Consider the following 109,961-nt stretch of genomic DNA (forward strand, 5'->3'; position numbering starts at 1 on the left):
CTCGCGCATTGGCTTTCGTTCCCCGTCGGGGGACAAAACCGCACCGATCACTCGTCGGCAGCCCCTTCGACCGCGACCGTCCCGCCCCGTAGATCGCCGCCCCGATCGCGAGGAGCGATAACGGCTTCCCGCTTCGGCAAGTAGCACGGCGCGTGACCGAGTACACCACCGTCTCCATCCCGAAGGACCTGGCCGAGCGCGTCGAGGAGACCATCGAGGGTACGAGCTTCCAGAGCACGAGCGACCTCGTGCGCTTCCTCCTGCGTAGCATCGTCATCCAGCACCAGAAACGGGGCGAGCTCACCGAGGCGGAGTTCGAGGAGATCACCGACCAGCTCCGCGATCTGGGGTATCTGCAGTAGCTCAGAGCGACTCGGTCGGCGGCTCGGCCGCGAGGAGTTCGAGGGGCTGGCGGTCGCCCCGCCTGTCGAAGGCCGCGAACCCCTCGGGCTCCCAGGGGGGCACCGCGACGAGCATCGTCGCGTGCAGGTCGTCGGTGAGTTCGACCGTCAGCTTCCCCTGTGGATGCGAGACGAACCGCCCCTGGGTCCGGCCGGCCGGCGTCGAGAAGTCCATCCCGAAGACCGCGTTGACCGAGCGGCCCGCGTCGGGGTGGTAGAAATGCGTGAAGACGGGCGTCTCGGCGGGGAGGCCGAGCTCCTCGTCGTCGTCGAACTCGCCCGCGGGGGTAGTCCCGAGGCCGACGGAGAACCGCTCGGGCTCGGCCTCCTCGGCGAACTCGAGGAGGGCCGTCGCCAATCCGCGCGTGATGTAGACCACTTACTACCTATACCCGCCCCACAATCATAACTATTCTGCCAGTTATAGCGGGAGGAACGTCCGGATGCTCTTCGCGTAGAGCCGCGGGGAGTTCTTCCGCGAGCCCGCGAGCGCCTCGCGCAGCGCCTCGGGCGCGTCGTCGGTCACCGGCTCGCCGTGGCCGACGAGGACCCGCTCGGGGAGGAAGCCCCGCAGGGCGGTCGGCGGGAACAGCCGGCGAGCGGGGTGGACGCCGAGGCGCTCGCCCGGCGCGCGGAAGAACTCGGCGGTGCCGACGCTCTCGGCGACCACCAGCGTGCCGCTCTCGTCGTTATAGAGGCCGACCTCCGTCCAGACCGGGGTATCGAGGACAGCGAAGGATCGATAGCCGGTGTCGGGCAACCCGTCGGCGAACGTCTCGACGGGCGCGTCGATCTCCTCGCGGGCCTCGGCGAACTCCTCGGGGAGGTAGACCGGGACCACGTGGCGGTTCGCGACCTCCGCGGCGTCGCGGGTGTGGCGATCGAGCAACACGACGACCCCGCGGACCTCGCCTACCTCCTCGACCCATCCGTCGAGCTCGGGCGTATCGACGGGGTCGATCAGCCAGACGTCGCCGTCCTCGACGAGCGCGTGGCTCGCACGCCGCATCTCCTCCTCGGGGAAGGCGATCCAGCTGAAGCCCCCGTCGAACTCCTCGACCCTGCGTGCGTCCCTCGCCTCGCCGCCCTGTTTCATCGGCATGGACGAGGGTAGGGCACCCAGCCCGATAAAACGCCGCCTCAGGAGGCACTCGCGTCCGTCGCGCTACGCGAGGATCCACACACCCGGAGACTCGGGCACGCCGTCCGGCCCGCCGGCGCCTCACGACTTATGGCGGTCCGCGAGTATCCTCGGCCATGCTCCAGTCCCTGGACCACCTCGCCCTCGAGGTCAAGTACCTCGACCGGGCCCGCGAGTTCTACACGACCCGTCTCGGGTTGCCGGTCGAGCGCGAGAGCGACACCGAACTCGTCTTTCGTGCCGGCGAAACGGAGCTGGTCCTGCGTCGTCCCCGTGCCGTCCCCCGTGGCGGCCTGCACACCCACTACGCCTTTTCCACCCCTCCCTCGGAGTACGACGACTGGTGGGCACGGTTAGAGGACCTCGAACCCGTCGAACACAGCTTCGGCTCCGCGCGCTCGCTGTACGTCGACGACCCCGACGACCACTGCGTCGAGATCGGGGAGGCGGGAGACGGCGAGGGATCGGGGCTCACCGGGATCTTCGAGGTCGTTCTCGAAGTCGCGGAGCTCGACCGGGCTGAGGACTTTTACACCGACCTCGGCTTCGGGGTCGTCGATCGGGGGGACGAACGGCGGCGGGTACGATTGGCGGGGCCGATGGACCTCGAACTCTGGGAGCCCCAGCTGGGACTCGCGGACGCCCGCGGTGGCGTCCACGTCGACCTCGGGTTCGGGACGGCCGACCCCGACGACGCTGTGGCGAACGTCAGAGACCGTGCCTGTGCGGTCGAACGGGTGGACGGCGGGCTGCGGGTCCTCGATCCCGACGGCCACTCCCTGACGTTCGAGTAGTTACGTTTCGAAATAGCTATGGCGCGACCCTTGACAGGGACGGTGTGGACGGCGACTCCCTCCAGTTTCTGACGCTCTATGCGACCCGCTTCGCGGAGGGGTTCGGTTTCATCACGCTGATCACGCTGCTGCGGGATTCGGGAGCTCATCTGGCGACCGGGATCGGTCGCCGGGCCGCTCATCGCCGGCTGGCTCATGGTCGAAGTGAGCATGGCTTCGGTGTTCTACGTCGGCAGCGCCTTCGCGATCACGGGCGTGCTCGCCTTCCTCGGGATCCTCGTCTCCGATCACGGCAGTGGCGCGCTGACGACGTGGTGAGCCCCGAACTCAGAGTCGATCCGTGTCGACGCTCACGCCCGGCGGCGTGACGATGAGGAACTGCCGGAAGTGGACGAGCTCGCCGCCGTCCTCGCTGATCTCGCGCGCGAAGCCGCTCGCGAGCTCGTTCAGTTCGCCGTCGACCGCGAGGACGAGGACCTCGCCGCGCTCGGTGGCCGCGATCCACTCCTCGGGGGGAGTGGTCCCGTCGAGAACGCCGAGCGTTACCTTCCGCGACCCCTCGCTCTCCTCGTCCTCGTCGTCGATGTGTTCCTCGACCGACCGCAGGTCGAGGTTGAAGTCTGCCATACGCTGGGGGTCGCTCCCCGCCCGCAAAAAGTCTAGCGTCGGCCGCCGCCCGCTCAGTCCTTGTACTCCCGGCGGAACCCGCGGAACTCCGCGCGGTGGGCCTCCTCGTCGCTGAGGAGGTCGACGGCGAGGTCCTCCGTGACGGGGTCGTTTGCCTCCTCGGCGGCGGTGATCAACGACCGGTAGGTCTCGATCGCGTCCTCCTCGGCCTCGATCACGCCGTCGATGACGCTGAGAATGTCCGTGCTGTTCTCGGGGGGCTGGAGCCCCTGCTGGCCCGCCTCGAACTCGCCCGATGCCGGCGGCCGGGCGTCGAGCTGCTTGAGGCGCTGGCCGAGCATGCGCGCGTGGTTGAGCTCCTCGTCGACGTCCAGATCGAGGCTCTCCTTGATCCCCTCGGCGTGGACCCCGTCGAGGACGATCGAGTTCGCCAGGTAGTTCATCACGGTCTCGAGTTCGTCCATATACGCCTCCCGCAGGAGGTCGATGACCTGATCGTTCGTCATGCGATCGCCCTTCGGCTGCCACCCCCTTCAGTGTGTCCGCTGCACCAACACTCGTCCAGTTTCGGGGCGCGCGCCGCGCTTCTGGACATAGATTCCACAAGAAAAGAGTCGAATATTTCTGACGTCGGCCTGCCCGCCGTCCGTCGGGCACTATACCGTACCCAGATATCCAATGAGATTAAGGACATTATACAACGGTGCAGTCGTGCGGTTTCCCGGATCGTACCAGCGAGCCGAACGGTATCTCGCACCACGGCGCGGCGTCGCAGCGGTGGGTTTATATATCACGGCGGCTCTGGAAACGAACACCATGTCCAATAACAACATGGACGCCTCCGACACCAGTCGGGGGGGTCGAGTTCTTCCAGGGCACGTTAGCTTCCAGTGACGAGATCGAGACGGTACGGGTTTTCGACACCACACTACGTGACGGAGAGCAGACGCCGCGGACGTCGTTCAGTTACGACGACAAGCGCGAGATAGCAGCGGTGCTGGACGAGATGGGGACCCACGTCATCGAGGCCGGGTTCCCCGTCAACAGCGACGCGGAGTTCGAGGCGGTCAGCGACATCGCCGCCTCGACGAGTTCGACGGTCTGCGGGCTGGCCCGCGTCGTCGAGAAGGACGTCGAGAGCGCGATCGATTCGGGCGTGGGGATGATCCACGTCTTCGTCTCGACCAGCGACGTCCAGATCGAGGACTCGATGCACGCCACCCGTGAGGACGTCAAGGAGCGGGCGGTCGAATCGGTACAGCGCGTCAACGACGCGGGCGTCGAGGTGATGTTCTCGCCGATGGACGCCACGCGCACCGACAGCGAGTTCCTCGCCGAGATCCTCGAGGCCGTCGACGAGGTCGGCGTCGACTGGATCAACATCCCCGACACCTGCGGGGTCGCGACCCCCAGTCGAATGAGCGCGCTGGTGAAGCTCGTCCGCGAGCACACCGACGCGCGCGTCGACGTCCACGCCCACGACGACTTCGGGATGGCGAGCGCGAACGCCATCGCCGGCTTCGAGGCCGGCGCCGAGCAGGCCCAGGTCAGCGTCAACGGCATCGGCGAGCGCGCGGGCAACGCGGCCTACGAGGAGGTCGTGATGGCCGCCGAATCGATCTACGGGATCGACACCGGGATCGACACGACGAGGATCACGGAGCTGTCGCGCCTGATCGAGGAGAAGAGCGACGTCCCGGTGCCGGCGAACAAGCCGATCGTCGGGGCAAACGCCTTCTCCCACGAGAGCGGGATCCACGCTGCGGGCGTGATCGAGAACAGCGACACGTTCGAGCCGGGGATCATGACCCCCGAGATGGTCGGCGCGAAGCGCGAGCTCGTGTTGGGCAAGCACACCGGCACCCACTCGGTCCGGGAGTTCCTGACCGAGGCCGGCTTCGATCCCACCGACGGGGAGGTCCGCGAGATCACCCGTCGGGTGAAGGACTACGGCGCGGAGAAGAACCGCGTCACCCGGAGCGACGTCGAGCGCTTCGCCCGCGAGATCGGGGTCTCTCGGGAGGAGGAGGTCAGAGCGTAGATGGCCCCTCGAGCGCGCGCCGGCCAGCGACGCCACAGCGGAGACGGGACCCGGAAGGGTTATTACCCACGGCTTCCCACACCGCAGATAGATGCAGACGACCACCGCTCTCGGGCCGGCGCTTCCCGACAGCGACGCGGTCGTAGCGCGCGCGCTCATTATTGTAGGGGTTTAGCCCCTACACCACCCACTCTCCTCGACCCGGCCGCACCGTCTCCCGACCACCAGCACGCGCGCTATCCCAACCGATGAACCCACGAACCGACCGCTGTCGACCGCCGCATCGCCCGCAAACCAGTGCCGAACGGACCGAACGATGAGCAAGCAAGCATCCACCACGATCGACGACGAGGAGAGCGATCCGGACGTCGAACTACCCGTCGAGAACGGCGCGAGTTCGGTGATCCGCGCGCTCGAGGGCGCGGGCGTCGAGACCTGCTTCGGCGTCCAGGGCGGGGCGATCATGCCCGTCTACGACGCGCTGTACGACTCCTCGATCCGCCACGTCACGATGGCCCACGAGCAGGGCGCGGCCCACGCCGCGGACGCCTTCGGGATCGTCGCCGGCGAACCCGGCGTCTGTCTCGCGACCTCGGGGCCGGGCGCGACCAATCTCGTGACCGGGCTCGCGGACGCCGACATGGATTCGGACCCGGTCCTCGCGCTCACCGGCCAGGTCGCGACGGCGTCGGTCGGCAACGACGCCTTCCAGGAGACCGACACGACGGGCGTCACGCGCCCGATCACGAAGACGAACTACTTCGCGACCGACGCCGACACGGTCGGCGACACCGTCGCCGAGGCGTTCGCGCTCTCGGGGACGGGTCGACCCGGCCCCACGGTCGTCGACCTCCCGAAGGACGTCACCAACGCCGGAACCGACCGGGAGCCGGGCCCGCCCCGGACGCCCGACACCTACGACCCGCAGTACGAGGCCGACGACGAGGCCGTCGAGCAAGCGGTCCGGAGCCTCGAGCGCGCCGAGAAGCCCGTCATCCTGGCGGGCGGCGGCGTGATCAAGGGCGAGGCCAGCGACGCCCTCAGGGCCTTCGCCACCGAGTACGGGATCCCCGTCGTGACGACGATGCCCGCGCTGGGCTCGTTCCCCGAGGACCACGAGCTGGCGATGGAGATGGCCGGGATGCACGGCACCGGCTACGCGAACATGGCGATCACCCACTGCGATACGATGCTGGCGGTGGGCTGTCGGTTCGACGACCGCCTCACCGGCGGCATCGAGACGTTCGCGCCCGACGCCGAGGTCCTGCACGCGGACATCGACCCCGCGGAGATCTCGAAGAACATCGAGGCCGACGTCGCGCTGATCGGCGACGCCGGCACCGTCCTCGAGCAGCTCGACGCCGAGATGACCCGGGCGCCCGACGCTCCCGAGTGGCGCGAGCAGTGTACGACGTGGAAGGCCGAGTACCCGATGGACTACGCCGCGCCCGAGGAGCGGCCGCTGCGCCCCGAGTTCGCCGTCGAGGCGATGGACGAGGCGACGCCCGACGACGCGATCGTCACCACGGGCGTCGGTCAGCACCAGATGTGGGCGTGTCAGTACTGGACCTATCGCCACCCGCGGACGTGGGTCTCCTCCCATGGGTTAGGAACGATGGGCTACGGCCTGCCCGCCGCGATCGGCGCGAAGGTCGCGAAGCCCGACACCGAGGTCGTCTGCTTCGAGGGCGACGGCTCCTTTTTGATGACCTGTCAGGAGCTCGCGGTCGCGGTGCGGGAGAACCTCGACATCACCGTCGCGGTGTTGAACAACTCCTCGGTGGGGATGGTCCGCCAGTGGCAGGACGCCTTCTTCGAGGGGCGCCACTCGGCCTCGCAGTACCCGTGGGTGCCCGCGTTCGACAAGCTCGCCGAGGCGTTCGGCGCACAGGGCTTCTCGGTCCACGAGTACGACGAGGTCGTCGAAACCGTCGAGGCCGCGATCGCCCACGACGGCCCCTCGGTGATCGACTTCCACATCGACCCCGAGTCGAACGTCTACCCGATGGTGCCCAGCGGCGGGGACAACGGGCAGTTCGCCCTCTCGGAGGACCAGCTATGAGCGAACAGGAACCGGAACAGCGGGTCAACGAGCTGCGGGGGCCCGCACCCGAGGAGCGCCCCCGGCCGACGGGCCGGCGAAACAGCCAGGGGATGCGGATCGACCCCGAGGTCGAGGCCGAGCCCCGATCCCGGCGGACCGCGATCTCGGCGCTGGTCGAGAACGAGCCCGGCGTGCTCGCGAAGGCCTCGGGACTGGTCTCCCGGCGGCAGTTCAACATCGAGAGCCTCACCGTGGGGACGACGACCAATCCCGAGACCTCGCGGATCACGCTCGTCATCGAGGAGCCCGAGCCGGGGATCCGGCAGGTCGAGAAGCAGCTGGAGAAGCTGCTGCCCGTGATCTCGGTCCAGGAGCTGGGCGACAGCGCGATCCAGCGCGAGCTGGTGATCCTGAAGGTCCACGGCGACGAGCCCGACAAGGTCCAGGCGGTCACCGAGATGTACGACGGGACCGTCCTGGACGCCGGCCCGCGGACGATCTCGATCGAGATCACCGGCGGCGAGGGGAAGATCGACGACGCGATCGACGCGTTCCAGCAGTTCGGCATCCGCGAGCTGGCCCGGACGGGCCAGACCGCGATCGCGCGCGGCGACGTCTGGACGACGGACGTCGAGGAGGAACGGTACGAACGAATGCACGAGAGCTGGCGGACCACGACGACGACCACGAACGATGACTGAGGAAGCAACGATCTACTACGACGACGACGCACAGCGCAGCCAGATCGAGGACAAGACCGTAGCCGTTCTGGGCTACGGCAGCCAGGGCCACGCCCACGCACAGAACCTCGCCGACAGCGGGATCGACGTGGTCGTCGGTCTCAAGGAGGGGTCGTCCTCCCGGGACGCCGCCCGCGAGGACGGCCTCTCGGTGGGGACCCCGAAGGAGGCCGCCGCACAGGCCGAGATCGTGAGCGTGCTGGTGCCCGACACGGTCCAGCCCGCGGTCTACGCCGACATCGAGGAGGAGCTCGAACCCGGGAACACGCTGCAGTTCGCCCACGGGTTCAACATCCACTACAACCAGATCAATCCCCCCGAGGACGTCGACGTGACGATGATCGCGCCGAAGACGCCCGGGCACCTCCTCAGGAGGAACTACGAGAACGACGAGGGCACGCCCGCGCTGCTCGCGATCTACCAGGACGCAACGGGCGAGGCCAAGGACGAGGCGCTCGCGTACGGCCAGGCGATCGGCTGTACGCGCGCGGGCGTCGTCGAGACCACCTTCCGCGAGGAGACCGAGACCGACCTGTTCGGCGAGCAGGCGGTGCTCTGTGGCGGGATCGCGAGCCTGATCAAGCAGGGCTACGAGACGCTGGTCGACGCGGGCTACAGCCCGCAGATGGCCTACTTCGAGTGTCTCAACGAGATGAAGCTCATCGTCGACCTGATGTACGAGGACGGGCTCGGCGGGATGTGGGACTCGGTCTCCGATACGGCGGAGTACGGCGGGCTCACCCAGGGCGACGTCGTCATCGACGACCACGCCCGCGAGAACATGGAGGAGGTCCTGCAGGGCGTCCAGGACGGCACGTTCGCCCGCGAGTGGATCGCGGAGAACCAGGCCGGGCGGCCGAGCTACACCCAGCTGCGCCAGGCCGAGAAGGACCACGAGATCGAGGAGGTCGGCGCGGAGCTGCGCGCGCTGTTCGCGTGGGCCGAGGAGGAGGACGAGGACGAACAGGAGAGGGTGACCGCGGATGACTGATGAGAAACAGCGGATGAAGGACGTCGATCACACCCACCCCTACGACGACCGGAGCGCGGGCGCGCTGTTCGCGCGCGGGCCGGTCGTGGCCGCGGACGGCGGGCGTGATCCGAACCGGGAGCCGAACGAGAGCATGAAGGACGTCGATCACACCCCGCCGCACGACGAGGAGGGCGCGACGCGCGTCTTCGAGCGCGGCGAGGAGTACGACGGGGACGTAGTAGAAGAATGAGCGAACGCACCCTCTACGACAAGGTCTGGGACGAGCACGCTGTCACCGAACTCCCCACGGGCCAGACCCAGCTGTTCGTGGGCCTGCACCTCATCCACGAGGTGACCAGCCCGCAGGCGTTCGGGATGCTCAAGGAGCGCGACATGGAGGTCGCATACCCCGAGCGCACCCACGCGACGGTCGACCACATCGTCCCGACGGCGGATCAGTCCCGACCGTACGGCGACGACGCCGCCGAGGAGATGATGCGCGAGCTCGAGGAGAACGTCCGCGAGGCGGGCATCGAGTTCGACCATCCCGACACCGGCGACCAGGGGATCGTCCACGTCATCGGCCCCGAGCAGGGGATCACCCAGCCGGGGATGACGATCGTCTGTGGCGACTCCCATACGAGCACGCACGGCGCGTTCGGCGCGCTCGCCTTTGGCATCGGAACCAGCCAGATCCGCGACGTGCTCGCGACGGGGACGGTCGCGATGGAGAAACAGAAAGTGAGGAAGATCGAGGTCACGGGCGAGCTCGGCGACGGCGTCGAGGCCAAGGACGTGATCCTCGAGATAATCAGGAGACTGGGCACCGAGGGTGGCGTCGGCTACATCTACGAGTACGCCGGCGAGGCCATCGAGAACCTCGGCATGGAGGGTCGGATGTCGATCTGCAACATGTCGATCGAGGGCGGGGCCCGCGCGGGCTACGTCAACCCCGACGAGACCACCTACGAGTGGCTCGCCGAGACCGACGCCTTCGAGGACGACCCCGAGCGATTCGAGCGGCTCAAGCCCTACTGGGAGTCGGTTCGTTCGGACGAGGACGCCGAGTACGACGACGTCGTCACGATCGACGGCTCGTCGCTGGAGCCGGTCGTCACCTGGGGCACGACCCCGGGCCAGGGCGTCGGCATCACCCAGCCGATCCCCCATCCCGACGAACTGCCCGCGGACAAGCAGGACACCGCCCGGCGCGCCCAGGACCACATGCGCGTCGAGCCCGGCGACACGATGGAGGGCTACCCCATCGACGTCGCCTTCCTCGGCTCGTGTACGAACGCCCGATTGGCCGACCTGCGCCGCGCGGCCGAACTCGTCGAGGGCCGCGAAGTCCCCGAGGACGTCCGGGCGCTCGTCGTCCCCGGCAGCCAGCGCGTCCAGCGCGCCGCCGAGGAGGAGGGCCTGAAGGACGTCTTCGAGACCGCGGGCTTCGAGTGGCGAAATGCCGGCTGTTCGATGTGTCTGGGCATGAACGAGGATCAGTTGGAGGGCGATCAGGCGTGTGCCTCCTCGTCGAACCGCAACTTCGTCGGCCGCCAGGGGAGCAAGGACGGGCGCACCGTCCTGATGAACCCCCGGATGGTCGCCGCGGCGGCGATCACCGGCGAGGTGACCGACGTGCGTACGCTGGAGGAGGTGAGCCTGGCATGAGCACCGAGAACGAACGGGACGCGAACCGCGAGGACGGGCCCGCCGAGATCGTCGACCGCGTCTCGGGCACCGGCATCCCGATCCGGGGCAACGACATCGACACCGACCAGATCATCCCCGCGCGGTTCATGAAGGTCGTCACCTTCGACGGGCTGGGCGAGTTCGCCTTCTTCGACCAGCGCTTCGACGGCGAGGACAACGAGAAGGACCACCCGTTCAACGAGGAGCAGTATCAGGGGGCGAACGTCATGGTGGTCAACGCGAACTTCGGCTGTGGCTCCTCGCGCGAGCACGCACCCCAGGCGCTTCAGCGCTGGGGGATCGACGCCATCGTCGGCGAGTCGTTCGCGTCCATCTTCGCGGGCAACTGCCTCGCGCTCGGCATTCCCACGGTGACCGCGAGCCCCGAGGAGATCGGCGCGCTCCAGGCGTTCGTCGAGGAGAACCCCGACGCCGAGATCACCGTCGACGTCGAGCGCGAGCTCGTCGTCTACGGGAGCGGCGACGAGGAGACGGCGGTCAACGTCGACGTCGCGGACGCCCAGCACAAGGCGCTCGTCGAGGGCGTCTGGGACACCACGGCACTGATGAAAGCCAACGAGGACGCGGTGCGCGAGACCGCCGACTCCCTGCCATACATGAGCGATGACTGAGGAGATCGCCGTCGTCCCTGGCGACGGGATCGGCCAGGAGGTGACGCCCGCCGCCGTGGAGGTGCTCGAAGCCGTCGGCGAGTTCGAGTTCACGGAGGCCGACGCCGGCGACGCGGTAAAGGACGAAACCGGCGAGGCACTGCCCGAGGAGACCTACGAACTGGCCGCGAGCGCGGACGCGACGCTGTTCGGTGCCGCGGGCGAGAGCGCGGCCGACGTGATCCTCCCGCTGCGGGAGGCCGTCGGCTCCTTTGTCAACGTCCGGCCCGCCCGCGCGTATCCCGGCGTCGACGCGCTGCGCCCCGAGACGGACCTCGTCTTCCTGCGGGAGAACACCGAGGGCGTCTACTCGGGCCACGAGAACAGGCTGAGCGAGGACCTCTCGACGCTCACTCGCGTGGTGACGAGTTCGGCCTCGGAGCGCCTCGCGGAGTTCGCCTGCGAGTACGTCGCCGAGGGCGACCACGACGGCTTCACTGTCGCCCACAAGGCCAACGTGATGCGCGAGACGGACGGACGGTTCCGCGAGGACGTGTTGGCGGTCGCCGAGGAGCGCGGCGTCGACGCCGACGAGGTGCTGATGGACGCTTTCGCGACCCACGTCTGTCTTGACCCTGAAGAGTTCGGCGTCGTCGTCTGTCCGAACCTCGCGGGCGACGTACTTTCGGACTTGGCGGCCGGCCTCGTCGGCGGGCTCGGCTTGCTTCCGAGCGCGAACATCGGCGAGGAGAACGCGCTGTTCGAGCCGGTCCACGGCACCGCCCCCGACATCGCCGGCGAGGGGGTCGCCAACCCGACCGCCGCCATCCTGAGCGCGGCGATGTTGCTCGATCATCTGGGCTACGACGAGGAGAGCGAGCGGGTCGACAGTGCGGTGACGGGCGTGCTCGAGGAGGGCCCCCGGACGGCGGACCTCGGCGGCGAGGCGAGCACCGAGGACGTGACGAGCGCGATCGTCGACCGCCTGTAGCGTCCGACCCATCCCTTGCGGATCTCGACGGATGATCAGTTGGGTCGCTGACAACACGTTATTCTTCCTCTGTTCCTTTGAGCGGAATCTACTACCGGAACGCACCCGTCCCTCCCCGGGGTAGCCTCGGGTGCCGGCTGCCGAAGGGGGTTACCGTCGATCGGACCTCCTTCGGGGCTCGGTCTTCCCTTTCGAGGCGACCTCCGATCCCGGAGCACCGTCTCTCTTCACATGGGCCACTGTTCGTCACGTTCGCCCCTCGGGAACGCTTTTGACGCCGCCGGGTGTTGTCTACCGTATCATGCAAGCGGCGCGACTCCACGAGTACACCGAGGAGATGGACGAGGGTCTCACGATCGAGGAGGTCGACCGGCCCGAGGCGACCCGGTCGGACCACGTCGTCGTCGAGGTCGAGGGGGCGGGCTGGTGCCAGACGGACAACCACATCATCGAGGGGATGTGGACCGACTACGTCGACCAGGAGCTTCCGATGACGCTGGGCCACGAGAACGCCGGGGAAGTGGTAGAGATCGGCGAGGAGGTTTCAACCGTGGAGGTCGGCGACAAGGTGCTCTGTCATCCCCACGTGACCTGCGGGCAGTGCCGGGCCTGCCGCCTCGGCGAGGACATGCACTGCGAGAACGCGGTCTTCCCGGGGCTGAACGTCGACGGCGGGTTCGCGGACTACCTGCTGACCTCCGAGCGCGCGACCATCAGGCTGGACGACGTCGACCCCGTCGAGATCGCGCCCCACGCCGACGCCGGCATCACGGCGTACCACGCCGCACGCAAGGCCGTCCCGCACCTCTACCCGGGTAGCTACACGGTCGTCATCGGGATCGGCGGCCTGGGCCACATCGGGCTGCAGGCGATCGACGCGATGAGCGCGACGACCACGATCGCCGTCGACCTCAAGGACGAGGCGCTCTCGCTGGCCGACCGGCTCGGGGCGGACCACACGATCAACTCCGGCGACGAGGACGTCGCGGAGGCGATCGAGGCGATCACCGACGGCGCGGGCGCGGAGCAGGTGCTCGACTTCGTCGGCGCCGATGGGACGACGGCGCTCGCCCCGGATATCGTCGCGCCCGGCGGCGAGCACCACGTCATCGGCTACGGGGGACACATCCACGAACCCTCCCAGGCGCTGGTCAACGGGGAGTTCTCCTTCGTCGGGAACATCGTCGGGAAGTACACCGAGCTCCAGGAGCTCGTCGCGCTGGTCGAGGGCGGAGAGATGCACTTGGAGACCGCCCAGTACGGCCTCGACGAGATCAACGAGGTCGCCGAGGCGCTCGAACACGGCGAGATCGAGGGCCGGGCCGTCATCGTTCCATAGCCCGCCACAACCGTGATACGGTCGGCCTCCAACAGTCGTGCGTGAACCAGCGCGCCCGACACACGACGAACCGGCGCCGATTCCTTCGTACTGCCGTCGCGGTCGGAACGCTCTCGGTCGCGGGCTGTGTCGACTCCTCGGACGACGAACCGAGTTCCGGAGGCAGTGACGACGATGGCGACGACAGAGAGGAAACCACCGAATTCGACGTCGAAACCGTCGCCGAAGGGTTCGCGAACCCGTGGGCCATCGAGCTCCTCCCCGAGGGGGGGATGCTCGTCACCGAGCGCGAGGGCAGGCTGTCGGTCGTCGATCCCGAGTCGGGTTCCGTCGAGTCGATCGAGGGAGGTCCCGACGTCTATGCCGCCGGCCAGGGTGGCCTGCTCGACGCCGTGCTTCACCCCGACTACCCCGACGAGCCGTGGGTTTACCTGAGCTACTCCGACGACAACGACGCCGGCGAATCGACGACCCGTCTCGGCCGGGGTCGCCTAGAGCCCGAGGAGGGTCTGTTGGACGAGTTCGAGCAGCTCCACGTCGCCGAGCCGTTCGTCGATTCGGACGGCCACTACGGCTCGCGGATGGTCGTCGAAAACGACGCGCTCTACATGACCGTCGGGGACCGCCAGTCGGGGGAGTTCGGCCCCGACCACGTCTCACAGGACACGACGAACGAACTCGGAACCACGCTCAGATTGGCGCTCGACGGGTCGGTTCCCGAGGACAACCCCTTTATCGGGGAAGGGGGGTTCGTCGAGACGATCTACAGCTACGGGCACCGGAACGCACAGGGGATGACGGTCCGTCCCGAGACGGGCGATATCTGGCAGTCGGAACACGGCGAGGAGGACGGCGACGAGATCAACGTGATCGAGGCGGGCGGCAACTACGGCTGGCCGGTCGCGACCTACGGCTGTGCGTACGGCACGGACGACCCCGTGGGAGAGGACCCCGACGAGCGCGAAGACACCATTGCGCCCGTTTATCACTGGGAGTGCGGTTCGGGTGGGTTTCCGCCCGCCGGCATGACCTTCTATGACGGCGAGGCGTTCCCCGACTGGGAGGGGGATCTGTTCGTCGGGAACCTCGCGGGCGAGTATCTCGGGCGGTTTTCGGTCGACGGTCGGGAGGTCGAGGAACTCGATCCCCTGTTGGCTGACGAGGGCTGGCGAGTCCGTGACGTGGCGGTCGCACCCGGGACGGGCCACCTTTACGTGGCCGTCGACGGCGGGGACGCCCCGATCGTTCGCCTGCAACCCGCCTGATCGAGCCGTCGGATCGGCCCGAAAGACACAACGGTAATTGTGCCGCGCTCTGCAGACGGGGTATGAACGTCGATCAGAACCGGCTTCGCGAGGACATCGAACGAACCGCCGAGTTCGGGCGGATCGAGAGCGAGGAGGGACGGGGGCGGACGGTGCCCGCGGCGAGCGAGGCCAACGGGCGGGCCCGTGAGTACCTCGTCGAACGCTTAGAGGACGCCGGCCTCGAGGTCCGGGTCGACGCCGTCGGCAACGTCGTCGGCCGGTGGACGCCCGAAAGCGCCGACCCCGACGCGAAGCCCGTCGCGGCGGGCAGCCACCTCGACTCGGTGCCCGCGGGCGGGATCTTCGACGGTCCCTTAGGTACCTACGGCGCCCTCGAGGCCGTCCGCACGATGCGGGAAGCCGGCGCCGAGCCCGATCGCCCGATCGCCGTCGTCTGTTTCACCGAGGAGGAGGGCGGCCGGTTCGGCTCGGGGATGCTCGGCTCGTCGGTCGCCGCCGGGGAGCGAAGCGTCGAGGAGGCGCTCGCGCTGGAGGACGACGACGGGGTGAGCCTCGAAAGGGCTCTGGAGGAGATCGGCTTTCGCGGCGAGGGCCGGGTCAACGCCGCGGGCTGGGACGCGTGGCTCGAGCTACATATCGAGCAGAGCGAGCGGCTGGAGACCGTCGGCGTCCCCGTCGGGATCGTCACCGACATCACCGGGATCACACACTGTGACGTGACCGTCCGGGGCGAGGCGAACCACGCCGGGGCCACTCCCATGCGGGATCGGACCGACGCGCTGGCGGCCGCAAGCGAGTTCGTCCTCGACGTCGAGCGCGCGGCAAAGGAGGTCGTCGTGGGGAAAAGCGAGACGGCCGTGGGGACCGTCGGCAGCCACTCGGTCGAGCCGAACGCGACCAACGTCGTCCCCGGTCGTGTGGAATGCGGGGTCGACGTCCGTGACGTCGAGTACGGTTCGATGAACGAGATCGTCTCGCGGGCACGATCCAGCCTCGCGCGCCTCGAGGCCGAGCGGGGCGTCGAGACCGAGCTGACGAGGGAGTTCGACGTCGAGCCCGTCTCGATGGCCGGGCGCTGTCGGGACGCGGCCCGCGGGGCCGCGGAGGCCGCGGGGATCACGACGATGGCGATGCACTCGGGAGCGGCCCACGACACGATGCAGGTCGCGCGCGTCACCGACGCCGGCTTGCTCTTCGCGCCCTCGCGGGACGGCTACTCGCATACGCCCAAGGAGTGGACCGATTGGGAGGACTGTGCGACCGCGACGCAGGTGCTCGCGGGCGGGATGGCGCGGCTCGCGGGGACGACGTTTTCGGATACGACTCGCTAATTCCGGCCGAGCAGCCCCGCGGGATCGAGCGGCCACCGGTCGTGGTTCCGGATCGCGAGGTGGAGCTGGGCGATGAGCCCCAGAAGCGGGAGTTCGAGCAGCGGGCCGATCACGAGCGCCAACGGAATGAGCGGCCGGTCGGGGAAGGCGACGACCGCGATCGCGAGCGCCGTCGGGGAGTTGCGCGAGAGGATCGTGTTGTTGAAACAAACCATCTCGCGGTAGGAAAAGGACAGCACGCTGCCGACGCCGAAGCCGACGGCGAGGTTGATCGCGTAGAAGGCGACGACCGGGATCGCGAGCAGGGCCAGCAGCTCCGGGTTCTCGACGATCACCTCGCCCTGTGAGGCGAACATCGCGCCGATCGCGAGGCTCAGAAAGACGATCTGGATCGGGCTCAGTTTCGGGAGAAACCTCCGAGTAAGCCACTCGGAGCCCTTCGTACGGATCAGACCCCATCGGGCGACTCCGCCGAGGACGAGCGGGACGACGAGCACGAGCACGACGCTCTCGAGCAGCACGCCAAGCGGCAGCTCGACCAGCGCGCCCGCGAACACGTACAGGTACGCCGGTAGCAGGATCAGTTGGAGGACGAGGTTGTACGGGAGGATCGAGGTCGCGAGCGGGACGTCGCCGCCGGCGATGTCGGTGAAGATCAGGTACCAGTCGGTACACGGCGTGACCATCAGCATGATCAGCCCGACCCAGAGCGCGGGGTGGTCACGAAGGAAGACCGCGCCGAGGACCACGGCCAGAAGCGGGCTCCAGACGAAGTTCAGAAGCAGGCTCGATCCGACGACCCGGCGGTTCCCGAACGCATCGCGCAGTCGGGCAAAGGAGATCCCCGCGAAGGCGGCGAACAGCATGACCATTAGGAAGGGGAGGATGAGTCGGTCCGCAACGGCGGGAACACCGGGGAACTGTCCCAGCGCCAGTCCGCCGACGATGGCGAGGAGGACGAAGACCGTCTGATACTTCTCGACGAAGTCCACTACCGAACCGTAGTTCTCGAGCCTGGGTAAGGCTGTGGCTTCCGTAAACCACCCGTTCCGACGAGCGAGTCGACGGAACGGGTGAACAGCGTGCCGGCATCGAAACCGGCGTCGAACGGGCCGGTTTCTTGATCCGCGGCGCTGTAGATCCGACATGGCACACCTCGCAGACGACGTGCTCCGGTTCGTTCGCGCGGCCGGCCCACAGCCCGACGACGTGCTGGAGGAGATGGACGAGTACGCGGAGGCGAACGGCTTCCCCCACGTCGGCCCGGCGGTCGGCGGCTTTCTCCGTCTGACCGCCCGCCTCGCTGGCGCTGAGTCGGTCTTCGAGTTCGGCTCGGGCTACGGCTACTCGGCGTACTGGTTCGCCGACGCGCTGCCCGAGAACGGCGAGATCGTTCTGACCGAGGTCGACGAGGACGAACTGGAGATGGCCCGCGAGCACCTTTCCCGGGGCGGCTACGACGACCTGGCGAGCTACGAACTGGGCGACGCCCTCGACACGATAGAGCGCTACGACGGCCCGTTCGACGCGGTGCTGATCGACCACCAGAAACACCGGTACCCCGAGGCCCTCGAGGCGGTTCGGGACAAGCTGGCCCCCGGCGCGGTCGTGATCGCCGACAACACGATGAGCGCCGGGAGCGCGGTGGTCTTCGAGGACCTGCTGGCCCACTTCGAGGGCCAGTCGGTGGAGATGAACGAGGGGACCCGGGGCGTCGCCGACTACCTCGATACCGTTCGCGCCGACCCGGCCTTCGAGACGATGGTGCTCCCGCTGGGCGAGGGGATCGCGGTCAGCCGGTTCGAGGGGTAAGCGTTCGGTAGCCCGTCCGGGCCATGTCCCACGAAAACGATAAACGTACGATCCGTTCCTCCTCGTTTCAGGAGCTATTTGTTCCTCCGAATCAATGAGGAACTATGGAGCTACTTGACGAGGGCGTCGTCCCCGAACACGCCCGCGAGGTCAAAGCCGAAGCCCGCGAGTTCGCCGACGAGCACATCGCCCCCAACGCCGAGGAGTGTTTCAGGGAGGGGGAGTACCCCTGGGAGATCCTCGAGGCCGGCCAGGACGCCGGGCTCGTCGCTCAGGACATCGGCGAGGAGTACGGCGGGAGCGGGTTCGACATCTACCAGATGTTCGCGATCGCCGAGGAGTTCTACCGGACCGATGCGGGGATCGGGCTGACGATGATGCTCGCGAGCTTCGGCTGCGAGATCGTCGAGAAGTACGGCTCTGAGGAGCAGAAGGAGGAGTTCCTCCGGCCGGTCGCCGAGTGCGAGCAGATCTCCGGGCTCGCGGTCTCCGAGCCCCAGACCGGCTCGGACCTGGCGGGCATGACCACCAGCGCCGAGAAGGACGGCGACGAGTGGGTGCTCAACGGCGAGAAGTACTGGGTCGGCAACGCCGTCGAGGCCGACTGGCTCACCGTCTACGCGAAGACGGGCGACGGCGAGGACCGCTACTCGAACTACTCGATGTTCATCGTCCCGACCGACGCGCCGGGCTACGAGGCCGAACACATTCCCGAGAAGATGGGCATGCGCGCCTCGAAACAGGGCCACATCGTCTTCGACGACTGCCGGATCCCCGAGGAGAACCTGCTCGGGAGCCAGGGTGGCGGCTTCTACATGCTCGCGGAGTTCTTCAACCACGGCCGGATCGTCGTCGGCGGCCACGGGCTGGGGATGGCCGCCGCGGCGATCGAGGAGACCTGGGAGTTCGTCCACGACCGGGAGGCGTTCGGCCGCACGGTCAACGACTTCCAGGCGGTCCAGCACATCCTCGCGGACATGCGCATGGAGTTCGAGGCCGCCCGGGCGCTCAACTGGCGGGCCGCGGAGCGGGTCGCCGAGAACGACGACGCCGGCCTCTGGGCGGCGATGGCCAAGACGAAGTCGACCGAGGTGGCGAACTTCTGTGCCGAGCGCGGGATGCAGCTCCACGGCGGCCGGTCGATCTTCACCGACTGGCGGATCGCCCGCGTCTACCGCGACGTGCGCATCCCGGTGATCTACGAGGGCGCAAACGAGATCCAGCGCAACCTCATCTACCGCCAGAGCTAATCCGAGTCGTCCTCGAGCTCGCGAAAGGCCGCCGCGAACTCCTCGTGGGTCCGTAGGTCCGCGACCGTCCCGTCGATCGACTCCCTGAGCTCGGTCAGCCGGCGCTCGAGCTCGCGGAACTCCTCGTTTCGCTCGAGCGATTCGTGTGGCTTCTCGGTCGCGAGGACCGCACGCTTCGAGGCGAGGCTGTAGTACTCGCGCATGTCCTCGTCGTACTCGCTCCGGGCGTGGACCCGCTCGACGGTCCCCATGACCTCCTCGTTCCCGACGGGTTTGACCAGATAGTCGTCGAACTCCATCTCGACGATGTCGATATCGGGGTTGACCGCCGTGACCATGACCACTCGACAGTCGTAGCCCTCCTCTCGGATCGCCGCGAGCACCTCGTCGCCGGAGATGTCGGGCATTCGCCGATCGAGCAGCACGACCGCGACCTCCTCGTCCATCGATTCGAGCGCCTCCTCGCCGGTGTGGGCGATCCGTACCTCCCATTCACGTTCGAGCCACGTCGCGAACAGCTTCGCGAGCTGGGGCTCGTCGTCGGCGACGAGTACGACGGGTCGATCGGCGTCGGAGGTCATCTTCTCGTCGTGCTTCATTCCGGTGATATATAAGCTCGCGGATGGCGTCAGCGTCGGTCCCGTTGCGGGCGGGGGAGGACGCGCTCGATGATCCGGGCTTCGACCCGGGCGCGGCGCTCGTGGGTACCCACCTCCTCGAGCACGGCCTCGCTTTCGGCACGCATCCGTCTCTCGATCGGGGCGTGATCGGGCACCTCCCGGGTCCGCGAGAGCATCGCCTCGAAGTCCTCGCGCAGATCGAAGGAGGCCCGGGCGACGTTACACCGCCCCAGCGGGCTCATCCCCGTCTCGAGGACGAGCTCGCTGACGAGTTCCCAGTCGTCAGCACAGAAATGGATCGACACCTCGCCGACGACGTCCTGCCACGCGATGGCGTCGGCGTGTTTCATCCGCCTGATGGCCCGCGGAGGGAGGTCGAGGCGCGCCACGGTCTCGGGGTCGTCACAGAGACAGCAGGGCTGTTCGGTCTTGCCGGTGTACACGCCTTCGGCACGTGACGGGCCGACAAAACCCTGTTTCCCGCCCGGGTCGGGCGATCGGCGATCAGTCGTCGTCCGCGCCGGCCTCCTCGACGGGGCGCGACGACTCGAACCGGTCGAGGAAGGCGATCAGCCCGGCCGAGAGGAGGGCGCCGGTCAGCGCGAACGCCGCGAGAACGGCGAAGAACGTCGCGAGCGGGAAGGCGTCGAGCAGGAACCCCCCGATCGCGATCGACGCGGAGCCGAGGCCGAACTCACCGAGGTAGGTGTAGCCATACGAGAGCCCGCGGGTGTCGGCGGGCGTGTGGACCGCGACGGCGTTCTGATAGAACGGCTGGATGGCGAAGAGGAAGAAGCCGAGCAGACCACAGAGAACGAGCAGGGGAGCGATGCCCATCGTGCTCACGGGGATGAACGCGAGCGCCAGCGCCGCGAGGACGACGAAGATCGCGAGCAACCCACGAGTGGGGGCCATCCGGTCGGTGAGCTTCCCGCCGACGTACTGGCCGACGATGCCCACCACGAGGAAGCCGACGTAGATGTAGCGCGAGGGCTCGATCCCCTCGAGGTCGGGGCCGACGGCGAAGCCCTCGAGGGCGGGCAGCCCCTCGAGGATCTCGGGCAGGTAGGTGAGCATCCCCCGATAGAACAGCCCCTCGAAGGTGACGATGACGAAGACGACGGCGAACGCGCTCGCGAACAGCGTGCGGGTGTTCCCGAGCAGGTCCGACAGCGACAGCGCCTTGTCGCTCGCGTCGGCGGCGTCCATCCCCTCGACCGCGCCGGTCGGGTCGAAATCGGCCGAGAGGCCGTAGAGCACGGCGAGGAAGCCGGGGATCGCGAGCAGGGCGGCGACGAGCTGCCACTGGAGGAAGATCAGCAGGGTCGCGGCGACGAAGGGGCCGAGCGCGATGCCGACGTTGCCCGCGATGCCGTGGTAGGCGAAGACGGTGCCCCGTTCCCGGACGCCCGTCGAGATCAACGAGAGCCCGGCGGGGTGATAGACGCTCGCGGCGAGTCCCCAGACGAGGAGGCCGGCGGCGACGGCGTAGATGCCCGTCGCGAGCGCGAGGACGAGAAAACCGAGGCTCATGCCGGCCAGACAGAGCAGGATCAGTCGCTTGGTGCCGTACTTGTCGGCGAGGATCCCCGCCGGAAGCGCGCCGAAGCCGAAGAGGCCGTAGCTGGGCGCGAGGACGAGCCCCAACAGGAGAATCGATACGTCGAACTCCGCGAGCCACACCACCAGGAAGATCGGGATCGAGGTCTCGAACCAGTGGACCAGCGAGTGGCCCGCCATCGTGAAGCCGGCGATCGACCGATCGTTCGCGTCAAGCGCCATTCGGTACCCCTAGTCGGCCCGCGGACCTACTTAGCCCCACGGATCCGGGCAGCCGGGAGACCGAACCATTTACCCCGGTCGGTTGGCTCTCCCCGGTATGGACACCGCGGAGCGAAAGCGCCTCGTCACCCGCCACACCGACGAGGTCGTTACCGAGGAGGAGCTCGAGGAACTCCTCGAGGAGCCCGACCCGAGCGTCTACATCGGCTACGCACCCACCGGCGAGATGCATATCGGTCACTTCACCACCATCCGAAAGCTCGCCGACTTCCTCAGGGCCGATATCGACGTGACGGTGCTGATCGCCGACCTCCACGCCCACCTCGACGACGAGAAGAGCCCCTTCGACCTGCTCGAGGCGCGTTCCGTCTACTACCGGACCGCGATCGAGGCGATGGTCGAGGCCGCGGGCGCCGACCCCGAGGCCATCGAGTTCGTCGAGGGCACGGAGTTCCAGCTCGAACAGCCCTACACCCTCGAGCTCTATCGCCTGCTCGCCGACACGACGATCAGCCGGGCTCAGCGCGCCGGCAGCGAGGTCGTCCGCCAGTCCGAGAACCCCAAACTGGGTGGCTTGGTCTACACGCTGATGCAGAGCCTCGACGTCGCCGCGCTCGACGCCGACATCGCCTACGGCGGGATCGACCAGCGGGGGATCTACATGCTCGCCCGCGAGGTCCTTCCGGAACACGGCCACGAGAAGCCGCTCTGTCTGTTCGCGCCGCTGCTCTCGGGACTCTCGGGCGGGAAGATGAGCGCGAGCGAGGCCGGCTCGAAGGTCAACCTCACCGACGACCCCGACACCGTAGCGGAGAAGATCGAGGGCGCGTACTGCCCGCAGGGCGAGGTCGAGGACAACGGCGTCCTCGAGTACCTCGAACACCTCGTCTTCCCGATCCTCGCGGAGGCGGGCGAGCCGTTCGTCGTCGAGCGCCCCGAGGAGTACGGCGGCGACATCGTCTACGAGGAGTACGGCGACCTGGAGTCGGAGTTCGTCTCCGGCGAGCTCCACCCCCAGGACCTGAAGATCGCGACCGGCGAAGCGATCGCCGAGGTCATCGCGCCGATCCGCGAACGGTTCGAGGCCGAGCCCGAGCTGCTCGCGGAGGCCTACCCCGAGAGCCACGACTGAGCCGCCCGGACAGGAGAAAGGAGTCATAACGGGCGACCACATAGGCCGGGATCACGATGGCCTCTGACTCCCTGGTGCCGGAAGCTGCTGCGATCGTCCTCCAGAGCACCGCGTTCGACGCCCCGCTTGCCGCCGAACTGTTCCTGATCGGCCGGGTCCTGTTCGGCGGCGTGCTCGCGTTCAACGGGCTGAACCACTTCCTCGACGCCGACGGAATGACCCAGTACGCCGACTCGAAGGGCGTCCCGCGGCCGCGTGGCGCGGTGCTTTTCACCGGCGGCATGCTGCTGTTCGGCGGGCTCGGGACCGTCCTGGGCGTGGCTCCGATCCTTTCGGTGGGCGCGCTCGCGACCTTCCTGCTCGTGGCGACGCCGATCATGCACGACTTCTGGAAGGTTCCCCAAGGACAGCAGGAACGCGAGCTGGTCCACTTCATGAAGAACACGACCCTGCTGGGTGCGACCCTCCTGTTGCTGGCGCTCGGCTCGGTCGCCTGGCCCTACGCGCTGTAGAGCGTCGGTCGGCTCCCTATAGCCACTCCTCGGCCCAGCACTCGATCTCGTCGAAGACGGGACAGAGCGAGCTCCCCTTCTCGGTGAGGCTGTAGTAGGTCGCGACCGGGGCATCCTCCTCGAGACGACGGTCGACGAATCCCAGATCTCGGAGGTCGTCGAGCACCCGCGAGAGCGTCCGGGAGTTCGCGTCCGTCGAGCGCTTGAGCTCGTTGAAGCGCTTCTCGCCGCCCTGTAGGTCGTGCAGCACGACCAGTCGCCACTGCGAGCCGATCTGTCCCAGCGAGTCGACGACCGCACAGGGTCCCTCCTCGCCTCCCTCGCGTTCGGCCCCTGTCTCGGAATCGGTGGCGGATGACATCGGTGTTACCTGATATCCGGTAGGTCCGCGAACCGATATATAGGTTCGTATCGTATAGCAGGTTACAGAACGTTACTTGGTTCCCGGAGAGCGCGACGTGCCCGTCGCGCACCGCGGGAACCGGTACGCAGAAAACATATGAAAACGGATACACCCAACAGTGAGACCATGGCCGACGATACCACACCCGTGACCGCCGAGCTACCCGACAGCCCGATCAGGCTCTCGGGGACCGATCACATCACGCTCATCGGCAGCAACGAGGCCGACACCGTCGCGTTCTACCGCGACCTGCTCGGAATGGCGCTGGTGTTGCGCCAGCCCAACCTCGACCAGCCGGAGGTCACCCATCTCTTCTTCGACACCGGCGACGGACGGATCCTCACCTTCTTCGTGAGCGACGACCGCGAGTCGGACCCCCGCCCCCAACGCACTGGGATCGGGGCGGTTCACCATCTCGCCTTCAGCGTCGAACCCGAGCGCTTCGCCGAGACCAAGGAGGCCTTCGACGAGGCCGACCACCGCTACAACGAGTTCGACCGCGGGGCGTTCCACTCGGTTTACACCCGCGATCACAACGGGCTGGTGCTCGAGTTCGCGACCGACAAGTTCCGCGTTCCCGACGATCGCCGCGCCGAGGTGCTCGCGACCGCCCAGCGCGTCCGGATGGAGGCGGGCGCCGACTACGTCGACGACGAGCACATGGAGGCCGCCCTGGAGGAGCTGGGGATCGAGGTCGACCCCTACGACCTGCCCGACGCCCCGACCGGCGCGGGCTACGACCGATGATCCCTCCCTCGACGGTCGGGCGCGAGCAGGGGAGCGGCATGGCTGGGACTTCGGAGGGCCTGAGATGGAAATAGACGTCGACGAGCTCGACTCGGCCTACCGGCTGCTCGCGGGTTCGGTGATCCCCCGGCCCATCGCCTGGGTGAGCACGCGCGGCGAGGCCGGCGAGAACCTCGCGCCCTACAGCTTCTTCAACGTCGTCTCGGTCGACCCTCCCGTGGTGATGTTCGCGCCCGTCGGGATCGGCGAGGACTTGAAGGATACGCCCAGGAACGTCCTCGACAGCGAGGAGTTCGTCGTCAACGTCGTGACGATGGAGCTGGCGGAGGCGATGAACGCGACCAGCGCCACTGTCGAGGGAAGCGAATTCGAGCACGCCGGACTGGAACGCGCCGAGGGCGTCCGGGTCGACGTTCCGCGGGTCGCCGACGCGAAGGTCGCTTTCGAGTGCGAACTCCACGACTTCGTCGAGATCGGGCGCTCGACGATGGTGCTCGGCGAGGTCGTCTACGCGCACGTCGCCGAGGACGCGACCACAGAGGACAAGGTCGACGTGACGAAGCTCGACGCCGTGGGGCGGCTTTCAGGTAGCTATTATGCGAGCACGCGCGACCGGTTCTCGATGGAACGCCCGCCCTGATCGGGAATTAAGCCGCTGGCGGTTCTACGGGAGGTATGGCACTCTACGACGCGGTCTCGCAGCTCATCCTCGGGATCGAGGACGTCTCGCTCGAGCGCCGGGAGCGCGACACTTCGAGCGGTTTCACCCGCGTCACCACCGTGATCTCGCTGTCGGGCGGCGGCGAGACGGGCAAGGGCGAGGACGTCACCTACGAGACCGAGGACCACGACGCGCTGCACGAGGCGGGTCCGCCCGACCTCGCCGGTAGTTACACTATTGCGGAGTTCTCCGAGCACGTCGGCGACCTCGATCTCTTCCCCGAGGGGCCGGGCCGCGAGGACTTCCGGAACTACCGGCGGTGGGGCTTCGAGAGCGCCGCGCTGGACCTCGCGCTCCGGCAGGCCGGCACCGATCTGGCGAGCGCGCTCGGGCGGAGCTACGACCCCGTCCGCTTCGTCGCCAGCACCCGACTGGGGGATCCGCCGACGTTCGACCGCGTCGAGCGCTTCCTCGAGAACGACCCCGATCTGGAGTTCAAGCTCGACCCCACGAGTGACTGGACCGATGAGCTGATCGAACGCCTCGCCGAGACCGGGGCCGTGCGGATCCTCGACCTCAAAGGCCAGTACGAGGGGACGGAGGTCGACCAGGCGCCCGATCCCGACCTCTACGGACGCGTCGTCGAGGGGTTTCCCGAGGCCGTGATCGAGGACCCCGCGCTGACCGACGAGACGCGCCCGGTGTTCGAGGGCCACGAGGACCGGGTCTCGTGGGACGCGCCGATCCACGGGCTCGGCAACGTCGAGGGACTCCCGTGGGAGCCGTCGTGGCTGAACGTCAAACCCTCGCGCTTCGGATCGATCGAGTCGCTGTTCGAGACGGTCGAGTTCTGTGCGGAGCGCGGGATCACGATGTACGGCGGCGGCCAGATGGAGCTCGACGTCGGCCGCGGGCAGATCCAGGCGCTGGCCGCGCTGTTCCATCCCGACACCCCGAACGACGTCGCCCCGAGCGCGTACAACGATCCCGAGGTCGCCGATGACCTCCCGACGAGCCCGCTCTCGCCGCCCGAAGCCCCCGAGGGCTTTCGCCGGTAGCTACTCGGCGAGGTCGGCGATCCGCGAGAGCGCGAGCCGGCAGACGGGGACGTAGCCCGCCGCGAGCAGCGGCACCTCGAAGACCGCCCGACAGCTCCCGTTGAGCGGCTCGACCCGATGGCCCGTCGCCGGGATCCCCGCGACCGCCCACGTCCAGCGGTAGGCGTCGCGGTAGGTGACCTCGAAGGGGACCCGGATCCCGCCGACGAGTCGAACCCGACCCGTCAAGCCGGTTCGGATCTCGCGGTCCCGGCACTCGACGTCGGTGATCGAGGGGCCCCACTCGGGCCAGTAGCGCGTGTCGACCAGCAGCTTCCAGACGTCCTCTGCGGGCGCGTCGATGGGTCGGGTGACGTCGATCGAGCCCCCGGCGGTTCCGAGTACGTCCGGCCATCGATCCATGCCCGTCCGTGGCGCCGAAGGTTCAAATACGGTCGCCGCCCCATCGTTCGACAGGTCTATGCAGCGCCCACGGGGAGTATCTCCCATGCCCGCTTGGCAGGACGTTTTCGGACACGAGGAGCCCTACGAGAGCCAAGCGGAGGGTATCGAGACCGCGATCGAGACCGCGGAGGATCGCGGCTTTACCGTCCTCGAGGGGGCCTGTGGGACCGGGAAGACGATGCTCGCGCTCACCGCCGGGATCGACCGGGTGCGCGACCCCGACAGCGAGTACGAGCGGGTGGTCGTTCTCACCAGCGTCAAACAGCAGCTCCGGCAGTTCGAGACGGACCTCGAGACGATCAACGCGAACCTGCCCGACGACTGGGACCCGGTTTCGGGGCTGACGCTGGTCGGGAAGGGAGACGTCTGTCCGTATAACCGCGAGGGTGCCGGCGGGATCGACGACGACAACGTCTACGACCGCTGTGAGACGCTCCGCGACAGGACGCGCGCGCTCGTCGGCGACGGCGGCGAGACGAGCGGCCAGGCGCTGGCCGCGGAGGCCAGGAGCCAGCAGATCGGGCTGGCCGACAGCGGGGGCTCGGGGACCGACTTTCTCGAGACCGCGGGCGAGCCCACGCCGTATCCCCGCGAGATGCCCGAACACGACGACGTCGAGTACTGTCCCTTCTACGCGCAGTACCTCGAGGACCTGCCCGAGGACGGCGACGCGATCGAGGCGGTGCCGTTCGACCTCACCGAACAGGGCCACCTCACGCCCGAGGAGCTGGTGGAGCTGTCGGCCTCCTACGGCACCTGCCCCCATTCGATGATGGGCGCGCTCATCCCGGAGGTCGAGGTCTGCGTGGGCAACTACTACCACGCGTTCGACCCCCTCACCGCGGGATCGTTCACCGGCGCGCTGCTCGACGAGTCGACCTTCCTGGTCTGCGACGAGGCCCATATGCTCGAACCGCGCGTGCGGGATCTGGTCAGCGACGGGGTGGCCGATACCACGCTGCGGGACGCAGAAACGGAGCTCACGCGGGTGGTCCAGGCCGCGGAGATGGGCGAGCGGGACGCCGTCGGAGGCGACACCGCCGACGCACGGCTCGTCCGCGAGGAGCTCGAGGACAGCGACGTCACCCTCGCGGAGTGCAAGGAGCTGCGCGCGTTTCTCGCCGACCTGCGCGAGGAGCTCGACCGGCGGGTCGAGGCCCACCTCGACCGCGAACACGGGGGCTGGAAGGCCGACCTCACGGCGCTCCCGGACGACGAGATCCCGCTTCGCGACCCCGAAAAACCCGAACGGGACGCGATCTCCGAGTGGGCCGAGGAGGCAGGCTACGACGGCGGGACCTGGGTGCGTGCCCAGTCCGTCGGGGCGATCGTCGAGCGGATCCTCAACACGGCGGAGGACGAGGAACGCACGCGGGCGACCCCCGCGGTCGGTCGGCTGTTGGGGGGCTGGTACCAGGCCGGTCACGAGACCTACTTCCGGGAGATCGAGCTCGAGCGGACCTGGAACGGGATGGAGCCTGAAGGCTCGTGGCGCCGGGCCTACAGCGCCCGGCTGGCGCTGTTCAACTGCGTGCCGGGCGACGTCATCGGCGACCGGCTCGCGGAGTTCGGCGGCGGCGTGCTGATGAGCGCGACCCTCGAACCCATCGACGTCTTCCGGGAGGTGACGGGCCTCGACGCGCTCGCGGAGGACCGCCCGGTCGTCGAGCGGACTTTCCCCCTCGAGTTCCCCGCGGAGAACCGCGCGAGCTTCGCGGTGGACGCCCCGAAGTTCACCTACGGCAACCGCGGCGACCCCGCCGAGGACTCGTCGGTCCGCCGGCTCTACGGCGATCTGCTCGCCGAGGTCGCGGAAAGCCCCGGCAACGTGCTCGTCGGGATGCCCAACTACGCGGAGGCGACCTGGGCCGCCTCGGAGCTCGAAGCCCGGGTCGAGAAACCCGTGTTGCTCGACGAGAGCTCCGTCGACGGCCGGACGGAGGCCCTGAAACACGAGTTCTTCGACGGCGAGGACAAGGTGCTGGTAACGAGCCTCCGGGGTACCCTGACGGAGGGTGTCGACTACAGCGGGGACCGCCTCTCGGCGGCCGTGATCTGTGGCGTCCCGATCATCAACACCGCGAGCCCGCGGACGAAGGCCGTCAGGACCGCCTACGACCGCGCGTTCGGCGACGTCCCCGAGGGAACCTCGGGAGGTCAGGCGGGCGCGTCAGCGTCCGCCAAAGGCTTCGAATACGCGCTGACGGTCCCCGCGGTGCGCAAGGCCCGCCAGGCGATCGGACGGGTCATTCGCGGGTCCGACGAGGTCGGCGCCCGCGTGCTGCTCGACGCCCGCTACGCCCGCGAGTCCTGGGACGGGGTACGCGAGCACTTCCCCGACGAGGAGCGCGAGGAGTTCCAGCCGGTGAGCTCTGACATGCTCGGGTTCGGTCTCGAACGGTTCTGGGAGCGCCACTGACTATAGGCGGGCGCCCCAACTCGGGGTATGCCGCTCGAAACCGACGACGAGATCCTCGAACAGGTCAGCAGCCGGCTCATGAGCCAGGGCGTCTACGTCGAGGAGGCCGATCGGGAGGAAGACCGGCTCGCGCTCGAGTACGAGACCCTCGCTCCCGGCGCGGGCGTCCCCCACCAGCAGATCGGGAAGGTCATCAACGTCTTCCGGGACGTCATCGACCAGGGCTGGGAGCCGACCACCATCGAGGCGACCGTGAGCGACGTCGACGAGGGGCATCGACGGGGTAGCTGGCGGATGGACGAGGAGTGGCTCCAGGCGCTTGAGGACGGCGAACTCTCGGAGGTCGAGTTCTCGGGGCGAGTGCTCGACACGCTCGAGGAGTCGACGACCTGAGCGCCCACATTCGCGCTAGGGTTCCGATCCCGACGTCCATACACCGAACTATAGAATTATAGCATTCTATTAGTTAGATTCATCCGGTCCGCCGCGAATGGTTCGCTCGCTATGCGAGAGATACCCAGTATGCTGAACCGACGGACGTTCGTCGCTGGCGCGGGGGCCGCCCTGGGCGCCGCCGCGGTCGGGACGGTGAGCGCGAGCGCCGACGAGGACGACCTCGAGGTGGGCGGCCGGCCGACGCTGGTCGCCCACCGCGGGTTCGCGGACATCCACCCCGAGAACACCGTCAGCGCCTTCGAGTTCGCCTCCGAAGGGAGCACCGACGACGCGGCCGACCGCAGGCGGGCCGACTGGATCGAACTCGACGTCTACCCGACCTGCGACGGCGAGATCGCCGTCTTCCACGACGAGGAGCTCGGCGACCTGACCGACACCGAGGGCGTGATCTACGAGGAGTTCGCCGACACGGTCCTCTCGGCGGAGGTCCTCGAGAGCGGCCAGACGGTGCCGACCCTGGAGGAGTCGATGGCGGCGATCCCCGCGGGGATCGGGGTCAACGTCGACGTCAAGGCCGGCTCCCCGGACGTCGAGTGGGGGCGGGTCGACGATCCCGAAGCCGAGCGCGGGGAGTGGGACTGGCTCGAGACCGTGGTCGACGTGGCGACCGACCACGATAACGAGCTGCTGTTCTCGACGTTCTGGGAGGGCGCGCTCGCGGCGGTCCGCGACATCGATCCGTCGATCCCGGCGGCCTACCTCCTCGACGAGTCGATCGAGGAGGGACTGGCCGTCACCGAGGAGTACGACTGCGAGGCGATCAACCCGCCGCTCGACATGATCCAGGGGACGCCCTTCTTCGACGACGGATACGAGGACGTCGACCTCGTCGCCGAGGCCCACGATCTGGGCGTGCCGGTCAACGTCTGGACGATAAACACCTGGTACGAGTGCGAGCGCCTGCTCGATGCCGGCGTCGACGGCCTCATCACGGACTACTCCGAGCTGCTTCGCTGGGGCGCGCGAAACTAATCGAGCTCCGCGAGGATCTCCTCGGCGTGGCCATCGGGCGAGATGCCCTCGTAGGCCGCCGTGACCTCGCCGTCCTCGACGACATAGGTGTTGCGCGCCGCGCTGCTCGCGCCGTAGGAGTCGTAGGCCGACGCGACCTCGCCGTCGGGGTCACTCAACAGTTCGAACGGCAGGTCGTACTCCTCGGCGAACGCCTCGAGATCCGAGACGGGGTCATCGCTGATTCCTAATACATCGACCTCGCGCTCCTCGAACTCGTCCCAGGAGTCCCGGAAGCCACAGGCCTCCGTGGTGCAGCCGGGCGTATCGGCCCGCGGGTAGAAGTAGACGACCGCGCGGTCGAGGTCGGCGAGGCTCACGGGCTCGCCGTGCTGGTTCTCGAGGGTGAACTCGGGGGCATCGGCGCCGGGTTCGAGCATGCCCGCCCTTCTCGCGCTCGGGGAAAACCGCTTGTGGTTTTCGGGTCCCTGTTCCCTCAGAGATACGTGTCCCTGACCGTCTCCGCGAGCATCGAATCGGGATCAGGCACGAGGTAGACGACGACGAACGGCTCGTCGACCGGGTCGAGGACGAACAGTTCGTACGGTTCGGGCGAGAAGTCGCCCAGCCGGTCGATGAGAGGTTCGAGCGGGATCGCTCCCGTACGCAGTTCGTCCCAGACGTCGCGCGCGCCCGGCTGCTCGGCGAAGGCGTAGACCGCGCCGTTGGGCTCGTTGTCGGTGCTGTAGGTCGTCTCGCCGAGCACGCCCTCGCCCTGGTCCCGGGCGTCGCGACAGAGCTCGCGGGCGACCTCGAAGAGGTCCGTCACCTCCCGGACGAAGTACAGACGCGTCGCCGCACTGACCGTGGCCTCGGCGATCCGCGCGTCGCCGTCGTCCCACTCGACCGTGGCCTCGATCAGGTTGCCCGCCTCGAGGTCGCCGCCGGTCGCGGCGATGACGTCGGTCGTCTCACGGTCGACGAGCAGCCACTCCCCGTGGGGGTCGTCGAGCACCCGGTAGGTCCCGCTCGTCGTCGGTTGCATACGCCGCCATAGCTCGGGGGGCCCGATAAACCGACCGAAAGAGTGAGACGCCGGGCACGCTCAGTCCCGCCATGAAGCAGTCGACGTTCGTGCGGTGGGGGCTGGGCGCGTTCGGCCTCGTCTTCCTCACCTTCGTGATCCGCGGCTCGACCCGGCTGTTCCTCGGGGACCGGACCGCGGCGCTGCTCTCGGCGCCCGTCGGGCTGGGCGCCCTCCTCGTCCTCGTCGTCCTCCTCGTCGCCGCCCTCCTCTCGGTCACGGGGATCCGGCCGATGGAACGGGACATCGACGAGCGTTAGTGGCTCGGCGTCGCCCTCGTGACATGGAACGACTCGGCGCCGCGCTGGGCGGGCTCGCGTTCACCGTCCTGGTCCTCGGCGGGTTCGTCGCGATCCGTGTCCTCACGCGGCTGTTCTACTCGGTAGTGCTGTTCATTGAAACCCTCTCGCTCGCCGCCTTCGCGCTGCTGGTCGGCTACGTCGTCTATCGGGTCCTGCTGGGGGGTTCGGACGACCCGCGCCGGTCGGACTAAGCCTCCGTCGCCTCGCGGTCGACGGTCCAGGGAACGTCGCTCTCGGACTCGAGGGCGTCGTAAAAGGCGCATAGCCCCCGCGACTCGGTGGTCGTCGTGACGTGGAGCTCCACCCGGTCGTCATAGCCGACGACCCGGAAGACGGTCCCGAGCTCGCGGTCGTGGACCAGATAGACCGGCGAGGGGAGGTCGAACCAGTCGCCGGCGGTGTAGCGCTCGCGGTCGAGCACCCGCCCGAGGCGCTCGCCGACGCACCCGTCGGCGGGGACCAGCGAGAACACCGTCCCGCCCGAGCGCGTGATCCCGCCGTCGTGGTACTCGCACTCGGGACGGACGGGGATCTCGAACGCCGGTTCGCTGCTCATGTGCCGAGAACGGCCGCGAGCGCCTTCAATCTGCTGGCCTTCGCTATTTCATCTGCTGATTGTTGTATGAATCAAAGAGTTAGAGATACGTCGTCAGGGACGACATTCAACGATGCATGAGAGATAACAACAACCGAATGAGAGTACGGAATCTGAGCCGGCGGCGGTTTCTGGGGGGTGCGGCCGCGACCGCGGCGTTCCCGCTCGCGACGCGGGCCGTCGGGGCACGGGAAGGGGCGACCTGTGAGGCGGCCGGCGTCGACTGCGGGGCCGTCGCGACGGGATCGGACGGCATGGTCGTCTCGGTCAGCCCGGCCGCGAGCGAGGTCGGCGCACAGGTGCTTCGATCGGGCGGCAACGCCGTCGACGCCGCCGTCGCGGTCCAGTTCGCGCTGACGGTCACACAGCCCCACTCCTCGGGGATCGGCGGCGGCGGGTTCATGCTGTACTACGACGCCGAGGCCGACGACGTCGAGATCGTCAACAGCCGCGAGCGCGCGCCGGCCGGCGCGGATCCGGAGATGTTTCTGGACGACGGCGAGCCGATCCCGTTCGACGAGCGCCACACCCACGGGGACGCGATCGGGGTCCCGGGGACGCCGAGCGGCCTCGAACTCGCCGCCGAGCGCTACGGCTCGCTGCCGATCGAGGAGCTGATCGACCCCGCGATCTCCCTCGCGGAGGCGACCGAGGTCGACCGCTATCTCGCCGAGCGGATCGTCGAGGACGAGTGGAAGTTCAACGACGCCGCCCGCGAGGTGTTCCTCCCGGACGGCGAGCCCCTCGCGGAGGGCGATCCGCTGGAGCAGCCCGATCTCGCCGACACCCTCCGGCTCATGCGCGACCGGGGGATTCGCGAGTTCTACGAGGGCGAGATCGCCCGCGCGATCGCCGACGCGGTAGGGGAGGCGGGCGGCAGCATGACGTTCGAGGACCTCTGTCGGTACGGGGCGACCGTCGACGAGCCCGTCGAGGGGGACTATCGCGGCGCGGAGGTCTACTCGATGCCCCCGCCGAGCTCGGGCGGGCTGACGGTCATCCAGATCCTCAACTTACTGGAGGGGTTCGATCTGGGCGAGACCTACGACGTCCGCTCGGGGACGAAGTACCACCTGCTCGCGGAGGCGATGCGGCTGGCCTACGCCGATCGCGCGGAGTACATGGGCGATCCCGAGTTCGTCGACGTCCCCACCGAGGGGCTGCTCGATCCCGACTACGTCGCCGGGCGCCGCGAGCTGATCGGTCCCGACTCGCTCAACGAGGAGCCCGAGGCGGGCGACCCGTGGGCCTACCAGTCGGGCGGTGCGGCCTCCGCGAGCCGCCCGACCGAGCGCGCGGTCGGCGAGACGACACACTTCACCGTCGCCGATTCGGAGGGCAACCTCGTCTCCTACACGACGACGATCGAGCAGCTGTTCGGCTCGGGGATCATGGTCCCCGAGTACGGCTTCATGCTCAACAACGAGCTCACCGACTTCGACGCCGAGCCCGGCGGCGCCAACGAGGTCCAGCCGAACAAGCGCCCGCTCTCGAGCATGAGCCCGACGATCATGGCCCGCGACGGCGAGCCGTTCCTCACCGTCGGCTCGCCCGGCGGCCCGACGATCATCACCTCCGTCGTGCAGGCGATCCTGCACCACGTCGAGTACGACCTCCCGCTCGCCGGGGCGATCGACGAGCCGAGCATCTACGCGCCCGAGTCGCCGGCGATCCAGCTGTGGGAGGAGGGGATCCCCGAGGAGGCTCGCGAGGAAGCCGCCGACCTCGGCAACGAGTGGGGCGACGAGCCCGGCCCGATCGGGAACGTGAACATGCTGCGGGCGAACGACGACTACGAAGGGGCGGCGGATCCGACCCGCGACGGGCTCGCGGTCGGGCTGGGCGAGCGCTGACCGCGGACCGCCCCCTCCCCGGACCCGAAATCGGTGTGAACGGCGTGCCGGCTTGTTTTATCCAAAAATACACGGAATGAACAGCCAGCTGCAGTCATCTCCCGATACATATATATTGTGGCCGGAGTCATTAACGTGTATGTCGCGTGATATTGCGTCAGTAGATCGGCGGACGATTCTGAAAGCCGCGGGTGCCGCGGGAGTCATCGGGCTTGCCGGCTGTGTCGGCGAAGAGCCCGAGGACGACGAGGAAGAGGAGATGGAGAACGGGGAGGCCGAGGAGGGAGAGGAGACCCTCGGCGAGGACGACGAGCCAGAGGAGGGCGGCGAGCGCATCACCTGGCACGCGGGGGGGACCGACGGGACCTACTACCCGCTGTCGGGCGAGATCAAGAACGTCGTCGACGACAACACGCCCCACGTCCTGCAGGTCCAGTCGACGGGGGCCTCGGTCGAGAACGTCGGCAGCCTCAACGAGGGGACGGCGGACTTCGCGCTGATCCAGAACGACATCGCCTACTTCGCGGTCAACGGCACCGGGATCGACGAGTTCGAGGGCAACCCCGTCGAGAGCCTCCGCGGGGTCGCGACGCTGTATCCCGAGACGATCCACATCGTCGTCAACCCCGACGCGGGCGTCGAGAGCCTCGAGGACCTCGAGGGCAGCACGGTCAACACCGGCGACCTGGGCAGCGGGACGCAGGTCAACGCGCTGCAGATCCTCGAGACCGCCGGGCTGTCGGCCGACGACTTCAACGAGCAGAACGCCGGGTTCGGCACCGCGAGCGACCAGATCCGCGACGGCGACGTCGACGCGGCGTTCGTCGTCGGCGGCTGGCCCGTCGGCGCGGTCGAGGACCTCGCGACCACCACCGACATCGAGATCCTCGACCTCGACCAGGAGACTCGCGACGCGCTGCTCGACGACGCCGAGTGGTTCGCCGAGGACACCATCCCCGGCGGCACCTACGACGGCGTCGACGAGGACGTCGAGACGGTCTCGGTCCAGGCGATGATCGCGACTCGCGAGGACCTCGACGAGGGGATCGTCGAGGACGTCACGACCGCCATCTTCGACAACGAGGAGGGGATCGACACCAAGGGCGAGTTCATCGACCTCGATTCGGCCCAGGACGCCATGTCGATCGACCTGCACCCCGGCGCCGAGGCGTACTTCGGCTGACCGACCCTACCGGGCACTGAATGGATAGACAGCGCGGACTCGTCATCGGGGTCGCGGGTACGGCGGTCGTAGCGCTCGTAGCGCTGCTGGTGCTGTCGGTCGGCTCCGCCGCCGTCGCGCCCTTCTCCGAGGACACCCAGCGGCTGGTCGTGACCGACGAGGACGGCTCCGTACTGATCGACGAGCCCGTCGAGAACGACGACGAGGTCCGTCTGGAGTACACCCACAGCGTCGAGCGGACGCCCGTCTCCGACGTCTATACGGTAGACGGATACGAACTCGAATCCACGCGAATGGTCTTCGAGTCCTACGGGGCGGGTCTGCCCTCGAACGCGGACGTCGAACGGACCGACGACGGACGGTTCGTGACCGAGACCGAGGGCACCCACGAACGGATCGTCGTCTCGCCGGGCGAGATCGCGGGCCACACGCTGACCGTAAACGATACCACCTACGACCTCGTCGCCCTCGCCGACGGTTCCGTCTCGATCACCGTGACCGACCGCGACCCCACCTGATATGGCATCCCAATCACTCAGCGACGAGGCGCTATCCGCGGAGGAACAGGAAGAGCTGCTCGAGGAGATCGAACGAAAGCGTTCGCTGACCGGTCGGGCGGCGATCCTCGTCGCGGTGGTCGGGATCCTCTTTTCGACCTATCAGGTCTGGCTCGTCGCCCGCGGGCCGACGTTCTACCTCGCGGTCCCCTTCACCGACCTCCAGTACACGCTCACCTCGCTCCAGCAGCTCCAGCGCGACGCGATCCACGTCGCCTTCGCGCTCGTACTCGCCTTCCTGCTCTTTCCGACCTCGACCGGCGACGGGCGGGTCGCGCGCGCCGGGCGCGGGCTCGTCGACGGGATCCGGGCGCGCCTCGGTGCCGAGAGCGCGGCCACGCGGGCCGTCACCCGCGTCTCTGACGTCGTCGGCTGGGCGGCGATGGACCGCGGGCGCGATCGCGTCACGCCCGTCGACGTCGTCCTCATCCTGCTCGCGCTCATGTCGCCGCTTTACATGCTCGGACAGTTCGACGAGGTCCAGAGCATCCGCTTCGCCGGCCTCGGCTCCGGGGACCCGCTGAACGAGGTCTACCCGGTCCTCGAACCGGTCGTCTCGCTGTTCACGGCCGTCGGGCTCCCGCTCGACGAGATCTCCTACGCCTTCATCGTCGGCGTCATCGGCATCCTGCTCGTGCTGGAGGCCACTCGACGAACGCTCGGGTTCTTCCTGATGACGCTGGTTGCGATGTTCATCGTCTACGCGCGCTGGGGGTACCTACTGCCGACGGATCTCACCTACTTGGGCGCGCTCGCGATCCCCGAACTCGCCTGGACGAGCATCGTTCGGGACCTCTGGTTCACCGATCAGGGGGTCTTCGGGACGCCCGTGCAGGTCAGCGTCCGGTTCATCTACGTCTTCGTCCTGTTCGGCGCCTTCCTCGAGATGAGCGGCGCGGGCAAGTGGTTCATCGACCTCGCCTACTCGCTGACGGGCACCCGGACGGGCGGCCCCGCGAAGGCCAGCGTCGTCGCGAGCGGGTTCATGGGGATGCTTTCCGGATCGTCGGTCGCAAACACCGTCACCACCGGGGCGTTCACGATCCCGTTGATGAAGCGCTCGGGCTACTCGCCGGAGTTCTCCGGGGCCGTCGAGTCCTCGGTCTCCTCGGGCGGCCAGCTGCTCCCGCCGGTGATGGGCGCCGCGGCCTTCCTCATCGTCGAGTTCACCGGCACGCCCTTTAGCGAGGTCATCATCGCCGCCACCCTGCCCGCGATCGCCTTCTTCTTCGGGATGTGGGTGATGGTCCACCTCGAGGCCTCGCGACACGGGATCGGCGGGCTGGACCGCTCGGAGCTCGCGAACCTCAAGGAGCACTTCGTTCAGGGCTGGTTCTACCTGCTCCCGCTGGTCCTCCTGCTGTACTTCCTGATCGGCCTTCGCCTCTCGATCGGGCGCTCGGGCTGGCTCACCATCGTCGCGGTCGTCGCGCTGATCGCGCTGATCGCCGCCTACAACGAGCGCACGCGGCTGGCGCTGCTCGCGACCGTCGCCGTCCTGACGATCGGGGAGTTCGCCGCGAACCTGTTCACGGGGACGGGCCTCGCCGGCCTCGTAACGGGCGCCGGCGACGGCGCCGGCTCCTTCGGCGGGGCGTTCGAGGCGACGATCGGCTCCTTCGGCGTCATCGCGCTCGTCGTCAGCCTCCTGTTCCTGCTCGCCGATCCCGACCGCGAGTCGCCGCTGCTCGACCTCGATCCGGCGGTCGACTCGGCCGCACAGGACGTCGGCGAGCGGGTCGGCCGGCCCGGCCTGACGACCTCGACGCTCGGGCGCTTCACGACCTTCGTCGTCAAGTCGATGGACTCGGGGGCGCGTACCGCGACGACGGTCGTGATCGCCGTCGCCGCCGCGGGCGTCATCCCCGGTGTGATCGCCGTCGCCGGCCTCGGTCCGAACCTCGCGGCGCTCATCCGCGCGGTCAGCGGCGACTCCTACCTCCTGCTCCTCCTGCTAGTCGGGGTCTCCTCGGTCATCCTCGGGATGGGGATGCCGACGACGGTGATGTACATCATCATCATCTCGATGCTCGGAACGACCCTGCAGGACTTCGGGCTCGCCCTGCTCGCGGCTCACCTGTTCGTGCTGTATTTCGGTCTGATGGCCGACGTCACCCCGCCGGTCGCGATCGCCGCCTTCGCCGCCGCCGGGGTCGCGAAAGCCGAGGAGTTCAAGACCGGCGTGATCGCCTTCCTGCTCTCGCTGAACAAGATCCTCGTCCCCTTCGCGTTCGTCTTCTCGCCGGGCATCCTGCTGCTGCGTGACGGCGAGATCCTCGGGACGGGCGACCTGCTCGACCTCTCGTACTCGATCCCCGAGGTCGTGATCCCGATCCTCGGCATGTTCGTCGGCGTCTATGCCATGGGCGTCGCGATCATCGGCTACTACGGGGGCGAGGTCCCCAACGCCCACCGCCTGCTGTTCGGCCTGAGCTCGGTCATGCTCATGGCCCCGATGCTGCTGTTGCTCCTCGTCCAGGACGTCGGGCGTGCGGTGACGGGGATCTGGCTGGTCCTCGATACGCTCGCGCTCGACCTCGGGCTGCGCGGGGCGGGCGTCGTCCTGTTCGCCGCGCTGCTGTGGCTCAACCGGGGCAGCCAGGAGGAGGGCGAGGCCCAATCGACCGGCACGGGTACGGCGACCGACTGAGCGAAACCGCAAGGACTGTTTCCCGACTGCCCGAACGCCGCGTATGTCGCTTATCGACGCCGTGATGAACGCGATCCACCTCGGTTTCGCGGGGCTCTGGGTCGGCAGCGTGATCTTCCTGACCGTCGCGATCCTGCCGTTGGCCCGCCAGGGCGCGCTCGACGCGGCGCCCCTCGAGACCGTCACCGCCCGCCTCCAGTGGATCTCGCGGATCAGCGCGCTCCTGCTGTTCGTCAGCGGCGGCCACCTCGCGGGCACGCGCTACACCGTCGACTCGCTCTTCGGCAGCGCACAGGGCTATCTCGTGCTCGCGATGCTCGCGCTCTGGTTCGCCCTCGCGATGCTGGTCGAGATCGGCTCGAAGCGACTGATGACCGGCTTCGCCGACAGGAAAGTCCGCCAGCCCGCCAACGAGGCCCGCCCGTACTTCCTCGGGGCCTCGATCGTGGGCGTTCTGTTGTTCGTCGACGCCGGACTGCTCTCGGTGCCGACGGCGATTCCGTTCTAAGGCGCCTCGTCGAACTCGGGATCGCTCACCGCCCATCCGAACTCAAACTCGCCGTGTTCGCTGAACGTGCTGTACAGCTTGTAGCCCACGATCCCGGCGACCGCGAGGACCGCGAGCATCAGGACGCCGATCGCCTTGAACAGTTTCGAGAGTACCATACCGACCCTTGGACCGCCAGCCACCTAACCCTGACTCCGCCTCAGCGCTCGAACTCGCGCTGGAGGTCCTCGACCTTCGAGCCGACGTCCAGGTCGTCCATCTCGCCGCCCTCGCCGCCCGTCATCGTGTAGAGCTTGTACGCCAGGTAGGCGATCCCGCCGACGATGGCGACGCCGACGACGATGCCAAGCAGCGACAGCAGGATGCTCGCGAGCGCGCTGATCACCATCAGTGCGACGATCGCCGCGAGGGCGTACCCCGCGATCTTCAACAGCCGTAGCGTGTCCATGGAGGGGGTTCGACGGCGACTCACTTAAGAGTCGGCCCGGCAGCCGGGATCACCGCTCGAAGATCCGATCGCGGTCCCGGTCCCGATCGCGCGACCGGGGGCGCGACCGATCCGACGATCCGCCGGTCAGGTAGCCCAAGAGGAGGTAGCCCAGATAGAGCAGTACCACGATGGCGGCGAGGGTGATCGCCGTCTCGATGGCCCAGATCGCGATGCTGACGACCGTGCCGAGGACGGCGAGCGCGACGGCCGCCAACAGGAGTACACCCCCGGCCTTGAGGACAGTGTCAATATTTACCATGGTCGTATTTACCACTCCTCCATCATAACGGTTGCTGCCGAGAGAGGGATCCGCCCGTGGGTTTTTTGGCCCGACTCCGCACACGGGCATTCATGGAGTACACCACGCTCGGCTCGACCGGGATGGAGGTCAGCCGGCTCTGTCTGGGCTGTATGAGCTTCGGCGACCCCGACTGGCGCGAGTGGGTCCTCGAGGAGGAGGAAGGCCGGGAGATCATCGACCGTGCGATCGACCTGGGGATCAACTTCTTCGACACCGCGAACATGTACTCGCGGGGCGAGAGCGAGCGCGTGCTCGGCAACGCCCTCGAGGGCTACGATTCGGACTGGCCGGTCGTCGCCACGAAGGCGTACATGCGGATGGACGACGACAACCCCAACGCGCAGGGGCTCTCGCGGAAGGCGATCGAGCAGGAGCTCGAGAACAGCCTCGATCGGCTGGGCATGGAGACGATCGACCTCTATCAGACGCATCGCTGGGACTACGACGCGCCCATCGAGGAGACGATGAAGGCACTCGACGACGCGGTGCGCCGCGGGAAAGTGCGGTATCTGGGCGGCTCGTCGATGTGGGCCCACCAGTTCGCCGACGCGCTCCACACGAGCGACTCGCTGGGCCTGGAGCGGTTCGTCAGCATGCAGAACCACTACAACCTGGTCTACCGCGAGGAGGAACGCGAGATGCTCCCGCTCTGCGAGAAGGAGGGGATCGGCGTGATGCCCTGGAGCCCGCTGGCCCGCGGCTACCTCGCCCGGCCCGCCACGGAGATCGACGCCACGTCCCGGGGCGAGTCCGAAGAGCAGATGTACAAACACCCCTATCGCGAGGGCGGGGGTCCCGAGGTCAACGAGCACGTCGAGGAGCTCGCCGAGGAGAAGGGCGTCACGATGGCCCAGATCTCGCTCGCGTGGCTGCTGCACAAGGACTGGGTTGACGCGCCGATCGTCGGCACCACGAGCATCGAACACCTCGAACAGGCCGTCGAGGCCCTGGAGATCGACCTCTCGGAAAGCGACATGGAGTATCTCGAGGATCCCTACGAACCCGTCCGCGTCTCGGGTCACGACTGACCGGCGCCTCGCCCTGTCGTCCTGTTATCGTGACCGCACCCCGTCAGCGACCTCCCGAACGGTCTCGAACTCCTCGTCGCTGTAGGCGACGAACCGTACGTCCGCGAGCGAGTCGGGCTCATAGGCGTCGATTTCCTCGGCGATGATCCGCGCACCCTCCCGGAGGTCGAACCCGGCGACCCCACAGCCGAGCGCGGGGATCGCGAGCGACTCACAGCCGAGCTCGTCGGCCCGCTTGAGGGTGTTTCGGGTCGCGTCCCGGATGCTCTCGGCCGTCGCCCGTCCGTCCCCGTAGTGGGGCATCGCGGCGGCGTGGATCACGTACTCGGCGTCGAGTCCGTAGGCGTCGGTGGTCGCGACCGCGCCCAGATCGACCGGGCCCTTCGACATGGCCGCCTCGTTGATCCCCTCGCCGGCCCCGCGGCGCAGCGCGTCCGCGACGCCCGAGCCCATCCGCAGGCTCGTCCCCGCGGCGTTGACCAGTACGTCCGCCCCCTGGCGAGCGATGTCGCCCTGGATCACGTCGAACTCCATGCGTGCTCCTGGGCGGCGAGGGCCCAAAACGCTGGCCCGGCCCACCGGACGAACTATATCTGTGCCACTCTATGTCATGACGATGCCGAGCCCGATCAACGCGCGCTGTACGGCCTGCGGGGCGACGTTTCCCCGAAGCGACGCCACCACGGACACGGAGAACGAGCTGGCGTGTCCGGCCTGTGGCTGCGGCGTCGTTCGGGGGATCCCGGAGCAGCACAGTTCGTTGGAAAAGCGGGAGAACGCCCGCTGTGGGTCCTGTGGCGCGACGTTCGCGCGCTCGGAGGCGACCACCGAGACGAAGGGGGAACTCGCCTGTCCGGCCTGCGGGGCCAACGACGTACGGAGCCGTGATCCCGAGCGGTCGTAGCCGTCGCGCCGTCGACGGAGGGGAGGGAAGCTAAGTCCCTGGCGTCCGAACCGCGACCCGCATGACCCACGACCGCTCGACGACGGGCCGTCGCGGCTTTCTCGTGCTCGCCGGAACGGCAGCGGCGGGCACGGCCGCGCTCGCCGGATGTACCGACGAGGAGGACGAAGCGGGCGAACCGGCCGACGAGTCCGAGGCCACGGATGAGGACGACCAGGACCCCGCTCCCGCCTCCGACGACGAGAGCGAACCGGCCGACGAGGACGAGGACGAGGACGAGGGCGCCTGACCCTCGGGTTTCGGAGTCGGGACGGCGGAAGGCTTTCCATCGGCCCCGTCCGATCGGCACGTATGACTGTGACCCACGGCGATCTGACGATCGACTGGCTCGGCTACGCGACCTCGCGGATCACCGACGACGAGCACGTGGTATACGTCGACCCCGGCCGCTACGGCGTCCTCGAGGGCTACGACGCCCGGGACGGCGACCTGGTGCTGGTGACCCACGACGACCACTACGACCCCGACGGGATCGAGCGAGTCGCCGCGGACGATGCCGTCGTCTGCGTCTTCGAGGGCATCGATAGCGACGAGATCGACCGCGAGTCGCGTCCCGTCTCGGAGCTCGACTACCGGATCCGCCGGGTCGGGATCGCCGACAGCTTCGAGGCGAGCGGGATCGGGATCGAGGCGATCAGCGCCTACAACACCCCCGAGGGCCACACCGACGACGACGGCACGCCCTATCACCCCGAGGGCGAGGGCGTCGGCTACCGCCTCGACTTCGACGGGACGGCGGTCTTCTACCCCGGCGACAGCGACGTCGTCCCCGAGTACGAGGGGCTCTCCGCCGACGTCTTCCTCGCGCCTATCGACGACGCGTTCACGATGTCGCCCGACGCGATCCTGGATCTCGCCGAGCGGATGGGCGCGGAGCTCGTGGTACCGGTCCACTACGACACGTTCGAGGCGCTCGAGGCCGACGACGAGGCCTTCGCATCCGACGCCCGCAAGCGGGGGCTGCGCGTCGAGGTGCTCTCGCCCGAGGCCTGATCCACGCCCTTCATTTCCCCCGGGTCCGAACGGCAGGCAATGCGCTCGCTTCATCCGCGGATCCGGATCGTCTGGGTGCTTCAGGCCGCCCTCTCCGCAGCGATGCTCGCGGCGATCGTCGGCGCCGTCGGGGTCTTCTTCCTCGATCTGGGGACCTGGCTTCCCGTCGCCGTCTTCGCCGGACTGTTCGTCCTGCTCGGGGTTCACAGCCTGCTTCGCTACCGGGTCTGGCGCTACGAGGTCCGCGAGGACGCCCTGTACCTCGAACGCGGCGTCTTCACGCGCGTCAAGACGGTCGTTCCCTTCGTGCGGATCCAGCACGTCGACTCGCGGCGCAGCCCCCTCGAACGCGCCACGGGGCTCGCGAGCACCGTCGTCTACACCGCGGGCTCGCGGGGTGCGGACGTCACCGTTCCGGGTCTCACCCCGGAGGGCGCCGACGACCTCCAGCGCCGGCTGAAGGCGCTGGCGATCGACGCCGAGGGTGACGACGCGGTATGAGCCGACTGCACCCGCTCTCGATCCCGTATCGGATCGCTCAATCGATCCTCGGCTACGTCCCCCTGGTCTTCTTCGTCGCGATCGCCTCGGGGCCGGCGCTGGGCGCCGGCGGGATCGCCCTCACGCTGCTTGGCATCGTCGTCGGCCTCGCCGGGATCGTCGCCTGGCAGGTCGCCTACTACAAGCGCTTCGAGTACGAGACCACCCCCGACACGTTCGACATCCGCTCGGGAGTGGTTTCGCGGCGCAACCGCGAGATCCCCTACCGACGGGTCCAGAACGTCGACATCTCGCGCAACGTCGTCCAGCGCGCCCTGGAGATCGCCGAGCTGCGCATCGAGACCGCGGGCGGCGGGGAGACCGAGGCGATCCTCAGGTACGTCGGCTACGAGGAGGCCAAACGCCTCCAGAACGAGCTCCGGCGGCGAAAGCGCGCCGAAACGGCGGCCGGGGCCGGCGATCGGGAGGAGCCGGTCGACGAGGAGGCCGAGCAGCTCTACGAGATCACACCCGAGGACCTTGCGGTGCTGGCGGTCGCCTCCTTCGACCTCCGGCTCGCCTCCTTCCTCTCGGTGCTGCTCTCGCTTGCCGGCCCGCCGGTGCTGATCGAGCTGCTGACCGATCTGCCGATCAGCCCCTTTCTCGTCGTCGGGGCGGTGATCGTCCTCGTTGTGATCGCCTCGGCGCTGCTCAGCGGGATCAGCGCCGTCCTCAGTACCTACGGCTTCCGACTCACCCGCTCGGGCGACGAGCTTCGCTACGAGCGCGGGCTGGTCCAGCGCTTCGACGGCTCGATCCCGCTCGATAAGGTCCAGCTGCTCGTCCTCCGGGAGAACCTGCTCAAGCGCCTGCTCGGCTACGCCAGCCTCGCCGTCGAGACCGCCGGCTACGCGCCCGGCCAGGGCGGCAGCGTCGGCTCCGAGTCCGCCGTCCCGATCGCCCGCCGAAGGACGACCTGGGGGATCGCCCGCGAGATCGAGCCCTTCGAGGAGTTCGAGGTCGTCCGCCCGCCCAAACGCGCACGCAGACGCTACGCCTTCCGCTATCTGCTCGCGCTCGGTGTTCTGACGGGGCTCGTCTACGCCGGCACGCTCGCGCTGGGCTTCGAGATGTACTGGTACGTCGTTCTGGCCGGCGTGCCCCTCGCCCCGGTCGCGGCCCACTACAAGTGGAAGTCGCGGGGCTACCACGTCGGCGAGGAGTACGTCGTCACCCGGACGGGCTTCTGGCACCGGACCACCCGGGTCGTGCCGTACTACCGCGTCCAGAACGCCATCCACACCCAGACCGTCCTCCAACGGCGCTGGCGGCTGGCCTCGGTGCTGATCGACACCGCCGGCACCGGCAGCCTCGTCGGCGGCGACCCCCGGGCGATCGACCTCGACGAGGATGAGGCCGCGAAGCTGCGCGAAACCGTCGCCGACCGGCTCCAGACCACCCTCCACGAACGAAGGCGTGAGGCCGCCCGCGAGGAACGCGAGCGCCGGATCGACCGCGCGCTACCGCGCTTCGAGGACGGACGATGAACCGGCTCGTCGCGGTCGGCCGGCTCTCGGCGCTGCTCGCGCCCGCGGTCGCCCTCGGGACGATCGTCGGCGCGGTGCTGCTGGCCCCGGAGTTCTCCTGGGCCGGCGACGCCCTCTCGGATCTGGGCGCGCCGGGCGCGGAGACCGCGTGGCTCTTTAACGGCGGGCTGGTGCTCGCCGGCGCGCTCGGCCTCCCGTTCGCGGCGTCGCTCGCCGCGCGGGCCCGCACCCGCCTCGACTGGCTCGCGTCCCTCGTCCTCCTCGCCACCCTCCTGTCGTTGGCGGGCGTGGGGCTCTTCCCCGCCGGCCATCCCTACCACCTGCCGGCCGCCACCGGCTTCTACCTCGGGGCGACGCTCGTCGTCTGGATCGACGGCACGGCCGGGGTGCTGACCGGCGAGCCCCGGTTCGGGCTCGCGGCGATCTGGCTGGGGAACCTGCAGGTCCTCCAGTGGCTCGCGTGGGCCGCCGGCCTCCGGATCGGTCCGGGCCTCGCGATCCCCGAAACGGTCGGCGCGACCCTGTTCGCGCTCTGGGTCCTCTCGCGCGTCGAGTGACGCGCGTCCTGTGCGATCACAGCGGGATCGCGCCGATGAGCAGCGCGACGACGAGGATCACCGTCGACGGGATCACCATCAGCGGCAGCGTGAACTTGATGTGCTCGCCGAGCTCGATACCCGCGAGCCCGATCAGCAGGTAGGTCGCGCCGGTGAAGGGTGAGACCGGGAAGCCGACCGTCTGGCCGACCAGCGAGGCGCGCACCACCGCGACCGGGTCGTGGCCGTAGGCCGCGCTCGTCTCCGCGAGCACGGGCAGGACGCCGAAGTAGAAGGCGTCGGGGCTGAAGAGCAGCCGGGCGGGCAGCGAGAGGATCCCGACGACCACGGGGAGGTGTGCGCCGAGCGCGTCGGGGATGAGGAAGACCATGATGTTGGCCATCTCGGTGACCATCCCGCTCTCCTCGAGCACGCCGATCAGGACGCCGGCGGCGAAGAGGATGCCGACGTAGGTCATCACGTCGGGCGCGTACTGCTCGAGGACCTCCTTCTGGCGCTCGTAGTCGGGCACGTTGACGACCAGCGCGGCGACGACGCCGACCATGAACGAGACCTCCGGCGAGGTGATCCCCGCGATGAGGATCCCGAGGACGGCGACCGTCAACAGGAGGTTGAACCACCACGTCCTGTCCATATCGATCTCGCGGCCGTCGGTCGCCTCCTCGATCAGCGTCTCGTTGTCGACCCCCTCGAAGGCGGTGACGGTGTCGAAGTCCCGTCGGATCCGCCGGCCGTAGTAGGCGCTGATGGCGAACACCGAGGCCATCCCCGCGGCCTGGGCGGGGATCATCGGGTTGAACACGTTCGCGATCGTCGCGGGCTCGATCGCGGCGACCCCCCGAACGACCTGCCCGCCCCAGGGCACCATGTTCATCGTCCCCGCCGTCAGCGCCACGAGCGCCGCGAGGATCCGCCGATCGACGTCGAGCGCGTCGTACAGCGGGAGGAGCGCAGGAATCGTGATCAGCATCGTCGTCGCGCCCGCGCCGTCGAGGTGGGTCACCATCGAGAGCCCGACGGTACCGACGGTGAGCATCGCGGGCTTGCTGATGATGTTGTCGACGATCCGGGCGACGAAGGGGTCGAACAGCCCGCTGTCACGCATGATGCTGAAGTACCAGACCGCGAACGCGAACATCGCCGTGATGCCGACGATCCCCTGGAGCCCCTCCTCGGCGAAGGTCGCGATGTCGTCGAAGGAAAAGCCCGCGAGCAGCGCGGCGATCACGGGTACGATGATCAGCGTCGGAACCACGTACAGCCGCTTTCGGATGACGAGAAACAGGATCAGGAAGATTGCGGCGTATCCGATGATCCCGAGCGGCAAGCCTGAGACAGCCATACCGAACGGCGTTCAGGCATCTATAAAAATCCACGATATTCGATTCTTATATAGTACGATAGTCCTCGGTAGAAATTGCGAGCCCAAGGGTACAGCTTGCGGTCCTTGCGACGACCGGGGCGGCCGCCGCCGCAACCCCAGTCGCTTTAGGAGTGGCGGACACACTCGCCACCATGGCAGATCCGCTTCCCACCCTCGGGTTCGGGACCTATAAGCTCGAGGACCCCGAGGACTGTGTCGAGAACGTACAGCGCGCGCTCGACGTCGGCTACCGGCATATCGACACCGCGCAGGTCTACGAGAACGAGGAGTACGTCGGCGACGCAATCGCCGAGAGCGACGTTCCCCGCGAGGAGATCTTCCTCGCGACGAAGATCGGCACCGAGAACCTCGCCTACGAGGACGTCCTCGCCTCGGTCGAGGAGAGCCGCGAGAAGCTCGGCGTCGAGACGATCGACCTCCTCTACGTGCACTGGCCGACCGGCGAGTACGACGCCGAGGACACCCTCGAGGCGTTCGACGACCTCGTGCAGAACGGCACGATCGACCGGATCGGTCTGAGCAACTTCCGGCCCGACCAGCTCGAGGAGGCCGAGCGGATCCTCCAGGCGCCGGTCTTCGCCCATCAGGTCGAGTGCCACCCGATGCTCCCTCAAGACGAGCTGCTGGCGTACGCCGAGGACAACGACCACCACCTGGTCGCCTACTCGCCGATCGCCCGCGGCGAGGTGGCGGAGGTCCCCGAGATCAACGACATCGCGGGCAACTACAACGCCACCGCGGCCCAGGTCGCGCTCGCGTGGCTGCTCAAGCGCGGGATCAGCCCGATCCCGAAGGCCAGCGGCGATCACGTCGAGGAGAACTACCGCGCGCTCGAGCTGGTCGACGAGCTCACCGAGGCCGACGTGGAGAAGATCGAGGGGATCGACGACCGCGAGCGCCTGATCGATCCCGATGATGCCCCCTGGAACGACCCGCCGGCAGCCGAATGAGCGAATGAACCAATGAGCCACGACGGGATCGTCCTCGACGTCGACGGGACGCTGATCCGGGGCAGCGAGCCGATCCCGGGGGCGATCGACGCGGTCGATCGCCTCCGCGAGGCCGGCCTCCGGCCGGCGTTCGTCTCGAACAACCCGATCCAGACCCGACAGGCCTACGCCGACCGCCTCTCGAGTTACGGCTTCTCGCTGGATCGCTCGGAGCTGATCACCGCGGGCTCGGTCACCGCCGAGGTGCTCGCGCGCGAACACGGCTCCAAGCGGCTCTACGTCGTCGGCGAGGACGGGCTGCGCGAGCAGCTCCGGGCGGCCGATCTCGAGCTGGTCGAGGACCACGCGAACGCCGACGTGCTGGTCGCCTCGATCGACCGCGGGTTCTCCTACGACGAGCTGACCAACGCGCTGTGGACGCTGTCTGACCCCGATGTCCGGTTCGTCGGCACCGACCCCGACCGGACGATCCCCACCGAAACGCGGGAGGTGCCGGGCTCGGGCGCGATCATCAACGCCATCGTGGGGGTCGCGGGCCGCGAGCCCGACGCGATGATGGGAAAGCCCGCCCCGAGCGCGGTCGAGACGATCGAGCGGACCCTCGGGGCCGACGCCGAGGACTGCCTGATCGTCGGCGACCGCCTCGACACCGACATCGCGATGGGCGAGCGCGCGGGCATGACCACCGTTCTGGTGCGGACGGGCGTCACCGACGAGCACGCACTCGCGGCATCGGAGCTCGATCCCGATCACGTGCTCGACTCGGTCGCCGATCTCGATTCGGTCCTCTAAACCCCGCCCGCGACGACCAGCGAGGCGGTCGCGGCGGCGACGCCGGCCGCAAGCAGCAGGTAGTTCGCGATCGGATTCTTCGCGCGCACGACGTTCGCCGAGTAGCGCCACCGCGAGAACGGCCAGAGGGGGCGGATCCCCATCGGCGTGATCGAGTCCGCCGCCAGATGCGAGAGCACCGCGAGCGTCCCGATCCCGAAGGCGAACGCGCCCATCATCACCGGCGAGACGCCGTCGACCGCCCTGCCGAAGGCGATACCTGCGGCCCCCAGCATCGCGCCGAGCACGAGCGCGAAGACGATCGAGTGGGTCGGGCCGCGATGGGCGATAAAGGGGAGCTGATGGTCGCAGTCGGGCAGCGTCGCGAGCGCGATCATCCCGACGCCCCCGAAGACGGCCAGCTCGTCGAGGCCCGCGAGCAGGAGGGCGAGGCCGATCGGCGAGTACACCAGCAACGCGGCGCCGATGTGACCCGTCTTGTACATGAACTGGCTTTGTAACAGGGGCTATATTACTCTATCACTCCGCGCGAGGCGGGAGACCAGTAGCGTTAGGGCGGCTCCGGCCGAAGCGACGACAATGGCTCTCGAATCGGTCGTCGACCTGCTCGGGCCGTTTCTCATCCCCGTCGTCCTGTTCGTCCTCGGCGCGATCGGCTACGGCGTTCTGGTCGCCCTCGGCCGGCGCGGCTGGCTGTAGCCCGCAGTTACCCGGCGGTAATGCCCCCGGTAAAGTATCGGTTATCTTAGACTTATGTGTGGTTGCGGTCTCCGATACAGTGTGGAAGACATGCCACGACAACCATCCGCGGACGAGACGGAACTGAGCAGCAACTGGACACGACGGACGTTCGTCGCCGCCCTCGGCGCGACGGGCATTGCGGCCGCAGCGGGCAGCGCACAGGCCAACGACGACGACATCGTCGCCGAGATCGACGCCGCCAGCGACGGGAGCGTCGACCTGCGGGCGTTCGACGAGGTGCTCGGCCGCCTCGAGGACGCCGCCGACGCCCTCGAGTTCCCGGCCCGCCGGGTCGGTTCGACCCCCCGGGGCTCGCACCACACCCACACCCACTGGGGGATCCACTTCGAGACCGACCGCGCGATCCACCTAGGCGAGGCGACCGTCGACGCCGGCGAGTCGGGGACGTTCACGGCGGTCGTCGGCGAGTACGACGGCAGCTCGTTCGACCCGGTCCACGAACGCGACGTCAGCGTCGACTCGGGAGTCAACACGATCGACCTCGACATGGCGCTGGAACCCGGCGAGTACCTCCTGACCCGCGACGGCAGCTTCCCGCTGCGGCGCACCGAGTGGTCGGGCTGGGAGAGCCAGAGCCGCGACGGCCTCGAACTCCACGGCGGCGGCCACCCCGAGTTCAGCGACAACCGCTTCTGGTACTACTACTTCGACCTGAACGTCGCGGCACACGAAGACGCCCACCTCTGAACGATGACGGAGTACTTCACCAACGAACGAATCCTCGAATGCCTCGAGGGCCGCGAGATCGCCGGCGGCGAGGGCCACCGATCGGACATCGGCCTCGCTGACGCCGACGCCATCGTCGAGAGCCGCTCGGAGTTCTTCTCCGCGGTCGGCTCCTCGGCCGACGTCATCGGGATCCCCGGCAACGTCCGGATCGACCTCTCGGGCCGTGACTTCACCCTCTCGGGCCAGACGATCGTCTCGGATCGCGGCGTCGACGGCTCGGCCGGCGCCCTGCTGTACACGACCGACCACGGCAGCGACTCGCCCGCGTGGGACGGCGGCTCCTCGGGACGGGGCGTCATCACGATGCGCGGCGGCTCACGCATTTCAGGAATTCGGTACCGCGGCCCGTACCACGACCACTACGACGACCCGGAGTACCCGGGCTACATCCCGCTCGATTCGGGCAACGCGAGCGAGCGCCGCCGTAAGCGTGCGGCGCGCTACGCCCGCGGCATGCGGATCCTCTCGAGCGACGCCGAGGTCGACAACTGCGAGCTCTACGGCTGGCCCAACCAGGCCATCGCCATCGGCTCCTCCTCGACGGTCGTCTCGCCGCACGTCCACCACGTCTACGGCCACGACTGCATGATGGTCGGCGCCGGCTACGTGATCGACGTGTTCAACGGCCACCCGACCATCGAGATGAGCTACTTCAACGCGACGCGCCATTCGGTCAACGGCTTCGGCCACACCGAGTGTGGCTACACCCTCGAGGACTGCGTGTTCGGCCCCTCGACGGTCTCGCACGCGGTCGACATGCACTGTCTCGCCGAGAACGGCCACGGGAACGACCTCACCGCGGGCGACCGCGTCGAGGTCCGACGATGCACGTTCGCGTTCAGCCACAACATCGACGGGCAGAACGCTCAAGCGATCGCGTTCCGGGGCTACCCCGAGGACGAGTACGTCACCGAGGACAACCGGTTCGTCCACCCGACCGACGGCGACGGCAGCGTCGAGAACGTCGCGAACTCGGGCTATGAGCCCGTCCCCTACCGACAGGTCAACGTCGGCAGCGGCTGGCACGACTGGTCGTTCTCGGGCAACCAGTACGGCCTCGGCGCACCCCAGCGGTCGGGCATCGGCGCGCCGGCCAACCTCGACGACCCGATGGACGGCAAACCACTCGTCGACGCCGACCGCCGCCGCGGCCTCCGGACCGCGCTCGAACCGCTCGAATAGCCCGCTTTCGACGATACGTAGGCATGTGACGTGCGCTCTCCCCGCTGACCCGATCGGCCCTCCACCGACGGATATCGATTTCTCCTTCGATTCTCGATTCGCTGAGCGACGGGGTTTATTCGATCTCCCGCCGAGCACGCCGTATGGCATCCGACGACTCCACCCCCGCGATGACCCGGTTTCCGGTCCCCGAACACGACGAGCTGCCCGAGGACCTCAGAGAACGCATCGACGAGGAGACCGAGCGTGCCGGCTTCACCCCGAACGTCTTCTCGGCGTACGCCTACCGCCCCGCGCAGTTCCGGGCGTTCTTCGCCTACTACGACGCGCTGGTCGAGGACGCCGAATTGGAGAGAGAGGAGATCGAGATGATCGTCGTCGCCGTCTCGGGAGTAAACCACTGCTACTACTGTAATGTCGCTCACGGCGCGCTCGTACGCATCTACGGCGAGAACCCCGAGCTCGCCGACCAGTTGGTGGCGAACTATCGTACGGCGGAGATCGGCGAGAAACACCGCCGAATGCTGGACCTTGCGGTCAAACTCACTGAGTCGATGGAAGAAGTCGAGGAGGCGGACTTCGAGCGCCTGCGGGAGGTCGGCTACAGCGAGAAAGCGATCTGGGACATCGGCTCCGTCACCGCGTTTTTCAACCTCTCCAACCGAATGGCCCACCTCGCGGACATGCGCCCGAACGAGGAGTTCCACACGATGGGGCGCTAAGTCGCGACCTCGTAACCGGCCCCCTCGACCGCCGCTCGAAGCTCCTCGTCGTCGGCCTCGCCCTCGACGCTGACGGTGCCGGCCTCGTGGTCGGCGCTCGCGCCCTCGACGTTCGAGAGTTCGTTCAGCGAATCGACGACGGTGCTCTCACAGCCCTCGCAGCTCATCCCGTCCACCCGGATAGTCCGTGCCATATCGGACGTAGCCGTTCCGGTCGTTTCAGGGTTCTGCCTTCGAACCCGTCGTTCGTATGTCGAATTGCTACGGATTCGAAACCGGACTCGCCGGAGCGCTTTTGCGAACGCCGACCCAACCGGATGCCATGAGTACGCTCGATGGGATCGACCTGCGGATCCTCCGGCTTCTCAGTGAGAACGCCCGCCGACCCTACAGCGAGATCGGCGAGCGGGTCGACCTCTCGGCGCCCGCGGTCTCCGATCGCGTCTCGAAGCTCCAGGACCACGGGATCATCAGGCGCTTCACGCTCGACATCGATCGCTCGCAGCTGCGCGAGGGGACGCCCGTGCTCGCGACGCTCTCGATGGCGCCGGGCGCTGTTGAGGGGGTTCGAGACGCGCTCTCGGGGGTCGAGGGGGTCGAGAACGTGTTCACCACCGCCGGCAGTCGGGTCGTCCTCACCGCCCACGCGCCGACGACCGACGTCGGCGGATGGCTGTTCGAGCACGTCGATCCCGAGGCGGTACGCGACCTCGACGTCGAGCTCCTGACCGGCTCCGATCGAACGGCCCGGATCGGGGGCGAGGCGGCCTTTTCGGTGTCCTGCGTCCTGTGTGAGAACGAGGTGGGCGCCGACGGCGTCTCGCGGCGGATCGACGGCGAACTCAAGCAGTTCTGCTGTTCCTCCTGCGAACAGCTCTACGTCGAGAAGTACGAGACGCTCGCCGAAGGCGCCGATTGACTTTCGAATCGACAGTCGAGAACGGAGTTCGCTTTCGCTTTCGAGGAACAAAGGGGATGAACGACGCACCCCTCTCTAGAGACAGGTGAGTACAGTGAGAACACAACTGGAGGTCTCGGGGATGTCGTGTGCGACCTGCTCGGGCTCCATCGAGGACGCGGTCGGAGAACTCGACGGGGTCTCCGAGGTGGACGCGAACTTCGCGACCGACGAGGCGAGCGTCGAGTACGACCCTTCCACTACGTCCCTCGCCGAGATCTACGCGGCCATCGAGGAGGCGGGCTACGATCCCGTACGCGCCTCCAGGACGATCGAGATCGGCGGGATGTCGTGTGCGACCTGCGCCTCGGCCAACGAGGAGGCCATCGAATCGGTTCCCGGGGTCCTCGCGGCCGACGTCAACTTCGCCTCGGACGAGGCCCGCGTCGAGTACGCCCCCGGCGCGACCGATATCGAGTCGGTCTACGACGCGATCGAGGACGCCGGCTACGAGCCCGTTCGCGACGGGGAGTCCCAGGGAGCCGCCCGCGAGAGCGCCGCCGAACGCGAGCGCGAGAAACAGCGCCGGCTCGTGCTGTTCGGCGGGGCGCTGACCGCGCCGTTCCTGCTGGTGATGGCCGACATGCTCGGATTCGGGGTGCTGCCCGAGACCCTGTTCGGCGTTTCCGTGGGCTGGGTCGAGTTCGTCCTCGCGACGCTGCTGATGGCCACCCTCGGCCGGGAGTTCCTCGAGGGGGCCTGGCGCGCGTTCTCGAAGAACCGCCGGGCGAACATGGACACGCTGGTCGCGATGGGCACCTCCGTGGGCTACGTCTACTCGACGGCCGTTCTCGCGGGCGCGATCACCGGCGGGCTCTACTTCGAGGCCGTCGCGTTCATCCTCTGGTTCATCACGCTGGGCAACTGGCTGGAGGCCCGCTCGAAGACCCAAGCCAGCGACGCGCTCCGGAAGCTGCTGGAGATGGAGGCCGAGGAGGCCACGGTCGTCGATGGGAACGAGGAGCGGACGGTCCCGCTGACGGAGGTCGCGGTCGGCGACCTGATGAAGGTCCGCCCCGGCGAGCGCGTGCCCACCGACGGCGTCGTCCGGGAGGGGTCGAGCGCGGTCGACGAGTCGATGGTCACCGGCGAGTCGGTGCCCGTCGAGAAAAGCGAGGGCGACGAGGTGATCGGCTCGACGATCAACGAGAACGGCGTTCTGTTCGTGGAGGCGACGAAAGTGGGTTCGGACACCGCGATCCAGGGGATCGTCGAGCGGGTCAAGGAGGCCCAGTCGCGCCAGCCCGACATCCAGCGGCTGGTCGACGAGGTGAGCGCGTACTTCGTCCCCGCGGTGATCGCGAACGCCGTCGTCTGGGCGGTCCTGTGGACGATCTTCCCGAGCCAGCTGTTCGCGTTCGTCGAGTGGCTGCCGCTGTGGGAGCCCGTCGGCGGCGGGCCGGTGGCCGGGGGCGTCCCCCTCGTGGAGTTCTCGATGATCGTGCTCGCGAGCGCGTTGCTGATCGCCTGTCCCTGCGCGCTGGGGCTCGCGACGCCCGCGGCGACAATGGTCGGCTCGACGATCTCGGCCACGAACGGCGTGCTGTTCAAGGGCGGCGACGTCCTCGAGAAGGCCCGCGGGATCGACGCGGTCGTCTTCGACAAGACCGGTACGCTGACCCACGGCGAGATGGAGCTCACCGACGTCGTTCCCGTCGAGGAGGCCCGGAGCGACGGGGGCGAGGCGATCGGCGATGGGGGGGTCCTCGCGGAGCGGATCGGCGAGGAGGCGGTCCTCGCTGCCGCCGCGGGCGCCGAGTCGGGCTCCGAACACCCGCTCGCCCGGGCGATCGTCGAGGGAGCCCGCGAGCGCGGGCTGGAGCCCGACGACGCCGAGGAGTTCGAGAATGTCCCCGGCCACGGGGTCCGCGCGACGGTCGGGGGACGCGAGGTGCTCGTCGGCAACCGCAAGCTGATGGGCGACGAGGGGATCGACCCCGCGCCCGCCGAGGAAACGATGGAACGGCTCGAACGCGACGGCAAGACCGCGATGCTGGTCGCGCGCGAGGGCGAGCTGCTGGGCGTGATCGCGACCGCCGACACGGTGCGCGAGAGCGCGAAACGCACCGTCGCCGAGCTACGGGAGCGGGGCCTCGACGTCGTGATGCTCACCGGCGACAACGAGCGCACCGCCCGCGCGGTCGCCCGCGAGGTCGGGATCGAGGAGGTGCGTTCGGAGGTGTTGCCCGGCGACAAGGCCGACGCGGTCGACGCGCTGCAGTCCGGAGGTGAGGGAACCCTCGGTTCGCGATCCACGTCGGAGCCCCGGTCCGACGGTGGTCGGCGCGCGATGATGGTCGGCGACGGCGTCAACGACGCGCCCGCGCTCACGGCGGCCCACATCGGGGTCGCGGTCGGCTCGGGCACCGACGTCGCCATCGAGTCCGCGGACGTCACGCTGATGCGCGACGACCCCGCGGACGTGCTGAAGGCGATCCGGATCTCCGAGGCGACGATCAGCAAGGTCCACCAGAACCTCTTCTGGGCGTTCGTCTACAACGCGACGCTGATCCCGATCGCCTCGCTGGGCCTGCTCAACCCGGCGCTCGCGGGCCTGGCGATGGCGGGCTCCTCGGTCTCGGTGATGGCCAACAGCCTCGCCTTCCGGAACTACGACCCCCACGAGGACTACCGGCTCCTCGGGCGATTCCGGTAGCGGTTCCTGTTCGATACGTATCAGTAAACACAAGACTTACTTCGGCGGCTCGACGAAGCCCGAACGCTGGGAGATCGCAGATTGAGGCCATAGACAACCTGCATTGGCGTGACACACCACGACCATCCCAGCATTGCCGCGGACGGACGGGACGGTGCGAACCGTCCTTCTCTACTCCCGACGATACGTTCATGCTACTGCCTAGCGTATTCCAACCGATAGCCCATGATGCCACAATCGACCCGGTCGGACGGATGGAAGCTTCGCGAGTTGGAGCGGCAACTCGCCGCCCAACGGTGCCGTCTCGACCGGTTCGAGCGGGTCGGGCGCCAGCTCATGGCCGCCCCCGCCCTCGAATACGAGTGGCGGTGCGACCACTGTCGGTCGGGCTGGATCGTCCACGACGGCGACGAGCTGCGCTGTACGGGCTGTGGCTACCTCCAGTATCTCTGAATCCTCACTCGCCGAGCTCGGCGACCTCGCTCTCGCCGGAGTCGGCGTCGATGTGAACGTTGAGCTGCGTTCCCTCGTGGTCGGCCTGGACGATCCAGGTCGAGGTCTCCTGGTGGGCATCCCCGACCGAGGCGCCCTCGTAGCCCGCTTCGTTCAGTGCCTCTTCGGCCACCGCGGTCGCCTCGTCGGCGTTGTCTACGGACATGGATCGAGGTAGGGCGCCCGTGTTCATAAACGGTCGTGGCGGGGCTATTTGACGCTGGATCACGAACCGGGTGCCGATGGCCTATACGAAGGTCGATTACACGGACGTCGAACCGGTCGCCGACGGCTTGTACTTCCTGCGCGATGCGCTCGACTGCGAGAACCTCGGGGTGTCGGTCCTCGAGTGCGAGCCGGGCTGGACCGGTAAGGAACACGACCACGCCGACGACGGCGAGGAGGAGGTCTACCTGCTCGTCGAGGGCGAGGCAACGGTCGTGATCGAGGGCGAGGAGGTCCCGATGGAGGGTGGCGACGCCGTCAGGGTCCCTGCGGAGGCCACCCGCCGCATCGAGAACGGCGACGCCGAGAGCCGGTTCGTCCTCGCCGGCGCGCCCTGAGTGATTCGGTAGCATACACCGCTTTCGGGGCGGTTTCAGGCCCCTTTTGGCCGCTCGGCACGTACTTCGAAGCTGAGATGCAATCCGATCCGTCCCTCGATCGCCGCACCGTCCTCCGAGCAGCCGGCGCGCTCGTCGCGGTCGGCGGGCTCGCGGGCTGTACTGACGACGCCGGCGGTGGGGGAAGCGACGAGCCCGACTACGAGACGGTCCCTGACGACGAGGAGCCCGACTACGAGGGGTGGCTCGATTCGGCAGAGACGTACGACGGCACCGCCGACTACCGCGGGGAGGAGGAGGTCACCGTCCTGGTCGGCACCGGGAGCCAGGGCTACTCGTTCTCGCCGGCGGCGATCATGGTCGATCCCGGGACCGAGGTGGTCTGGGAGTGGACCGGCCAGGGCGGCGGCCACAACGTCGAGGAGGAGGACGGCGAGTACGAGAGCCCGATCGAGTCCGAGGAGGGCCACACCTTCGAGCACACCTTCGAGGAGCCGGAGGTCTCGCTCTACACCTGCATCCCCCACGACCAGCAGGGGATGCGCGGCGCGGTCGCGGTCGAGGAATGAGCGGAAACCGCGAGCGTTTTACTGGATAGCCGAGTAGGCCGGGCGTGGAGAACGTAACCGACCGGACCAGCAACCCCTTCGGGATGCGCCCCTCCTGTGAATCCCGGTGTTCCGAGGGGACCGAGGCGGTCTTCGGCTACGGCGACGCCAACGCCGATTTCCACGTCATCGGCGACCATCCCGGGGTCCACGGGGGAGGCGAGACTGGCGTTCCGTTCACCGGTTCGCGGGCCGGCGAGGCGGTCCAGCGGGCGCTGTTCGAGACGGGCTTTCTCGACGAGCGGTACGCCGACGAGCCCGCGATCGAGGACTGCTTTCTGAGCTACCTCCACATGTGCTGTCCGCCCGCGGGCCGCGAGCCGACCCCCGGAGAGTACGCCGACATGGAGCGGTTTTTCGACGCCGAGCTGCGCGCGATCGCCGCCCACGTCCTGCTGCCGGTCGGCGAGCGCGCGCTGGAGCAGGTCCTCGCGAACTACACCGCGCAGGTCAGGCGTATCGAGGTCGACATGGAGGCGCTCCACGCGACGGAGATCCGCGGCAGCGGCTTTCTGGTCGTCCCGATCCGCGAGCCCGTCGACTGGGAGGAGGGCGACGGCCAGCGCCTGATCGACTCGCTGGCGGCGATCCGGGGCAGCGACTACCGCCGGACCGCGGACCTGAGCCGGTTTCTGGGTAGCGATGAGCTGTATTTCGTGCGCTAGGGATGACCATCGGTAGTTCCTTTTCCCTCCGCGGCGAGGCCCGCGTATGGTCACTGCCACCGTCTGGAACGAGTTCCGTCACGAGCGCGAGGACGACGCCGTCCGCGAACAGTACCCCGACGGGATCCACGAAGCGATCGCCGAATTCCTCTCCGACCACGGGTTCGACACCCGCACCGCGACGCTCGACGAGCCCGAACACGGGCTCACCGAGGAGGTCCTCGCCGAGACGGACGTGCTCCTGTGGTGGGGCCACGCCGCCCACGACGAGGTGAGTGAGGAGATCGTCGACCGGGTTCAGGAGCGCGTCCTCGACGGGATGGGGCTGATCGTCCTGCATTCGGCGCACTACTCGAAGGTGTTCAAACGGCTCATGGGCACCTCCTGTTCGCTCAAGTGGCGCGAGGCGGGCGAACGCGAACGGCTGTGGGCCGTCGAGCCGAGCCACCCCATCACGGACGGCATCGACGAGTACATCGAGCTCCCCGAGGCCGAGATGTACGGCGAGCGCTTCGACGTCCCCGCTCCCGAGACGCTCGTGTTCTCCTCGTGGTTCGAGGGGGGCAACGTCTTCCGCTCGGGCTGTTGTTATCGTCGGGGCTCCGGGAAGGTGTTCTACTTCCGGCCGGGCCACGAGACCTACCCGATCTACCGCCAGCCCGAGATCCAGCGGGTGATCGGGAACGCCGTCGAGTGGGCCGCGCCGAGCGAGGGGCCCGATCCCGCGTACGGCGAGCGCGACCCGCTCGAACCCCTCGACTAGTCGCCCGCGGCGGGATTGCCCCCTAACCGCCCGATCGTCGCCAGCCGAATCGCGTGGGGCCAACCGAGCGGCGTCGCGCTGTCGGGTGTGCCGTCGTCGAAGAACTGCTCGGGGAGGTACGCACCCCGACAGAGCGCGCCCTCGGGCGCGATCAGCGAGAACAGCTCCCGGGCGCGTTCGTCCGCCCGCGCCGCACCCTCCTCCCGGCCGTACTCCGCGAGCAGGTCCGCGAGGGACGCGTTGGCGTGGGCCCCCCACGCCGTCGAGACCGTCCAGACCTTCTCCGCGCCCTGCTCGCGGGTCCGCCAGTCGTCGCCCTCGTAGCGGATCAGCCCGGCGATCGAGTCGGGATCGCGATACAGCCCCTCACAGAGCGTCTCGGCGTGGGTCGCGAGGCGGTCCAGCCGTTCGTCGTCGACCGTAGCGACCTCCGCGTAGGCCTCGTGAGCGCCCACCAGCGCCAGCGCGCTCGAATCGAGCCGGTCGTCCAGCTCGCCCCCGCGCAGGCGGAGGGCGTAGGCGCCGCGCTCGGCCGACCAGAGCTCGTCGATCGCCCCGTAGACCCGTGCCGCCTGCTCCGCGGCGCGGTCGGTAACGGAGCCGTCGAGCGGGGCGCGCGCCAGCGCCGCGTAGGCCTCGAGGAAGGTCGCCGCCGTGTTCGAAAAGCGCCCCTCCATGTCCTCCCAGGCGTTCTGACAGGGCTCGGGCAGGCCGTCCTCGGCGAGCGAGTCGTCGAGGCCCTCAAGTGCAGCCCCGAGGGTGTCCCGGATCTCGTCCGCGAGCTCCGGCGAGACCTCGCCCTCGCGGAGATACGCCGCGAGGAAGGCGACGACGCTGCCGGTCTGGTCGGCCTGATAGGCCGTGCCGTCGCCCGCTTCGAGCCGGCCGTTCGCCCAGCCGGGTGCGAGCGAACCGTCGAACGACCAGACGCGGTGGGGCCAGGTGCCGTCCTCGCGCTGGGTCCGGCAGAAGAACCGCGCGCTCGCGGCGTGGCGCTCCGAGAGGTCGATCCCCAGACCCTCGTCGGCCTCGAGCAGGAACGAGGAGACCTCGCCGTCGTCGCGGAACCAGGTGTAGCCGTAGCCACCCGAATAGGCCGAATAGGGGTCGAACTCCGGGCCGGCGATCCGCGCGCCCGTCGGCGCCGAGAGCAAGTCGAGCACCCGCAGGTCGTCGGCGACCGAACCGGGCAGCCCCTCGATACCGGGGCGCGAGCCGGCGACCTGCTTTTCGGCCGATTCACGGAGCTCCTCGGGCGAACCGTGGCTCTCGAGGAACGCCGAGAGGGTCTCGAGCGCCGCCTTCCGATCGGTCTCCTCCCGGTCCGTCAGTAGGGTCCCGACCGTCGTGCCGTTCCCGAGGGGCGCGCGGGCGAGCGCCGTCCCGCCCAGTCGGTCGTTCTCGTAGCGGTCGTCCCCGTCGAGTTCGCGGGGCGCCTCGCCCCGCAGCACCGCGTCGAACGCGATCGGCGGGCGGGTCCCGTACTCCCCCGCCGCGGCGCCGAGGTAGTCGTGTTCGCGACGGTGGTAGACCTCGACAGCGTCCTCGTGGACGAGCTTGCCGAGCCGCGAGTCGCGGCCCTCGGGCGCGAACGTCGCGAGCGCGTGGAGCGAGAGCCCCTCGCCGTCCTCGCACTCGACGTGGGTGAGGTGGGCGCGTCCGACCGTGAGGTCGTACTTGGTCACCTCGAAGCCCGCCCCCGAGAGGCGCGTCTCGACGAGCGCCGTGTCGCCGACGTACCCCTGCGAGAGCGTCTCGAGTTCGTCGAACCACGTGATCCCGTCGTCGTGACCGATCCCGAAGGTCGCCCGATCGAGCCCCGAGAGCGGCGCGAGCGAGTCGGTGTGGTCCCGGAGCGCCCCGTCGGGGGCGACGTGGACGAGCCGGTCGTCGAGGCCCGAGAACAACCCTTCAGTGGTACGACGTTCCCCCGGGAATCGCGTCGGGTGGCCCTCGTTGGCGAGGTAGTCCGCGAGCGCGGCGCGAAGCGTCATTAGGCGGCTACAGCCGGCCGGGCAGGATAAAGGCCGCGTGTCTCTTCAGAGCAACAGCGGGACGCCGAAGGCGACCAGCAGGCCGACGACGAGGACGGCGAAGCCGATGCCGACCTGCCGCATCGAGTAGGGGCTCTGGGGAGCGGTCGTGCGTTCCGCGAGCGGCGTCTTCGTCTCGGTCTCCTTCTCGGGGGCGCTGACGGCGGCCTCCTGGGCGCCGGGGTCCTCGTCGGTCATGCCGGACGCGTCCTCGCCGGTGGCGTCGACTCGCCCCTCGGCCTCTGCCTCCTCGCTGGGAACGTGGTCGTCGTCGCTCATACGCCACGTTCGTTCCGCGTGGCTCTTAAACGCACCCATCGCCGGTCGAAACGCTCAACCCGGTATCGCGCGAAGCCTCGGCAACGAATGCTTACGATGTGTTACTAATATGTTTCAGGAACCATCGTAAAAGAAAGCAAGATAGATTACTATGAACGTCCCAGAAGCATAAATTGATAGAAAAGCATTAGATAAAATTTGTCTAACAGGAAATTCTAATGACGAGTAAATAGTTGCCTGCAAGTATAATTCGATTCCTAGGGTTATCATCGCAATAGTGAATCCAGTAAGGATTACAATAGTTATATACGATAGACTACAATATCGTTCAATAGTTGACGATATGTGGAAAATGGATATAAATGAGATATAGAAAATAACGAGAAACACCGCACCAGAGATGAACTGTATCCATGCATCTAAAAACCTCGCAATAACTATAGAAAGAATGGAAATAACTATTCCATTAAAAAATACTAATAAAACACAAGGAAAAATATTACTCTTTTGAGGAAACAATACTGGCACACCTCGAAATTCCTGATATCTCCGCCTATAAATTCTGTTTATCAGATACCCAATTGAAAGAAATATTGAAAGGCTTGAAAGAACTCCGACATCAATGGCGAGATCTAAGTAGTCAGCAGGTAGTTCTACGGGGAGAGTACCGAGATAGACCGATATAGCCCCAAAAATGCCAAAAATAGCGAATAGATGCGAATATTCTTCTAAAAAGTTATTCGCAAATTCCAAAAAATCATCTGTATTTGATGCTGCTTCAGACATACATTTTGTAATGTAGATTCTGACACTTGTGTCTCTCGCTTCTGAATATCTTATTGTTTACTCGGGAGGCCAGTCATCTTTAAGGTCAAAATCATCATTCAAAACTAGGACCAGCGTTGAAAGGATCGTTAATGGAATTGCAGCTATTGGCCAGATATAAAACGTAAATTCATAATACGATTCTAGATCAGATATGAGATAAAACGTAATAATTCCTATATAGCAGTCAGCGATTAGAGTGTACCAGCGAGGTATTTCGATATCAGCAGCAAGATGTGGCATCCTCTGTACAAAAAGAAGAGTAGCGACACCTTCTAATCCAATTGCAATGGCTACTGCAACCTCAGAATCGCGCGGTAGAATTAGCACTAACACGATACAAACCACCATTACATGAAGTGCGTATGAACTATAGTAGATCTCCCACATCCGTTTCAAACGACTTCTAACCATCAACAAGTATAGCAGCAGTCTCAGTGTATTTATTTTAGGATTGTTTCTCGGTACTTTCATCCAGTATGCTTATCCGAAACCCTCTCTACCCTGCTACCGATAATGAGAACTAGAATGAGAAATTTTGTGAGAGTATGACACTAACCAAACGCATCATCCCCTGCATCGACGTCGACGTCGACGAGGACGGCAACGCGGCGGTCTATACCGGCGTCAACTTCGAGGACCTCGAGTACACCGGCGACCCAGTCGAGATGGCGAAGGCCTACAACGAGTCGGGCGCCGACGAGTTCGTCTTCCTCGACATCACCGCGAGCGCCGACGGCCGCGAGACCATGCTCGACACCGTCTCGCGGGTCGCCGACGAGGTGTTCATCCCGCTGACCGTCGGCGGCGGGATCAGGGAGAAGGCAGACATCAAGGAGACGCTCAGGGCCGGCGCGGACAAGGTCTCGATCAACACCGGCGCGCTCGAACGCCCCGAGCTAATCACCGAAGGGGCCCGGGCCTTCGGCAGCCAGTGCATCGTCATCAGCGTCGACTCGAAGCGCCGCTTCGACGAGCAGGGCGAACACTACGCCCAGGTCGACGGCGAGTCCTGCTGGTTCGAGTGCACCGTCAAGGGCGGGCGCGAGGGCACCGGCATCGACGTCGTCGAGTGGGCCGCGGAGGCCGAATCCCGCGGCGCCGGCGAGCTGTTCGTCAACTCCATCGACACCGACGGCACGAAGTCGGGCTACGACCTGCCCGTCACCCGCGCGGTCTGTGAGGCCGTCTCGACGCCGGTGATCGCCTCCTCGGGCGCCGGCGGGCCCGAACACATGCACGAGGTCTTCGAGGAGGCGGGCGCCGACGCCGCGCTCGCGGCCTCGATCTTCCACTTTGGCGAGTACTCCATCGAGGAGGTCAAGGAGTACCTCGCGGAGCGCGACGTCCCGATCCGGTTCTGAACCGCCCCTCGAATCCCGTTTTTCCTTCTTCCGCTCCCCGTAGCCACCCCTCCCCGAGCCTGATTAGCAATCTAGAAATCAATAGTAACAAGAACTATTAAACCTCGAATCCATAGTAATAACCATGGTAACGATCACGGCGGACGACCCGCTCGACGTGGCGGTCGTCGGCGCCGGTCCGGCGGGGATCGGCGTCGGCGTGGCTCTGGAGAAGCTCGAGCTCGACGTCCGGATCCTCGATCGGGAGTCGATCGGCGCGTCGTTTCGAGACTGGCCCGACGAGATGCGACTGCTCACGCCGTCGTTTCCGGGCGGGTTCGGTCGGACCGACCTGAACGCCGTCACCCCCCACACGTCGCCGGCATTTGCGCTCGACCGCGAACACCCCACCGGCGAGGAGTACGCGCAGTACCTGGAGGGGGTCGCGGAGTTCCACGACCTCCCCGTCGAGACGGGGGTCGAGGTCGAGTCCGTCGAGCCGATGGCCGAGCGCCGCAAGCGCCCCGAGGCCGTCGCGGTCGACGGCGGGACCGGGGGGTTCGCCCTCGAGACGAGCGAGGGGCCGATCCACAGCCGGTTCGTCGTCTGGGCGGCCGGCGAGTTCGGCTCGCCCCGCCGGGAGCCGTTTCCCGGCGCCGAAGGCTGTGTCCACACCGCCGACGTGGGGTCGTGGGAGGAGTATGCCGACCGCGGCGAGGAGTTCCTCGTGGTCGGCGGCTACGAGAGCGGGATCGACGCCGCGGCCGGCCTCGTCGACGAGGGCGCCCGGGTGACGGTACTCGATGGCGGCGCGCCGTGGGGGCTTCGCCACCCCGACCCGAGCGAGGCGCTCTCGCCGTACACCAACGAACGCCTCGAAGGGGCGCTCGAGACGGGGCGGCTCACCCTGGTCCATGGGGCGCGGGTCGAGCGCGCCACGGAGAAGGGCTCGGGGTACCGGGTCGACGTCGCTCCCCAGGAACTCGATTTCGACGCCGAGCCGGCGACCGACGCGATCCGGGACCCCGATCGGGAGTACCGGGTGGAAACGCCCCCGCTGCTCGCGACCGGGTTCGAGCCGACGCTCGGGCCCGTGAGGGATCGGTTCCCCAGCGAGGAGGGGTCGGTCGAACTCACCGACCGCGACGAATCGCCGGAGGTGCCGGGGCTGTTCCTCGCGGGCCCGGCGGTCGCCCACAACGGGGTCGAGTTCTGCTTCATCTACAAGTATCGGACGCGCTTCGCGGTGGTCGCCGAGACGATCGGCGAGCGTCTGGATATCGACACCGACCCGCTCGAGGTCTACCGGGAGGAGGGGATGTTCATGGAGGACCTCGAGTGCTGCGAGCCGGAGCTCTGTGACTGCTGACCGTGGGCGGCGAGACCGTGGTCGCCGTCGGGGCCGAGAGCGTCGGCAAGTCGACGCTGGTCGGCGCGCTGACCGGCGGGGCGCCGAAGAGCGGCAACGTCGGGGGCACGACGACCGCCGCCGAACGCTACGAGGGCAACGGCCTGACGGTCGTCGACACCCCGGGGGTCGTCCTCTCGGGGGACCTCGACAGCGCTGGCGAGACCCTCGACGCGCTCGATGAGGCCGACGCCGTCCTGCTGGTGGTCAGCGCGCCTGACCTCGACGACCAGCTCGCCCGGCTGCTCCCCCTAGTCGCGGGCCGCCGTGGCGCGGTCGCGGTGACCTTCTGGGACAAGGTGGGCGACGAGGCGGCCGGGCGGGAAGCCCTCGCGGAGCTCGAAGAGGAGACCGGCGTGCCGTTCGTCCCCGTCGACGCCAGGGAGCTCGACGACCCGGCGCTCGCGACCGACGGGGGTGCGCCCTGCGGGGAGCTCCGTACGGCCCTTTCGAACCCGACCGAGCTCCCCGGCGGCGTCCGGACCCGGATCGGCTGGGGGATCGAGCCGCCCGAACGGGTCTTCGAACGGCCGATAGCCGGCCCGCTCGTCGCGCTCGCCCTCCTCCTCCTGCCCGCGGCCCTCGCGGTCGCGTTCGCGAACACGGCCGCCGGCTGGCTCGACCCCGTCGTCGAGGCGGCGTTCGCGCCCGCGGTCGCGGCGGCCGAGGGACTCCCGTCGCCGCTTGCTGCCGTTCTCGCCGGCCGGTTCGGGCTGCTCTCGATGGGACCCTTCCTGCTGGTCTGGGCCGGACCGACCGTCGTGCTGTTCGCGTTCGTCCTCGGGGCCTACACCGCGAGCGGGCTGGCCAACAGGGTCACGCTGGCGCTGCACCCGCTGACGCGCCGGGTCGGGCTCACCGGCCGGGACCTCGTCCGGGTGGTGATGGGCTTCGGCTGTAACGTCCCCGCGGTGACGAACACCCGCGGCTGTAGCGCCTGCACCCGCTGTACGACGATCTCGGCGATCTCCTTCGGCGCGGCCTGCTCGTATCAGCTGCCCGCGACCCTCGCCGTCTTCGCCGCCGCGGGGATGCCGTGGCTCGTCGGGCCCTACCTGCTGGTGCTCGCCGTCTCCACACTGGCGTACGTCCGGCTGATCGCGCCCGCGGCGGCCCGCCACGCCGAGCCCCTCTCGGACAGGGCGTTCCTCCAGTGGCCGACCCGCCGCGGGCTCTGGCGCGAGGCCCGGGGGACGCTCTCGTCGTTCGCCCGCACCGCGATGCCGGTGTTCGTCGCGATCACGCTCGTCGCGTCGGCCCTCGACCACGGCGGCGTCCTCGAACGCGTCGGGAGCGCACTCGAGCCCGCGATGGCCCTCTTCGGGCTCCCTGGGGAGGCCGCGGTGCTGGTGGTGTTCTCCTCGGTCCGCAAGGACGGGATCGCGCTGTTTGCCGCCGAGGGCGTGGCGGCGTCGCTCACCCCCGTCGAGGTGCTGACGGCGGTCTACCTCGCGGGTGTGCTGTTACCGTGTCTCGTGACGGCGCTGACGGTCGCCAGGGAGGTCTCGGCCCGGTTCGTCGCGGGGATGCTCGCCCGGCAGGCCGCAGCCGCCTGTGCCTTCGCCGCCGCAATCGCCCACGGCGGTGCGTTGCTGCTCGATCTGCTCTAACTCAGGCTGCCGCCGAGGCGTCGCGGAACGCGTCGCGGAAGGAGTCGGTGGTCTCTTGGATCTCCGCCGCGGCCTCGCCGATCGCGTCGAGCGGGTCGACGCCCTCCTCGGTCGTGACGGTGAGCACGGGGTTCGTCTGGCCGCCCGACTGCTCGGGGTTGACGTCGTAGGTCGCTGCCGTGACGCCGTCGGCCTCGAGCAGCGCGCCCTTGAGGACGTTCATGAACGTGTGGTCCTCGCCGGCGATCTCAAGCTCCAGCTCCCGGTCCTCGCGGGTGAGCACGCGTAGTTCCATGCGGTACGGTTGGCCTGTGGCGTGTTTCAAGGCTTCGAAAGCCCTCGGAACGGACTGGCGTCCGTTCCTCGCCCTTTTCATTTCCACCAGGCCGCATTGCGAGCAGTTCGGGTCCGAACTGCTCGCTCAGGGTACCAGCCTTTCCCCGCCTTCCTCGCGCGGGCGGCGTGAGTGCCGCCCGCGCTCACGGAACACTTCGTGTTCCGTTCGTGAGCGAGGTTGCAGAGCAACCTCGCCACACTCGGACCGGCCACCGCCCCATTCCGCACCGAACCGCTACCGAGTGGATGAACGATCACAACCCTCAATTCGGCTCGCTCCCTGGAAGGGGTATGGCGGTCGCGGACCTCCTCGTGGTTCTCGGGTGGCAGCTGCTCGTCGTCGGCGCGCTGCTCGGCTCCGCCTGGGTCGCCCTCCGACTCGCGGCTCCCGAACGCGGGCCCCGCGCCGTGCTCCGCGAGCGGTTCTATCTCGGGGTGCCGTGGGGCTCCCTGATCGTTTTCGGTTGGGTCCTCGCGGTCTACCTGTTCGTCCAGGGCGGGCTCTGGCACCCCGACGAGCCCCTCGCGGTCCCGTTCTCCGCGTGGTCGTACTTCTACCCGCTTGGAATGGCGTTCGCGGGCTTCGCCCACGTCGGCCCCGGCCACTTGATCGGCAACCTCACCACCGCACTCGTCTTCGCGCCGCTCGCGGAGTACGTCTGGGGGCACTTCCCCGAGAGCGAGGACGCGCGGATCGCCGACCCCCAGGTTCGGGCGTTCGTCGCCTTCCCCCTCGCCGTCCTCGCGGTCGGCATCGGGACCAGCCTCTTCTCATGGGGACCCGTGATCGGCTTCTCGGGCGTGGTCTTCGCGATGATCGGCTTCGTCCTCGTGCGCTACCCGATCCTCGCCGTGGTCGCGCTCGCGGCCAGGAGCGCCGTCAGAACCCTCTCGGACGCGCTGGCCGAACCCGTCGCCGTCGTCGAGGTGACCGCGAGCGTCTCCCCGCCGTGGTGGTACGGGATCGCCGTCCAGGGCCACGCGATCGGCTTCCTGACCGGCGTACTCCTGGGGGCGGCGTTGCTTCGCCACCGTCGGATCCGACCGGACCCCCGACGGCTCTGGTTCGGCACCCTGCTCGTGTCCCTCTCGCTGTCGCTGTGGGCCGTCTGGTGGGTTCGCGGCGAGGCGACCTACGTGCTCTTCCAGGCGCTCGGGCTCGTGCTGGTGTTCGCGCTGGCGGCCCTGGTCACCGCCGCGGTGACCGCGGACGACCGGCCTCTCTCCCAGTCCCAGTTCGGAAACGTGGCCCGGAGACGGGCCGCGCTCGCCGCGCTCGCGCTCCCGCTGGTGGTCATGTGTCTGATCGGCGTCCCGCTGAACCTGGTGGCCGTCGACGAGGAGCCCCGCGAGGCGGCGCTCGACGCCGGCGATTACACCGTCTTCTACGACGAGGAGGTCGAGGACAGGATGTTCTCGGTCGTCGAGGTCGAGGCGTTCGGTGAGACGACCGACGTCACTACCAGCGGCGTGATCGTCACTAGCCCCGAACGCAACGTCTGGGGCCAGGAGGTCCCCGCCGCGGAGCTCGAGACCCACGGCGATGCAACCGTTCGAATCGGCGGGCTGACCTGGAGCGAGACCGTCGAGGTCGAACGATCGGGCTGGGAGGTCGGCGACGAGGCGGTCTACGCCGTCTGGCTCGAAAACGACGGCGAGCGGGTCCACAGCTACGACTCCGAACCCGTCAGCCCCGACGTCCTCCTCGACGGCCGGACGATCACCCTCCATACCGAGTCGGGAACCTTCTACGTCGAGGTCGAGGGCGAGGGGGCGACCGAGTACGCCGAAGTACCCGATGAAGGCGAGGTCCGCGGGGTGAACGGCCTCGCGATCGGGAACGACGACGATCGACTCGTCGCGAGCGACGGCGCCAGCGCCGTCCCGATCGCCGAGGCGGAGCGCTACACCCCGCGCCAGGAGGACCTGTAACACTCCGCGCGGATCGTCCGCGATTCCTCGTCGTGGAAGTCGAACTGGCGATCGATCTCGAGGGCGAGCTCGTAGGCGTGGGTCACCCGTCCTCCGTTGTCGGCGACGAACGACTCGACGAACTCGCGGCTGCCGGCGTTGTGGATCGAGTAGACCACGTCCGCGATCTCCAGTGCTCCTTCGAGAAAGCGTTTGTCGGCACCCCGGTTGCCGTGCTGGGCGCCGAACGGCGGGTTCATGAGCACGGTCGCGCCCGAGAGCCGAAGCGGGAGGCGGCCGCCGTCGCCGAGCAGCCAGTCGGGCCCTTGAGAAGGATCGACCCGGCGTTCGTTTTCCTGGGCCGTCGCGAGCGCCCCGCGGTCGGCATCGAGCCCGACCACCCGTTCGGGCGTCCGCAGCGCGGCCCCCAGCGCGAGCATTCCAGTTCCCGTTCCCAGGTCGACCACCGTCCCCTCGAGATCGCCCTGGAGATCGGCGAGGTGGACGAGCTGGGCGGCGACGTCGGCGGGCGTGGGGTACTGCTCCAGTTCGACGCGCGGCTCGTCGAACCCCCGAACGCGGGAGAGGCGCCGTTCGAGCGCCCGCTTGCTGTCCATGCGGGGGCGAGGGGAGGAACGAAGAGAAAGCTTAGGGTTCGACCGAGAGCGGGCCGTCGATCTCGAGGACCACGCCGTCGCGCCGAGCACGCTCGGCGCAGGCGGCGAGTGCGGGGCGGACCTTCCGCTCGTCGGCGACGTCATCGAACGAGACCGTGAGCGTGCCGGCCCCGAGGAAGGCCGCGGCGCGGATGTGCTCGCGGATCCGTTCGGCCTCCTCCTGGGTCGACAGCGAGCAGTCCTCGTCGAAACAGGCCTCGACGGCCAGGTTGGCGGGGACGAGCCGGTCGGCGGCCAGCTCCTCCTTGAACTCGCGCAGGTAGTCGGGCGCGGTCGAGTCGAGCCCGTCCGCGTTCAGACGGACGGGGGTGGTCTCCTCGGATCGACACGGCTCGACCGCGGGACGCTGTAGCGTACTCATCTTGTACGCTCATACATAGTGGATATACAAAAACCTTTGTGCATGCACAGCGGTAATTCCGAGGGCTCACCGAGGGCCGAACACTAAGCGGACGGGTCCCGAGCAACCGGTATGGCCGAACTCGATCCACAGGCCGCGGCGTTGCTCGAGACGATGGACGCGATGGGACAGCCGCCGGCGTACGCCCTCTCGGTCGAGAGCGCGCGCGACCGGCTCCGCGAGCTCATGGCGAACCAGGGCGAGGGCGAGCCCGTCGACCGCCTCGAGGAGTTCTCGATCGGCGGGCCCGAACGAGCGATCCCCGTCCGCCTCTACGCGCCCGCCGGCGACGACCACCCTCTCCTGATCTTCTATCACGGCGGGGGCTGGGCGGTCGGCGACCTCGAGACCCACGACCCGGTCTGTCGTCGTCTCGCGAACGCCGCCGACTGTGCGGTGCTGTCGGTCGACTACCGCCTCGCGCCCGAACACCCGTTCCCGGCGGCCGTCGAGGACGCCTACGCGGCCCTCGAGTGGGCCGCCGAGTACGCGGGTCGGATCAACTGCGATCCCTCCCGACTGGCCGTCGGCGGCGACAGCGCCGGGGGCAACCTCGCGGCGGCCGTCTCGCTGATGAGCCGGGACCGCGACGGCCCCGAGATCGCCCACCAGTCGCTGATCTACCCCGCCGTCGCCTCGCCAGCCGTCCACGACTTTCCGAGCTACGAGGAGAACGCGGAGGGCTACATGCTCGAGGCCGCGAGCGTCGAGTGGTATCTCGAGCGCTACCTCCCCGATCCCGTGGACCACAGGAACGCCTACGCCGCGCCGCTGCTCGCGCGCGACTACTCGGAGCTGCCCTCGACGAGCGTCCTCACGGCGGGGTTCGACCCGATCCGCGACGAGGGCCGCGAGTACGCCGACCGGCTCGAATCGGCGGGCGTCGAGGTCGAACGCCACGAGTACGAGGGGATGATCCACGGGTTCGTGAACCTGCTCGACCACCTCGACGCCGCGGGCGAGGCGCTCGACGCGCTTGGGGCGGACCTCGACGACGCGTTCGAAAAGTAGGTGCTGCTCGTAGATCGAATGGAAAACGCTGCAGGGCGGACCGGCGCGGCTTCGCCGCGCCGGCTTTTTAGTCCAGGTTTTTGTGGTGAGTGGTACGCGAAGCGTACCCGAGCCAGAAAAACGTGGGTTTCTACCAAGTACCGTGGAACGTGTCGAACTCCAGGGCGTCGAGCGGCTTGTTCCCGACCGCGATCTCGTACTCGCCGGGCGTGAGCATCGGCTTGTGGAACTGCGGGCCGTCGTCGGTGGTGATCCGGGGACAGCCGGTGTTGACGAACGCGTCCATGTCGAAGTTCCGCAGCCTGTCGGGGGTGACCTCGTCCATCGTGATCAGGTAGGCGTTCTCGTTCTCCTCGACGATCTCCTCGGCCTGATCCCAGCGACCCTGGCCGATCTTCGTACAGAAGATGACGCCCCACTTCTCGGCGTCCATCGCGCGGTGGACCGCGCCGTAGCGCTGTTTCATGAACTTCTCGGTATCAGCCACCGTCACGACGTTGTTGACGGGGTCGGCGATCACGACGTTCTTCTCGGGGTGTTCCATCGCCAAGCCGAGCGGGTGGAACTTCCCGCCGCCGACGTAGAGCACGTTGTCGGCGTCGATGTCCGCCGAGGCGTAGTTGCAGCCCAAGACCTGGCCCTCGTGGGTCAGCCGGTCGTCACCCTTGCGGGTGTGGACCTCGTAGCCCCGCGACTCGAGGAACTCGCGCATCTCCTCGAAGCGGTTCATGTGCTGGGCGGTCGTGACGAGCCCGACCTGGTCGCCCTCGATCTCCTCTAAGGACTCCTCGATGATCGGCAGTACCTCGACGTTCGAGAAGAGGGGAACGTAGATGATCTTCTCGGACTCCTTCATCGGGGAGTGGCCGAAGTGGACGAAGACGTCCGTGCGGCGCATCAGATAGGTGTCGAGGTCGCAGGCGCCGTAGCAGGGCTGGCCCGACATCATCACGGTGACGTCCTCGGGCAGGAGCTCCCGGAGGTCGTCGGTGACCTTCGGGCCGCGGCGTTTGAGCCCCTCGGGGAACTGCAGGCCGACCTTCTTCGCGTCGCGCTCGTCGACGGCCTCGACGATCCGCTCGAGCTCGTAGTCCCACTCCCGGTCGTGTTTCAGGGACATGCCCGTGTTCCGCAGATCGCCCTCGGAGAACTCGTTTCGGCTCATTACCCCGTATATCGGTCGTGGGCGTTTAACGTCGGCGCTTCGGGGGCGGGTTCCGGCAGGTTGAAACGGCCGGCGTCCCAAATATGGACGATGAGCGTCGAAACCCAACCCAGCGCCGAGGAGACCGGCATCGAGGAGCTCGGCCGCGAGCTCGGCGAGGCGATCGCCCGGACCGAGGAGTACGCCGCCTACGAGGAGGCCCAGCGGGCGGTCAAGGAGAGCGAACACGCCCAGGGCAAGATCGACGAGTTCGAGTCGCTGCGCCAGGAGTTCATGCTCGCGCGCCAGACCGGCGACGCCACCCAGGAGGACCTCCAGCGCCTCCAGTCGGCCCAACAGGAGCTCCACGAGATCCCCGTGATGGCCGACTACCTCGAGGCCCAGGCGGAGCTCGACGCGAAGCTCGAGGCCGTCAACGAGGCGATCTCCGCGCCCCTCGACGTCGACTTCGGCGAGCAGGCCGGCGGCTGCTGTCAGGACTAGCTCACTCGCCGACGTAGCGCCAGCGCCGCTCTTCCTCCGTGGGCGCGGACACGCCCGGAAGCTCCTCGAGCGAGCCTGACCCCCGGACACAGTCCTCCCAGAACCCCTCCGCGGAGTCGTAGCCGACCTCGTCGGGATCGACCGTCGATCGGAGCTCCTCCTCGCTCGCGGTCCCGTTCTCGCGGAGGTACTCGTAGAGCGCGCTGATCTCGGCCTCTCGGCGTTCGAGGACTTCCCCCTCACCCGGCAGCTCCATCGCGTCGATGAGGCTCGGGATCGTGGGGTCCTCCGGGATCTCCTCGGGCGTGGCGTCGGCCCCCTCGTGTGGCGTATCCGACGTCCGATCCCCTTCGTCCGTGTTTTCCGGACTCATGTCTACCCGAATGGGGATCTCGAGGCAACATAAATCACGGGGCGGGCCTGTCGTGATCGGACGTCCGCTTCGACGTCCCGCCGCGCGACAGCACAACACTTACCCTCGTAGTGGTAGCACTCGGTCGTATGTCACGGAGCGACTGGGGCGACTGGCTCGTCCGCGAGGTAGAGGAGAGTTCTCCCGACGGCGTCGCGGTCTGGTATCTCGGCTGCAACGGGTTCGTCCTGAAGGCGAGCGACGGGACCACCCTGTTCATCGACCCCTATCTGGGGACCGGCGACCCGCCGCGCACCGTGAGAATGATCCCGATCCCGTTCGATCCCGAGGACGTCTCGGAGGCCGACGCGCTGCTCGCGACCCACGAACACGTCGACCACGTCCACGGCGAGAGCCAGGCCCCGATCCTCGAGAACACCGGCGCGACCATGTACGGCCCCGAGGACAGCCTCGCGGTCGCCCGCGAGGAGGAGGCCTGGGGAGAGGCGTGGGACCTCGACGACGACCAGTTCGTCGACGTCTACGAGGGCGAGACCCACGAGATCGGCTCCTTCACCGTGAACGTCGAACCCGCGAACGACCCCGACGCGACCCAGCCCGTGAGCTACGTCATCGAACACGAGGCCGGCACCTTCTTCCACGGCGGCGACGCCCGCCCGGGCGAGTTCGAGTCCACCGGCGAGGACTACGACATCGACCTCGGGGTGCTGGCGTTCGGCACCGTCGGGACGATCCCCGACAAGGAGACCGGCGAGCCCCAGCGAACCAAGTGGTACAGCGACGAGACCCAGATCATCGAGGCCGCGAACGACCTGGGGCTCGACCGGCTGCTGCCGAGCCACTGGGACATGTGGAAGGGCCTGACGGCCGACCCCAAGAACCTCCAGCACCACGCGAAGGGCTTCGAGTACCCCCGACGGATCGAACCCGTCGAGATCGGCGACCGGGTCGACCTCTGATCAGAGTTACCTACTATTTTATATAATTTGAATTATATGTAGTTGTATGGAATCGAAAGAAACTCCCCGGATCGAGGCCGAGGGCGTGTCGGTCACGAAACGGTACGAGCCCGAGGAGTTCGCGGTCCCGACGATCGCGTTCGAGATCCGCTCGACGCGATCGACTGCGGCCGAGGTCAGGATCGAGGAGCCGCTCCCCGAGGGATACCCCGTTGAGGGGGTCGGGTTTCACCCGAAGTACGACAGCGAGCGCTGGACGGCCCACCCCGACGGCCGGCTCGTCTTCGAGAGCCGGATCGAACCCGAGACGACGGTGGTGACCATCTATGGGCTCCGGATCGAGGACGACGAGGCAGCCGCCGCGTTCATGGCCGAACCCGACCTGACGGTTCGGGCCCGGTCGCCCGAACCGGACCCGGCGATCGAGGTCGTCGCCGACGGGACCGGCGAGACGCTGCCGGTCCCGGTCAGGCTCGTCGAGGACCGGGTGACCGAATCGCCGGCGACCCCTGGTGGGAGCGTCGCGGCGGCGCTGGCGGCCGAGCTCCGGGCCGGGGTCGTTTCGAGGGAGGACCGTGAGGCGCTTCGGGAAGCGCTCGATGCGGGGGGATCCGAGAGCGAGCGCGTCCGGGTCAGTCACCTGCAGGCGCGCGTGAGCGACCTCGAGGCCTACACCGCCGCCTTCGAGGGGTTCCTCGACGAGAACGGGATCGCCGAGGCGCTCGTCGAGGAGCTCCGGAACGGACTGGAGGAGCTCCGGGCGGACGTCGAGGAGTTCGGTACCGAGGTCCGCGCGCTCGCCGGCGAGCAGCGCTCGGCGCTCGACTCGGTGGCAGTCGAGATCGACGCCCTCGCCGCGGAGGTCGACGACCGCGGGGACGTCGCGGCCGACGTCGACGCCGTGAGCGACGACCTCGACGCCCTCTACAACCAGGTCGACGAGCTCCGGGCATGGCGCGAACAGATGGGTGCGGCCTTCGGCGGCAGATAGCCCGGTGTCGTAACCCGTTTACCGGAGAACCCCGTTATAGGGACAATGACAGCGACGATCCCGGTAGCCGTCCCCCGCAAAGGTCGGCCGCTGGAGGCGGTGCTCGAACGGCTCGCCGCCCGGATGGACGCGACCGAGGTGGCCGACGAGATCTGTTCGACGCTCCGGTACGAGAAGGCGATCACGAAGGGCACACAGACGCCCGAACACGGCGTCTACGACCGACTCGCCGAGTACAGCGACCTCTCGGACCCGACCCGCCCGGAGTACACCCTGCTTCGCGACGACCGCGAGGGCAACCCCCGGCGGGTGGTCTTCGACAGCCTCACCCTCGAGGACGGCGACCTCCGGCTCCAGCTGATCGGCCGCGAGGAGCCCTTCCGCGCGCTTCGAACCCACGAGTTCGCGCTGGGCTTCGACAGCGCCGACCTCGTCCTCGAGGAGGTCGTCGAGCTCCGGCCCGAGCCGGTTTCGACGATCAACGACATCAACGCCCGGATCGACCCCCGCGACACGGACGTGCGCGTCGTCACCGGCCTCGGCGACACGGTCCACCACACCCTGCTCGGGCGGCCCGACGTCGGCGAGGAGTTCACCCGCGAGTTCCTCGGCGGCTACGAGGGCCCGCTGTGTATCTCGCCGCGCTACGAGCGGCTCGTCCGGGCGGTCCTCGGCACCGACGTCCTCGAAGGGATCGAGTTCAAGTACCCGACCTCCGGGCGCGAGGAGGAGGCCGACATCGCCGACGTCGGCCTCGGCGTCTACCTCACCGTCACCGGCTCGACCGCCCGCGAGCACGGCCTCCGGGTGGGCGAGCGCCTCTTCCCCAGCGAGACCGTCCTCATGGAGAACACCCCCGAGGCCGACCGCGACGCGGTCCGGGACGTGAAGGCGCTGTTCGCCGAGGCGGAGTTCGAGACCGAACTCCGCGTCTGAACGGCCGATAGGAACACGACGATCGTCGAATTTGACGGTGCTACTCGCCCTCGTCGGGCGTCCACTCGCCGCCGACGCGGTCGACCCCCATCATCCCCTCGCCGGCGTGTTCGGTGAAGACGACCTTCATGTTCGGGTCGGGGATCGCCCAGGCGTCGTTCGCGAGCTCCATCACCGCGAGCGCGAACTCGCGCTTCGCCTCGAACTCGCGCCCCCCGCGTATCTCGGCGTCCAGCACCAGCGCGGGCTGGTCGGGGTCGGCCCGGCCGATGGAGAGCTCGGCCTCGGTGCGCTCGCGGATCACCACCGCGACGTGGTCGGTGCCGGTCTCCATCTGCTCGGCGTAGAGCTCGCGGACGCGGCGGGCGAAGGCGCGCTTCTCGCCGGCGGTCATCGCCGCGCTGGAGTCGAACTGAAGCAGCGGCATCGGGATCAGAGCCCCTCCGCGAGCACGCTGATCGGATGGGGTGGTTCCTCGTCGGCGAGGTCCTCGAGCTGGCTCCGACAGGAGGCGCCGGGGGCGATGACGCGGTCGCCGTCGCTCTCCTCGACCTGCTCGACGAGGATCGAGCCGATCGCCTCGCTCATCGCGTAGTGGTCGTCTTCGTAGCCGAAGGAGCCCGCCATCCCACAGCAGCCCGAGTCCAGCGCGTCGACGTCGTAGCCCGCCCGCACGAGTACCGCCGCGGCGTGGACGTCCTTCTTCATCGCCTTCTGGTGGCAGTGGCCGTGGTAGATCAACGACCCCTCGCCCTCGGGCACGTCCAGGTCGAGGGCGTTGACGTACTCCATGACGCCGAAGGTGTTGACCGCGACGCTCTCGACGGCGTCCCGCGGGGTGGAACGACCGCCTTCGCCCGCCCCGCTCGCCCGCCCGAGCAGCTCCCCCACCCGCTCGCGCCAGGACTCCGAGAGGGGCTCGTCCTCGTGGCTCGAGTGGTCGCCGACGACCTCCGACTTGCGCTCGTCGCGCCCCGCGTCCTCGCCCGGGATCAGGTCGAGGTAGTCGTGCTGGAGCATCACCGCGTCGGAGGGCTCGGGGACGACGACGTCCCAGCCCTCCTCGATCCGGGGCGCGAGCGCCGCGACGTTGGTCTCCGCGCGCTCGCGGGCGAGGTCGAGAAAGCCCTTCGAGTAGGCGGGTCGGCCGCTGTCGACGACGCCCTCGGGGACCCGCACGTGGACCCCCGCGTTCTCGAGGACGCGCACGGCGTCCCGGCCGACTTCGGGATGGTTGTGGTTCGTGTAGGTATCGGGAAAGAGCAGGACCTTCCGGTCGGCCTCGCTTTCGCTCACCTCCGGGCCCCGGTCCTCGAACCAGTCGACGAACGTCTCGCCGTGGAACTCCGGCAGCGTGCGCTCGCGGGCGATCCCGATCGTCTTCTCCATCGCGAGGCGGGCGCCCGGGATCGCGGGCAGCCAGTTCGAGACGGGCGCGGTCGCGCTGCCCAGCTTCGAGAGGGTGTCGATGTTCGCGAACAGCCGTTCGCGGGGGCCGGCGCCGGTCCGCTGGTGGTGCTCGTGGGTCAGCTCGACCTTCAGCTTCGCCATGTCCACCTCGCTCGGGCAGTCCTTCGCACAGCCCTTACAGCCGATACAGAGGTCCATCACCTCGGTGACGAACTCCTCGCTGAAGGCCTCGCCCTCGGGCATGTCGCCGCTCATCGCCTGGCGCAGCGCGTTCGCGCGGCCCCGCGTCGAGGTGATCTCCTCCTCGCTCGCCCGGAACGTCGGGCACATCACGCCGCCGGTGGTCTCCTGGGGGCCACGACAGCCGCCACAGCCGTGACAGAGCTCGGCCATCCCCTGGAAGCCGTTCTCGTTCTCCCAGTTGAGCTCGGGCTCGAAGCCCATCTCGAACTCGTAATCGGGGTCGAACCGCAGGTTCTCGCTCATGTCGAAGTCGCCACAGACCGAGCCGGGATTGAGCAGCCAGTCGGGATCGAAGGCCGTCTTGAGGTCGCGGAAGACCTCCCACAGGTGCTCGCCGTAGAGCTTCCTGTTCCACTGGGTTCTGGCCCTGCCGTCGCCGTGCTCGCCCGAAACCGACCCGCCGAGTCGAGCGACGGCGTCGGTCACCCGATCGGCGATGTCGACCATTCCGTCGACGCCGTCGACGTCCTTGGTGTTGATCAGCGGGCGGACGTGCAGCACGCCGGGGCCGGCGTGGGCGTAGATGCTCGCGAACGTGCCGTTGTCCTCGAGGATCTCCTGGAACTCGCGGGCGTACTCCGGGAGGTGTTCCGGTGGTACGGCACAGTCCTCGATGAAGGAGATGTGTTTCTCGTCGGAGGTCCGCGAGAGCAGGATCGGCAGCCCGCTCTTTCGCATCTTCCAGAACAGCGCGCGCTCCTCGTGGTCGTGGGCCTCCATCGCCGCCGTCGCGTTGATCGGGGCGTCCGTTCCGACGGGGTCGTCGCCCGGCTCGCCCTCGCTGTCGGCCTCGGGCATCCGATCCGCCAGCAGGCCCGCGACCTTCTCCATCCCCTCGGGGTCGTCCTCGGCGTAGAACTCGACGAGCAACACGGAGGAAGCCTCGGGCGGCAGCATCGAGACGACGTCGGCGAACTCCTCGGTCTCGCGGGCCAGATCCAGAAGGACGTCGTCCATCACCTCGACGGCCGAGGGGTCGTGTTCGAGGATCGGCGCGACGTCCTCCATCGCCTCGATCAGCGTGTCGTAGGTCAACAACGCCATCGCCTTCGTCTCGGGCACGGGCTCGAGCGAGACCTCCGCCCGTGTGACGATCGCGAGCGTCCCCTCGCTTCCGGCGAGCAGGCGCGCGAGGTTGATCGATCCCTCGCTGACGGCACCCTCCTCGTCGGTCGCGCGCTGGACCTCGCGGGCCTCGTCGATCAGCATGTCGAGGTTGTAGCCCGAGACGTTGCGCTTCAGGTCGGGGTAGGCCTCCTCGACGTTCTCGGCCTCCTCCTCGATGATCCGCTGGACCGCGGCGTGGATCCGCGCCCCGAGGTCTCCTTCCGGGTCGGCCCGCTCGTCGAGCTCCTCGGGGGTGATCTCGCCGAAGGTGGTGCGGGTGCCGTCCGCGAGCACCGCCTCCACCTCCTCGATGTAGGCGTCGGTCTTGCCGTACTTCAGCGAGTGCGAGCCCGTCGAGTTGTTGCCGATCGCACCCCCGAGCGCGCTCTTGTCGCCCCACGCGGGGTCGGGCGCGAACTTCAGGTCGTGGGGTGCGAGCGCCTCGTTGAGGTCGCCCAGGTAGACGCCGGCCTCGGCCGTGGCGCGCTTCGCGTCGGGATCGATCCCCACCACCTCGTCCATGTGGCGGGTGAAGTCGAGCACGACCGCCTCGTTGACCGCCTGGCCCGCGAGGCTCGTGCCGCCGCCGCGGGGCAGCACGGGGATCCCGTGCTGCGCACAGTGGCGCATCACCGTCTGGACGTCGCGGGTCGAGGTGGGAAAGACCACGCCGATCGGCGTCATCTCGTAGGCGCTGGCGTCGGTCGCGTAGAGCTCCTTCGAGTACTCGTCGAAACGGACGTCGCCGCCGACGAGCCGCGGGAGCGCCGAGAGCGCCTCCGGAACCGCCTCGTCGTCGCGGGTGTAGTCGTACGTCGCGCGGCCGTCGCGCGCCGGGGGGGTGTCCGCCATCGGATCCGGGTTCGTCGCCATGTCGGGCGTTCACCCGCGACGGTCATTACTCTGTGGATCGTTCCCGGCGACCGCGTCGGTCGGCTCCAGCTGGTGGACCGGGTAGCGCCCGTCGGCGGGCCAGCCCACCGCGACGACCTTGCAGGGCTCCCCGAACGGGTTGTGGATCACGTGGGCGCCCGCCTTCCCCTTCTCGAAGGCCACCGCCTCGTCGACGCCCATCTCGAAGCCCTCCTCGGCCGTCTCGACGCGGCACCGCCCCTCGACGACGAGAAAGAGCTCTCGCTGGTTCTCGTGGTAGTGGAAGTGGTTCTGCGAGAGCCGGTCGTCGGGCTCGAGGACCGCGACGTTGAAGTTGAACGTCCCGATCCCGAGTTCCGGGGAGAGCTCCCAGCGCTCGCCGGGCTTCTCGGGGTTGGTCGCCGCTTTGGACAGTGTGACGTGGTGCCATCCATCAGCCACACCGGGTCCACGGGACCCGTCGGCTAATGGGTTTCCTCGTAGGAGGCGAGCTCGACGAGGTTCCCGTCCGGGTCGCGGACGTAGACCGACCGCATCGGCCCGCGCGCGCCGTACTTCTCGACGGGGCCGTGAACGACCTCGACGCCGTGGTCTTCGAGTCGGGCCGTGATCTCCTCCACATCGAGTTCGGAGATCAGACAGAAGTCGCCCGAGCCCGGCGCCGGCGCGCGGGCGTGGGGATCGAACTCCCCGCCGGCCTCGTGGAGGTTGATCTTCTGGTCCCCGATCTCGAGTGCGGTCCGGTCCTCGGGGCCGAACGTGACGACGGTCGCGCCGAGGACGTCGCCGTAGAATTCGCAGGTCGCGTCGACGTCCTCAACGGTGAGGACGAGGTGGTCGATGCCGGTGAGCTGCATACGTGGACCGCGACCCGAGGAGGGATAGCGCTGTGGGTCAGACCCGGTCGATCTTGCGCTCGAGATAGGGCTTGAGGAACGGCCCCACGAGGATGAGGAGGATCAGCACCGAGAGCAGGAACGACAGCGGGCGGTTGAGCGGGTCGACGAAGATCGCGTAGTCGCCGCCGGAGATCTGCAGCGACCGGAAGAAGTTCTCCTCGGCAATCGGCCCCAGCACGATCCCGAGGACGAACGCGATCACCGAGTAGTTGTACTGGACCATGTAGAAGCCGAGCACGCCGAGGACGACCACCGCCATCACGTCGAACCAGTTCTGGTTCAGCGTGTACGCGCCGGCAAAGGAGAGCACGACGACCGCCGGGATGATGACGTTGGTGTCGAGCTCGGTGAGCCGGCTCGCGTACGGGATGACCGTCAGCCCGACCGCGAGGATCAGGACGTTGCCGAGGAACAGCGAGATGAACAGCGCGTAGGTGATCTGGAGCTGCTCGTCGAACAGCACCGGCCCCGGCTGGAGGCCGTGCATGAGGATGCCCCCGAGCAACACCGCGGTCGAGCCGCTGCCCGGAATGCCGAACGAAAGGGTCGGGATGAGCGACCCACTCACAGTAGGGTTGTTCGCCGCCTCGGGGGCGATCACCCCGCGGGGGTCGCCCTCGCCGAACCGGCCGTCCTTCGCGGAGGAGCGGGCTTCCTCCGCGTAGGCGACGAACGTCGAGGTCGTCGCGCCCGAGCCGGGGATCATCCCGATCCCCATGCCGATCAGCCCGGACTTGACCGTCGTCTTGGGGTACTTGAACACCGTCCGTACCCCCTCCTTAATGCTCCCGCCGAGGGAGACGTCGGCCTCGGCGATCTGGGACTTGGCGGCAAGCTTCATCATCTCCGCGAACGCGAACATCCCGATCAGGGCCGCGACGAAGTCGATCCCGTCATAGAGGCCGAACTGTCCGAACGTGTATCGGGGGCGCGGGCTCAGGATGCCGGTCCCGATCGTCGAGATCATGAAGCCGAGCGCGCCGGCGACCAGCCCTTTGACGATCGAGCCCTGGGTGACGATCGTGATCAGCGAGATGCCGAGGATCGCGAGCAGGAAGTACTCGGGCGATCCGAATGCGAGGACGACCTGGATCAGGACCGGCGAGATCAGGAGGAGGATGATCGCCGCGAGGAAGCCGTTCAGCGCCGAGGCGGTCGTCGCGATCGCCAGCGCGTTCTTCGCGAGCCCGTTTTTCGACATCGGGTAGCCGTCGAGCGTGGTCGCGGCCGCCGACTCGGTGCCGGGGGCGTTGATCAGAATCGCGGCGATCGATCCGCCGAACATCGCGCCGCTGTAGATGGCGATCAGCAGGATCAGCGCCATCGTCGACTCCAGGGGCAGCGTCAGCGGCAGGACGATCGCCATCCCGACGGGCGAGCCGATGCCCGGAAGCGCCCCGAGGACGATCCCGAGCAACAGCCCGACGGTGAGCCAGAGCAGCGCCTCCGGCCCGATCGCGATCGACAGCCCGTCGAAGAAGGCGTCGACCGCCACGTCAGATCACCCTCGCGCGTACCGCCGCGACGGACCCGGCCAGTTCGGGCGAGACGAACCACAGCGCCTCGAGGACGAACGGGAGGAACGGGCTGAAGTCGAAGATCTCACCCTGATCGAACGGGAGGATGAGGAACTCCATGAAGAACCAGACGATGGCAGTCGCGAACACCGCCAGCCCCAGCCCGACGTACCACCTGATGCGGAACCAGGTCGTGTACGCCCAGACGAACGGCAGGGTCACGAACAGGAAGCCGGCCGCCCAGCCGGCGGCGAGATACAACACCGACATCACGACCATGAACACGGTGTCGTTGACCCCGTAGCCGTACTCCTCGCCCAGTCTCGGCGGGCGCTCCTCGGTCGTCGTCTCCTCTTCCTCGACCGTCTCCTCCTGATCGTCGAGTATCGAGTCGTCCGCGGTCGTGACCGACATGTCCTCTGCGACGAACGTCCGGAGCGGGCCGGGGAGGTAGTCCTGGATCAGCAGCAACACGCAGCCGACGAACACGACCCCGGCCATCATCTGCGGGAAGACGCGCGCGTCGGCCGGGTAGTCCTGCACGATCGGTTCGATCAGGAAGACCGCGCTGAGCCCGATCAGAGCCAACAGCATCACCTGCTCCGCCGTTACCCCATCGAACCGCTCCTTTGTCGACATTGTTGATGTAAGTGAGATGGACCGGTCGATGCCGGCGCTGCTCAGTTGTGCTCCTCGATGAGCTCGATCACGTCGAACTCCTCGTAGGAGTCGAACGCCTCCTCGACGATCTCCTCAGCCCGCTCGGGCCCCTCGTGGTAGACCGGATTGCCCGTCTCGTCGGACCACTCCTGGGTCCGGTCGTCCTCGACGGCCTCCTCGAAGGCGTCGGAGAGCCACTCGTTTCGGCCCTCGGGGGTGCCCGGGGGCGTGTAGACGCCGCGGAACAGCCCGCCGACGAAGTCCATCTCGTCGCCCTCGACCTCGTCGACCGCCTCGTCGATGCCCGGGATGTCGGGATACACTTCGGTCCCCCCGCTGAGGAACGAGACGACCGGGAACGCGTTGCCGGCCTCGACCGTCGAGCGCGTCCCCGCGTCGGTCCCGATCCCACAGGGGACCTCGCCGCTCGCGACCGCCTCGGCGACCGGCCCCGTCCCCGTGTACTGGGGACGTTCCTCCCAGTCCCAGAACTCGTACTCGTATCTCGCGAGCAGCGTGATGATGTCCTGCGGGCTGCCGGGCTCCTGGATGCCGACCGAGGACATCTCGCCGGCCTCGAACAGGTCGAGGACGTCCTGGAACGAGTCGACCTGGTCCTCCCACTCCTCGTTGACGATCAGACACCACGCCGACTCGCCGAACACACAGACGCCCTCGGGATCCCGGATGTCGAACCCGGGGTCGTCGAGCAGCTGCGGGGCGACCTCCAGCGGCGTCGCGCTCCCGAGGATCGTATGGCCGTCGGTGTCGGCACCCATCAGGTCGCCGTAGCCGTTGAGCCCGCCGGCGCCCGGCACGTTGTCGATCTGGATGTTCTCGCCGACGGAGTCCGTCAGCGCCTCGACGATCCCGCGCGCGTAGACATCGGTACCGCCCCCCTGGTCGTAGGGGACGATATAGCGGATGTTCTGTGAGGCTTCCCAGTCCTCGTCCTCGTCCTCGCCACCCCCATCGTCGTCGGCCAGACAGCCGGCGAGGGTCGCTACCGATCCCGCGCCGGCCAACTGGAGAAACCGGCGTCGTCCCGGCCGTACCGTGCTCCTTGTCTGTTCGCCCGCCGTCGGTTCGTGCTGTCGTTCGCTCATGGTTCTGTAGCACCCGACCCTGTCTTGCCATCTACCCTCCCCGGCCGCGCGCCGATCGTCCGGCGCCACGTCCTTGTGTTCCGGTAACGCACGTCAGGGTCTCACTATCACGATTATAGACGGACAATATAAAACTTTCTACAAGGATTCGGCGCTGGGATCGGTGGTGCGTCTCGTCGGCGGTTCAGTCGCCCGAGCTCCCCGATCCGAGCGGGTTCGGACGCAGCTTTATATGCAACGCACGTCAACACGGACCATGGTGATCGTCGCAGCGATCGACAGAAGCGATAGATCGAACGCCATCGTTCGGGAGGCAGCCAGGCTGGGCGAGGCGTTCGACGAGCCCGTCGAGGTCGTTCACGTCCTCACGCGCGAGGAGTTCGTCTCCCTCGAACGGACGAACGTCAGCGAGACCGGCGAGGCGGTGCCCGTCGAGGGGGTCGTCGAGACCGCCGAGGGGATCGCCGAGGAGGCGATCGGCCGGGCCGGCGTTACGGCGACCGCCGTGGGCCTCCTCGGCGATCCGGCCGATGAGATCGTCGAGCACGCCCACGATCGCGACGCCCGGTACGTCGTCGTCGCCGGGCGGAAACGCTCCCCGGTCGGGAAGGCGCTGTTCGGCAGCGTCGTCCAGTCCGTGCTGCTGGGTGCGGAGTGTCCGGTCGTCTCGCTGCGCACCGAGGCGGACGAGGACTAGAGCCGTTCTGAGAGCGCGTCGACCATTTCTTCGGTTCCTGCCGACCCACCGAGGTCCGGCGGCGTCGGTGCCGAATCGTCGGCCAGCACCTCCCGAACTACTTCCCAGAGGTCCTCCGAGACCCCCTCCTCGCCGACGTTCTCGAACAGCATCGCCCCCGAGAGCACCGTCGCGATCGGATTGGCGACCCCCTCGCCGGTGATGTCGGGAGCGCTTCCGTGGACCGGCTCGAACATCGAGGGGTACTCGCCCGAGCGGTTGACGTTTCCGGAGGGTGCGAGGCCCATGCTGCCCGTGACGATCGCGCCGATGTCGGTCAGGATGTCCCCGAAGAGGTTCGAGGCGACGACCACGTCGAACTCCTCGGGCCGGCGGATGAAGTCCATCGACGCGGCGTCGACCAGCAGGCTCTCGACCTCGACGTCGGGGTAGTCCTCGCGGACCTCTTCTACTAACTCGTCCCAGAACACCATGCTGTAGGCCTGGGCGTTCGACTTGGTGATGCTCGTGAGGTGGCCCTCGCGTTCCTGAGCGGCCTCGAATGCCGCCCGGAGGATCGCCTCGGTTCCCTGGCGGGTGAACACCGAGGTCTGGATCGCGATCTCGTGGTCGAAGCCGACGTGTTCGCGCCCGCCGACGTCGGAGTACTCGCCCTCGGTGTTCTCGCGGAAGACGACGAAGTCGACGTCGCCGCCCTCGTAGCCCGCAAGCGGGCTCTCGACGCCCTCGAAGAGGATCGACGGGCGCTCGCAGACCTGCTGGTTGAACTCCTTGCGGATGGGCAGGAGCAGGCCGTGGAGGGTGACGTGGTCGGGGACCTCCGGATGGCCGACGGCACCCAGGAGGATTGCGTCGCTTTTCTCCAGTCGATCGAGCGCGTCGTCGGGCATCATCGCGCCCTCATCGAGGTAGCGGTCGCTGCCCCAGTCGTATTCGGTGAACTCTACCTCGACGCCGTGGCTCTCCGCGACCTCCTCGAACAGCGGCAGGGTCGCCTCGACGACTTCCGGCCCGATCCCGTCGCCGGGGATCGTGGCGATCTCGTAAGACATGTACTCGCATACTCCCGGGGAGAGGATTAAGCCGTTACGGAGTCGGAGCGCGAGGAATCAACCGTTGCGGCGGCCGGCGCGAGGGCGGTCGCCATTCCCGGCGACCGCCCGAGCGGGGCGGGGAAAGGCTGGCGTCCCGAGCGAGCGGTTCTGACCTGAACCGCTCGCAATGCGGCCTGGTGGAAATGAAAAGGGCGAGCGAGGAACGCCAGTTCCGAGCGAGGGCTTTCTTGAGGAAGGTTTTTCAACGGGCCATGCGGTGTACTGCCATGGCAAGCCACACGGCCTACGAGAGCATCAGCGTCGACGTCGAGGACCGGGTCGCCATGATCGAGTTCCACCGCCCTGAGGTGTACAACGCGCTGAACGACGCGGTGATGCTCGACCTCTCCAGGGCCTTCGACGAGATCCAACTCGACAGGGAGATCGACGCGGTCGTCGTCACCGGCGAGGGCGAGGACGCCTTCTCTGCTGGCGCCGACATCACCGAGTACGCCGGCCCTGCGGAGGAACACGCCCACCAGGAGGACCGCCAGGAGCTGTTCTACGAGATGTACCGGAAACCCCTCGAGTGCCACGCGCCCGTGATCGCGAAGGTCAACGGGTACTGTGTGGGTGGCGGGCTGATCTTCGCGATGTTCTGTGACATGCGCGTCGCCGTCGAAGGGGCGAAGTTCGGCGTGCCGACCGCGAACATCGGCCAGATCCCCACCGGAGGATCGAACAAGCGCGCGATCGAGCTCGTCGGGGAGGCGAAGGCGAAGGAGATCGTCTTCACCGCGGGGTTCATCGACGCCGCGGAGGCCGAACGGATCGGCCTGGTCAACCACGCTGTCCCGCGCGAGGAGCTCGATTCGACGGTCGAGGGGATCGTCGAGGGCATCCAGAGTACGGGTCGAAAGGCCGTGAAGAACTCCAAGCGCGCGCTCAACTACGCCGCGGAGGCGCCCGACGCCGAGACCGCCCGCGAGTTCGAGGCCGAGCTCTGGTGGGAGCAGTTCGCCAGCGACGAACGGCGCGAGCTGGTCGACGAGTTCAACGAGGGTGAGTGACCATGGCCGGGAACCGGGGTCCGCTCTCGGGAGTTTCGGTCGTCGAGATGACCGCCCACCGCGCGGGTCCGTTCTGTGGCGCGCTGCTCGCGGACATGGGCGCGGAGGTCGTGAAGATCGAACGCCCCGGCGTCGGCGACCCCGCGCGCTCCCAGGGCGTCGGCCCCGAGGGCAAATCGGGCTACTTCATGGCCAATAATAGAAACAAGAAGTCGGTGACGCTCGATCTCAAGAGCGAGGCGGGCGTCGAGGCCGCCCGGCCCCTGCTGGAGGCGACCGACGTCTTCGTCGAAAATTTTGGATATGGTGTCACCGACAAGCTCGGCATCGGCTACGAGGATCTCCGCGAACGCAATCCCGAGCTCGTCTACGCGAGCATCAAGGGCTATGGCGAGAGCGGGCCGTATAAGGAAAAGCCGGGCCTCGACCTGATCCTCCAGGCCGAGGGCGGGATCATGAGCGTCACCGGGCCCGAGGGCGGCCAGCCCGTGAAGGTCGGGCAGGCGATCGGCGACCTGACGACGGGGATGTTCGCGGCGATGGGCGTGCTCGCCAGGCTCTACGAACGCGAACGCGTCGACGAGAGGAGCGACGAGTTCGTCGGGAAGTTCGACGTCGGGCTGTTCGACTCCATCGTGACGCTCATGAACGAGTACCTGACCGAGTACTCGATGGACGGATCGGTTCCGGGCCCGCAGGGAACGAGCCACCAGACGCTCGTGCCCTACCAGCGCTTCGAGACCTCGAATGGGGCGCTCGTCACGGGCGTCCCGAGCGACGACCGCTGGGACGACTTTGCCGAGCTGCTGGGCCGCGAGGAGCTCCTCGAATACCCGACCAACGACGACCGCCAGGAGCACGCCGAGGAGGTACTGGAGATCATCGAGGCGGAGTTCGAGATGGAGAGCACGGAGCACTGGCTCGACGCGCTCACGGAGTACGGCTTTCCCTGCGGGCCGATCAACGACGTCGAGGGCGTCGTCGAGCACGAACAGACCGCGGCGCGCGACCTGACGATCCCCCACGAGGACCCCGACTGGGGCGAGTGTCTGCTGCCGGGCCACCCGATCGACTTCGCGGGCTACGAGCCCGAGATCCGCGAGCCGGCGCCGCGGCTCGGCGAGCACACCGAGGAGGTCTTCGAGGACGTTGCGGGCGACCAGACGACGCTGGAGGAGTGGACCGCGGGCGGGGCGTTCGGCGACTGATCAGACCAACGCCGCTTCGAGCTTCCTGACCGGATGGGGCGGCTTTTCTCCATACTCGTCGCCGATCTGGCTGCGACACGACGAGCCGGGAGCGACGACGCTTTCTCCAGTGCTCTCCTCGATCTGTCCGAAGAGGATCGAGCCGACCGCCTGGCTCATCGAGTAGTGTTCGGCCTCGTAGCCGAACGAGCCGGCCATCCCACAGCAGCCCGAATCGAGCGGATCGACCCGGTAGCCGGCTCGTCTGAGCACGCCGACGGTGTGGTGGTCCTTCTTGACCGCCTTCTGGTGGCAGTGGCCGTGATACGTGAGCGACTCGTCGAGCGCGCCGAAGCGCATCGCCTCGTCGAGGCGGAACCGATCGACGTACTCCATGACGCCGTAGGTGTTCTCGGCGATCCGCTCGACTGCGTCACCTGAAAGGAGGTCCAGGTAGTCGAGCTGGAACATCACCGCATCCGAGGGCTCGACGACGACCACGTCCCAGCCCGCGTTGACGTCGGGTGCGAGCGCGGTGACGTTGCGGTCGGCCTTCTCCTTCGCGAGGTCGATCAGCCCCTTCGAGTGGGCGGGCCGGCCGCTGCCGGTCACACCTTCGGGAATCCTCACGTGGACGTTCGCGGCTTCGAGCACGCGGATCGCGGCCTTCCCCGCCTTCGTGTTGTTGTGGTCGGTGAACGTATCGGGAAAGAGGAGGACCCTCCGGTCGGCCTCCGTTTCGCTCACCTGCGGGCCGCGTTTCTCGTACCACTCGGTGAGCGTCTCGGGCTCGAAGGCCGGCAGGGTGCGCTCGCGGGCGATCCCCAGCACCTTCTCGGTGACGAGCCCAGAGCCGGGAAGCGAGCTCGCGAGGTTCGAGACCGGCGCGGTCGCGCTCCCGAGGTCCGAGAGCCAGTCGATCCGCGCGAAGACGCGCGATCGGAGGTCGACCCCGTGGCGCTTCAGGTACTCGTGTTCGACCTCGACCTTCATCTTCGCCATGTCGACCTCGGAGGGACAGTCCCGTGCACAGCCCTTACAGCCCACACAGAGGTCCATCACCTCGTGCATGAACTCGACGTCGAACTGCTCTTCCTCAGGGAGGTCGCCGCTCATCGCCTGGCGCAGCATGTTCCCCCGGCCCCGCGTGCTCGTGATCTCCTCCTGGGAGGCCCGATACGTGGGACACATCACGCCGCCCGCGCCGTCCTGGCTGGTGCGACAGCCGCCACAGCCGTGACAGAGCTCGGCCATCCCCTGAAAGCCGTTCTCGTTCTCCCAGTTGAGCTCGGGATCGAAGCCCGCCTCGAACTCGTAGTCGGGCCCGAAGCGGAGGTTCTCGCTCATGTCGAAGTCCCCACAGACGGAGCCCGGATTCAAGAGCCAGTCGGGGTCGAACGCCGTCTTGAGGTCGCGAAAGACCTCCCAGAGGTGCTCGCCGTAGAGCTTCCTGTTCCATTGGGTTCTGGCCCTGCCGTCGCCGTGCTCGCCCGAGACCGACCCGCCGTATTTCACCGCGAGGTCGGTCGCCGCGTCCGAGATCGAGACCATCGTCTCGACACCCTCGGCGGTCTTGGTGTCGATCAGCGGGCGGACGTGCATACAGCCCGGACCGGCGTGAGCGTAGAAGCTCCCGAACGTGTCGTGCTCCTCGAAGACCTCTTGGAAGTCGGCGGTGTACTCCGGGAGGTGTTCGGGCGGGATCGCGACGTCCTCGATGAAGGCGATGTGTTTCTCGTCGCCGGTTCGCGAGAGGAGGATCGGCGTCGAGGCTTTCCGCATCTTCCAGAACTCCTTTCGGGTCTCCTCGTCGTAGGCCTCGTAGCCGTCGAAGGCGATCTCGCCGACCCGATCCTCTAGCAGCCCCTCGACCTTCTCGCGGCGCTCCTCGTCGGAGTCGGCGTAGAACTCGACCAGCAGGAACGTGTCCGTCTCGTCGGGCAGGATCCCGATCACGTCCTTGAACTCGTCGAGCCCGCGCGCGAGGTCGACGAGCACGCCGTCGAGCACCTCGAGGGCGGCGGGCTCGTGTTCGAGGATCGGGCCGACGTCCTCCATCGCCTCGAGTAGGCTGTGGTAGGTGAGCAGTCCGATCGATTTGGTCTCGGGGATCGGCTCCAGGCTCACCTCGGCCTCGGTGACGATGGCGAGGGTGCCCTCGCTGCCGACGAGCAGGCGTGCGAGGTTGACGACGCCCGCTTCGGTACTTCCCTCCCCACTACTCGCGGTTACACCGCTCGTGTCCTCCGAGGCGCGTTGCGCCTCGCTTGCCTCCTCGACCAGCACGTCGAGGTTGTAGCCCGAGACGTTGCGCTTCATGCTCGGGTAGCGCTCGGCGACGGCGTCGCTCTCCTCGTCGATGATCCGCACCACTTCGGCGTAGATTCGCTCGATCAGCTCGCCGTCGGGATCGGACCGCTCGCGGAGCTCGTCAATCCCGATCTCGCCGAAGGTGTGGACCGACCCGTCCGAGAGAACGGCCTCGCACTCCTCGACGTAGGCGTCGGTCTTCCCGTACAGAAGCGAGTGTGCGCCGGTCGTGTTGTTGCCGATCGCACCCCCCAAGGCGCTGCGGTCGGCCGTGGAGGGGTCGGGCGCGAACTTGATCCCCTCGGGTTCGAGCGTGCGGTTGAGCTCGCCCAGCGTGACCCCCGTCTGGGCGCGTGCGCGAATCGCGTCGGGGTCCACGTCGGTGATCCCGTTCATGTACCGCGAGAGGTCGAGCACGACCGCCTCGTTGACCGCCTGGCCCGCGAGGCTCGTGCCGCCGCCCCGCGGGAGCACGGGGATCTCGCGTCCGGCACAGTAGGTCATCACCGCGGCGATGTCCTCCGTCGAGGTCGGGAACACCACGCCGATGGGCGTGACCTCGTAGGCGCTGGCGTCGGTCGCGTACAGCTCCCTGGAGTACTCGTCGAAGCGGACGTCGCCCTCGACGCGCGCCTCGAGATCCGAGACGAGGTCGGGTCGCTCGACGTCGCCGTTCGTGTAGTCGTAGTTCGCTCGGTCGTCGGTCGCGGGGTCGTTTCGGTCGCTCGTAGCCATTGTGAACTGTGTCTCGTTGTGGTCCTCGCCGCGTTCCGTCCGGCGTCCGCTCCGGTGGCGCCGGTCCGATCTCGAACGTGAAGTGGTAACACGCAGGTAAATGTGTTGCGCCCCGCTTCTTCGCCTACGCGTCGGGGATCGCGCCCGCCTCGCGCAGCTCCTCGATCCGCTCCTCGTCGTAGCCCAGCCGATCGAGGATCGCCTCGGTGTCCTCGCCCAGCAGCGGCGGCGCGTCGTCGAACCCGCTGTCGGCACCCTCGAAGTTCAGCGGGTGGTCGAGGCTCGGGATCTCGCCCGCCGCGGAATGCTCGAGCGATCCCACCATCTCGCGGGCCTCGATCTGCTCGCTTTCGAGCGCCTCGCTCACCTCGTAGACCGGGCCGACGGGCAGGCCCGCCCCCTCGGCGAGTTCCTCGACCCACTCGTCGGTGGGTCGCTCGGTCAACGTCTCCGACAGTTCGACCTCTAGCTCGTCCATGTGTTCGACCCGGTCGGCGTTGGAGTCGAACCGCGGATCGTCGAGGAGGTCCTCGCGGCCGATCTCGGTGCAGAACGCCTCCCAGAGCTTCTGGTTGCCGCAGGCGACGTTCAGATATCCGTCACTGGTGGGGTAGCTCTGATACGGCGCGAGCACGGGGTCCTTGGTGCCCATCCTGCTCGTCTCCTCGCCGACGAACGCCTTCGCGGCCTGTTTCGTGAGCCACGGCAGTGCCGCATCCAGCATCCCGAGCTCGACGCGCTCGCCCTCACCTGTTCGCTCGCGCCGGAAGAGAGCGCCCACGATCCCGAAGGCCGCCCACATCGCCGTGATGAGGTCGGTCTGGGGCAGGCCGACCTTCGCCGGGTCGCCCCCCTCCTCGCCGGTGACACTCATGATCCCGCTCATGCCCTGGACGAGCAGGTCGTAGCCCGGCCGGTCGCTCCAGGGGCCGGTCTCGCCGAAGGCGGAGATCGAACAGTAGACGAGCCCGGGGTTCAGCTCCCGGAGGTCGTCGTAGCCGAGCCCGAGCCGTTCGGCGGTGCCGGGACGGAAGTTCTCGACGACGACGTCCGCCTCCTCGATCAGCTCCTTGCAGATCGCGAGCCCCTCCTCGCTCTTGAGGTTGAGCTCGACGCTCCGCTTGTCGTAGTTGACCGTCCAGAAGTAGGGCGATTCGCCCTGTTCTGCGGCCGACCTCCCTGGGCCCTCGTATCCCTCCGTCGAGACGAACGGCGGGCCCGAGTGGCGGCTGTCGTCGCCCAGCTCGGGCCGTTCGACCTTGATCACCTCCGCGCCCTGGTTCGCGAGCATCAGCGTCGCGAAGCCGCCGGTGACGAAGGTCGTGAGATCGACGACGGTGATCCCCTCCAGTATCTGCTCCTGGCTCGTGTTATCGGGTTCCATGATGTAGTGGTTTCCGCTCGCGGTGTTAAACGTTCCCGTCGCTTCTAGGGACTTATTCGAGGTCCGGCCGCGAGAGCTCGGTCTCCTTCGAGGTGATGACCTCGATCAGTGCGGGCGTTCCCTCCTCGGTCTTCTCGATGCCGCGTTCGATGGCCGCACCCAGCTCGTCGGGGTCCTCGACGCGCTCGCCGTAGCAACCCAAGCCGTCCGCGACGTCCGCCCAGTGCCCGCCGAAGGGCGTGTCGTAGGAGGCCATCTCGAAGTTGCTCAGGTGGATCGAGAGGATCGGGATCTCCTCTCGGGCCGCGGTTTCCAGATCGAGGGCGGTCATCCCGATCGCGCCGTCGCCCCAGACGTTGATACAGAGCTTTTCGGAGTGAACGAGCTTCGCGCCCATCGTCAGGCCGAGCCCGTAGCCCAGCTGGGTGGTCTTGCCCCAGCCAATGTACGAGAGGGGCTCGGTCACCTCGAAGAAAGGCGCGAGGAAATCTCGGGGATTGCCCGCGTCGTGGGTGATGACGACCTCCTCCTTGTCGACGATCTCGTCGAGCTCGCGGATCACGCGGTAGGGGTTGATCGGGGTGTCCTCCGAGGTGAGTTTGGGCTCCCAGTCGGCGAGCCATTCTTCCCGAACGTCCTCGATCTCGCTGGCGACGTCGTCGGCCTGCCCGCGGTCCTCGTCGACCCGCTCGCCGAGCGCCTCGACCAGCGCCTCGAGGGTGAGCTTGGCGTCGCCGACCAGCGAGTGCGACGAGACCTCGTCCTTGTCGATGTCCGTGGGGTCGAGCGTCGAGTGGACGATCTCGGGGCCGTCGGGCACCGTCAGCCCGTAGGCGGTGTCGGTGAACGAGCAGCCGATACCGAAGAGCACGTCGGCCTCGCGCATGAAGTGCGAGAGCTGGCCGGGCTCGCTCTTGCTCGCGGCGCCCAGCGAGAGCGGGTGGTCCTCGGGGAACGCGCTCTTTCCATTGAGACTCGTCGCCACGGGGGCTTCGAGGGTCTCGGCGAACTCCACGAGCGAGTCCCACCCCTTCGCGTAGTGGACGCCCTGGCCGGCGAAGATCACCGGGCGCTCGGCCTCGGCGAGGATCTCCGCGGCCGTCTCGACGTCCTCGGGGTCCGGCCCCGAGCGGCGCGCCTTCGAGGGGGTGTACTCGAACTCCCCCTCGAGATCCGTGTAGAAGACGTCCTTGGGGACCTCGACCACGGAGGGCCGGGGTCGACCGTTGCGAGCGTTGCTGAACGCCCGGCGCATCGTCTCGCCGACGGCCTCGGGGTCGGCGAGCTGCTCGCAGGACTTGCTCACCGACTGGTAGCTCACCAGCGAGTTGAACTTCGGGTCCACGTCGGTCTTCGCGAGGTCGTAACCCGCGGGGATCGCGACGATCGGCGCGGACTCGCCGTAGGCCTGGGCGACGGCGCCGATCGAGTTCTCGGTGCCCGGCCCGTGCTGGCAGGCGAACGCGCCGACCTGCTCGCCGGCGGTCAGCCGGCCGACGGCGTCGGCCATGTGGACCGCCGTTCGTTCCTGTCTGGTGATGATCGACCGGATCCCGGCCTCCTCCGCCGAATCCGTGTCGAACAGCGGGTTGCTCGGGAACCCGAACAGGTACTCTACACCCTCCTCTCGTAGCGTCTCCGCGATCGCTTCGTTGACGTCCATGGTTCTTCACCGGTACGGTGACTACCCCATATGCCGTCCGACGATGTGATAAGAGTTACCAATTCTGTCAGTCCGGTGGGGATCCGGCCCGCGGCGCGTTCCGAAACGTTCAACCTGGGTTGTGACACAGTGACGCACATGGCCGAGCCCGACCTCGAACAGCTGTACGTCCACGAATCCGTCGAGAACGTGATCCCCGCGAAGGCGTTCGTCGACGCGTTCTCCGACCTCCCGGTCCCCGCCGAGCTCGTCGGCGACGACGAGGAGTACGACGCGAGCGACGGGGTCGTCACCTACGCCCCCCGCGAGGAGTTCCTCGACGCCGGCTGGGTCCACTGCGCCCGGGCGGGCTACGACGCCTTCGACACCGAGGCCTACGCCGAGGCCGACGTCCCGCTAACCAACAGCTCGGGCATCCACGGCGCGACCGTCGGGGAGGTCGCGATCGGCTGTATGCTCTCGCTGGCGCGCCTGCTGCACGTCTATCGGGACCACCAGAACGAGACCGAGTGGTACACCCCCGAGTACGAGCGCCCCTTCACCGTCGAGAACGAGCGCCTCTGCGTTCTGGGGCTCGGCACCATCGGCGAGGGGATCGCCACGCGCGCCAACGGGCTGGGCATGGACGTCGACGGCGTGCGCCGATCGGACGAGCCCGTCCCCGGCGTCTCCGAGATCTACGACCCCGACGAGCTCCACGAGGCGATCTCGGAGGCCCGGTTCGTCGCGATCACCCTGCCCCACACCGAGGAGACCGACGGCCTGCTCTCGACGGCGGAGTTCGAGGCGATGCGCGAGGACTCGTATCTCGTGAACGTCGCCCGGGGCCCGATCGTCGACGAGGAGGCGCTCGTCGCGGCGATCGAGGACGGCGAGATCGCGGGCGCGGCGCTCGACGTCTTCGAGACTGAGCCGCTGCTCGAGGAGTCGCCGCTATGGGAGATGGAGGAGGTCATCGTCATGCCGCATAAGGGCTCGGCGACCAACCGCTACCACCTTGACATCGCGGAGCTGGTGAGCGAGAACGTCGAACGCTACCGAGCGGGCGAGGAGCTGCGAAACCGCGTCGCCTGAGCCCCTTTTCAGACGAACTTAACGATGACCACCACGAGCCCCGCGGCGACGAGCGCGATCGCCCCGAGGGTTCCGAGCAGGACGGAGGCGCTGAAGTACGTCAACAGCGCGCCCGCGAGCGCCGCACCGCCCGCGCCGATCCCGAACATCCCGAGGTAGGTGTAGCCGTAGGAGAGCCCGTGGACGTCCTCGGCGGCGTACTCGGCGATGACGACCTGATAGATGGGTGCGGTCGCGTAGAGACAGAAGCCGAGCACCGCACAGACCAGCAGGAAGGGGACGACGCCGACGCTCGCGGCCGGCAGGAAGAGCACCGCGAGGACGGCGAGCGCCGTCAGCGTCGACAGCAGCGCGTACTCGGTCTTGACGTGATCGGTGACCCGCCCGCCGGCGTACTGGCCGAGGATGCCGACCATCAACAGACCGGTGTAGATGTACTGGGCGGGCTCGGCCGACTGACCCATGATCATGTAGGTGCCGAACTGCGGGAGGTCCGCGATCATGTCGGGCATGAACGTCAGCAGCCCGCGGTAGTAGGTACCGTACAGCAGGACGACGACGAACGTGAGGGCGAAGCCCGTGGTGAACAGCAGCCGGGAGTCGTCGACGAGCCCTCGGAGGTCGAAGCCGTCGTCCGCGTCATCAGCCGAACCTTCCGGTTCGGATTCGCCGACCTCCTCCCCCCCGTCGGTCGCGGTCGCGGCGGTCTCGTCGAACTCCATCGAGGAGCCGAGGAGCACGACGGCCACGGCGGGAAGCGCGAGGGCGACGATCACGAGCCGCCAGTCGAGGAAGATCAGGAGCAGGGCGGCCAGCAGCGGCCCGAAGGCGGTGCCGACGTTGCCGCCGACGCCGTGGTAGGCGAAGACGGTCCCGCGCTCCTCGGCGCCGCGACTGATCAGCGAGAGCCCGGCGGGGTGGTAGACGCTCGCCGCGGCCCCCCAGACGACGATCGCCGCACAGAGCGTGTAGATGTTGGGCGCCAGCGCGAGCAGGAAGAACCCCCCGCCCATCCCGACCACGGAGCCGACGATCAGCCGGCGCGAGCCGTAGCTGTCCGCGAGCACGCCGCTGGGAAGCGCGCCGACCCCGATCAGCCCGTAGCCGAGGCTCACGACGACGCCGAGGACGAACGCCGAGACGTCGAAGACGTCGAGCCAGATCACGACGAACAGCGGGATCGACAGCTCGTAGGTGTGGAAGGTCCCGTGAGCGAGCATCGTGAACCCCGTTATCGATCGGTCGTTATCGTTCATCCCTGTCACCTCGGCCCGTCTCGGGCGTCTGCTCGATCCATGATACCGAACGGACTGTCGTGAACCCTCTTAATTGATCGTGTTCATGCAGGAATTCGCCGTTCCGAGCGGGGAGCGGGAGCTACTGCTGTTGGGCGTCCACCACGGCGACGCTCGCCAGGTTGACGATGTCCTTGACCTCGTCGCCGCGCTGGAGGACGTGGACCGGCTCGTCCATCCCGACCAGCATCGGCCCGATGGCATCGGCGCCACCCAGCCGTTGGAGGAGCTTGTAGCCGATGTTGCCCGCTTCCAGGTTGGGGAAGACCAGCACGTTCGCGGGCTCCTCGAGCTCCGCGAAGTCGTAGGTTCCGGTCAGCATTCCCTCGACGAGGGCCGTATCCGCCTGCATCTCTCCATCCACGGGGAAGTCGACGTCGGGATCCCGTCGGAGGGTTCGGGCGGCCTCACGGGGCTTTCGGGTGCCCTGGTTGTCGACCGATCCGAAGTCCGAATAGGAGAGGAGGGCGACCCGCGGCTCGACGTTGAACCGCCGGGCGAGCTCGGCGGTGTGGCGGGCGACCTCGGCGAGCACCTCCTCGTCAGGGTCCTGATTGACGGTGGCGTCGGCACAGAAGACGACGCGGTCGCGGAAGGTGAGCATGTAGACGCCGGCGGCGTAGTCGGCGTCCTCGGCGGTGCCGATCACCTCCAGGGGCGGGCGGAGCGCCGAGGGGTAGTGATGGGTCAGCCCCGTCAGCATCGCGTCGGCGTCGCCGGCCTCGACCATCGCGCTCGCGAGGTAGTTGGGGTCGCCCTCGAGGCGGGCCATCGCCTCGTTTCGCGTCAGCCCCTTTCGACGCCGGCGCTCGTAGAGCCGGTCGGCGTAGGCCCCGTAGGTCGCCTCCGACCGCCCGGCCACCTCGGGGTCGAACGCGAGGCCGAGATCGTCGATCGTTCCCTCGATCGACTCGCGGTCGCCGACCAGCACGGGTTCCGCAACCCCCTCCTCCTCCATCTGGAACGCCGCGCGGATCATCCGCTCGTTCTCGCCCTCCGCGAGCGCAACCCGTTTGGGGTCCCGTTTCGCCTTATCGAGGACGATCCGCATCATCTCGAGGGACTTGCCCAGCCGGGCCTCGAGGCGTTCTCGATACTCGTCGAGGGCGATCTCCTCGCGGGCGACGCCGCTCGAGATCGCCGCCTGCGCGACCGCCGAGGCCACCGAGAACAGCACCCGCGAGTCGAGCGGCTTCGGGAGGATGTACTCCGGGCCGAACCGCAGGGTCTCGTCGGAGTAGGCCTTCCGCACCGCGTCGGGGGCGTCCTGTTTGGCGAGGTCGGCGAGCGCTTCGGCACACGCGACCTTCATCTCCTCGTTGATCTCCGTCGCCCGCACGTCGAGCGCCCCACGGAAGATGAAGGGGAAACACAGCACGTTGTTGACCTGGTTGGGGTAGTCCGAGCGCCCCGTCGCCATGATAACCGTGTCCTCGCGGGCGGTCTTGGCGGCCTCGTAGTCGATCTCGGGATCGGGGTTGGCCATCGCGAAGATGACGGGATCGCTTGCCATCGAGCGGACCATCTCCGGGGAGACGATCCCGCCGACCGACAGTCCCACGAAGACGTCCGCCCCCTCCATCGCGTCCGCCAGCTCGCCGCCCTCCTCGCTGGCGAACTCCGCGACGTAGGGGTGGGGGTCGCCCTCGGCCGCCCGCTCCTCGGTGATGATCCCGTCGATATCGGACATGGTGACGTTGTCGGGATCGACGCCCAGCGAGGCGAAGAAACGCGCGGTCGCAGTCGCGGCCGCGCCCGCGCCGGAGAAGACGACCTCGAGGTCGGCGACGTCCTTTCCGGCGATCTCGGCGGCGTTCAGCAGCGCCGCCCCGGTGATGATCGCGGTGCCGTGCTGGTCGTCGTGGAAGACGGGGATCGACATCTCCTCCCTGAGGGTCTCCTCGATCCGGAAACACTCGGGCGCCGCGATGTCCTCGATGTTGATCCCGCCGAAGGTGGGCTCCATTGCCGAGACCGCCGCGGCGAACGCATCCGGGTCGTCGAGGTCGAGCTCGACGTCGAAGACGTCGATGTCGGCGAACCGTTTGAACAGGACTCCTTTCCCCTCCATGACGGGCTTCGAGGCCTGCGCGCCGATGTCGCCCAATCCGAGGACCGCCGAACCGTCGGAGATCACGCCGACGAGGTTGCCCTTGGCGGTGTATCGGTAGGCATCGTCGGGGTTCTCGTTGATACCCCGGCAGGGGCCGGCGACGCCGGGCGAGTAGGCGAGCGAGAGGTCCCGTTGGGTGTTGGTCGGTTTGGTGGTCGCGATCTCGATCTTCCCCGGCGGGTCGGCCGCGTGATACGAACGCGATTCGTCTTCGAATCCCATACCGGGGACTCGGTACGCGAAGTGAAAAACCACCCGACACACCGATCACGTATCGGACAGAACCACCCCGCATTAGCGACCGTTTGGGAACGGCACCGTGGAAAATCGGAACGAAGCTACTGTTCTTGAGCGTCGACGACCGCCACGGCCGCGAGGTTGACGATGTCCTTGACCTCGTCGCCGCGCTGGAGGACGTGGACTGGCTTGTCCATGCCCACGAGCATCGGCCCGATCGCCTCCGCACCGCCGAGGCGCTGGAGGAGCTTGTAGCCGATGTTGCCCGCCTCCAGGTTGGGGAAGACCAGCACGTTCGCGGGCTCCTCGAGCTCCGCGAAGTCGTAGGTACCCCCGAGGATCTCCTCGACGACGGCGGTGTCGGCCTGCATCTCCCCGTCGACCGGGAAGTCGACGTCGGGGTCGCGTCGGAGCATGCGCGCCGCGTCGCGCGGCTTTCGCGTCCCCTCGTTGTCGACCGACCCGAAGTTCGAGTACGAGAGCATCGCCGCGCGCGGCTCGACGTTGAACCGCCGGGCGAGCTCCGCGGTGTGGCGGGTGACCTCCGCGAGCACCTCCTCGTCGGGGTTCTGGTTGACGGTGGCGTCGACGCAGAAGACGATGCGGTCCTTGAACGCGAGCAGATAGACGCCGGCCGCGTAGTTGGCGTTCTCCGCCGTGCCGATGGTCTGGAGCGGCGGGCGCAGCGCCGAGGGGTAGTGGTGGGTCAGCCCCGTCAGCATCGCGTCGGCGTCACCCATCTCGACCATCACGCTGCCGATGTAGTTCGAGTCCCGGCGCACCAGGTCGGCGGCCTCGCTCCGGGTGAACCCTTTGCGCTGGCGGAGCTCGTAGAGGCGCTCTGCGTACTCGTCGAGCTCGGCCTCCGAGAGGTCGACCACGTGCGGCTCGAACTCCAGGCCGAGGTCCTCGACCGTTTCCTCGATCGACTCGCGGTTCCCGATCAGCAGGGGCTCCGCGATCCCCTCCTCGCGCATCTGTACCGCCGCGCGGATCATCTTCTCGTCCTCGCCCTCCGCGAGCGCCACCCGCTTGGGGTCGCTCTTCGCCTTGTTGAGGATGACCCGCATCATCTCGCGGGACTTGCCCAGCCGAGCCTCGAGGCGCTCGCGGTATTCGTCGAGTTCGACCTCGTCGCGGGCTGCACCACTAGATATCGCCGCCTGCGCGACCGCCGGCGCGACCTCGAACAGCACCCGCGGGTCGACCGGCTTCGGGAGGATGTACTCCGAGCCGAACTGGAGCGGCTGGTCGCCGTAGGCCTTGACGACGGCGTCGGGGACGTCCTGTTTTGCGAGGTCGGCGAGTGCCTCGGCGCAGGCGACTTTCATCTCCTCGTTGATCTCCGTGGCACGGACGTCAAGCGCCCCCCGGAAGATGAACGGGAATCCCAGTACGTTGTTGACCTGGTTGGGGTAGTCGGAGCGCCCGGTCGCCATGATAACCGTGTCCTCCCTCGCGCTCTTGGCGGCCTCGTAGTCGATCTCGGGGTCGGGGTTCGCCATCGCGAAGACGATGGGGTCGGCGGCCATCGAGCGGATCATCTCCGGGGAGACGATCCCGCCGATCGAGAGCCCGACGAGCACGTCCGCACCCTCCATCGCGTCCGCCAGGTCGCCCTCGGGGACGTCGCTCGCGAACTCGCGTTTGAACTCGTTGACCTCGTCGGCGCGCGATTCGGTGATGATTCCCGAGGAGTCACACATCGTGATGTTCTCCTTTCTGACCCCCAGCGAGACGTAGAAGCGCGCGCTCGCGATCGCGCTCGCTCCCGCCCCCGAGAAGACGACGTCGAGGTCGGCGACGTCCTTTCCGGCGACCTCCGCGGCGTTCAACAGCGCGGCACCGCTGATGATGGCGGTACCGTGCTGGTCGTCGTGGAAGACGGGGATCGACATCTCCTCGCGGAGCGTCTCCTCGATCTGGAAACACTCGGGGGCCTTGATGTCCTCGAGGTTGATCCCGCCGAATGTGGGCTCCATGGCCTTCGTCGCGGCGATCATCGACTCGGGGTCGTCGAGGTCGAGCTCGATGTCGAAGACGTCGATGTCGGCGAACCGTTTGAACAGGACTCCTTTCCCCTCCATGACGGGTTTCGAGGCCTGAGCGCCGATGTCGCCCAGCCCCAGCACGGCCGAGCCGTTGGAGATCACGCCGACGAGGTTGCCCTTGGCGGTGTACTGGTACGCTTCCCCGGGGTCCTCGTCGATCGCGCGACAGGGGCCGGCGACGCCGGGCGAGTAGGCGAGCGAGAGGTCCCGTTGGGTGTTGGTCGGTTTGGTGGTCGCGATCTCGATCTTCCCCGGCGGGTCGGCCTCGTGGTACTCCAGGGAGTCGTCCTCCAGTGACATACCTGACCGTCCACGGATACGAGTAAAAAGGTATCGACGGAGGCGGGTTACGCGGTTCGACGATCGACGAACCGAATGCATGAAAACACCCATGTCGTTGGGGACGAACCACACGGTATGTCCGCCACCGACACGTTCGAAGACTCCCTCGACGGACTTGCCGTCGGGACGACGCGCCTCTCGCCGGAGGCGTTCGAGGAGACCGTCGCGGAGGCCATCGACGAGCCGGCGATCGGCACGCCGCTCGGGATCGAGGGGCTCTCCCTCGATGGCACCTCGGTCGTTACCGACCCGACGCCCAACCAGCTCACCGAGGCGACCACCGGCGTCACGGGCGCCTCGCTGGGGATCGCCGACTACGGCTCGGTCGTCCTGCCCTCGACGCCCGAAGGAGCGGAGCCGGTGAGCCTCTTCTGTGACCTGCACGTCGTCGTGCTCGACGCCGACGACATCGTCCCCGACATGCCGACGGCGATCGGGGAGATGGCGACGACCGTCGGCGACGACCGCGGGAGCGCGATCATCGCGACCGGCCCGAGCGCCACGGCCGACATGGGCGCGCTGGTGCGGGGCGCCCACGGCCCGAAACGAGTCCACGCCCTCATCGTCGAACAATGAGCGCCGACGACGAGGCGGCCCATATCCGCCGCCTGCTCGACACCGAGGGCGACAGCGTCCAGGGGAACACCCGCGTGTTCAACCAGGGCCGCTACGCCGCCGTCGAGGACCTCGACGACTACAAGGGGCTGAAGGATCGGGCCCGCGAGCTCAAGGAGGACGCCATCGAGCGCCTGCCCGAGCTGATCGACGAGCTGACCGAGACCGTCGAGGAGAACGGCGGGCACGTCTACCTCGCGAGCGACGCCGAGGACGCGAACCGCTACATCACCGACGTGGCCGAGGACGGCGGCGCCGAGACGCTCGTCAAGAGCAAGTCGATGACCAGCGAGGAGATCGACGTCAACGACGCGCTCGAAGCAGCAGGAGTGGACGTCTACGAGACCGACCTCGGGGAGTTCGTCATCCAGATCGCAGACGAGGCGCCCTCCCACATCGTCGGGCCGGCGATCCACAAATCGCGCGAGGAGATCGCCGAGCTGTTCAACCACGAGTTCGATCCCGACGAGCCCCTCGAGACCGCGGAGGAGCTCACCCACTTCGCCCGCGAGTACCTCGGCGAGCGCGTCGAGGAGGCCGACGTCGGGATGACCGGCGCGAACTTCCTGGTCGCCGAAAGCGGGACCCTGCTGCTGGTCACCAGCGAGGGCAACGCGAGGAAATGTGCGGTCGCGCCCGACACCCACGTCGCGGTGGCGGGCGTCGAGAAGATCCTCCCGCGCTTCGAGGACCTCCAACCATTTATCGAGCTCATCGCGCGCTCGAGCACGGGCCAGGACCTCACCTCGTACATGTCGCTGCTCACGCCGCCGGTCGACTCGCCGACCATCGAGTTCGGCAGCGACGAACCGCTCGCCGGGGGCGCGGACGACCGGGAGTTCCACCTCGTGTTGATCGACAACGGCCGGATGGCGATGCGCGAGGACCCCGAGCTCAAGGAGACGCTCTACTGCATCCGCTGTGGGGCGTGTGCGAACGTCTGTGCGAACTTCCAGCACGTCGGGGGCCACGCCTTCGGCGGCGAGACCTACTCGGGCGGGATCGGGACCGGCTGGGAGGCCGGCGTCCACGGCCAGGAGAGCGCCGAGGAGTTCAACGACCTCTGTACGGGCTGTTCGCGCTGTGTCAACCAGTGTCCCGTGAAGATCGACATCCCGTGGATCAACGAGGTCGTCAGGGACCGGATCAACCGCGGCGAGGAGCCCAGCGAGTTCGAGTTCCTCGTCGAGGGGCTGACCCCGGACGCCGAGTCCGGCGGGGTCCCCCTCCAGAAACGCTTCTTCGGCAACTTCGGGACGGTCGCGAAGCTCGGCAGCGCGACCGCGCCGGTCTCGAACTGGCTCGCCGAACTGCCGCCGAGCCGGTGGGCGATGGAGCGCGTGCTGGGAATCGACAGACGTCGTGACCTCCCGACGTTCGCCGGCGAGACGCTCTCCGAGTGGTTCCTCGCACACGAGGGGCTCGCGCCCGCGGAGGCCGAGCGCGAAGTCGTCCTCTATCCCGACACCTACACGAACTACGTCAGCCCCGAGCGCGGGAAGGCGGCCGTCCGCACGCTGGAGGCACTGGGCGTGCGGGTCCTGCTGCCCGACCTGCCCGAGAGCGGACGCGCGCCGCTCAGCCAGGGGATGCTCTCGACGGCGGGCGAGCAGGCCCACGACCTGTACGGCGGGGTCGCCGAACACCTCGACGCCGGCCGGGACGTGGTCGCCATCGAGCCCAGCGACCTCGCGATGTTCCGCGGCGAGTACGAGAAGTTCCTGCCCGAGGCGTCCTACGACCGGCTCTCGGGGGCGAGCTACGAGGTCGTCGAGTACGTCTACGGGCTGGTCGCGAACGACCCCGAGAAGATCGAGATCCTCTCGGACGGCCCCGGCCGCGTGGCGTATCACAGCCACTGTCAGCAGCGGACGATGGGCCTCGAGGAGTACACCGAGGCGCTGCTCGAGGAGCTCGAATACGACGTGCTCACCTCGACCGTCGAGTGCTGTGGGATGGCGGGGTCGTTCGGCTACAAGGAGCAGTACTACGAGCTCGCGATGGACGTCGGCTACGAGCTGGAGGACGAGTTCGAGCAGCCGGGCGAGCGCGACCGGACCGTGCTCGCGAGCGGCACCTCCTGTACCGATCAGCTTGACGCGTTACTGGAACGGAAACCGCGACACCCGATCGAGTTCATCGCGCCCGACCCCCTGTAAGGGGGGGGACCACCCTCAGAAGACGTCGAAGACGTCGGGCCAGACGCCGGGCATCACGTAGACGAACAGCATCGCCCAGAGCCCGACCATCAGCGCGTAGTACAGCAGCGGGATGAGGTTGAGCCGAATGACCCGGCCCTCCTGGCCGACCAGGCCGACGGTCGCGAGCGCCGCGACGATGTTGTGAATGGCCACGAGGTTGCCGATCGCGCCGCCGACGGCCTGCGTGCCGACGATGATCTGGCGGGGCAGGTCGAGCTGGGTCGCGGCCTCGAACTGGAACGCCCCGAACGTGATGTTCGAGACGGTGTTCGAGCCGGCCATCGCCGCCGCGAGCGCGCCGATCAGCGCGGCCACGGCGGGGTAGGCGGGCCCGAAGAGGTCCGCGGTCGCCTGTGCGAGCACGACGATCATGCTGTCGATCTCGGCGTGGGCGCCCGACTGGAGCATCACCTGCACCATCGCGATGACGAACACGAGCGCGATCAGCGGCGCGACGAGCTTCTCGCCGGCCTCGCGCCACGCGGCGGTGACCTGGCTACCGGCCATGCCGAACAGCGGGATCGCGAGCAGCGCGCTGACGATCAGCCACATCCCGGGGACGAACGCCCACTCGATCTCGCTTGCGAGCGTCGTTCCGAGGATCTCGGTCCACTCGATGATGAACAGCGGCCCCTGAAGGAACTCCGCGATCGGGTCGATCACGCGCGTGACGACCAGCAGCACGACGAGGATCACGTACGGCGACCACGCCTTCAGAAGCGACATCGACTGGCCGCCGTCGGCGACGGTCGCCTCCTCGGGGCCGCCGCCGCTACCGCCATTGCCGCCGTTGCCGCCCTCGCCGGGCTCGATCGTGCCGACCCAGTGGTCGGGCCACTCCTCGCGGGGCGGGAACTCCCACTCGTCCTCGGGGACGAAGTAGCCCGCCTTGAGCGCGCCGACGACGATCGCGCCGCCGACCATCGATCCGATCAGTGCCGGGAACTCGGGGGTGATGAACCACGCGGAGACCCAGTACGGGATCGCGAAGGCGATCCCCGCGAACAGACACAGCGGCGCGACCTCCCAGGCGGGCGCGAGCGAGCGCTCCTCCTCCGGCGAGAAGAAGTAGACGATCATCCCGACCGCAAAGAGCGGCATGACGAAACCCACGAGCGCGTGGTAGGTCGCCGCCCACGCGGCGACCTCGGTCGCGAACTCGTAGACGGTCATGCCCTCGTCCTGGATCGCCTGTTGGGTGAACGCCACGTCCTCGAGCGGCGTCTGGATCCCGACGATGATCGGCGTGCCGACCGCGCCGTAGGTGACGGCGATGATATGGCCGATCAGCGCGGCGATGACGGCGGCGAGCGCCGGAAAGCCGAGTCCCAGAAGCAGCGGCGCGACGACCGCCGCGGGGGTCCCGAAGCCCGCCGCGCCCTCGATGAACGTCGCGAGCAGGAATCCCAAGAGAACGATCTGCACCCGCCGGTCGTCGGAAAGGGCGGCAAAGCCCTGGTTGATCCGGTCGAACGCGCCCGCCTGCATCAGCGTATACAGCAGGACGAGCGCGCCGAAGACGATCCAGAGGATCTCCAGGGCGGTCATCACCCCGACGATCGAGGCTGCCGCGAGCCACTCGGGCGGCATGTTCCAGGCGAAGAAACCGACCCCGAGCGCGGCGATCCACGCGATCGGCATCGCCCGCGTCGCCGGCCACAGCAGCCCGACCAGCAACACGGCCACGACCAACAGCGGCAACGCGGCCAGAACGATCTCCATCACCATGCCCGATCACCGATCTCCCTAATCCTCATGATCATTGTGAACGCTCACGCCTACGTGTTCAACGTTACGTAATAAATATGATGGTTTATGTCATTGGCATGCGATAGCAAATATCGTCAGCGGGAGCCGCGCCGTCAGGGCGCGAGGGCGGCCTCGACCTTCTCGATGGGGTGGGGCGGGTTCTCCGCGCGCTCGTCGCGGTCGCCGATCTGGCTCCGACAGGACGCGCCCGGTGCGACGACCTCCTCGCCGTCGCTGCGGTCGATCTTCTCGAACAGCAGCGACGCGATCGACTTCGAGAGGTCGTAGTGCTCGGCCTCGTAGCCGAACGAACCGGCCATCCCACAGCAGCCCGAGTCCAGCGGGTCGACGTCGTAACCCGCCCGGCGCAGGACGCCGACCGCGTGGTGGTCCTTCGCGGTCGCCTTCTGGTGGCAGTGGCCGTGGTAGGTGAGCGCCCCGCCGGCGCCGTCCAGCCGCCCGGCCTCGGTGAGCCCGTCGATCAGCCGGTGGGTGTCGAGGTACTCCATGACGCCGTAGGCGTGCTCGGCGACGCGGTCGGCACCCTCGCCGGGCACGAGGTCGCGGTACTCGTCCTGGAAGACGACGGCGTCGGAGGGCTCGATCGCGACGACCTCCCAGCCGTCGTCGAGGTACTCCGAGAAGACCCCGATGTTCGTCCGCGCGCGCTCCTCGGCGGCGTCGAGCATGCCCGTCGAGTAGGCCGCCCGCCCGCTTGCCGCGCAGTCGTCGGGGATCCGCACGTGGACGCCCGCGGCCTCGAGCACCCGGATCGCGGCCTTGCCCGGCTCGGGGTAGCTGTAGTTCGTGAACGTATCCGGGAACAGCAGCACCTTTCGGTCGGCCTCGGCCTCGCTGATTCGCGGGCCGCGCGCCTCGTACCACTCCTCGAGCGACTCGCTCTCGAAGTAGGGCAGTTTCCGGTCGCTCGCGATGCCGACGGCCTTCTCCATCACCAGCCGCGATCCCGGTATCTTCGGGCCGACGTTCGAGAGCGGCGCGAGCTTGCTCCCGAGCCACGAGAGCCGATCGATGTTCCCGAACACCCGCGTGCGGAGGCTCGGGTCCTCGCGCTGGTGGTACTGGTGTTTGACCTCCGTCTTGAGCTTCGCCATGTCGACGCCGGTGGGACAGTCGTTCTTACAGCCCTTACAGCCCACACAGAGGTCGAGCACCTCCTCCTGGAACTGCTTCGAGTACATCTCCTCCTCGTCGATCTCGCCGGAAATAGCGGCCCGGAGCATGTTCGCCCGGCCGCGCGTGGTCTCGATCTCGTCCTTCGAGCCCCGGTAGGTCGGACACATCACGTCATCGGTCTGCCGGCAGGTCCCACAGCCGTTACAGAGCTCGACGAGCTGGGAGAACCCGCCCTCCTCCGAGAAGTCGAGCTTCGTCTGGGGCTCGACCGAGCTGTACTCGGCGCCGTAGCGGAGGTTCTCGCGCATGTCCGTCGGGTCGTCCTCCCGATGGACGACCTTCCCGGGGTTCATCCGCCAGTCGGGGTCGAACGTCTCCTTGATCTCGAGGAAGGCCCCCCAGAGGTCCTCGCCGTACATCTTGCGGTTGAACTGGGTGCGCGCGAGCCCGTCGCCGTGCTCGCCCGAGAAGGAGCCGTGGCGCTCCTTCACGAGGTCGGTGACGTCCTCGGCGATCGAGAGCATCTTCTGGATGTCCCCGTTCTCCTTGAGGTTGAGGATCGGCCGGATGTGGAGCGTCCCGCTGCCCGCGTGCGCGAAGTACGCGGCGGAGGTGTCGTGGTCCTCGAGGATCTCCATGAACTCCTGGACGTATTCGGCGAGCTCCTCCGGCGGGACCGTCGCGTCCTCGATGAACGGGTAGGGCTTCGGGTCGCCCTCGAGGCTCATCAGCAGCGGGATCGCCGCCTTGCGGAGCTTCCAGATCATCGCCTGGTCCTCCTCGGTGTACGCCTCCAGCACGTCGAAGGCGTCGCCCTCCCCGACGAAGTGTTCGTTGGTCGCCTGGATGGGCGCCTCGAGGTCGTCGTGGAGCTCCGAGTCGAACTCCAGCATGATCGCCGCCTCGGTCCCCTCGGGGATCGGCTCCTCGTACTGGGCGAACTCCTCGTTGTTGCGCGCGAGGCGGAACACCTCGCTGTCCATCAGCTCGACCGCGCTGGTCTCGAACTCCAGGGCCTCGGGGACGGCCCGCAGCGCGTCGATCAGGTCGTCGAAACAGTAGAGCGCGAGCGAGGTCTTCTCGGGCAGGGTCACCAGGCTGATCTCGGCCTCGACGATCACGCCAAGCGAGGACTCCGAGCCCACGAGCAGCTTCGAGAGGTTGATCACGCGCTCGCCGTCGTCGTTTTCATAGATCACGCGATCGAGGTTGTAGCCCGAGACGTTTCGCTTGAGGTCGGGATAGCGCTCCTCGATCTCCTCCTCGTGCTCCTCGACCAGTCCCCGAACGGTCTCGTAGATCTCCGCCTCGCGGTCGTCCTTCGAGACGATCTCCTCGTACTCCGGCGAGTCGAGGACGACCTCGCGGGTGTGGATCAGCGAGCCATCGGGGAGGACGACCCGAAGCTCCTCAGTGTAGGCGTCGGTGATGCCGTAGCGCACCGAGTGGGCGCCCGTCGAGTTGTTGCCCATGCCCCCGCCGATGGTCGCGCGGTTCGAGGAGGCGGGGTCCGGCGCGAACTTCAGCCCCCACTGACCGGCGTACTCGTCGAAGTGGTCCTGGACGACGCCGGGCTGAACGCGCGCGCGTTTCTCGTCGGGTCGGAGGTCCAGGATGTCGTCCATGTAGACGCTCATGTCGAGCACCACACAGCCCGGCCCGACCGTCTGGCCGCCCAGCGACGACCCCGCGCCGCGGGCGATGATCGGGACCTCGTGTGCGTCGGCGACCTGCACCGCCGCCCGGACGTCCTCGACGTCACGCGGGAAGACCGCGCCCGCGGGCCGGGCCTGGTAGATACTGCCGTCGGTCGCGTACAGCACCTGGCTGTACTCGTCGAAGCGCACCTCGCCGGCGACGGCCCCGCGGAGGTCCTCGGCGAGCGCGACGTACTCCTCGGCGTCGGGGTGGTCGTGGCCCTGGGCCTCGCGGTAGGTCTCGAAATCGCTCATGTCTCCCTGGGGCTTGTGCAACGTCGAGGGCTCGGTGATCTCCTCGACGGTCGCGGCCTCCATCATCTCCTGGGAGTGGTCCGCATCGCCCGCGGGCTCGATCGGGGTCTCGTCCACTGGAGTCTCGGCCATCACATCCTCGTCGGGGGTTGATCGTGATAAATACTGTGTTCGATGAACCCACACATGGCCCGCCGACCCACGGTTTTAAGGGGGCGCTGGTCGGGAGTGAACCCATGGAACTCATCCATGTGAACGTCAACGTCGCGGACGCCGAGGAGACGATCGCCTTCTACGAGCAGCTGGGCTTCGAGGAGTCCTGGGAGTTCGAGACGCCCGATGGCGAGACCCAGAACCGATACATCGCCGACGAGAACGGGATCGAGCTCCAGCTCTCGGACACCAACGGCGAGGAGGAGTTCGAGCCGGGCAGCGCGTGGGACCACCTCGCGATCGGGGTCGACGACGTCGACGCGGTCTTCGAGGAGATCGACCACCACGGCGTCGACAAGGAACCCGGCGACCAGCCTGAAGCGGGGGCCCGCACCGCGTTCGTGCGCGACCCCGACGGCCGACGCGTCGAGCTCGTCGAGTCGCTCGACTAGCGGGACGGCAAAAAGACGAACGGGAACTGCCTTTTCAGAGGATGTCGGCGGCTTCCGCTTTGTCGACGATGTCCTGGGCCATCTTGTTGGTCGCCTCGTCGACCATCTGGCCGTCGACCTTCACCGCGCCCTTGCCCTCCTCCATCGCCTGGGCGTACTCCTCGACGATGCGCTGGGCGCGTTCGGCGGTCTCCGGGTCGGGCGCGAAGATCTCGTTGGCGATCTCGATCTGGCTGGGGTGGATCGCCCACTTGCCGTCGCAGCCGATCATATTCGCGTTGTTACACGAGTCGCGGAAGCCCTGCTCGTCCTCGATGTCGGCGTACGGACCATCGAGACAGGGGATTCCGGCGCTCTTCGCGGCAGCGTTGCACTCCGAGAGCGCGTGGTGCCAGTAGTGGCCGGGGTAGTCGGGGAACTGCCCGATGTCCAGTCCCGGAGTTCCCATCGCCGCCGAGTAGTCGCCGGGCCCGAAGATGATGCTCGAGAGGCGATCGCTCGCGTGGGCGATCTCATGGACGTTGTGCATCCCCTCGCCGTCCTCGATCTGCGGTTCGAGGCCGATCGCGCCGACCTCGAGGCCGGCGTTCTCCTCGACTTGGGTCAGGAGGTTCTCGACGGTGTGGACGTCGCTTGCGCCCTTGACCTTCGGGATGATGATGTCGTCGATGTGTTCGCCGGCGGCACTCACGACGTCGATGACGTCGTCGTACCACCACTCGGTGTCGATGCCGTTCATCCGGAAGGAAAGCACCTTGCCGCTCCAGTCGTGGCTCTGGGCGGCGTCGATCAGCGGCTCGCGGGCGTCGGGCTTCGAGTTCGGCGCGACGCTGTCCTCCAGATCGAGGAACACCTCGTCGGCGGCGCTGTTCGAGGCGCTCTCCATGAAGTTCTCGTCGCTCGCCGGCGTCGCCAGTTGTGTCCGTCGTAGTGTCACGTCGCTCATAGCTGGTTCACTCCGTTCGCTACTGAACGAGGACACCCTATAAAGATATCCCTAGAAACCACACGAAGGGCGAAACACCTCCCGTACCGATCCCCTATTCACAGGAGTAGAACGCCTTTCATACGGACGAATGGTCGTTTCATCGCGAAATAGTGTTAACAACGATGTGGATACGGCCGGGATACGACACGACATATCACTCACCGGGCGTCGACGACGCGATACGTCGGGTGTCCTGCGTTCGACTCTGCTGAACAAAAAATCCTCTAGACCGGAAATAAATCCTCTCGGGGCGAACGACTCGCCACGAGAACCGCCGACCGGGTGTTTCGGGACCGGGACCAGTGTGTCGTCCCTTCGGATTGCTCCACTGTTCAGTATAGGTGAACACCCATCCGACCTGTAGAACTATTACGCTCGGCGCGGTAGGCGGGGTATGGCCACGGACGAGCCG

114 protein-coding genes and 1 pseudogene (2 of these 115 running past the window's edge) are annotated in these 109,961 nt (G+C 67.8%); 67 read left to right on the forward strand and 48 right to left on the reverse strand.

The window, feature by feature from the left end:
- Positions 1-9, reverse strand: partial view of a DUF368 domain-containing protein gene (locus WOA58_RS14230; RefSeq protein ID WP_340604909.1) — the 5' portion only. Its footprint begins 936 nt before the window's first position; the window shows 9 of its 945 coding nt (coding positions 1-9); its start codon is at positions 7-9; its stop codon lies off the left edge, out of view.
- Positions 10-152: 143 nt separating this feature from the next.
- Here WOA58_RS14230 and WOA58_RS14235 point away from each other — a divergent pair, with 143 nt between their 5' ends.
- Complete coding sequence (locus tag WOA58_RS14235; RefSeq protein WP_340604910.1) at positions 153-362, forward strand: ribbon-helix-helix domain-containing protein; 210 nt, start codon at positions 153-155, stop codon at positions 360-362.
- A 1-nt stretch (position 363) separates the two neighbouring features.
- On the opposite strand, the gene WOA58_RS14240 is transcribed toward WOA58_RS14235, so the two are convergent.
- Both WOA58_RS14240 and WOA58_RS14245 read right to left on the reverse strand, forming a co-directional pair.
- Positions 364-780, reverse strand: coding sequence for a hypothetical protein (locus WOA58_RS14240; protein ID WP_340604911.1), 417 nt, complete (start codon positions 778-780; stop codon positions 364-366).
- 42 nt (positions 781-822) lie between these two features.
- Positions 823-1,503, reverse strand: a complete 681-nt coding sequence (locus WOA58_RS14245) for a hypothetical protein (RefSeq protein WP_340604913.1) — start codon at positions 1,501-1,503, stop codon at positions 823-825.
- Between the two features lie 155 nt (positions 1,504-1,658).
- Here WOA58_RS14245 and WOA58_RS14250 point away from each other — a divergent pair, with 155 nt between their 5' ends.
- Complete coding sequence (locus WOA58_RS14250) at positions 1,659-2,336, forward strand: VOC family protein (protein WP_340604914.1); 678 nt, start codon at positions 1,659-1,661, stop codon at positions 2,334-2,336.
- A gap of 132 nt (positions 2,337-2,468) precedes the next feature.
- Positions 2,469-2,654: pseudogene (locus tag WOA58_RS19090) on the forward strand (MFS transporter); the annotation flags it as partial.
- A 9-nt stretch (positions 2,655-2,663) separates the two neighbouring features.
- On the opposite strand, the gene WOA58_RS14255 reads toward WOA58_RS19090, so the two are convergent.
- Both WOA58_RS14255 and WOA58_RS14260 read right to left on the reverse strand, forming a co-directional pair.
- Positions 2,664-2,963 carry a DUF5779 family protein gene (locus WOA58_RS14255; protein ID WP_340604915.1) on the reverse strand — a complete coding sequence of 100 codons (300 nt, stop codon included), beginning with the start codon at positions 2,961-2,963 and terminating at the stop codon, positions 2,664-2,666.
- Positions 2,964-3,016: 53 nt separating this feature from the next.
- Complete coding sequence (locus WOA58_RS14260; protein ID WP_340604916.1) at positions 3,017-3,469, reverse strand: ferritin-like domain-containing protein; 453 nt, start codon at positions 3,467-3,469, stop codon at positions 3,017-3,019.
- 317 nt (positions 3,470-3,786) lie between these two features.
- On the opposite strand from WOA58_RS14260, the gene WOA58_RS14265 reads away from it, so the two are divergent.
- The 11 genes from WOA58_RS14265 to WOA58_RS14315 all read left to right on the forward strand — a co-directional run bounded on the left by WOA58_RS14265 (position 3,787) and on the right by WOA58_RS14315 (position 15,990).
- On the forward strand, positions 3,787-5,004 hold the full coding sequence (locus WOA58_RS14265) for a LeuA family protein (protein WP_340605273.1): 1,218 nt from the start codon (positions 3,787-3,789) through the stop codon (positions 5,002-5,004).
- 316 nt (positions 5,005-5,320) lie between these two features.
- Positions 5,321-7,066 (forward strand): biosynthetic-type acetolactate synthase large subunit, encoded by a 1,746-nt coding sequence (ilvB, locus tag WOA58_RS14270; RefSeq protein WP_340604918.1) that lies wholly within the window; start codon positions 5,321-5,323, stop codon positions 7,064-7,066.
- Positions 7,063-7,749: an acetolactate synthase small subunit gene (gene ilvN, locus WOA58_RS14275; RefSeq protein ID WP_340604919.1), complete on the forward strand. Its 687-nt coding sequence runs from the start codon at positions 7,063-7,065 to the stop codon at positions 7,747-7,749. Before ilvB ends, ilvN begins: the two co-directional genes overlap by 4 nt.
- Entirely contained in the window at positions 7,742-8,779 is a 1,038-nt protein-coding gene (gene ilvC / locus WOA58_RS14280) for a ketol-acid reductoisomerase (protein ID WP_340604920.1), read from the forward strand. The genes ilvN and ilvC overlap by 8 nt, the downstream gene beginning before the upstream one ends.
- Positions 8,772-9,011: a hypothetical protein gene (locus WOA58_RS14285; protein ID WP_340604921.1), complete on the forward strand. Its 240-nt coding sequence runs from the start codon at positions 8,772-8,774 to the stop codon at positions 9,009-9,011. Before ilvC ends, WOA58_RS14285 begins: the two co-directional genes overlap by 8 nt.
- A complete protein-coding gene (gene leuC, locus WOA58_RS14290; protein ID WP_340604922.1) occupies positions 9,008-10,429 on the forward strand; it encodes a 3-isopropylmalate dehydratase large subunit in 1,422 nt (473 codons plus the stop codon). The genes WOA58_RS14285 and leuC overlap by 4 nt, the downstream gene beginning before the upstream one ends.
- The gene (leuD, locus tag WOA58_RS14295) at positions 10,426-11,082 is read left to right on the forward strand and encodes a 3-isopropylmalate dehydratase small subunit (protein ID WP_340604923.1); all 657 of its coding nucleotides are present in this window, start codon (positions 10,426-10,428) and stop codon (positions 11,080-11,082) included. Before leuC ends, leuD begins: the two co-directional genes overlap by 4 nt.
- Complete coding sequence (gene leuB / locus WOA58_RS14300) at positions 11,075-12,052, forward strand: 3-isopropylmalate dehydrogenase (protein ID WP_340604924.1); 978 nt, start codon at positions 11,075-11,077, stop codon at positions 12,050-12,052. Before leuD ends, leuB begins: the two co-directional genes overlap by 8 nt.
- Positions 12,053-12,353: 301 nt before the next feature.
- Entirely contained in the window at positions 12,354-13,391 is a 1,038-nt protein-coding gene (locus WOA58_RS14305; RefSeq protein WP_340604926.1) for an NAD(P)-dependent alcohol dehydrogenase, read from the forward strand.
- A 41-nt stretch (positions 13,392-13,432) separates the two neighbouring features.
- Positions 13,433-14,656, forward strand: coding sequence for a PQQ-dependent sugar dehydrogenase (locus WOA58_RS14310; protein WP_340604928.1), 1,224 nt, complete (start codon positions 13,433-13,435; stop codon positions 14,654-14,656).
- Positions 14,657-14,718: 62 nt separating this feature from the next.
- Positions 14,719-15,990, forward strand: coding sequence for a M20 family metallo-hydrolase (locus WOA58_RS14315; protein ID WP_340604929.1), 1,272 nt, complete (start codon positions 14,719-14,721; stop codon positions 15,988-15,990).
- Here the strand turns inward: WOA58_RS14315 and WOA58_RS14320 are convergent.
- The gene (locus tag WOA58_RS14320; RefSeq protein ID WP_340604930.1) at positions 15,987-16,982 is read right to left on the reverse strand and encodes an arsenic resistance protein; all 996 of its coding nucleotides are present in this window, start codon (positions 16,980-16,982) and stop codon (positions 15,987-15,989) included. The two genes, WOA58_RS14315 and WOA58_RS14320, sit on opposite strands and share 4 nt — an antisense overlap.
- A gap of 154 nt (positions 16,983-17,136) precedes the next feature.
- Here WOA58_RS14320 and WOA58_RS14325 point away from each other — a divergent pair, with 154 nt between their 5' ends.
- On the forward strand, positions 17,137-17,802 hold the full coding sequence (locus WOA58_RS14325; RefSeq protein WP_340604932.1) for an O-methyltransferase: 666 nt from the start codon (positions 17,137-17,139) through the stop codon (positions 17,800-17,802).
- A gap of 104 nt (positions 17,803-17,906) precedes the next feature.
- On the forward strand, positions 17,907-19,052 hold the full coding sequence (locus tag WOA58_RS14330; protein ID WP_340604933.1) for an acyl-CoA dehydrogenase family protein: 1,146 nt from the start codon (positions 17,907-17,909) through the stop codon (positions 19,050-19,052).
- Here the strand turns inward: WOA58_RS14330 and WOA58_RS14335 are convergent.
- From WOA58_RS14335 to WOA58_RS14345, 3 genes are all read right to left on the reverse strand, one after another.
- Entirely contained in the window at positions 19,049-19,651 is a 603-nt protein-coding gene (locus WOA58_RS14335; RefSeq protein ID WP_340604934.1) for a HalX domain-containing protein, read from the reverse strand. The genes WOA58_RS14330 and WOA58_RS14335 overlap by 4 nt on opposite strands.
- Before the next feature lie 29 nt (positions 19,652-19,680).
- On the reverse strand, positions 19,681-20,115 hold the full coding sequence (locus WOA58_RS14340) for a hypothetical protein (RefSeq protein ID WP_340604935.1): 435 nt from the start codon (positions 20,113-20,115) through the stop codon (positions 19,681-19,683).
- Between the two features lie 61 nt (positions 20,116-20,176).
- Positions 20,177-21,454 (reverse strand): MFS transporter, encoded by a 1,278-nt coding sequence (locus WOA58_RS14345; protein ID WP_340604936.1) that lies wholly within the window; start codon positions 21,452-21,454, stop codon positions 20,177-20,179.
- Positions 21,455-21,551: 97 nt separating this feature from the next.
- Between WOA58_RS14345 and WOA58_RS14350 the strand changes: the two genes are divergently transcribed.
- Together WOA58_RS14350 and WOA58_RS14355 are read left to right on the forward strand one after the other, a co-directional pair.
- On the forward strand, positions 21,552-22,586 hold the full coding sequence (locus WOA58_RS14350; protein ID WP_340604938.1) for a tyrosine--tRNA ligase: 1,035 nt from the start codon (positions 21,552-21,554) through the stop codon (positions 22,584-22,586).
- A 56-nt stretch (positions 22,587-22,642) separates the two neighbouring features.
- Entirely contained in the window at positions 22,643-23,098 is a 456-nt protein-coding gene (locus WOA58_RS14355) for a DoxX family protein (RefSeq protein WP_340604940.1), read from the forward strand.
- Positions 23,099-23,114: 16 nt separating this feature from the next.
- Here the strand turns inward: WOA58_RS14355 and WOA58_RS14360 are convergent, their stop codons facing one another.
- A complete protein-coding gene (locus WOA58_RS14360) occupies positions 23,115-23,459 on the reverse strand; it encodes a winged helix-turn-helix transcriptional regulator (protein WP_340604942.1) in 345 nt (114 codons plus the stop codon).
- 168 nt (positions 23,460-23,627) lie between these two features.
- Here WOA58_RS14360 and WOA58_RS14365 point away from each other — a divergent pair, with 168 nt between their 5' ends.
- The 3 genes from WOA58_RS14365 to WOA58_RS14375 all read left to right on the forward strand — a co-directional run bounded on the left by WOA58_RS14365 (position 23,628) and on the right by WOA58_RS14375 (position 25,967).
- Positions 23,628-24,248, forward strand: coding sequence for a VOC family protein (locus WOA58_RS14365; RefSeq protein ID WP_340604943.1), 621 nt, complete (start codon positions 23,628-23,630; stop codon positions 24,246-24,248).
- Positions 24,249-24,312: 64 nt separating this feature from the next.
- On the forward strand, positions 24,313-24,888 hold the full coding sequence (locus WOA58_RS14370; RefSeq protein ID WP_340604944.1) for a flavin reductase family protein: 576 nt from the start codon (positions 24,313-24,315) through the stop codon (positions 24,886-24,888).
- A 35-nt stretch (positions 24,889-24,923) separates the two neighbouring features.
- Positions 24,924-25,967, forward strand: coding sequence for a hypothetical protein (locus WOA58_RS14375; protein ID WP_340604946.1), 1,044 nt, complete (start codon positions 24,924-24,926; stop codon positions 25,965-25,967).
- On the opposite strand, the gene WOA58_RS14380 is transcribed toward WOA58_RS14375, so the two are convergent.
- Positions 25,968-26,369, reverse strand: coding sequence for an SRPBCC family protein (locus tag WOA58_RS14380; RefSeq protein WP_340604947.1), 402 nt, complete (start codon positions 26,367-26,369; stop codon positions 25,968-25,970).
- A gap of 85 nt (positions 26,370-26,454) precedes the next feature.
- Here WOA58_RS14380 and WOA58_RS14385 point away from each other — a divergent pair, with 85 nt between their 5' ends.
- The 3 genes from WOA58_RS14385 (at position 26,455) to WOA58_RS14395 (ending at position 30,258) form a co-directional block, all read left to right on the forward strand.
- Complete coding sequence (locus tag WOA58_RS14385) at positions 26,455-28,830, forward strand: ATP-dependent DNA helicase (RefSeq protein ID WP_340604948.1); 2,376 nt, start codon at positions 26,455-26,457, stop codon at positions 28,828-28,830.
- 27 nt (positions 28,831-28,857) lie between these two features.
- Positions 28,858-29,223 (forward strand): hypothetical protein, encoded by a 366-nt coding sequence (locus WOA58_RS14390; protein ID WP_340604950.1) that lies wholly within the window; start codon positions 28,858-28,860, stop codon positions 29,221-29,223.
- 129 nt (positions 29,224-29,352) lie between these two features.
- Positions 29,353-30,258, forward strand: a complete 906-nt coding sequence (locus tag WOA58_RS14395; RefSeq protein ID WP_340604951.1) for a glycerophosphodiester phosphodiesterase — start codon at positions 29,353-29,355, stop codon at positions 30,256-30,258.
- Here the strand turns inward: WOA58_RS14395 and WOA58_RS14400 are convergent.
- Positions 30,255-30,677 (reverse strand): peroxiredoxin, encoded by a 423-nt coding sequence (locus WOA58_RS14400; RefSeq protein WP_340604953.1) that lies wholly within the window; start codon positions 30,675-30,677, stop codon positions 30,255-30,257. The two genes, WOA58_RS14395 and WOA58_RS14400, sit on opposite strands and share 4 nt — an antisense overlap.
- A gap of 56 nt (positions 30,678-30,733) precedes the next feature.
- Entirely contained in the window at positions 30,734-31,282 is a 549-nt protein-coding gene (locus WOA58_RS14405) for a DUF6663 family protein (protein WP_340604954.1), read from the reverse strand.
- A gap of 71 nt (positions 31,283-31,353) precedes the next feature.
- Here WOA58_RS14405 and WOA58_RS14410 point away from each other — a divergent pair, with 71 nt between their 5' ends.
- Both WOA58_RS14410 and WOA58_RS14415 read left to right on the forward strand, forming a co-directional pair.
- A complete protein-coding gene (locus tag WOA58_RS14410) occupies positions 31,354-31,581 on the forward strand; it encodes a hypothetical protein (protein WP_340604955.1) in 228 nt (75 codons plus the stop codon).
- A 23-nt stretch (positions 31,582-31,604) separates the two neighbouring features.
- Positions 31,605-31,814 carry a hypothetical protein gene (locus WOA58_RS14415; RefSeq protein ID WP_340604957.1) on the forward strand — a complete coding sequence of 70 codons (210 nt, stop codon included), beginning with the start codon at positions 31,605-31,607 and terminating at the stop codon, positions 31,812-31,814.
- Here WOA58_RS14415 and WOA58_RS14420 read toward each other — a convergent pair.
- Entirely contained in the window at positions 31,811-32,179 is a 369-nt protein-coding gene (locus WOA58_RS14420) for a hypothetical protein (protein WP_340604958.1), read from the reverse strand. The genes WOA58_RS14415 and WOA58_RS14420 overlap by 4 nt on opposite strands.
- 137 nt (positions 32,180-32,316) lie before the next feature.
- On the opposite strand from WOA58_RS14420, the gene ggt reads away from it, so the two are divergent.
- From ggt to WOA58_RS14445, 5 genes are all read left to right on the forward strand, one after another.
- The gene (gene ggt / locus WOA58_RS14425) at positions 32,317-34,071 is read left to right on the forward strand and encodes a gamma-glutamyltransferase (protein ID WP_340604959.1); all 1,755 of its coding nucleotides are present in this window, start codon (positions 32,317-32,319) and stop codon (positions 34,069-34,071) included.
- Positions 34,072-34,210: 139 nt separating this feature from the next.
- Positions 34,211-35,254 (forward strand): TAXI family TRAP transporter solute-binding subunit, encoded by a 1,044-nt coding sequence (locus tag WOA58_RS14430; protein WP_340604961.1) that lies wholly within the window; start codon positions 34,211-34,213, stop codon positions 35,252-35,254.
- A gap of 20 nt (positions 35,255-35,274) precedes the next feature.
- A complete protein-coding gene (locus WOA58_RS14435) occupies positions 35,275-35,772 on the forward strand; it encodes a DUF1850 domain-containing protein (protein WP_340604962.1) in 498 nt (165 codons plus the stop codon).
- A gap of 1 nt (position 35,773) precedes the next feature.
- The gene (locus tag WOA58_RS14440) at positions 35,774-38,461 is read left to right on the forward strand and encodes a TRAP transporter permease (protein WP_340604963.1); all 2,688 of its coding nucleotides are present in this window, start codon (positions 35,774-35,776) and stop codon (positions 38,459-38,461) included.
- 43 nt (positions 38,462-38,504) lie between these two features.
- Positions 38,505-38,969: a transporter gene (locus WOA58_RS14445; protein ID WP_340604964.1), complete on the forward strand. Its 465-nt coding sequence runs from the start codon at positions 38,505-38,507 to the stop codon at positions 38,967-38,969.
- Here WOA58_RS14445 and WOA58_RS14450 read toward each other — a convergent pair.
- The 3 genes from WOA58_RS14450 to WOA58_RS14460 are packed head-to-tail and all read right to left on the reverse strand — an operon-like array spanning position 38,966 to position 39,718.
- Complete coding sequence (locus tag WOA58_RS14450; protein ID WP_340604966.1) at positions 38,966-39,127, reverse strand: hypothetical protein; 162 nt, start codon at positions 39,125-39,127, stop codon at positions 38,966-38,968. The genes WOA58_RS14445 and WOA58_RS14450 overlap by 4 nt on opposite strands.
- Positions 39,128-39,168: 41 nt before the next feature.
- On the reverse strand, positions 39,169-39,417 hold the full coding sequence (locus WOA58_RS14455; RefSeq protein WP_340604967.1) for a hypothetical protein: 249 nt from the start codon (positions 39,415-39,417) through the stop codon (positions 39,169-39,171).
- A gap of 49 nt (positions 39,418-39,466) precedes the next feature.
- A complete protein-coding gene (locus WOA58_RS14460) occupies positions 39,467-39,718 on the reverse strand; it encodes a hypothetical protein (RefSeq protein ID WP_340604968.1) in 252 nt (83 codons plus the stop codon).
- A gap of 92 nt (positions 39,719-39,810) precedes the next feature.
- Here WOA58_RS14460 and WOA58_RS14465 point away from each other — a divergent pair, with 92 nt between their 5' ends.
- The gene (locus WOA58_RS14465; RefSeq protein ID WP_340604969.1) at positions 39,811-40,788 is read left to right on the forward strand and encodes an aldo/keto reductase; all 978 of its coding nucleotides are present in this window, start codon (positions 39,811-39,813) and stop codon (positions 40,786-40,788) included.
- Between the two features lie 24 nt (positions 40,789-40,812).
- Here the strand turns inward: WOA58_RS14465 and WOA58_RS14470 are convergent, their stop codons facing one another.
- A complete protein-coding gene (locus WOA58_RS14470; protein ID WP_340604970.1) occupies positions 40,813-41,322 on the reverse strand; it encodes a macro domain-containing protein in 510 nt (169 codons plus the stop codon).
- 61 nt (positions 41,323-41,383) lie between these two features.
- On the opposite strand from WOA58_RS14470, the gene WOA58_RS14475 reads away from it, so the two are divergent.
- The 6 genes from WOA58_RS14475 (at position 41,384) to WOA58_RS14500 (ending at position 45,329) form a co-directional block, all read left to right on the forward strand.
- Positions 41,384-41,692, forward strand: a complete 309-nt coding sequence (locus tag WOA58_RS14475; protein WP_340604971.1) for a hypothetical protein — start codon at positions 41,384-41,386, stop codon at positions 41,690-41,692.
- Between the two features lie 61 nt (positions 41,693-41,753).
- A complete protein-coding gene (locus WOA58_RS14480) occupies positions 41,754-41,981 on the forward strand; it encodes a hypothetical protein (RefSeq protein ID WP_340604972.1) in 228 nt (75 codons plus the stop codon).
- 62 nt (positions 41,982-42,043) lie between these two features.
- On the forward strand, positions 42,044-42,745 hold the full coding sequence (locus tag WOA58_RS14485) for an MBL fold metallo-hydrolase (protein ID WP_340604973.1): 702 nt from the start codon (positions 42,044-42,046) through the stop codon (positions 42,743-42,745).
- Between the two features lie 39 nt (positions 42,746-42,784).
- Entirely contained in the window at positions 42,785-43,246 is a 462-nt protein-coding gene (locus WOA58_RS14490; RefSeq protein WP_340604974.1) for a PH domain-containing protein, read from the forward strand.
- A complete protein-coding gene (locus tag WOA58_RS14495; RefSeq protein WP_340604975.1) occupies positions 43,243-44,772 on the forward strand; it encodes a PH domain-containing protein in 1,530 nt (509 codons plus the stop codon). The genes WOA58_RS14490 and WOA58_RS14495 overlap by 4 nt, the downstream gene beginning before the upstream one ends.
- Complete coding sequence (locus WOA58_RS14500; RefSeq protein WP_340604976.1) at positions 44,769-45,329, forward strand: DUF998 domain-containing protein; 561 nt, start codon at positions 44,769-44,771, stop codon at positions 45,327-45,329. Before WOA58_RS14495 ends, WOA58_RS14500 begins: the two co-directional genes overlap by 4 nt.
- A 16-nt stretch (positions 45,330-45,345) precedes the next feature.
- On the opposite strand, the gene WOA58_RS14505 is transcribed toward WOA58_RS14500, so the two are convergent.
- Positions 45,346-46,671, reverse strand: coding sequence for a CitMHS family transporter (locus WOA58_RS14505; protein ID WP_340604977.1), 1,326 nt, complete (start codon positions 46,669-46,671; stop codon positions 45,346-45,348).
- Between the two features lie 173 nt (positions 46,672-46,844).
- On the opposite strand from WOA58_RS14505, the gene WOA58_RS14510 reads away from it, so the two are divergent.
- Complete coding sequence (locus tag WOA58_RS14510; protein ID WP_340604978.1) at positions 46,845-47,663, forward strand: aldo/keto reductase; 819 nt, start codon at positions 46,845-46,847, stop codon at positions 47,661-47,663.
- Positions 47,664-47,675: 12 nt separating this feature from the next.
- On the forward strand, positions 47,676-48,455 hold the full coding sequence (locus tag WOA58_RS14515) for an HAD-IIA family hydrolase (RefSeq protein ID WP_340604979.1): 780 nt from the start codon (positions 47,676-47,678) through the stop codon (positions 48,453-48,455).
- On the opposite strand, the gene WOA58_RS14520 is transcribed toward WOA58_RS14515, so the two are convergent.
- Positions 48,452-48,940 carry a metal-dependent hydrolase gene (locus WOA58_RS14520; RefSeq protein ID WP_340604980.1) on the reverse strand — a complete coding sequence of 163 codons (489 nt, stop codon included), beginning with the start codon at positions 48,938-48,940 and terminating at the stop codon, positions 48,452-48,454. The genes WOA58_RS14515 and WOA58_RS14520 overlap by 4 nt on opposite strands.
- 304 nt (positions 48,941-49,244) lie before the next feature.
- On the opposite strand from WOA58_RS14520, the gene WOA58_RS14525 reads away from it, so the two are divergent.
- From WOA58_RS14525 to WOA58_RS14535, 3 genes are all read left to right on the forward strand, one after another.
- Positions 49,245-49,904, forward strand: a complete 660-nt coding sequence (locus WOA58_RS14525; protein WP_340604981.1) for a hypothetical protein — start codon at positions 49,245-49,247, stop codon at positions 49,902-49,904.
- 3 nt (positions 49,905-49,907) lie between these two features.
- The gene (locus WOA58_RS14530; RefSeq protein ID WP_340604982.1) at positions 49,908-51,128 is read left to right on the forward strand and encodes a hypothetical protein; all 1,221 of its coding nucleotides are present in this window, start codon (positions 49,908-49,910) and stop codon (positions 51,126-51,128) included.
- A 143-nt stretch (positions 51,129-51,271) separates the two neighbouring features.
- A complete protein-coding gene (locus WOA58_RS14535) occupies positions 51,272-51,850 on the forward strand; it encodes a peroxidase-related enzyme (RefSeq protein WP_340604983.1) in 579 nt (192 codons plus the stop codon).
- On the opposite strand, the gene WOA58_RS14540 is transcribed toward WOA58_RS14535, so the two are convergent.
- On the reverse strand, positions 51,847-52,044 hold the full coding sequence (locus tag WOA58_RS14540; protein WP_340604984.1) for a heavy-metal-associated domain-containing protein: 198 nt from the start codon (positions 52,042-52,044) through the stop codon (positions 51,847-51,849). The two genes, WOA58_RS14535 and WOA58_RS14540, sit on opposite strands and share 4 nt — an antisense overlap.
- Before the next feature lie 128 nt (positions 52,045-52,172).
- On the opposite strand from WOA58_RS14540, the gene WOA58_RS14545 reads away from it, so the two are divergent.
- The 3 genes from WOA58_RS14545 to WOA58_RS14555 all read left to right on the forward strand — a co-directional run bounded on the left by WOA58_RS14545 (position 52,173) and on the right by WOA58_RS14555 (position 55,917).
- Positions 52,173-52,769, forward strand: coding sequence for an Lrp/AsnC family transcriptional regulator (locus WOA58_RS14545; RefSeq protein ID WP_340604985.1), 597 nt, complete (start codon positions 52,173-52,175; stop codon positions 52,767-52,769).
- An 85-nt stretch (positions 52,770-52,854) separates the two neighbouring features.
- Positions 52,855-55,464, forward strand: coding sequence for a heavy metal translocating P-type ATPase (locus WOA58_RS14550; RefSeq protein ID WP_340604986.1), 2,610 nt, complete (start codon positions 52,855-52,857; stop codon positions 55,462-55,464).
- Positions 55,465-55,692: 228 nt separating this feature from the next.
- Positions 55,693-55,917 carry a hypothetical protein gene (locus WOA58_RS14555; protein WP_340604987.1) on the forward strand — a complete coding sequence of 75 codons (225 nt, stop codon included), beginning with the start codon at positions 55,693-55,695 and terminating at the stop codon, positions 55,915-55,917.
- Between the two features lie 4 nt (positions 55,918-55,921).
- Here the strand turns inward: WOA58_RS14555 and WOA58_RS14560 are convergent, their stop codons facing one another.
- Positions 55,922-56,122: a hypothetical protein gene (locus WOA58_RS14560; protein WP_340604988.1), complete on the reverse strand. Its 201-nt coding sequence runs from the start codon at positions 56,120-56,122 to the stop codon at positions 55,922-55,924.
- A gap of 76 nt (positions 56,123-56,198) precedes the next feature.
- Here WOA58_RS14560 and WOA58_RS14565 point away from each other — a divergent pair, with 76 nt between their 5' ends.
- The 4 genes from WOA58_RS14565 to WOA58_RS14580 all read left to right on the forward strand — a co-directional run bounded on the left by WOA58_RS14565 (position 56,199) and on the right by WOA58_RS14580 (position 58,555).
- On the forward strand, positions 56,199-56,519 hold the full coding sequence (locus tag WOA58_RS14565) for a cupin domain-containing protein (RefSeq protein ID WP_340604989.1): 321 nt from the start codon (positions 56,199-56,201) through the stop codon (positions 56,517-56,519).
- A 77-nt stretch (positions 56,520-56,596) separates the two neighbouring features.
- Entirely contained in the window at positions 56,597-57,088 is a 492-nt protein-coding gene (locus tag WOA58_RS14570) for a halocyanin domain-containing protein (protein WP_340604990.1), read from the forward strand.
- Between the two features lie 44 nt (positions 57,089-57,132).
- Positions 57,133-57,792 carry a uracil-DNA glycosylase family protein gene (locus tag WOA58_RS14575; RefSeq protein ID WP_340604991.1) on the forward strand — a complete coding sequence of 220 codons (660 nt, stop codon included), beginning with the start codon at positions 57,133-57,135 and terminating at the stop codon, positions 57,790-57,792.
- A gap of 46 nt (positions 57,793-57,838) precedes the next feature.
- Complete coding sequence (locus WOA58_RS14580; RefSeq protein ID WP_340604992.1) at positions 57,839-58,555, forward strand: ThuA domain-containing protein; 717 nt, start codon at positions 57,839-57,841, stop codon at positions 58,553-58,555.
- On the opposite strand, the gene WOA58_RS14585 is transcribed toward WOA58_RS14580, so the two are convergent.
- From WOA58_RS14585 to WOA58_RS14600, 4 genes are all read right to left on the reverse strand, one after another.
- On the reverse strand, positions 58,552-60,549 hold the full coding sequence (locus WOA58_RS14585) for a glycoside hydrolase family 15 protein (RefSeq protein ID WP_340604993.1): 1,998 nt from the start codon (positions 60,547-60,549) through the stop codon (positions 58,552-58,554). The two genes, WOA58_RS14580 and WOA58_RS14585, sit on opposite strands and share 4 nt — an antisense overlap.
- A gap of 45 nt (positions 60,550-60,594) precedes the next feature.
- Positions 60,595-60,867, reverse strand: coding sequence for a DUF7550 family protein (locus WOA58_RS14590; RefSeq protein WP_340604994.1), 273 nt, complete (start codon positions 60,865-60,867; stop codon positions 60,595-60,597).
- Between the two features lie 114 nt (positions 60,868-60,981).
- The gene (locus WOA58_RS14595) at positions 60,982-61,653 is read right to left on the reverse strand and encodes a hypothetical protein (protein WP_340604995.1); all 672 of its coding nucleotides are present in this window, start codon (positions 61,651-61,653) and stop codon (positions 60,982-60,984) included.
- Positions 61,654-61,710: 57 nt separating this feature from the next.
- The gene (locus WOA58_RS14600) at positions 61,711-62,082 is read right to left on the reverse strand and encodes a hypothetical protein (RefSeq protein WP_340604997.1); all 372 of its coding nucleotides are present in this window, start codon (positions 62,080-62,082) and stop codon (positions 61,711-61,713) included.
- A 158-nt stretch (positions 62,083-62,240) separates the two neighbouring features.
- Here WOA58_RS14600 and hisF point away from each other — a divergent pair, with 158 nt between their 5' ends.
- The 3 genes from hisF to WOA58_RS14615 all read left to right on the forward strand — a co-directional run bounded on the left by hisF (position 62,241) and on the right by WOA58_RS14615 (position 66,053).
- On the forward strand, positions 62,241-63,056 hold the full coding sequence (gene hisF, locus WOA58_RS14605) for an imidazole glycerol phosphate synthase subunit HisF (protein ID WP_340604999.1): 816 nt from the start codon (positions 62,241-62,243) through the stop codon (positions 63,054-63,056).
- Positions 63,057-63,180: 124 nt separating this feature from the next.
- Positions 63,181-64,404 carry an NAD(P)/FAD-dependent oxidoreductase gene (locus WOA58_RS14610; RefSeq protein ID WP_340605000.1) on the forward strand — a complete coding sequence of 408 codons (1,224 nt, stop codon included), beginning with the start codon at positions 63,181-63,183 and terminating at the stop codon, positions 64,402-64,404.
- A 2-nt stretch (positions 64,405-64,406) separates the two neighbouring features.
- Positions 64,407-66,053 carry a nucleoside recognition domain-containing protein gene (locus WOA58_RS14615; protein ID WP_340605001.1) on the forward strand — a complete coding sequence of 549 codons (1,647 nt, stop codon included), beginning with the start codon at positions 64,407-64,409 and terminating at the stop codon, positions 66,051-66,053.
- Between the two features lies 1 nt (position 66,054).
- On the opposite strand, the gene WOA58_RS14620 is transcribed toward WOA58_RS14615, so the two are convergent.
- On the reverse strand, positions 66,055-66,348 hold the full coding sequence (locus WOA58_RS14620; protein ID WP_340605002.1) for a DNA-directed RNA polymerase subunit L: 294 nt from the start codon (positions 66,346-66,348) through the stop codon (positions 66,055-66,057).
- 332 nt (positions 66,349-66,680) lie between these two features.
- On the opposite strand from WOA58_RS14620, the gene WOA58_RS14625 reads away from it, so the two are divergent.
- A complete protein-coding gene (locus WOA58_RS14625; RefSeq protein ID WP_340605003.1) occupies positions 66,681-68,321 on the forward strand; it encodes a rhomboid family intramembrane serine protease in 1,641 nt (546 codons plus the stop codon).
- Here WOA58_RS14625 and WOA58_RS14630 read toward each other — a convergent pair.
- Both WOA58_RS14630 and WOA58_RS14635 read right to left on the reverse strand, forming a co-directional pair.
- Positions 68,294-68,917, reverse strand: coding sequence for an METTL5 family protein (locus WOA58_RS14630; protein ID WP_340605004.1), 624 nt, complete (start codon positions 68,915-68,917; stop codon positions 68,294-68,296). The two genes, WOA58_RS14625 and WOA58_RS14630, sit on opposite strands and share 28 nt — an antisense overlap.
- A 31-nt stretch (positions 68,918-68,948) precedes the next feature.
- Positions 68,949-69,338: a hypothetical protein gene (locus tag WOA58_RS14635; RefSeq protein WP_340605005.1), complete on the reverse strand. Its 390-nt coding sequence runs from the start codon at positions 69,336-69,338 to the stop codon at positions 68,949-68,951.
- Between the two features lie 111 nt (positions 69,339-69,449).
- Here WOA58_RS14635 and WOA58_RS14640 point away from each other — a divergent pair, with 111 nt between their 5' ends.
- Complete coding sequence (locus WOA58_RS14640) at positions 69,450-70,388, forward strand: alpha/beta hydrolase (RefSeq protein WP_340605006.1); 939 nt, start codon at positions 69,450-69,452, stop codon at positions 70,386-70,388.
- Between the two features lie 130 nt (positions 70,389-70,518).
- On the opposite strand, the gene dph2 is transcribed toward WOA58_RS14640, so the two are convergent.
- Entirely contained in the window at positions 70,519-71,553 is a 1,035-nt protein-coding gene (gene dph2, locus WOA58_RS14645) for a diphthamide biosynthesis enzyme Dph2 (protein ID WP_340605007.1), read from the reverse strand.
- Between the two features lie 90 nt (positions 71,554-71,643).
- Here dph2 and WOA58_RS14650 point away from each other — a divergent pair, with 90 nt between their 5' ends.
- A complete protein-coding gene (locus WOA58_RS14650; RefSeq protein ID WP_340605008.1) occupies positions 71,644-72,036 on the forward strand; it encodes a YlbF/YmcA family competence regulator in 393 nt (130 codons plus the stop codon).
- A 1-nt stretch (position 72,037) separates the two neighbouring features.
- On the opposite strand, the gene WOA58_RS14655 is transcribed toward WOA58_RS14650, so the two are convergent.
- On the reverse strand, positions 72,038-72,409 hold the full coding sequence (locus WOA58_RS14655; RefSeq protein ID WP_340605010.1) for a hypothetical protein: 372 nt from the start codon (positions 72,407-72,409) through the stop codon (positions 72,038-72,040).
- Positions 72,410-72,537: 128 nt separating this feature from the next.
- On the opposite strand from WOA58_RS14655, the gene WOA58_RS14660 reads away from it, so the two are divergent.
- Genes WOA58_RS14660 through WOA58_RS14670 form a run of 3 tightly spaced genes read left to right on the forward strand, consistent with a single transcriptional unit; the run spans position 72,538 to position 75,295 of the window.
- Positions 72,538-73,368 (forward strand): MBL fold metallo-hydrolase, encoded by an 831-nt coding sequence (locus tag WOA58_RS14660; protein ID WP_340605011.1) that lies wholly within the window; start codon positions 72,538-72,540, stop codon positions 73,366-73,368.
- A gap of 46 nt (positions 73,369-73,414) precedes the next feature.
- Entirely contained in the window at positions 73,415-74,359 is a 945-nt protein-coding gene (locus WOA58_RS14665) for a hypothetical protein (RefSeq protein WP_340605012.1), read from the forward strand.
- A gap of 45 nt (positions 74,360-74,404) precedes the next feature.
- The gene (locus WOA58_RS14670; RefSeq protein ID WP_340605013.1) at positions 74,405-75,295 is read left to right on the forward strand and encodes a hypothetical protein; all 891 of its coding nucleotides are present in this window, start codon (positions 74,405-74,407) and stop codon (positions 75,293-75,295) included.
- Positions 75,296-75,335: 40 nt separating this feature from the next.
- On the opposite strand, the gene WOA58_RS14675 is transcribed toward WOA58_RS14670, so the two are convergent.
- The 7 genes from WOA58_RS14675 to WOA58_RS14705 are packed head-to-tail and all read right to left on the reverse strand — an operon-like array spanning position 75,336 to position 83,110.
- Positions 75,336-75,722 carry a tautomerase gene (locus WOA58_RS14675; RefSeq protein WP_340605014.1) on the reverse strand — a complete coding sequence of 129 codons (387 nt, stop codon included), beginning with the start codon at positions 75,720-75,722 and terminating at the stop codon, positions 75,336-75,338.
- Positions 75,723-75,727: 5 nt separating this feature from the next.
- Positions 75,728-78,928, reverse strand: coding sequence for an FAD-linked oxidase C-terminal domain-containing protein (locus WOA58_RS14680; protein WP_340605015.1), 3,201 nt, complete (start codon positions 78,926-78,928; stop codon positions 75,728-75,730).
- 9 nt (positions 78,929-78,937) lie between these two features.
- Positions 78,938-79,369 carry a cupin domain-containing protein gene (locus tag WOA58_RS14685; protein ID WP_340605016.1) on the reverse strand — a complete coding sequence of 144 codons (432 nt, stop codon included), beginning with the start codon at positions 79,367-79,369 and terminating at the stop codon, positions 78,938-78,940.
- Positions 79,370-79,392: 23 nt separating this feature from the next.
- Complete coding sequence (locus WOA58_RS14690; RefSeq protein ID WP_340605017.1) at positions 79,393-79,785, reverse strand: VOC family protein; 393 nt, start codon at positions 79,783-79,785, stop codon at positions 79,393-79,395.
- A 37-nt stretch (positions 79,786-79,822) separates the two neighbouring features.
- Positions 79,823-81,322, reverse strand: coding sequence for a tripartite tricarboxylate transporter permease (locus WOA58_RS14695; RefSeq protein ID WP_340605018.1), 1,500 nt, complete (start codon positions 81,320-81,322; stop codon positions 79,823-79,825).
- Position 81,323: 1 nt separating this feature from the next.
- On the reverse strand, positions 81,324-81,983 hold the full coding sequence (locus WOA58_RS14700) for a tripartite tricarboxylate transporter TctB family protein (RefSeq protein WP_340605019.1): 660 nt from the start codon (positions 81,981-81,983) through the stop codon (positions 81,324-81,326).
- A gap of 41 nt (positions 81,984-82,024) precedes the next feature.
- The gene (locus WOA58_RS14705) at positions 82,025-83,110 is read right to left on the reverse strand and encodes a Bug family tripartite tricarboxylate transporter substrate binding protein (protein ID WP_340605020.1); all 1,086 of its coding nucleotides are present in this window, start codon (positions 83,108-83,110) and stop codon (positions 82,025-82,027) included.
- 256 nt (positions 83,111-83,366) lie between these two features.
- Here WOA58_RS14705 and WOA58_RS14710 point away from each other — a divergent pair, with 256 nt between their 5' ends.
- The gene (locus tag WOA58_RS14710; RefSeq protein WP_340605021.1) at positions 83,367-83,807 is read left to right on the forward strand and encodes a universal stress protein; all 441 of its coding nucleotides are present in this window, start codon (positions 83,367-83,369) and stop codon (positions 83,805-83,807) included.
- On the opposite strand, the gene WOA58_RS14715 is transcribed toward WOA58_RS14710, so the two are convergent.
- Positions 83,804-84,859: an isocitrate/isopropylmalate dehydrogenase family protein gene (locus WOA58_RS14715; RefSeq protein WP_340605022.1), complete on the reverse strand. Its 1,056-nt coding sequence runs from the start codon at positions 84,857-84,859 to the stop codon at positions 83,804-83,806. The genes WOA58_RS14710 and WOA58_RS14715 overlap by 4 nt on opposite strands.
- Positions 84,860-85,128: 269 nt before the next feature.
- Between WOA58_RS14715 and WOA58_RS14720 the strand changes: the two genes are divergently transcribed.
- Both WOA58_RS14720 and WOA58_RS14725 read left to right on the forward strand, forming a co-directional pair.
- The gene (locus tag WOA58_RS14720; RefSeq protein WP_340605023.1) at positions 85,129-85,911 is read left to right on the forward strand and encodes an enoyl-CoA hydratase/isomerase family protein; all 783 of its coding nucleotides are present in this window, start codon (positions 85,129-85,131) and stop codon (positions 85,909-85,911) included.
- 2 nt (positions 85,912-85,913) lie between these two features.
- Entirely contained in the window at positions 85,914-87,119 is a 1,206-nt protein-coding gene (locus WOA58_RS14725; protein WP_340605024.1) for a CaiB/BaiF CoA transferase family protein, read from the forward strand.
- On the opposite strand, the gene WOA58_RS14730 is transcribed toward WOA58_RS14725, so the two are convergent.
- The 3 genes from WOA58_RS14730 to WOA58_RS14740 all read right to left on the reverse strand — a co-directional run bounded on the left by WOA58_RS14730 (position 87,120) and on the right by WOA58_RS14740 (position 93,190).
- Positions 87,120-90,143 (reverse strand): FAD-binding and (Fe-S)-binding domain-containing protein, encoded by a 3,024-nt coding sequence (locus WOA58_RS14730; RefSeq protein ID WP_340605025.1) that lies wholly within the window; start codon positions 90,141-90,143, stop codon positions 87,120-87,122. It lies immediately after the preceding gene.
- 124 nt (positions 90,144-90,267) lie between these two features.
- Positions 90,268-91,527 carry a CaiB/BaiF CoA transferase family protein gene (locus tag WOA58_RS14735; RefSeq protein WP_340605026.1) on the reverse strand — a complete coding sequence of 420 codons (1,260 nt, stop codon included), beginning with the start codon at positions 91,525-91,527 and terminating at the stop codon, positions 90,268-90,270.
- Positions 91,528-91,579: 52 nt separating this feature from the next.
- Positions 91,580-93,190, reverse strand: coding sequence for a thiamine pyrophosphate-requiring protein (locus WOA58_RS14740; RefSeq protein WP_340605027.1), 1,611 nt, complete (start codon positions 93,188-93,190; stop codon positions 91,580-91,582).
- A gap of 138 nt (positions 93,191-93,328) precedes the next feature.
- Between WOA58_RS14740 and ddh the strand changes: the two genes are divergently transcribed.
- Entirely contained in the window at positions 93,329-94,264 is a 936-nt protein-coding gene (gene ddh / locus WOA58_RS14745) for a D-2-hydroxyacid dehydrogenase (protein WP_340605028.1), read from the forward strand.
- Between the two features lie 8 nt (positions 94,265-94,272).
- Here the strand turns inward: ddh and WOA58_RS14750 are convergent, their stop codons facing one another.
- The 3 genes from WOA58_RS14750 to WOA58_RS14760 form a co-directional block, all read right to left on the reverse strand.
- Complete coding sequence (locus WOA58_RS14750) at positions 94,273-95,520, reverse strand: MFS transporter (protein WP_340605029.1); 1,248 nt, start codon at positions 95,518-95,520, stop codon at positions 94,273-94,275.
- Positions 95,521-95,641: 121 nt separating this feature from the next.
- Positions 95,642-97,894: an NADP-dependent malic enzyme gene (locus WOA58_RS14755; protein WP_340605030.1), complete on the reverse strand. Its 2,253-nt coding sequence runs from the start codon at positions 97,892-97,894 to the stop codon at positions 95,642-95,644.
- Positions 97,895-98,010: 116 nt separating this feature from the next.
- Positions 98,011-100,260, reverse strand: coding sequence for an NADP-dependent malic enzyme (locus tag WOA58_RS14760; RefSeq protein ID WP_340605031.1), 2,250 nt, complete (start codon positions 100,258-100,260; stop codon positions 98,011-98,013).
- 117 nt (positions 100,261-100,377) lie between these two features.
- On the opposite strand from WOA58_RS14760, the gene WOA58_RS14765 reads away from it, so the two are divergent.
- Both WOA58_RS14765 and WOA58_RS14770 read left to right on the forward strand, forming a co-directional pair.
- Complete coding sequence (locus tag WOA58_RS14765) at positions 100,378-100,878, forward strand: LUD domain-containing protein (RefSeq protein WP_340605032.1); 501 nt, start codon at positions 100,378-100,380, stop codon at positions 100,876-100,878.
- Positions 100,875-103,076: an LUD domain-containing protein gene (locus tag WOA58_RS14770; RefSeq protein ID WP_340605033.1), complete on the forward strand. Its 2,202-nt coding sequence runs from the start codon at positions 100,875-100,877 to the stop codon at positions 103,074-103,076. Before WOA58_RS14765 ends, WOA58_RS14770 begins: the two co-directional genes overlap by 4 nt.
- 15 nt (positions 103,077-103,091) lie before the next feature.
- Here WOA58_RS14770 and WOA58_RS14775 read toward each other — a convergent pair whose 3' ends face one another.
- Together WOA58_RS14775 and WOA58_RS14780 are read right to left on the reverse strand one after the other, a co-directional pair.
- Entirely contained in the window at positions 103,092-104,846 is a 1,755-nt protein-coding gene (locus WOA58_RS14775) for an L-lactate permease (RefSeq protein WP_340605034.1), read from the reverse strand.
- 134 nt (positions 104,847-104,980) lie between these two features.
- Complete coding sequence (locus tag WOA58_RS14780) at positions 104,981-107,956, reverse strand: FAD-binding and (Fe-S)-binding domain-containing protein (protein ID WP_340605274.1); 2,976 nt, start codon at positions 107,954-107,956, stop codon at positions 104,981-104,983.
- Positions 107,957-108,192: 236 nt separating this feature from the next.
- Between WOA58_RS14780 and WOA58_RS14785 the strand changes: the two genes are divergently transcribed.
- Positions 108,193-108,561 (forward strand): VOC family protein, encoded by a 369-nt coding sequence (locus tag WOA58_RS14785; RefSeq protein ID WP_340605035.1) that lies wholly within the window; start codon positions 108,193-108,195, stop codon positions 108,559-108,561.
- A gap of 34 nt (positions 108,562-108,595) precedes the next feature.
- Here WOA58_RS14785 and WOA58_RS14790 read toward each other — a convergent pair whose 3' ends face one another.
- Complete coding sequence (locus WOA58_RS14790) at positions 108,596-109,507, reverse strand: HpcH/HpaI aldolase/citrate lyase family protein (protein WP_340605036.1); 912 nt, start codon at positions 109,505-109,507, stop codon at positions 108,596-108,598.
- 436 nt (positions 109,508-109,943) lie between these two features.
- Here WOA58_RS14790 and WOA58_RS14795 point away from each other — a divergent pair, with 436 nt between their 5' ends.
- On the forward strand, positions 109,944-109,961 hold the start of the coding sequence (locus WOA58_RS14795) for an IclR family transcriptional regulator (protein ID WP_340605037.1). The gene runs 744 nt beyond the window's last position; 18 of the gene's 762 nt are visible here — the first part of the coding sequence; its start codon is at positions 109,944-109,946; its stop codon lies off the right edge, out of view.

Origin of the sequence: Halalkalicoccus tibetensis, assembly GCF_037996645.1 — an archaeon.
Lineage (GTDB): Archaea > Halobacteriota > Halobacteria > Halobacteriales > Halalkalicoccaceae > Halalkalicoccus > Halalkalicoccus tibetensis.

Bases quoted from the DNA above. Each gene is read 5' to 3' on its own strand.
- WOA58_RS14735 (WP_340605026.1), bottom strand. From the start codon at position 91,527: ATGGAACCCGATAACACGAGCCAGGAGCAGATACTGGAGGGGATCACC.
- WOA58_RS14260 (WP_340604916.1), bottom strand. From the start codon at position 3,469: ATGACGAACGATCAGGTCATCGACCTCCTGCGGGAGGCGTATATGGAC.
- WOA58_RS14505 (WP_340604977.1), bottom strand. From the start codon at position 46,671: ATGGCTGTCTCAGGCTTGCCGCTCGGGATCATCGGATACGCCGCAATC.
- WOA58_RS14535 (WP_340604983.1), top strand. From the start codon at position 51,272: ATGGCATCCGACGACTCCACCCCCGCGATGACCCGGTTTCCGGTCCCC.
- WOA58_RS14490 (WP_340604974.1), top strand. From the start codon at position 42,785: ATGCGCTCGCTTCATCCGCGGATCCGGATCGTCTGGGTGCTTCAGGCC.
- leuC (WP_340604922.1), top strand. From the start codon at position 9,008: ATGAGCGAACGCACCCTCTACGACAAGGTCTGGGACGAGCACGCTGTC.
- ggt (WP_340604959.1), top strand. From the start codon at position 32,317: ATGAGAGTACGGAATCTGAGCCGGCGGCGGTTTCTGGGGGGTGCGGCC.
- WOA58_RS14465 (WP_340604969.1), top strand. From the start codon at position 39,811: ATGGAGTACACCACGCTCGGCTCGACCGGGATGGAGGTCAGCCGGCTC.
- WOA58_RS14380 (WP_340604947.1), bottom strand. From the start codon at position 26,369: ATGGATCGATGGCCGGACGTACTCGGAACCGCCGGGGGCTCGATCGAC.
- WOA58_RS14690 (WP_340605017.1), bottom strand. From the start codon at position 79,785: ATGCAGCTCACCGGCATCGACCACCTCGTCCTCACCGTTGAGGACGTC.
- WOA58_RS14400 (WP_340604953.1), bottom strand. From the start codon at position 30,677: ATGCTCGAACCCGGCGCCGATGCCCCCGAGTTCACCCTCGAGAACCAG.
- WOA58_RS14730 (WP_340605025.1), bottom strand. From the start codon at position 90,143: ATGGCTACGAGCGACCGAAACGACCCCGCGACCGACGACCGAGCGAAC.
- WOA58_RS14780 (WP_340605274.1), bottom strand. From the start codon at position 107,956: ATGAGCGATTTCGAGACCTACCGCGAGGCCCAGGGCCACGACCACCCC.
- WOA58_RS14700 (WP_340605019.1), bottom strand. From the start codon at position 81,983: ATGTCGACAAAGGAGCGGTTCGATGGGGTAACGGCGGAGCAGGTGATG.
- WOA58_RS14330 (WP_340604933.1), top strand. From the start codon at position 17,907: ATGGAGCTACTTGACGAGGGCGTCGTCCCCGAACACGCCCGCGAGGTC.
- WOA58_RS14450 (WP_340604966.1), bottom strand. From the start codon at position 39,127: ATGGTACTCTCGAAACTGTTCAAGGCGATCGGCGTCCTGATGCTCGCG.
- WOA58_RS14415 (WP_340604957.1), top strand. From the start codon at position 31,605: ATGGAACGACTCGGCGCCGCGCTGGGCGGGCTCGCGTTCACCGTCCTG.
- WOA58_RS14790 (WP_340605036.1), bottom strand. From the start codon at position 109,507: ATGAGCGACGTGACACTACGACGGACACAACTGGCGACGCCGGCGAGC.
- WOA58_RS14775 (WP_340605034.1), bottom strand. From the start codon at position 104,846: ATGGTGATGGAGATCGTTCTGGCCGCGTTGCCGCTGTTGGTCGTGGCC.
- WOA58_RS14610 (WP_340605000.1), top strand. From the start codon at position 63,181: ATGGTAACGATCACGGCGGACGACCCGCTCGACGTGGCGGTCGTCGGC.
- ddh (WP_340605028.1), top strand. From the start codon at position 93,329: ATGGCCGAGCCCGACCTCGAACAGCTGTACGTCCACGAATCCGTCGAG.
- WOA58_RS14410 (WP_340604955.1), top strand. From the start codon at position 31,354: ATGAAGCAGTCGACGTTCGTGCGGTGGGGGCTGGGCGCGTTCGGCCTC.
- WOA58_RS14370 (WP_340604944.1), top strand. From the start codon at position 24,313: ATGGAAATAGACGTCGACGAGCTCGACTCGGCCTACCGGCTGCTCGCG.
- WOA58_RS14350 (WP_340604938.1), top strand. From the start codon at position 21,552: ATGGACACCGCGGAGCGAAAGCGCCTCGTCACCCGCCACACCGACGAG.
- WOA58_RS14515 (WP_340604979.1), top strand. From the start codon at position 47,676: ATGAGCCACGACGGGATCGTCCTCGACGTCGACGGGACGCTGATCCGG.
- dph2 (WP_340605007.1), bottom strand. From the start codon at position 71,553: ATGAGCCGAAACGAGTTCTCCGAGGGCGATCTGCGGAACACGGGCATG.
- WOA58_RS14640 (WP_340605006.1), top strand. From the start codon at position 69,450: ATGGCCGAACTCGATCCACAGGCCGCGGCGTTGCTCGAGACGATGGAC.
- WOA58_RS14650 (WP_340605008.1), top strand. From the start codon at position 71,644: ATGAGCGTCGAAACCCAACCCAGCGCCGAGGAGACCGGCATCGAGGAG.
- WOA58_RS14565 (WP_340604989.1), top strand. From the start codon at position 56,199: ATGGCCTATACGAAGGTCGATTACACGGACGTCGAACCGGTCGCCGAC.
- WOA58_RS14470 (WP_340604970.1), bottom strand. From the start codon at position 41,322: ATGGAGTTCGACGTGATCCAGGGCGACATCGCTCGCCAGGGGGCGGAC.
- WOA58_RS14430 (WP_340604961.1), top strand. From the start codon at position 34,211: ATGTCGCGTGATATTGCGTCAGTAGATCGGCGGACGATTCTGAAAGCC.
- WOA58_RS14545 (WP_340604985.1), top strand. From the start codon at position 52,173: ATGAGTACGCTCGATGGGATCGACCTGCGGATCCTCCGGCTTCTCAGT.
- WOA58_RS14710 (WP_340605021.1), top strand. From the start codon at position 83,367: ATGGTGATCGTCGCAGCGATCGACAGAAGCGATAGATCGAACGCCATC.
- WOA58_RS14375 (WP_340604946.1), top strand. From the start codon at position 24,924: ATGGCACTCTACGACGCGGTCTCGCAGCTCATCCTCGGGATCGAGGAC.
- WOA58_RS14395 (WP_340604951.1), top strand. From the start codon at position 29,353: ATGCTGAACCGACGGACGTTCGTCGCTGGCGCGGGGGCCGCCCTGGGC.
- WOA58_RS14755 (WP_340605030.1), bottom strand. From the start codon at position 97,894: ATGGGATTCGAAGACGAATCGCGTTCGTATCACGCGGCCGACCCGCCG.
- leuB (WP_340604924.1), top strand. From the start codon at position 11,075: ATGACTGAGGAGATCGCCGTCGTCCCTGGCGACGGGATCGGCCAGGAG.
- WOA58_RS14590 (WP_340604994.1), bottom strand. From the start codon at position 60,867: ATGAGCGACGACGACCACGTTCCCAGCGAGGAGGCAGAGGCCGAGGGG.
- WOA58_RS14315 (WP_340604929.1), top strand. From the start codon at position 14,719: ATGAACGTCGATCAGAACCGGCTTCGCGAGGACATCGAACGAACCGCC.
- WOA58_RS14480 (WP_340604972.1), top strand. From the start codon at position 41,754: ATGACCCACGACCGCTCGACGACGGGCCGTCGCGGCTTTCTCGTGCTC.
- WOA58_RS14435 (WP_340604962.1), top strand. From the start codon at position 35,275: ATGGATAGACAGCGCGGACTCGTCATCGGGGTCGCGGGTACGGCGGTC.
- WOA58_RS14510 (WP_340604978.1), top strand. From the start codon at position 46,845: ATGGCAGATCCGCTTCCCACCCTCGGGTTCGGGACCTATAAGCTCGAG.
- WOA58_RS14455 (WP_340604967.1), bottom strand. From the start codon at position 39,417: ATGGACACGCTACGGCTGTTGAAGATCGCGGGGTACGCCCTCGCGGCG.
- WOA58_RS14750 (WP_340605029.1), bottom strand. From the start codon at position 95,520: ATGAACGATAACGACCGATCGATAACGGGGTTCACGATGCTCGCTCAC.
- WOA58_RS14560 (WP_340604988.1), bottom strand. From the start codon at position 56,122: ATGTCCGTAGACAACGCCGACGAGGCGACCGCGGTGGCCGAAGAGGCA.
- WOA58_RS14595 (WP_340604995.1), bottom strand. From the start codon at position 61,653: ATGTCTGAAGCAGCATCAAATACAGATGATTTTTTGGAATTTGCGAAT.
- WOA58_RS14630 (WP_340605004.1), bottom strand. From the start codon at position 68,917: ATGGACAGCAAGCGGGCGCTCGAACGGCGCCTCTCCCGCGTTCGGGGG.
- WOA58_RS14360 (WP_340604942.1), bottom strand. From the start codon at position 23,459: ATGTCATCCGCCACCGATTCCGAGACAGGGGCCGAACGCGAGGGAGGC.
- WOA58_RS14655 (WP_340605010.1), bottom strand. From the start codon at position 72,409: ATGAGTCCGGAAAACACGGACGAAGGGGATCGGACGTCGGATACGCCA.
- WOA58_RS14760 (WP_340605031.1), bottom strand. From the start codon at position 100,260: ATGTCACTGGAGGACGACTCCCTGGAGTACCACGAGGCCGACCCGCCG.
- WOA58_RS14495 (WP_340604975.1), top strand. From the start codon at position 43,243: ATGAGCCGACTGCACCCGCTCTCGATCCCGTATCGGATCGCTCAATCG.
- WOA58_RS14305 (WP_340604926.1), top strand. From the start codon at position 12,354: ATGCAAGCGGCGCGACTCCACGAGTACACCGAGGAGATGGACGAGGGT.
- WOA58_RS14460 (WP_340604968.1), bottom strand. From the start codon at position 39,718: ATGGTAAATATTGACACTGTCCTCAAGGCCGGGGGTGTACTCCTGTTG.
- WOA58_RS14255 (WP_340604915.1), bottom strand. From the start codon at position 2,963: ATGGCAGACTTCAACCTCGACCTGCGGTCGGTCGAGGAACACATCGAC.
- WOA58_RS14500 (WP_340604976.1), top strand. From the start codon at position 44,769: ATGAACCGGCTCGTCGCGGTCGGCCGGCTCTCGGCGCTGCTCGCGCCC.
- leuD (WP_340604923.1), top strand. From the start codon at position 10,426: ATGAGCACCGAGAACGAACGGGACGCGAACCGCGAGGACGGGCCCGCC.
- WOA58_RS14600 (WP_340604997.1), bottom strand. From the start codon at position 62,082: ATGTGGGAGATCTACTATAGTTCATACGCACTTCATGTAATGGTGGTT.
- WOA58_RS14250 (WP_340604914.1), top strand. From the start codon at position 1,659: ATGCTCCAGTCCCTGGACCACCTCGCCCTCGAGGTCAAGTACCTCGAC.
- WOA58_RS14345 (WP_340604936.1), bottom strand. From the start codon at position 21,454: ATGGCGCTTGACGCGAACGATCGGTCGATCGCCGGCTTCACGATGGCG.
- WOA58_RS14770 (WP_340605033.1), top strand. From the start codon at position 100,875: ATGAGCGCCGACGACGAGGCGGCCCATATCCGCCGCCTGCTCGACACC.
- WOA58_RS14245 (WP_340604913.1), bottom strand. From the start codon at position 1,503: ATGCCGATGAAACAGGGCGGCGAGGCGAGGGACGCACGCAGGGTCGAG.
- WOA58_RS14390 (WP_340604950.1), top strand. From the start codon at position 28,858: ATGCCGCTCGAAACCGACGACGAGATCCTCGAACAGGTCAGCAGCCGG.
- ilvN (WP_340604919.1), top strand. From the start codon at position 7,063: ATGAGCGAACAGGAACCGGAACAGCGGGTCAACGAGCTGCGGGGGCCC.
- WOA58_RS14485 (WP_340604973.1), top strand. From the start codon at position 42,044: ATGACTGTGACCCACGGCGATCTGACGATCGACTGGCTCGGCTACGCG.
- WOA58_RS14570 (WP_340604990.1), top strand. From the start codon at position 56,597: ATGCAATCCGATCCGTCCCTCGATCGCCGCACCGTCCTCCGAGCAGCC.
- WOA58_RS14670 (WP_340605013.1), top strand. From the start codon at position 74,405: ATGACAGCGACGATCCCGGTAGCCGTCCCCCGCAAAGGTCGGCCGCTG.
- WOA58_RS14585 (WP_340604993.1), bottom strand. From the start codon at position 60,549: ATGACGCTTCGCGCCGCGCTCGCGGACTACCTCGCCAACGAGGGCCAC.
- WOA58_RS14385 (WP_340604948.1), top strand. From the start codon at position 26,455: ATGCCCGCTTGGCAGGACGTTTTCGGACACGAGGAGCCCTACGAGAGC.
- WOA58_RS14785 (WP_340605035.1), top strand. From the start codon at position 108,193: ATGGAACTCATCCATGTGAACGTCAACGTCGCGGACGCCGAGGAGACG.
- WOA58_RS14635 (WP_340605005.1), bottom strand. From the start codon at position 69,338: ATGAGTACGCTACAGCGTCCCGCGGTCGAGCCGTGTCGATCCGAGGAG.
- WOA58_RS14715 (WP_340605022.1), bottom strand. From the start codon at position 84,859: ATGTCTTACGAGATCGCCACGATCCCCGGCGACGGGATCGGGCCGGAA.
- WOA58_RS14580 (WP_340604992.1), top strand. From the start codon at position 57,839: ATGGTCACTGCCACCGTCTGGAACGAGTTCCGTCACGAGCGCGAGGAC.
- WOA58_RS14525 (WP_340604981.1), top strand. From the start codon at position 49,245: ATGCCACGACAACCATCCGCGGACGAGACGGAACTGAGCAGCAACTGG.
- WOA58_RS14365 (WP_340604943.1), top strand. From the start codon at position 23,628: ATGGCCGACGATACCACACCCGTGACCGCCGAGCTACCCGACAGCCCG.
- WOA58_RS14675 (WP_340605014.1), bottom strand. From the start codon at position 75,722: ATGCCGCTGCTTCAGTTCGACTCCAGCGCGGCGATGACCGCCGGCGAG.
- WOA58_RS14705 (WP_340605020.1), bottom strand. From the start codon at position 83,110: ATGAGCGAACGACAGCACGAACCGACGGCGGGCGAACAGACAAGGAGC.
- WOA58_RS14530 (WP_340604982.1), top strand. From the start codon at position 49,908: ATGACGGAGTACTTCACCAACGAACGAATCCTCGAATGCCTCGAGGGC.
- WOA58_RS14680 (WP_340605015.1), bottom strand. From the start codon at position 78,928: ATGGCGACGAACCCGGATCCGATGGCGGACACCCCCCCGGCGCGCGAC.
- WOA58_RS14660 (WP_340605011.1), top strand. From the start codon at position 72,538: ATGTCACGGAGCGACTGGGGCGACTGGCTCGTCCGCGAGGTAGAGGAG.
- WOA58_RS14420 (WP_340604958.1), bottom strand. From the start codon at position 32,179: ATGAGCAGCGAACCGGCGTTCGAGATCCCCGTCCGTCCCGAGTGCGAG.
- WOA58_RS14740 (WP_340605027.1), bottom strand. From the start codon at position 93,190: ATGGACGTCAACGAAGCGATCGCGGAGACGCTACGAGAGGAGGGTGTA.
- WOA58_RS14355 (WP_340604940.1), top strand. From the start codon at position 22,643: ATGGCCTCTGACTCCCTGGTGCCGGAAGCTGCTGCGATCGTCCTCCAG.
- WOA58_RS14765 (WP_340605032.1), top strand. From the start codon at position 100,378: ATGTCCGCCACCGACACGTTCGAAGACTCCCTCGACGGACTTGCCGTC.
- WOA58_RS14725 (WP_340605024.1), top strand. From the start codon at position 85,914: ATGGCCGGGAACCGGGGTCCGCTCTCGGGAGTTTCGGTCGTCGAGATG.
- WOA58_RS14620 (WP_340605002.1), bottom strand. From the start codon at position 66,348: ATGGAACTACGCGTGCTCACCCGCGAGGACCGGGAGCTGGAGCTTGAG.
- WOA58_RS14555 (WP_340604987.1), top strand. From the start codon at position 55,693: ATGCCACAATCGACCCGGTCGGACGGATGGAAGCTTCGCGAGTTGGAG.
- WOA58_RS14625 (WP_340605003.1), top strand. From the start codon at position 66,681: ATGGCGGTCGCGGACCTCCTCGTGGTTCTCGGGTGGCAGCTGCTCGTC.
- WOA58_RS14720 (WP_340605023.1), top strand. From the start codon at position 85,129: ATGGCAAGCCACACGGCCTACGAGAGCATCAGCGTCGACGTCGAGGAC.
- WOA58_RS14325 (WP_340604932.1), top strand. From the start codon at position 17,137: ATGGCACACCTCGCAGACGACGTGCTCCGGTTCGTTCGCGCGGCCGGC.
- WOA58_RS14335 (WP_340604934.1), bottom strand. From the start codon at position 19,651: ATGAAGCACGACGAGAAGATGACCTCCGACGCCGATCGACCCGTCGTA.
- WOA58_RS14405 (WP_340604954.1), bottom strand. From the start codon at position 31,282: ATGCAACCGACGACGAGCGGGACCTACCGGGTGCTCGACGACCCCCAC.
- WOA58_RS14440 (WP_340604963.1), top strand. From the start codon at position 35,774: ATGGCATCCCAATCACTCAGCGACGAGGCGCTATCCGCGGAGGAACAG.
- WOA58_RS14445 (WP_340604964.1), top strand. From the start codon at position 38,505: ATGTCGCTTATCGACGCCGTGATGAACGCGATCCACCTCGGTTTCGCG.
- ilvB (WP_340604918.1), top strand. From the start codon at position 5,321: ATGAGCAAGCAAGCATCCACCACGATCGACGACGAGGAGAGCGATCCG.
- WOA58_RS14665 (WP_340605012.1), top strand. From the start codon at position 73,415: ATGGAATCGAAAGAAACTCCCCGGATCGAGGCCGAGGGCGTGTCGGTC.
- WOA58_RS14520 (WP_340604980.1), bottom strand. From the start codon at position 48,940: ATGTACAAGACGGGTCACATCGGCGCCGCGTTGCTGGTGTACTCGCCG.
- ilvC (WP_340604920.1), top strand. From the start codon at position 7,742: ATGACTGAGGAAGCAACGATCTACTACGACGACGACGCACAGCGCAGC.
- WOA58_RS14540 (WP_340604984.1), bottom strand. From the start codon at position 52,044: ATGGCACGGACTATCCGGGTGGACGGGATGAGCTGCGAGGGCTGTGAG.
- hisF (WP_340604999.1), top strand. From the start codon at position 62,241: ATGACACTAACCAAACGCATCATCCCCTGCATCGACGTCGACGTCGAC.
- WOA58_RS14285 (WP_340604921.1), top strand. From the start codon at position 8,772: ATGACTGATGAGAAACAGCGGATGAAGGACGTCGATCACACCCACCCC.